We start from the raw sequence: 109,641 nt of genomic DNA, 5'->3' as shown, positions 1-109,641 counted from the left end.
TAAACTCGACGATGACCGGCGACCCGTTCTCGTCCAGCCCGAGCGAGTCGATCCGGCCGCCGTGGACCGGCCCCGTCCCGTACTCGCTTGCCAGGAAACGGACCCCCAGCAACGTCTCCATGTGCGCCTCGACGAGGCCCTGCACATCCGCCTCGACCCCAGCAAGACGCGGCGTAACCTCGCTCACGCCGTTATTCGTCGTGTTCGTGCGGAACAACTTCAGGCCCGACACCTTCCCCTCCTCGATTCGGAGATCATCAACGCCGGGTGAGGGCAGGATTGTTTCCGCGAGGGTCTTCGGAAGTGCCTTCTAAACGCCTGGCCTCTTCAACGAAGAGCCTCCCTTCCATGAGCGTCGGCTCGGGGAACGGTCAGCCCGCCGATCGGCCGTGCTGAACATGGCCGCAGGCCGGCCCGGGAGCAGCGCTGCTCATCGAGCTGCCCCATACCACGTGGGTAGAACCGGTGAAAGCCCTGGAGCCCGCCGACGGGTTCCCCTCAAAACCTACGCAACCGCCTCGTGGATCACTCGACGACCATGTACCGGGAAGCGCGGCGGAGGACCTGGGGTCCTCTGGCCCGGCCCGCGTCTTCAAGCTCGGCCCCCCTCCCGGCTCTCCAGCGGCCGTCTATGACCGTGGCCGGGTGTTAGACACGGCAACCACCCCCGCTCGCGCGGGAAGCACTACGTCCGCAGGTTCAAATCCTGCTGCCCCGACGGTCCACCCCCCGCTCGCGCGGTGACTTCGGTCCCGGGGGCGGTCCACCCCCGCTCGCGCGGGAAGCACTCGTTCAAGCCGTCCGACCGTCACAGCGTGGACGGTCCACCCCCGCTCGCGCGGGAAGCACCTGTACGACCAAATTGAACGCCGTGGCGCCTACGGTCCACCCCCGCTCGCGCGGGAAGCACGCCGCCGACCGGCGAGCCGTGCTCAGCGGGTTCGGTCCACCCCCGCTCGCGCGGGAAGCACGGGGACTGTCAGCGGCTCGGTCTCGGTGCTCACGGTCCACCCCCGCTCGCGCGGGAAGCACCCCGGCATGCGGAACGCCGAGCGCGAGACCATCGGTCCACCCCCGCTCGCGCGGGAAGCACGGTTCGGGTTCGGTGGCCATGGGGTTACCTGCCGGTCCACCCCCGCTCGCGCGGGAAGCACGGGCCGGCGGCCGCTCGTGCTGTACCACTGGTCGGTCCACCCCCGCTCGCGCGGGAAGCACTCGATCAGCGCTGCCAGCACGTCGAGGCTGAGCGGTCCACCCCCGCTCGCGCGGGAAGCACGGGGGCCGCGCGAGCGCCGTGGAGCTGGCCCACGGTCCACCCCCGCTCGTGCGGGAAGCACTCTACAGAGCCCGCCAGGTCGGCTTTGAAGCTCGGTCCACCCCCGCTCGCGCGGGAAGCACGCGAGTCCAGTCCGGGGCCCGCTCCACCATGACGGTCCACCCCCGCTCGCGCGGGAAGCACGAATCGACCGGGCCGCTCCTTCTATCAGCCAACGGTCCACCCCCGCTCGCGCGGGAAGCACATCGCCAACCCGGTCGGGGTGGAGGGCTCCAGCGGTCCACCCCCGCTCGCGCGGGAAGCACCGCCATGACGCTCGTTGCGAGCGCGATGGACACGGTCCACCCCCGCTCGCGCGGGAAGCACCCTGTTCGCCCCACGGGCTGACAGTCCCACGGCGGTCCACCCCCGCTCGCGCGGGAAGCACGTGGTGAGGGCGTCCTCGGTGGAGCGGAGCAGCGGTCCACCCCCGCTCGCGCGGGAAGCACGCCGCGATAAGCGACACGCGCTCGATCTGCTGCGGTCCACCCCCGCTCGCGCGGGAAGCACGGCCCCGGGTTCACCGTCCGGCCAGCAGCGTCCGGTCCACCCCCGCTCGCGCGGGAAGCACCCGCGGGCCGTGGTCGTCACGTAGAACGACGCCGGTCCACCCCCGCTCGCGCGGGAAGCACTTTCGAGGACGCGAAGGACTTCATCGGCAAGGCGGTCCACCCCCGCTCGCGCGGGAAGCACGTCAGCGGCACGCCCTTCTGAATGACGAGGCTCGGTCCACCCCCGCTCGCGCGGGAAGCACGTGGACTCCGGCGCCCCGCCGTACATGTTCGCCGGTCCACCCCCGCTCGCGCGGGAAGCACTCCCCGCTCGTCGCCGCAGCGCTCGCCGCCTACGGTCCACCCCCGCTCGCGCGGGAAGCACGCTCGCTCATGTGGTCGACTCCTCGTTCGCCGCGGTCCACCCCCGCTCGCGCGGGAAGCACCGCAGGTCAGCACATCGCTTAACCTCGCGCACCGGTCCACCCCCGCTCGCGCGGGAAGCACAGGCGGTCGCGCAAGACAAGTCGAACGCCAAGCGGTCCACCCCCGCTCGCGCGGGAAGCACCGCCCCTCCCGAATCAGGGCCTCGGGGTTGTCCGGTCCACCCCCGCTCGCGCGGGAAGCACCGGTCCCGGACCCTGCGCCCCCACACTCCGAGCGGTCCACCCCCGCTCGCGCGGGAAGCACGTGCGGTTGGTCGGTCAGCGTGCGCGATTCGGCGGTCCACCCCCGCTCGCGCGGGAAGCACTTGCGCCGCGGCTTCGGAACGTCCCGAACCGCCGGTCCACCCCCGCTCGCGCGGGAAGCACACGGCAACCTCGGCGACCCGCACACGGTGAAGCGGTCCACCCCCGCTCGCGCGGGAAGCACATGCCGCCGAGCCGGTACGGAACGCCCTTGTACGGTCCACCCCCGCTCGCGCGGGAAGCACAGGGGCGTCGACTCGACAGCCGACACCCGCTGCGGTCCACCCCCGCTCGCGCGGGAAGCACGAGGGACTCCGTGACGCGATGGGCGTCCATTGCGGTCCACCCCCGCTCGCGCGGGAAGCACTCGATGCCGATGACGTTGACGAGGTAGGGCGGCGGTCCACCCCCGCTCGCGCGGGAAGCACCCTGGAGCGCCTGACGCCCCAGGTTTGCCTGGCGGTCCACCCCCGCTCGCGCGGGAAGCACGTGGTGCTGCGATGACTGCCACGATTCCCGAGCTGGTCCACCCCCGCTCGCGCGGGAAGCACGTGAGGATCGCCGGCTCGGGGGTGACGAGGAGCGGTCCACCCCCGCTCGCGCGGGAAGCACGCTTGTCGCCGCGGTGATCTACGCGTACAAGAAGGTCCACCCCCGCTCGCGCGGGAAGCACCCCTGTTCGGTTACTCGGCGGATGTGTCCGGCCGGTCCACCCCCGCTCGCGCGGGAAGCACTCCATCGGCTCCGCCTGCTCCTGCTGCTCCACCGGTCCACCCCCGCTCGCGCGGGAAGCACACCTCGTAGCCACGGCGCGCGGCGCGCATCGGCGGTCCACCCCCGCTCGCGCGGGAAGCACATCTGGAGGAATGCCAGCACGCGAGAGCGTCGCGGTCCACCCCCGCTCGCGCGGGAAGCACTACGTCTCGGCGAGCTTCCGCTCCGGGGGTAGCGGTCCACCCCCGCTCGCGCGGGAAGCACGCCGGTGAACAGGCCGGTGTTCGACAAGGGGACGGTCCACCCCCGCTCGCGCGGGAAGCACGCCTTCATCCACTCACGGGCAAAGGTGCCGAACGGTCCACCCCCGCTCGCGCGGGAAGCACGGGCACGTCGTTGGGGGTGCGGATCTCAAGGGCGGTCCACCCCCGCTCGCGCGGGAAGCACGCTACGGCCCCGGAGGGCGAGCGCAACCGGATCGGTCCACCCCCGCTCGCGCGGGAAGCACCGCAGCGTCGCCGCCTCGATCTTCGCCAGCGTCGGTCCACCCCCGCTCGCGCGGGAAGCACGTGCGCAGGACCTCGCGGTCCGTCAGGCGGTACGGTCCACCCCCGCTCGCGCGGGAAGCACACGTTGCGGATCTCGCCGCGTAGTTACCTGCGCGGTCCACCCCCGCTCGCGCGGGAAGCACGGACTGGTGGGCCAGGTGTTGGTGTTGAGCTTCGGTCCACCCCCGCTCGCGCGGGAAGCACGCCCACATGGCCCGCCACCGCGCCGAGCAAGTCGGTCCACCCCCGCTCGCGCGGGAAGCACCCCGGACAAGCTCTTTGCCATCGTTCGATCTCCGGTCCACCCCCGCTCGCGCGGGAAGCACGAGCTTTTGCCCCTCGTCGTCTTTCCAGCGGGCGGTCCACCCCCGCTCGCGCGGGAAGCACCCGGTGCCGTCAGGGTGGCGCTGGTCGCCGAACGGTCCACCCCCGCTCGCGCGGGAAGCACTTGGCGTGCTCGGTTGGTGGCCTGTTGAGGGCCGGTCCACCCCCGCTCGCGCGGGAAGCACGGCACAGTCATGTCCTGACCTGCTGGTTCCATCGGTCCACCCCCGCTCGCGCGGGAAGCACGGGAGTGGAGGGAGGGGCGGCGGGTGATCCAGCGGTCCACCCCCGCTCGCGCGGGAAGCACTCCAGATCGGCCCGCCGATACCCGGCAAGGTTCGGTCCACCCCCGCTCGCGCGGGAAGCACGAAGTCAGCCGGGCCGACTACCTCGCGCCCCTCGGTCCACCCCCGCTCGCGCGGGAAGCACATGAGCGTCGACATCCGCATGACCGGGCCGATCGGTCCACCCCCGCTCGCGCGGGAAGCACGACTCGCCGTGCGGCTTGCGGTCGTCGCGGACCGGTCCACCCCCGCTCGCGCGGGAAGCACGTGAAGGTCGCCGCCGTCACATCGGACGGCGACGGTCCACCCCCGCTCGCGCGGGAAGCACTTGCGCACCGGCTGGTCGTCCCCGCGGGTGCCCGGTCCACCCCCGCTCGCGCGGGAAGCACGCCGGGTCGCGGCCCAGGATCGCGCGGCGTGCCGGTCCACCCCCGCTCGCGCGGGAAGCACCAGTTCTTCGCGCGGTGCGTGCACCCGGCCAACGGTCCACCCCCGCTCGCGCGGGAAGCACCGGGAGCGGGCCCTAGTCAAGGACGCAGCCGTCGGTCCACCCCCGCTCGCGCGGGAAGCACCAGGTAGTTGTCGACGGTGAGCCGCTGGTGCTCGGTCCACCCCCGCTCGCGCGGGAAGCACGACTCGCCGTGCGGCTTGCGGTCGTCGCGGACCGGTCCACCCCCGCTCGCGCGGGAAGCACGAGACCCTGAACGACACCACCGCGGTGCGCGCCGGTCCACCCCCGCTCGCGCGGGAAGCACAGCCGCCGCCCGCCACCAGCTCCGCCTCCGGGCGGTCCACCCCCGCTCGCGCGGGAAGCACACTTCCTGACCTGCAACGTTCCAAGCCCTTTGCCATTTCTTGGGGTAGGCGCTGGACCTGCATCAACCCATATTGTCAGAAGCGTCTGCTTGAGTGCTCCCTTGCCGTAACAATGACGGAATGGTGCGATGGGGGCAGCATGGTTGATGTTCGGTTGCTGGCGAAGTCACGGGACTTGGAGGAGCCCTATCCCGTCATCGCACACCTGGTGGACACCGCCATGGTGTGCGGGGCGCTCTGGGATCAGACCTTGACCGCAGTGCAACGCGCGCGGATCGCTGAGGGGCTCCAGACGGAGGAGAAAGAAGCCCGGACGCTGGTCATGACCTGGGCCGGATTGCATGATCTTGGGAAGATCATGCCTCGGTTCCAGCGCATGATCACACGGGAGCGATCTGAACAGCGGGTTCTCTTGGGAGAGCCGTCCTTTGCCCATGACTGGTCCGTAGAGACGTCCAAGACGGTGCGTCACGAGTTTGCCACGAGCAGGGTCATTCCGCTCCACATGGCGGAACTCGGATACCCCTGCAAGGGTGGACCTGTAGCTGGCCTTCTGACGGCGCAGCTCGCTCAGATTCTTGGGGGGCACCACGGCAAGTACCCGACTGGGGTCGAGCCTGCCGATCTCGTCGACCCGCTCAGGAACATGCCGGACTTGGGAAAGGGCGCTTGGGCAGCTGAGAGACGAGCACATGTGACGGCTCTGCAGGACGTTCTTGGCGCTGCTCCCGCCACCTCCAGGAAGAAGCTTCCCGTCGAACTCGCCGTGCTCGTCACCGGCCTTGTGATCGTTTCCGACTGGGTAGCGAGCCAGGAGCACCTCATTGAGGCTCAGCAGGCCGCAGTGGGCAAAGACATGTCCCCTCTCAGGGAGCCCAGGGGCCAGCGTGCTCATGCCCGACGGATGGCCGCGGCCGCTCCGGTCCACATCCGCGACGCCGGACTCGGTCAGGCGCGCTTCGCGCCCCAGAGCTTCCGCGACATGTTCCCCGAGATCACCACGCCATACCCTCTCCAGGCCAGTGTCGAGGCCGGGCTCATGGACGCAGTGAGGGGGCCTGGCATTCTGCTCGTGACCGCTCCAACCGGCGAGGGCAAGACGGAGACCGCGCTCTACGCAGCTGCCCTCATGGGCGCCGCCTGCGGCAGCAGCGGGCTGTTTTTCGCGCTCCCTACCCAGGCCACCGCGAACCAGATGTACGAGCGGGTGAGCCGCTGGGCCAGGGCAAATCTTGTCCAGGACGCGGCGCTCACGCTGCTTCATGGGAACGCCGACCTCTACGCGTCCTATGCCGAGCCCGGCACAGCAGCACTAGTCGCCCCGCCGGAGTGGGACGAGGCCACCGAGCCCCGCGTTCTTTCCGAGCACGCGGATGAGCCCGGTACCGGGAGCGAGGCGGTCTCCGTGACCGCTGGCCGATGGTTGCGCTGTCGAGGCAGGGGCATTCTCTCACCGCTGGCTGTCGGCACCGTCGACCAAGCACTCATGGGCGTCCTCCCTCTGCGGTGGAACGCCCTGAGGCACCTCGGGCTCTCAGGAAAGACCGTGGTGATTGACGAGGCCCATGCCTACGACACCTTCACCCACGCGTTGCTCCTGCGGCTTCTGCACTGGCTCGGCGCACTGAAAGTACCGGTCGTTCTGCTGTCTGCGACGCTTACCGGCGAGAGCGCACGCGGCTTGTTGGCCGCGTATCTAGAGGGTGCCGGACACCATTCCGGATCGTACGAGCTTCCCCCGCCCGCCTATCCAGGGTGGATCTACGCGGATGCTCAGGATGCGAACTTCGTTGTTCCCGCCGAGCCGGTGGGCAGCGGACGGGAGCGCGAACTTCGCCTGGACGTACATCCGGTGAACCATTCGTACGCACCGGACGTGGAGGACGGCCGACTGGCCACGCTCCTTCGCCTGGTGGAGGGCGCGACCGCCGGCGGGGGCTGTGTGGCGGTCATCTGCACAACCGTTGCTGAATCTCAGCGCACGTACGAAGCCCTGCTCACCCATTACCGGGAACGCTTTACGAGCGCGTACGCGGGATGGGACGACCGCAATACGGCCGACGCGGCGAGCGAGGCTTCTGAGGCCGGTCCTCGACTGCGCCTCCTGCACTCGCGTTTCCCGAGCGACCGGCGCGGTGGGATCACCGCCGAGGCTGAGGGGTGGTTCGGGCGAAGCGACAAGGCCGGCGTACGCCGACCCCGGGGCGGGCGCGCCGCAGTTCTCGTCGCCACGCAGGTAATTGAACAATCGCTTGATTTTGATTTCGATCTCGTCATCAGCGATCTCGCCCCAATGGCGATGCTGCTTCAGCGGGCGGGCCGGGTATGGCGGCATGCCGTCAACAACGCCCTCCGACCGCCGTGGGCGTCAGCGCCGCGGCTGTCCGTACTCGCCCCGGTGGATGACAAGGGCAAACTCGCGGTCCCGGTCGAGTGGGGAGAGGTCTACTCGCCGTCACTGCTCCAGCGGACGCTGGAAACGCTGCTCGAACGGGGCCGGAATCCCGTCCGCGTGCCGGGTGACGTGCAGGGGCTCGTGGACAAGGTGTACGACTTGGAGTTCGCCTCGGCCGACCCCGACACCCTGTTGCGCCGAGACCTGGAGCGCATGGCGGGCGACATGGCGCACACCGGGATCGCGAAGCTGGTCATGCTGCCTCCGCCGCGCGACGTCGCAACTTTGCACACGCTGACGGACAGCGACGCCGACCCGGACCTGGTGGCCACCCGGCTCGGTGTGGAATCCGTTCCCGTCCTGCCGGTCTTCGTCAACGAGGAGGGGCGGTGGCTGGACGCAGAGGCCACCATCCCCCTGCCTGAGCGCGGCAGCGGCGCCAAGGGCCGTTTCACGCGCGCCGAAGTGCGGCGCCTGCTCGGTCTCGTCGCACCGCTGCCGCACGGCAAGTGGCGTGCGGCGTGCACGAAGGCCAGCGAACCCCCGAGAGCGTGGCGCACCGAACCGAGGCTGGGACGCGTCGTACTGATCCCGCTCCGGCTCTCGGGCCCCGGAACGCATGAGGCGGCCATGCTGGACGAGTACGAGATTTCCTACGCCCACGAGTTGGGGATGGTGCTCCGACGGAGGCTCGGGGCCTGAGAGGGAGCCCTGGGACGCACCTGTGGAGCCTGGCTGCACTTCTGAAGAAACGCTCACTCTTGTCAAGTGACCTACCGCAGCGCTGACTTGGCGCTACTCTGGCGGCGTCGCGGCGAAAGGGGCGGGTGAGCTGGCAGCCAGTCAGCTTGCCTTCTCGTTCCCTTTCTCCCAGCGGCGCAGGAGAAAGGTGTCGACTCCACAAGGCCCCGGCGTCGTCGCGGGCCCACCCTCACAAGGAACCTGAAGGCGGACCCGCCCCCGCTCTCGCGGGAAAGAGACGAGCACCAGGTTTCTCTGAACACACGGTCACTCGGACCACCTCCGCGCGGGCGGAGACCCGGCTCACAGCCAGGTTCCCAGCGTACGACTACCCGCCCACGCCCCGCTTCCCGCATCCGCCTTCCAAAACCTGAGGTACTCCACTCCCATGCCTCACCCCGTTCACCGGCACCCCTCGACCGACTTCTACGATCTCCGCACACGCCCCTGGGTGCCCGTGATCTCGGGTGACCGTACCCAGTCCGTAGGTCTGTGTGAACTCTTCCTACGAGCACACGAGTTCACCGCTCTCGGCGTCGCTCTCCCTCCCGCCGCCTCCGGCCTCCACCGCATCCTGTGCGCGATGGCCGCCCGCATCACCGGTCTCGACACGGCCACAGGCGGCGACGAATGGCAGGAGCGGCGCTATGAACTACTGGACAGGGCGGAAGGCTTCGCACCCGGATGCGTGCGGGCATACTTCAACCAGCACGCCGACGGCCTACGGCTCCACGACCCCGCGCGCCCTTTCCTCCAGGATCCGCGACTGGCCGAGGAGTGCCCGTCTTCCTCTGGAGTGAACAAACTGGTTCTAGCCAGACCAGCCGGCAACAACCAGGTCTTCTTCGGTCACTTCACGGATGACGAACAGGTCGCGCTCCCCTCGGGGGAGGCCGTCCTGCATCTGATCGCCCAGCTCTATTACGGCCCCTCCGGCCAGTGCACACCGCGCACGGTGGACGGTGAACGCTTTGGGAACACGATGGCCGGCCCGCTTCGCCGGGTCCTGTCGACACACCCCGTGGGACCCACCCTCTTCGACTCCCTGCTCATGGGCATCCCCGAGCCGGCTGCCTGGCCCTCGCCGTCCCCGGATTGCCTGCCGGACGGGTGCCCTTGGGAGCGGGAGACGCTGCCCGCTCCCCGCGTCCTCCCCCTTCCTCCCGCCGGTCCGCTCTCTCTTCTCACCGAGCAGTATCAGCACGCTGTCCTGCTCAAGCCCGGCCCCACGGGGAACGAGGTCGTCGACGCCACGATCACCTGGGCACTGCGAGTGAACCGTCCCGCCGTACGTGATCCCTATCTGATCTGGGACACGCTCAAGGACGGCACACCTCGCCCCCGGGACGCCAAGGCCGAACGGGCCCTGTGGCGTGATCTCGATGCCCTCGTGCTCATGAAGCGGGCGGACGGCGGGCGCAGACCGCACATCTTCGACGGGCTGAGCGGCTGGCTCCCGGAGCCCGTCGCCGAACGACTGCGCGTCACGGCCTTCGGATTCGACCAGGACGGTCAGACCCGCGACCGTACCTACTTCAGCGCCATCACTCCTCCACTGTTCTCGCTCCTGACCGCTCCCGGCTCCGAGCAGGACAACGCACTCGCCCTCGGCGTGCGGGAGGGCCGCGAAGCCGCGGAGAAGGCGGCCTGGCACCTCTCGACCGCCTTGCGCAGTGCGTGGCGCTCGTACACGACGCCCTTCGCCGACGAGGCACGCCCCGACACGGGAGGCGGCAGAGCGTCCGGCACAGCACCCGCATCGAATGCGGGCGCCGGCGGTGGCGGGAGCAAGAAGTCCAAGCACCCGGGCCCTTGGCCGGAAGCCGCCCTGACCGCGTACTGGCCTGCCGCCGAGGAACGCTTCTGGGACCTGCTGCACTCGGCCGACTTCAGTGATTCACTCCGCGTGTTCGGAACACTGGCACTGGAAATTTACGACCGGACGACCGCCCCAGTAGCGTCCAGTCCGCGTGGTGCCAAGGCCCGGGAACACGCCCGCGGTCTCGTTCGCAGCCTGCTGGAGAAGCGGCGCGACACGGCGCACCCCACCGGCCAGAACTGAGCCGCGCCGCCCAGCCTCGTCCCGTCATCCGGCGCAGTCCCGGCAGGCACTGGTCTTTCCCAAATAGGAAGAAGACATCCATGAGCACTCAGGCACCGTCGCCACGTACGGACACGGAGCCGCCCCCGGCCAACGATCAGCTGTCACCGGGCGGCAGCCCCAGGCTCAAGGAGTACGACGAGTTCGTCAAGGCGGTGCGCGACGCCTGCGGCGCGCCTGGCACACAGCAGGCCCTACGTCGGGCCCTGGGCCGGGACCCTGAGGAAGTGCCGGCCCGCACCCATGCCGCTCTCATGCGTCCGGGGCTTCTCCCCTACGGCGTGCGAGGAGCACGGCGCCGCGCCTACTACACGGTGGCTGCGCTCATCGCCGCCAGGCCCTCAGCGGAACGTCTCGCGGCGCAGGAGTCAGAGGGCGAGGCGGCCCAGATCACGGAGACCGCGACCGATACGCGGCGGGCCGCCGACGAGCCCGCCACCGGGAAGCCGCCCGCGCAGCACGCCGGGGACGTACCCGCCTCGGGCATGTCTCATCAGGGCCGACGGAAGAACCTCGGTGAGAGCCTCGCCCTGGCAGTCGCCCGTCAGGGGGAAGGCATCAAGGCAAACGGCGCGGAGTCACGCCTCCACCTCATGGTCCGCCAAGACAGCGACGGGCTGCATCGGATGCTCCCGGGCGTCCTGCGCTTGCTCGGTTCCGCCGGAGTTCCCGTCGACTACAGCCGACTGCTCAACGACCTTCTGCGCTGGGAACGTTGGCAAGAAGACGTCGTCGTCGAGTGGCTGGAGAGCTACTACCGGACCCTGCGCCGCGCCCAGGAATCAAACAACTGACCACTCCCCCGGCAAGCCAGGGGCGACATGTACGTGCTGGCCGGCCACTACAGGCCCACCGGCACACGGGCGCCTGCTCAAAGTACCGCGCCCGCACCGACCGCCCCTCCCACCAGCCCTACTGCTCGACCCACCACACTGCCCCACCCCGGCCACTCCCACGAACGGAAGAACCACATGCCCGAGCCGACCTCCCGGACGACGATTGACTCCCGGCAGACGCCCCGCTTCCTCGACCTGCACGTGTTGCAGACCCTGCCCTTCAGTAACGTCAACCGAGATGATCTCGGTTCACCGAAGACCGTCATGTTCGGTGGTACGACACGCACCAGGGTCTCCAGCCAGGCGTGGAAGCGCCCCACCCGGCAAGCCGCCGAGGCGAGCATCGGCGAGCGAGCTCTGCGCACCCGGCGTCTGCCGCAGCAGGTCGCCCACCTGCTGCGCGAGGACAAGGGCTGGCCCGCGGAGCTCGCCGAGCTCGCCGGCGCCCAGATCATCCGGTCCGCCGAGACGAAACTCGCCCTGGACGACGGCGACCGGACCACGGCGTCTCTCCTTTTCCTCCCCGACTCGGCCGCAGGCGTCCTCGCCGCCCTGGCGGAGGAGCACCGCCCCGCGCTGGAAAAGGCTCTGGGGAACAAGGCCGCCGAGAAGAAGCCGCTACTGCCCAAGGACCGGGTGCATGAGGTACTGCGCTCCCGCAACGGCTCCATCGCGTTGTTCGGGCGGATGCTCGCGGAGATCCCCGGGGCAGGGGTCGACGGAGCGGTACAAGTGGCGCACGCCTTCACCACACACAGCACCTCTGTCCAGGCGGACTTCTTCACCGCGGTGGACGACGCCGAGCAGTGGGCGACCGATGCGGGCAGCGGTCACATGAACACCGGCGAATACAGCAGCGGCGTGTTCTACCGTTACGCGACCCTCGACCTCGACGACCTGACCCGCAACGTCCCCGAGCCGGCGACCGCCCGTATCCTCGCCGAAGCCTTCGCCACGGCCTTCCTGAACAGCCTTCCCTCTGCGAAGAAGACCTCCACGGCGCCACACACCGTGCCCGACCTCGTCCACATCGCCGTACGCGCCGACCGTCCTGTCTCCTTCGCCGCCGCCTTCGAGGAGCCCGTCCGCGCTACGACCGAAGGCTGGGCGGGGCCCTCACGGACCGCCCTCAGCGAGTACGCGTTCCGGGTCGAAAAGCTGCTGGGGAGCTCCGGAATCGTCCACAGCGCGCATGCGGGAGTGATGGCCAAACCCCTGGAGGGGCTGGGCGAGCAGGCCGACTCGTACGCAGGATTGGTCAGCGACGCACTCGCCCGGATCTACCCCGAGCCCGGAGCTGCAGCCGAGCGGGAGCAGTCGTGAACAACGGCTTCCTCCTCCAGCTCGGCGGACCCCTCCAGTCCTGGGGTGAGCACAGCGCCTTCAACGACCGGGACACCATGGCGTATCCAACACGCTCAGGGCTGATCGGCATGCTCGCCTCGGCTCGCGGCATTCCAAGGGCGGAGGCCGTCGACGGCCCTCCCGACTCGACGCCGACCGCCTTCGCCTCCTTGCGCGCACTACGCTTCACCGTTCGAGTGGACCGGCCTGGCACCCGCCTGCGGGACTTCCACACAGTGGGAGGCGGATATCCGGCGCACCGCACCCTTCCCACTGCCAAAGGGGGCCGCCGCAAGGCCGAAGCCGCCACTCTCGTCTCCCACCGCCACTACCTCGCGGACGCCTTCTTCACCGTGGCGGTGACGGCAGCACCAGGAGCGGCCGATGATCTGCTGGCGACGTGCGCCGAAGCACTGGCCCATCCTCGCTGGCCCCTCCATATGGGGCGCCGTTCCTGCCCGCCTGGCGCTTCACTGTTGCTGCGCGCCGAGTCCGCGGATCCACTGGCCGAACTCTGTGCCGTTCCGCTGGCCAGAAAGCTCCCGGCAGGCACCCGAGGAGGGCCGACGGCAACCTCCCCGGCTGCTCAAGTCTCGGTTGGGTTCGTGTCCGACACCCCCTTTCCCTCGAACGGCTCCTGGGGAAGCGGCTCCTCCTCGGTGTCAACAACCCTCAACGACGAGCCGGTTCGGCTCACCGCACGCGACCGCATCCACCGCGCCCGCCCGGTGTACACCGCGCACCGCATGCTGCCCGCCCAGAACTGCAAGGGGTACGGCGCCGCGTACTTGCGGGCACTTGACGAGTACCTCAACCCCGCCTCACCCGACTTGCCCGTCACACCCGTCATGCCCGTCATGCCCGAAGGGAAGCGCTCATGACCACCGGCCTCTCCCCCGTACCGGAGGCAGAGGGCGCGGCACACGCTCACGCCTGGCTGCTCCGCCTGCTGCTGGACCCGGGACACCGGGAGGTGCAGCGCGACCTCCGTGACGCCTCGGCTCTGCACCGGCGCGTCATGTCCCTGGTACCGGACGGTCTCGGCGAGGCGCCCCGCGCACGCGCCGGTGCGCTCTTCCGGCTGGACACGGACGGTGTCGGGCCCACCGTCCTGCTTGTCCAGAGCCGTCTGGCCCCCGACCCCAGCCGTCTCCCCGCGGGCTATTCGCGGTCCGCCGCCGTCAAGGACATGAGGCCCATGTTCGAGGCGCTCCGCCCCGGCCTCGCCATCCGCTACCGGTTGCTCGCCAACACCGTGCGCCGCTGCGGGCCCAACAGCACAGCCGGCAAGTGGAAGCAGGTCGTTCCCCTGCACGGTGAGGAGGCCGACCAGTGGTGGGCCACGCGCGCAGAAGCAGCCGGCCTCAACCTCCACACGCTGCTTCCCTCTCCCTCCGACGGACTCACCTCACGGCACCTTCCCAAAGGCACCACGCCACCCGACGGCAAACAGGCCCCCCGGCGCATCCCACGCGCGACGACCCTGTTCGAGGGGTCGGCCACCGTGCGAGACCCGGAGGCACTGCGCCACGCACTCCTCCACGGTGTCGGGCGCAGCAAGTCTTACGGCTGCGGGCTGTTGAGTCTCGCCCCGAACCAGGTCTAGGAGGCCGGCATGTCCGCAGCCAACGGCGTTGTGGCCACCCCCGGCGAGGGAAAGGACAAGGGCACACCCGCGAACCCCAAAAAGCAGTCGGCATACCGGCCCGGCTCGGCGCGCGCCCGCATCGCCAAGCCCACACTCGCCATGCTGCCGCGCGTGGGGGACTCACTGTCCTTCCTGTACGCGGACATCGTGCGCATCGTCCAGGACGACACCGGAGTCTGCGCCGAGACCACCTCAGCAGAAGGGGAGATCACGCGCGTATACCTTCCTACGTCAGCGCTCTCCTGCCTCCTGCTCGGCCCCGGTACTTCCATCACGCAACCCGCGATGGCCACGTTCGCCCGGCACGGAACCACGGTGGTATGCACCGGATCCGGCGGCGTCCGCTGCTACTCGGCGACCACGTCGGATGCCCTGACGACGCGGTGGCTGGAACACCAGGTACATCAATGGAGCGACCCTGAACGGCGCCTCTCGGTCGCCAGGCAGATGTATCTTTCACGCTTCGACATGGCCGTACCCCCCACCACGAAAGTGGAACAACTGCGCGGCCTTGAGGGACAACGCGTCAAAGCCCTGTACAAGGCACTCGCACAGCAGCATCGCATCGGCCGCTTCCGGCGCAACTACGACCCAGCCGCCTGGTCCGAGCAAGACCCGGTCAACCTGGCTCTCTCCTCCGCGAACACCTGCCTCTACGGCATCGTGCACGCCGCCCTGACCGCGCTCGGCTGCTCACCCGCACTGGGCTTTGTGCACCAGGGAAAGCAGCTCGCCTTTGTGTACGACATTGCCGATCTCTACAAGGCCGAGCTGACCATCCCCTTGGCTTTCTCCCTGCACGACTCCCCCTACCCGGAGGCGATGGCAAGACGCGGCTTCCGCGAAGAGCTACGCCTCTACAAGCTGCTCCCGCGCATCGTGCGCGACGTGCAGTCCCTCCTCGCCCCCGCCGAGGTGGAACCGCTGCCGGACGGCCACGCAGTGGCCATGGTCAGTCTCTGGGATCCCGAAGTGGGTTCAGTTCCCGCAGGCACGAACTACGCGAACCTCGCCACAGACAGTCAGAGCGAGCCTGATACAGACGACGATACGACGTAGGACAGCGAGCCTCGCCCACAGCCCACGCCCCCACCACTGAAGCCGAAGCCGGTGAAAGATGCCCTCAATGACCGTCCTTCACACCACGGCCGTCCCGGAACATGTCCGCGGAGCCCTCACCCGCTGGCTGATCGAACCAACGCCCGGCATGTATGTCGGAACCCTGTCCGCCCGCGTGCGCGAAGCCTTATGGGCGGTAGTGAGCGACTCCCTCACAGACGGCGCCGCAGTCCTGATCTACCCGGACTCCAACGAACAGGGGTTCACGCTCAAAACAGCGGGAGAACGCCGCCGCATCCCTGTCGATTTCGACGGTATTACCCTTATCGCCTTCCGCCCAGAGGAATACCAAGAAACGGCAAACCCTTCGTAGAAGCCCAGGTCGCGAAGGGGTGTTCCCGCGCGAGCGGGGGTGGACCGGAAAAAACCGCATGAGGAACCAGCACGACGACGGTGTTCCCGCGCGAGCGGGGGTGGACCGACATAGCCCTGGAACTCCAGGAGCACCTACTGGGTGTTCCCGCGCGAGCGGGGGTGGACCGTGGTCGTGCTTCCCGTCCGGGTGTTCCACGGGGGTGTTCCCGCGCGAGCGGGGGTGGACCGTCGAGGGGCATGACGGCAGCGTCGGCGAACGTGGTGTTCCCGCGCGAGCGGGGGTGGACCGGTGGAGCTGGCGGTGCTGCTGCGCCTGGTCGAGGTGTTCCCGCGCGAGCGGGGGTGGACCGCGGGCGCGGGAGGAGTTCGCGCATGCCTTGTCGGTGTTCCCGCGCGAGCGGGGGTGGACCGGCCGCGGTCGCCCGGGTGCTGGGCTCGCGGGCGGTGTTCCCGCGCGAGCGGGGGTGGACCGGACAAACGCCGGATCCTGGGCGGCACGTTCGTGGTGTTCCCGCGCGAGCGGGGGTGGACCGCAGTGTCCTTCGGGGGCCATCAGGGCGGCGGCGGTGTTCCCGCGCGAGCGGGGGTGGACCGTCGAACTTCCCCTCGCGGAACCGTGGCACTGCGGTGTTCCCGCGCGAGCGGGGGTGGACCGTCCACCCATGGCACGTGGCCACGGCCGGATCCCCGAGTCCGGTGTTCCCGCGCGAGCGGGGGTGGACCTGCGCGAGCGGGGGTGGACCGACCACCGTACTGCGCTGGGCGATCGTCCAGGGGGTGTTCCCGCGCGAGCGGGGGTGGACCGGACGGCGAGGTTCCAGTGAGCGCCCAGCGGATGGTGTTCCCGCGCGAGCGGGGGTGGACCGGCCACAGGTACCCCGCACCCCCGCGACACCGAGGTGTTCCCGCGCGAGCGGGGGTGGACCGATCACGACCCGCGTGAACATCATGCTCCGCGAGGTGTTCCCGCGCGAGCGGGGGTGGACCGCCTGCGAACTCCCCACACGGCGGCCGCCGCCCGGTGTTCCCGCGCGAGCGGGGGTGGACCGGCCGGGCAGCCGGGATGACCGCCGACGACCACGGTGTTCCCGCGCGAGCGGGGGTGGACCGCTGCCGGAGGAGCGGAGACGCCCCCCACCATGGGTGTTCCCGCGCGAGCGGGGGTGGACCGTCGGCGAAAAGTTCGCGGGCGATGACGTGAGAGGTGTTCCCGCGCGAGCGGGGGTGGACCGACCGGATTCAGCGCAGCGGCCGAGGCCGCGAAGGTGTTCCCGCGCGAGCGGGGGTGGACCGCCGCCGCCAGAAGCGGCCTCGGCGCCGACACGGGTGTTCCCGCGCGAGCGGGGGTGGACCGCGCGCCCGCATCGACGTCGACACCTCGGGCGCGGTGTTCCCGCGCGAGCGGGGGTGGACCGTCCTGGGACAGGCTGGTGATGCGCTGGTCCGTGGTGTTCCCGCGCGAGCGGGGGTGGACCGCCGCTGCAGCTGCCGCGAAGCAGCTGGCTGACGGTGTTCCCGCGCGAGCGGGGGTGGACCGCAACGATGCCCCACTCGTCCGCACCGAGGGAGGGTGTTCCCGCGCGAGCGGGGGTGGACCGCGCGACATGGGCCGCTACCGGCAGCAGTACGTGGTGTTCCCGCGCGAGCGGGGGTGGACCGATGCTCGCCAACAACGGCGTCGGGGGCCCCGTGGTGTTCCCGCGCGAGCGGGGGTGGACCGCGATGGACGGGCCCCGACGGCGGCCCGACAGGGGTGTTCCCGCGCGAGCGGGGGTGGACCCTGCTGATCCGCCTGGGCGAGATAGGCGAACACGGTGTTCCCGCGCGAGCGGGGGTGGACCGGCGGCTCGGGCGCGTGCGGCCTGGTCCCGGATGGTGTTCCCGCGCGAGCGGGGGTGGACCGGCCCGCGCCATGCTCGGTGAGGAGCAGTACGAGGTGTTCCCGCGCGAGCGGGGGGACCGCGCGTGCCGTAGGGGCCGTTGACCGGCTTCAGAGTGTTCCCGCGCGAGCGGGGGTGGACCGTTCGCACTGTGGGTCCTCGCCGGGTACACCGCGGTGTTCCCGCGCGAGCGGGGTGGACCGTCGTCGCCGTCGATGGGGTGGGTCTCGGCCGTGGTGTTCCCGCGCGAGCGGGGGTGGACCGCTGGTGGAGCGCTCCTCCCGCCTGTCCTCGGCGGTTTTCCCGCGCGGGCGGGGGTGGACCGGTGCGGCGTCAGTCCACCAGCACGGACACCGGCGTGTTCCCGCGCGAGCGGGGGGACCGCCCTCGGTGCTTTGCCGAACACACCGCGCAGCTTCCCGGCGAAGTCGCCCTTCCGATACGGTGCGTAGCCCCCAGCCTTGCCGGGAGGGCGCCTGTCACCAGCGGTGATACCCCTCAAGTGCGGCCCTCCCTGGGGAGAATCTGGGGAGAATGAAGCCCCGCTGGGGAGCGCCTGGGGAGAATCGACCGCGTAAACGGACAGTCCGGTGAAAGCATGGGAAAGACTTATCGCAGCAGGTCACAGCGCCTCACCGACTGATTTCCGCAGGTCAGCCCCACGGGGGCGACGACTTCAAGAAGATCTCGTCGTGGGCCGCCATCCTGTTTGCACCCACACTCGTGGGAACCATCTACGGCATGAACTTCGACCACATGCCGGAGCTGCACTGGGCGTCCGGCTACCCCTTCGCGATCCTGCTGATGGCGGTGGTGTGTACGAGCCTGTACGTAATCTTCAAGAAGCGCGACTGGCTGTAGGCAGCACGGCGGATGCGCTGATCGACTTCACAGCAGCGAACACTCCCAGAGGTCTGTTCCGATGCCCGGGGGGAATCTGGGGAGAATGCGCCGCGCTGGGGAGCGGGCCATCGTTCCCCTCACCTGCTGTTCCGCACCTCTCGCACGGCTCGATTCGTACCGCCCCGCCGCCGCAGCCCGTCACTAAGAGTGTCTGCCAACCCCGTATGGCAGCCGCCTCAGATGCTGTCGACTGCTTCACCGGGCACCACACACACCCGGGAAGGCCGATGGGAACCGAAACCGCACCCGCTGCGCGGTCGCCAGTGGCCACACCTCCCGTTGCGGAGGCGCCGTCGCGGCCTCAGGGTGGGGGCCGGCGTCGGCACGGCGATCGGGACCTCGCACAGCAACTGCACGTTGTCCGCCGTGTGCGTACCGCCCTCCGCCCACCGGACTAGTGACCTGAGTCGGAGATTCATCGTTGGTTGGGTATGAGTCGTCCGGGTCCGAAGATTCCGCCGTTGTCGGTGACCGATGCCCAACGGGCTGTGCTGGAGGGCTGGGTGCGTCGCCGTACGACAGCCCAGGCTTTGGCTCAGCGGTCGCGGATCGTGCTGGAGTGCGCCGAGGGACACTCCAGCATGAGGTGTCACGTCGGCTGCATGTCACTGCGGACACGGTCCGCACCTGGCGGCGGCGTTTCCTCGAACGTGGCTTGGAGGGCCTGTCCGACGAACCCAGGCCCGGTGTCCCACGGAAGATCACCGACGCCGATGTCGAGCGGGTCATCGTCAAGACGCTGGAGGAGAAACCGAAGAACGCGGCACACTGGTCGACCAGGTCCATGGCGGCGGCCACGGGCATGTCGCAGTCCGCGGTCTCGCGGATCTGGCGGGCGTTCGCCCTGGCCCCGCACCGGTCACAGACGTTCAAGCTGTCCACGGACCCGTTGTTCATCGACAAGGTCCGTGACGTCGTGGGTCTCTACCTCGACCCGCCGGAGAAGGCCCTGGTGCTCTGCGTGGACGAGAAGTCGCAGATACAGGCCCTGGACCGGTCCCAGCCCGTCCTGCCGATGGTGCCCGGCATCCCCGAACGCCGAAGCCACGACTACATACGCGTCGGCACCACCACCCTGTTTGCCGCTCTGGAAGTCGCCACCGGCAAAGTGATCGGCTCTCTCCACCGCAGGCACCGGGCTGTCGAGTTCAAGAAGTTCCTCGCCAAGCTCGACAGGGAAGTCCCCGCCGACCTCGACGTGCACCTCATCCTCGACAACTACGTCACCCACAAGACACCCGCCATCAAGCAGTGGCTGCTGGCCCACCCACGCTTCCATCTGCACTTCACGCCGACCAGTTCGTCGTGGCTGAACCTGGTGGAGCGGTGGTTCGCCGAGCTCACACAGAAGAAACTCAAGCGAGGTGTCCACCGCTCCGTCCAAGCCCTCGAACGCGACATCCGAACCTGGCTCGCCGACTGGAACGACCACCCACGGCCCTTCATCTGGACCAAGACCGCCGACGAGATCCTCGACAAAGTCGCCGCCTACTGCCGACGAATCTCTGACTCAGGTCACTAGGCCGTTTCCTTCGGATCACCGTGCGGACCAGATGAAGGTGCCGACAGGCGGAGTCCGGAGGGGGCCCGTCGGAGGCCATTTGTGACCTCCCTACAAGGCACAGGCGTGATTTCCGGTGTAGGTGCCGCTCGTGAGCGGCTGCGTGTCCTGGCGAAAATGATCATGATCGGTGGTCAGGCCGGTCAGGACATTGAGTACGGGGGAAGTACATGCACAGCGGATACTCGGTCTTCGCCGGGACGATGGCCGACCTCACATACCCACAGGTGGAGGCGGCGGCCGCCGCGGGCACATGCGTCCTGCTGCCTACAGGTGTCATCGAGCAGCACGGCCCCCATCTGCCGCTGGGCACCGACGCCTACGGCGCCTACCAGCTGTGCCGGATGGTGAAGGACGAGCTCGACCGGCACCAGGTACCGGCGCTGATTGCTCCGCCTGTGTTTTGGGGCGTCAATCAGGTTTCCGGTGCCTTTGCCGGGACGTTCCGCACACGCCCGGAGACTGCGGCCGCATTGCACTTCGACATCATGGAATCGCTCGCCACAGACGGGTTCCGGCACATCTTCGTAATCAACCATCAGGGCGACATCGCTCACAATCGGATGCTCCTTGACGTCGTGACAGCCCGACGCGAGGAGGGCAGCACGGGAGTCGTCCTCATCGAGCCCGACTTCATCGCTGACCGGCTGGGCGAGGCGGCGAAGACACCCGCTCTGGCCACGTTCGCCATGCAGCCGCTGTTCGAGGGCCTGGAACTGACCGGTGAACTCGGTGTCCATGCCGAAGAGATCGAGAGCGCGCTGATGATGCGCTGGTTCCCTGAGCTCGTCGATTACGATGCCATGACCCAACTTCAGCCGACGGGTCTCGGGCCGGCGGACCTGGCTGAATGGCGAAAAGGCGGCGAACACGCCCGCAGAGTGACGCCGCAGGGCTACTTTGGCGCACCCAGCCCCCGCGACCCGTTCCTATGGCGCTTCTACCAGCGCATGGCCCATGCCATGGCCAATACCGTGACCAGCTCGCTCACCGCTCAAGCAAGGGGCGTGCAGGACGCTGCTTTGGGATCACCTCGCTGACCAGATGAAAATGGCACCGATGTGGAGCCCAGCAAGGTAGACGGTCGCGGCCTTGTCGTAGCGAGTGGCCAGGTTTGTACGCCTCACGATCGAAGCATGGTGGCCTGGTGGCCTGCCGCCCTTCGAGCCGAGTCGTTTGCGGTTGGCGGCCTGGTCTGCAGGCTGCGGGATCACCGCCCGGATCCCACGCCGACGCAGGTGGCGGCGGATCGCGCGGGACGAGTACGCCTTGTCCGCCAGGACCACATCCGGCGTCGTCCTCGGCCTGCCGACCTGCCTGGGGTAACCGATCTGCCGCGCAGCCCTGCCGGGACCGGCAGGGCTGCGCTCACCGTGGCCACCACCTCCGCCGGGGCCGGCGAAGGAAGAGGAGACAGCATGAAGATCGCAGTTCGAGTTGCTGTTCAACGCGACGGCCGGCGGCGCCTCACTCGACGCGCTGAACACCGCGGGCGCCCATCACCTTGCCGGCAAGGTCCTCATCGACACCGCCACCCCGAACGACTTCACCACCCCCGTCGCCCACCCCATGCCCTCACCCTGACCAGGGGTACCCGCATCCATCCTCGACCCCGTCAACACCGACAGCCTCGGCGAGCAGATCCAGCGCGCCTTCCCCGACACCAAGGTCGTCACCGACCACCCCCTCTTCCTCAGCGGCAACGACACCCACGCGAAGAAACAGGCCACCGAGCTCCTGACCGCCTACGGCTGGTCGGACATCATCGACCTGGGCGACATCACCACCGCCCCCGCCACCGAGATGATCCAGCCCCTCTACCTCAGCCTCGTCCGCGTCCTGGGCAACGAGCACTTCAACATCAAGGTCGTCCGCTGACCTCTGGCAGACACCGGCGCACCGACAAGGAACCCGCCAGCCCGGCAACGCCCGGAGGCAGGACGCTGCACGGACCCGCCACTCTCCTTCTTCCGCCATCCTTGCTTCTGGAGCCGCCTCATGACCTCCTTCCGCCGCCGTGTAACCGCGGCCGAGCGCCGCGCCCGCCTCGGGAGCCGGCACCTGCTGGCCGCCTCAGCGCGGGTGAAGACACCGCAGGAGGTCACCGACGCACTCATCGGCCTGCACGCCACCGACCCGGCAACCGTGTTCCTGGCCGCCGCCGCCCGCATGACCGAACCGGACGCCGCGACGGTGGAAGGGGCCCTGTACGAGGAACGGACCCTGGCGCGCATACGGTGCATGCGCCGCACGATGTTCGTCATCCCCGCCCACCTCGCGCCCGCTATCCAGACGGCAACCGGCAAGGACACCTACCGCGACCGCGCCGCCGCCATCGACCGACTCCACCAGGCCGCCGGCTGGGACGAGCACCGCTACACCGCGGCCGAGAACGCCGCCCTGGCCGTCCTCGCCTCGCGGGGCGAGGTGACCGCCGCCGAACTCGCGGACGCCGTCCCCGCCCTGCGCGAGCAGATCGTCACCTTCCCCGGCAAGCCCTACGAGTCCCGCCAGCGCGTCTGCGCCACCGTCCTGGGCTCCCTCGCCGCCGAGGGCCGCGTCCGCCGCGCCCGTCCCGTCGGCAATTGGACCTCCGCCCAATTCCGCTGGGCCCTGGCAGAACCCCTGCCCGCCCTGCCCACGGCCGAGGCGAAGGCCACCCTCGCCCGCGCCTACCTCGCCGCCTTCGGCCCCGTCACCGAAGCGGACCTGAAATGGTGGACGGGCTGGACGCTGACCGACACCCGCAAGGCCATCGCAGCCACCGGCGCCGAAGCCGTCGATCTCAATGAAGGCACCGGCTACCTCCTGCCCGAAGGCCTGGAACCTGCCGCCGAGCCGGAACCATGGGTGGCCCTGCTGCCCGGACTCGATCCCACCCCCATGGGCTGGCGCCATCGCGACTGGTACCTCAACCCCGACCACACCAGCGCCCTGTTCGACCGCAACGGCAACATCAGCCCAACCATCTGGGCAGACGGCCACATTATCGGCGCCTGGGCCCAACGCCCCGACGGCAGCATCAACCACCACCTGCTCACCGACCCCGGCAGCAAAGCTCGAACCGCCATCGAAACCGAAACCGCCCGCCTCACCACCTTCCTCGGCACAACCCGCGTCACCCCCTGCTACCGAACCCCCCTCGAACGCCGACTCGCCGTCTAATTGAGATGTGATCACGGCGCCTGACGTACCCGACCGGACCGGGCACAGGATGTCGGGTCCGGCAGGGTGGTTCCTTCCTAACGTGAGTGATCGAAAGGGAAGGAGGCCGGGGTGCTGGAGCGGCTGAACCAGGCCATGGAGCACATCGAGTGCCACCTTGATCAGCGGATCGAGGTGGCCGACCTGGCGCGGATCGTGGTGACGTCGGAGTATCACTTCCGGCGGCTGTTCTCCGCGTTGGCGGGGATTCCGCTCTCGGAGTACATCCGGCGCAGGCGGCTGACGGTCGCGGGTGCCGAGGTGCTGGGCGGGGAGCGGACGCTGCTGGAGGTCGCGGTGCGTTACGGCTACACCTCGGGGGAGGCGTTCGCGCGTGCGTTCCGCGTCATGCACGGCGTCGGTCCCGGCGAGGTCAGGCGCACTGGCGCGAGTCTGCAGTCCCAGCCACGGATGTCCTTCCGCCTCATCGTCGAAGGGAGTAGCAGCATGCAGTACAAGGTCGTGGAGAAGGACGAATTCCGTGTGGTCGGCAGGAAGGCGCGTGTCCCGCTCGTGCATGAGGGGGTGAACCCGGCCATCGCCACCTTCATCCGGGAGATCGGCCAGGAGACGCTGCAGCGCATCGAGGGCTTGTCCGATCAGGAGCCGGCGGGGATCATCTCGGTGAGTGACAATCTGGACGAAAGCCGCGCCGAGGGAACCGAACTCGACTACTACCACGGCGTGGTGACCCGCGCCGCGGTGCCCGAGGACATGGACGCGCTCACCGTCTCGGCCGGGACATGGGCCGTCTTCGAGAGCTCTGGGCCGTTTCCGCAGACGCTCCAGTACCTGTGGCGGGACGTGTTCACGCAGTGGTTCCCGTCCAATCCCTACCAGAGCCGACCGGGGCCCGAGATCCTGCGGACCCGACTGTCACAGGATGGGACACAGGCGGACGCAGAGCTGTGGATCCCCGTGGAGCGGACAACGGTCTGAACGGTCTGACCAATAGCGCGCGGCGGTCCTGAGCCGCCGCGCGCTGCAGACGTTGATCAAAATCGTGGAACGATCTCGGGATGTTCGCGGCGATCTGACAGACCGCCAATGGGCGCTGCTGCAGCCGCTGTTGCCGCAGGCAGCGAGCACGGTCCGACCGCCGAGGGACCAGCGGCAGGTCTTCGACCGGATCTGGTGGCGGGCGCGAACCGGCTCACCATGGCGGGACGTGCCCGAGCGGTACGGGCCCTGGCAGAGCGCGTACACGATGTTCCAGCGCTGGCAGATCGACGGCACCTGGGCCATGGTCTTGAACCTCCAGGTCAAAGCCGATGCGGCCGGACATATCAAGTCGGAGGTCTCGGTCGACTCCACCATCTGCCGGGCCCATCAGCACGCTGCTGGGGCCCGCAAACGGGCAGCTGCCGAGCTGGACCGGACGCCTCCTGACGGGCTGGCGACGTGGCCGGACGATCACGGCAAGGCCGTGGCTGGGGGAACTGAAAAGCCCAGACACCCGAGGGGCGTGCCTTGGGCGAAGTTCCTGGGGTGTGGCCTCCTGCAGGAGGGCACACCCTCTGTAATTCCGGGTCAGCCGCGCTCGCCGTCCGGGTCCGCCGGGCCCCTCTTGCAGAACACGTGCCGGGCCCCTGGTGCCACATGGCACCAGGGGCCCGGGAAAGCAACCATCTACCGGCTACTTCTGGGCCGGCTTCTTGTGTCCGCATCTCCGCCAGGGGGACGGGCGGGAGTGCGGGGATCGCGGATGCGTGACCGGGGACCACCTGCCTTCCGGGGTCTTCGGTACCCGGGCGGACTGTTCCTCGCCCGGGCGATCCTGATGGCGTCTGCCTTCCCTTCCTTGCGATCAATCTGTCGTACTGCTGGAACTGCGGGACTGCTCGCGGCCCCTTTGGGCCGTCCGGCCCGGCAGCCAACCCGAGGACCCTGGCGCATCCGGCCCTCAGGTTCCGCTGCCGTGCCACAACTCGCTTGAACTGCATGCGCGGCAGTTCGTCCCTGCCGCGCCTCACTTGCTGTCCTGGCTACGAACGAAACCCTACCCGACCAAACACCAATGTCTACTACCGCCACGGCAGATTTCCTTCCGTTAGAGGAGCGGGGATTCTGCCGCCCCCGTGTGGAAGCCGCTTGGGCGGGCACGCTAACCGGTCTGCAAAGCGGTACAACCGATCCAGGTGGGGTGTACGTGCATGAACGACACAAAGATCACCAACACGGTTGCCTCGCATCGGGTGATGGTGATGGGCGACAGCGCGGCTGACATCCGACAGGCCCGCGAGATCGCCCGCACCTTCGCCGACAGCCTCAATCCGGCACTGGGAGCGGACGTGGCCGGCACGTTCGTCCTTGTGGTGTCCGAACTCGTCACCAACTCCCTGCGTCACGGCGGCGGCCGCTACACCCTTGAACTGTCCGCCGACCGGGACGCGGTGACCGTCGCGGTCAGCGACCCCAACCCCGCGCCTCCACGTGAGGTCACCCCTGACCTGAATGGCGGCAGCGGAGGCTTCGGCTGGCACATGGTCCGCCGCCTGACCAACAGCGTGACCATCACGCCCGGCTCTGGCACCGGCAAGACAATCAACGCCCACATCGCCAGGCCCGCTGGCCAATCGGCAGAGTAGCCGCGGTGTTGTTGCAGAGCGACAACGGGCGACACCCCGGCACTACGGAATGCATTCGTGGTCGGCACCGGGGCACAAGGGGGCACCTACGACGCATCAGTCGGCGGAACCCTTCCCGCGACCGTGCCGGCCGAAGAAGATTCGTCGCAGCGCGGCGATCAACTCAGGTGGCGGCGGGGCTGTATCCCGTTGACTGCCTTGGCGGTACGTCATGCACCCAGTTCTCAACGTGCTGAGGCCGGTGCCAGGCAACCGACGGATGGACGGCTGGCTCGTCGAGAACGCCAGCTGCCGGGGAGATCCGCTGTGAGACACCGGCCGCTCATGGCAGGACGATCACGTGTGCGCAGCCTAAAACTCAGCTTCGGGGCCAGTCGGCTCAATCGTCTCGCCTTCGGCTGCGACATTGCAGCAAGTACGACGCTTTGGCAGGGATACTTTCGGCAGAGCGGGCAGACGACAAGTATTAGATTCGCCCGATGCGTGCCGCGAGAGCGTCAGCCTCCTGCAGGGGTGCACAACTGTTCATGGGAGTGACGGCCGTATGGACCGCGCGGGACCATCCGAGGACCCCCTGCACGACCTGTCGGTCCAGGTGTCTGAGGCTGCGGAAGCTGTGGTCGCCGCATGGTCACAGGCTTCGCAGGTCTCGTCGCCCCGGCTGTCCGCGCTCCAATGGGAAGCACTGCTGGCCACGAGACGCAGGCCCAATATCAACCTCACCGGGCTGGCCGATGAAGTCGGCGCTGCTCCGCCTGCGGTCAGCAGGCTGTGCGATCGCCTCGAAGCAGCCGGCCTGTTGCGCCGCGAGCCCGGCCGCACGAGTCGGCGGGAGATCGGACTGGTGTTGACTGTAGCGGGGCACGAGCTGATCGATGCTCTACTCGGCCGCCGATACGCACTGTTCGCTGATGTACTCAGCCGTATGCCGTCAGCTGAACGTACGCGCCTCCTGACCGGATTGCTGGCCTTCTCGAAGGCTGCTCAGCTCGCTGAGAACGACCGGGAACGGGATTAGGACTTGTCCGGTCGATCATGTCCGGAGCCAGATGACGAGGGCTGCTGGGGGTCTGCCCGGCCCGATCCTCGGGACGCGGATCTTCTCCTGCACCGGTTTGAATCGGTGCGGGCGTCGGCGGCGTGTTGATGCGCCCGCACGACAGCGGAGTCGACCGAGATGTCCAGTCGATGTCGCCCGCGGCGTCGGCCTGGACCTGGACCTGCTGGAGCAGTCGCTCCCACGTCCCGTCTGCGGACCACAGCCGGTGGCGTCCGTAGAGCGTGCCACCCCTCGCTGCGGGTGAGGGTGCTTGGGTCGCCGGGCTCACGGAGCACGCCCTGGCCAGGCACTCCGACCTGGACCCAATCGTTGCGCTATGGCAATACTGGCCGCGTAGCAACGATTGGGCTCGACGTTTCTGATGGGGGTGTGGGAGGGCGTGAGCCGTGCTGCGGGGCGGGGCCGGGAAGCCGCATCAACTCGGTAGGGCAGGTGCTAGGCGATGTCCGCCGAGCGCTCGTGGCCGGTTGTTTCGACGGGAAGGCCGAGGTGTGCGGCGGCGGCCTGGAAGGCTTCCAGGCCTTCGGCCAGTGCGGCCAATTTTGCCGGAGTCATCTCCTGGAGCACCGTTTCGACCTCACGCGCCCGAGACGCACGGGACTCGGCGAGGACTGCGCGTCCGCGTCGGCTAAGGCGCACTTCGATCTCTCTGCGGCTGGTCGTGCTCGGATATCGCTCAAGGAGCCCGGCCGCTTCCAGGCGGTCGCACAGGCGGCTGACGGATGACGGTCGCGTCCCGAGTACCTCGCCCAGCGCGCGCAGATTGGCACCCTCCTGCCCTGCGAGGGCCGTGAGGGCGCGTAGCTGAGAAGGCGAGAGTGGGCCGGACGGTGCAGCTTCCTGCCCACGTCCCCAGAGCAGCTCCACGAGTTCCGACACCGCGCATGCGGCGTGAGCCACTTGTTCATGGTGAGCGGAATGCAGAGTGCGGGGCATGGGACCACTCTCTCACCCGTGAGAGTGGTTTGTCAGCTCCCGCCAATTCACCAAGCCTATGGCTCGTGCCACCGCTGCCTCGTGGCCGCCTTGCACGCCCGGCTTCTGGCTGCGGCTGGGCGGCCGCTCCTCCTCACTTGGTACGCCCACTCCTGCGCGTCCGTCAGGTGGCACCGTGGTACCGGATCGCGAAGCGAACCGCATTACGGACCGTTCCTGGGGACACGGATGGCCAGGGCGAGGGTGTCGTCGGGGTGAAGGACCACTGAGCGCATCTCGGCCGCTAGGGAGCTGGGGATTTCAGCCAGCGGTCTTGCCGCGTGCCGGCGCGCCGCCTCAATGAGACGTTGCTCGCCTTCGATGGGGTCTCTGCGGCTTTCGGTGAGACCGTCGGTGTAGAGGATGAGGAGGTCGCCCGGGCGGAGGTCGGTGTGCAGGATCTGCTCGCTTCCCGGCAGCGGGAAGCCGATGCCTCTTCCCTTCGCCTCGAGGTAGCGGGCTTCACCGTCGGTCGGGACCAGAAGCGCGGGAGGGTGGCCGCCGTTGGCCAGTTGCAGCTTTCCGGTCGCCGGGTCCAGCCGGGCCAGGAGGGCCGTTGCCATGAGGTCGGGGGCGAGGGGCATGAGGATCTCGTGGGTGCGGGCCAGGATCGACTGCAGGGGATGGCCTTCGAGGGCCAGGACGCGCACGGCATGGGTCACGTTGAGGGCGCTGCGGGTGCTGCCCAGTCCGTGTCCGAGTGCGTCGACCACGGTGATGTGCAGGGTGCCGTCGGGCAGGGTGAACCAGTCGTAGAGGTCGCCGCCGGTGGGGGCGTTGGGGTCGGCGGGTTCGTAATGGACCGCGAGCTCGAGCCCTTCGATGCTCAGCGGCGGGGGGCGCAATGCGTCTTCGAGTTCCTGCAGGATCTGGCCGTGTGCTCGTCGAAGCTGTTCGTCGCGTTCTTCGAGTTGTACGTAGAGCGCGAGGACGCCGGCGTTGGTCTCGGCGAGTTCGTGCTTGAGGCGCCGGTGTTCGGCGCCGAGCGCGTCGGTCTGGGCGAAGGCTGTGCGCAGCTCTTCCTCGATGGCCTGTGTTTCCGTCCATGGGGTTCGGTCCGGCCACGGGTCGCGTCGGCTGTCGATGTCGTCCGGAAGGCTGTTGGACAACGGCGCCTCTGGCGGTACCAAGACGGTGAATCTCCAGGTCACGGAGTTGGGGGACGAGTTCGTGGCGGGCAGCGGCATGCCTGCTGCGGTGAGGGTGCCAGATGCCTGCGGGGATCGCAGTGTCACAGCCAGGACATAGGAGTCCGCATCAGTCCCCGCTTCTTGGGCGGTGTGCAGAGTGACGGGGCGGCCCGCTTGCAGTTCGTCTTCGGCCAGGTCGGCGACTGACAGCACGAGGCGGGCTCTGACGTCTGGTGGGAGCCGGTATGCGCGTGCGAGGCGGCGCACGGCCCGGCGCAGCGGCGCCATGGTGTGAAAGGGGTGGCCTGTCATCGAGATTCCTGGTGTGCCTGGACGCACAGGACGGTGGCGTCGTCTCGGCTGGAGCGGTGGCCGTGGGCGAGCGCTGCGGCCAGCAGAGGGGGTGGCAGGCGCAGCATGAAGTGTGAGGGGGCGTGGGCCCATTGGGCGTTGATGCCGTCGGTGTGCAGCACGGCGGTGGTACCTGGGGCGAGCGGAATGCTGTGGGCCTTGGGGTTTGGCATCTTCCAGCCGACGATGCCTGGCTGGCCGGTCAGTCGGTGGTCCACGCCGCGAGAAGAGAACGCCAGCGTGCGGACGTTGCCTATGCCGCAGTACTGCGCGTGGTCGGCGTGCAGGCGCAGGAGGCCGACGGCTGCTCCCCGGGAGTGGCGCAGTGCTCTGTGGAGCACGGTCATCAACTGGGGCAGCGGCTGATGCGATGCGGTGAGGAAAGCGCGTAGCGCGATCTGGGCGACTTCGGCAGCCTGGGGCCCGTGTCCTAGCCCGTCGATGACGATCGCGGTGCGGATGTTGTCGTTCTCTACGATCGCGCCGGTGTCGCCGCACTCTCGTTCGCCGTCGGCGGGCAGGCAAAGGAACCCCGTGTTCCGCGCCAGGCGAGGCTGGCCGGGCAGGGTGAGGCGGGCGGAGACCAGGGTGCCGGTACCGGCCTCGGTGCGGATGGTGAGTTCGGTCGCTATCCGGCTGACCGCTCCCAGGCCGGCGCCCAGGGTGCCGGTGGTGGTGTAGCCGTCGGTGAGGCAGCGTTGCAGGTCGTGCATGCCCGGGCCTCGGTCTGCGGTGAGGATCTCCAGGCCGGCGCCGAGGGACAGTTGCTGGACATACAGGGCGCCGCCCGTGGCGTGCTTGTCGAGGTTGCTGGCGAGTTCAGAGGCGAGGACCGCGGCCTGGTCGGGCATCGCGCCGGGCAGTTCGCACTGCTCGGCGCACGAGCGGGCCACGTCCGCGGCCAGCTGGATGGCACTGGAGTGGTCGATACGCACGACTGCGGTCGGCCTGGCGACCGTGCGTGTCACCGGTGCGCCCAGCGCGTAGTGATCACTGTCGTCCCCGCGCCGGGCTGGGTGTGTACCTCGAAGTCGTCCATGAGCCGACGGGCGCCGCCCAGCCCGTGGCCGAGTCCCGCGCCGGTGGTGAAGCCGTCGATCAGGGCGGAGTCGAGATCGGCGATGCCCGGCCCGTCGTCGCTTATGGTCAGCCGCACCCCCTTCACACCATGCCGGTGCGGGAACTCGATGGTCAGGACGCCTCCACCGCCGTGGATGTAGGCGTTGCGTGCCAGCTCGCTGGTGGCCGTCACGACCCGTGTCTGATCGACGATGCCGAAGCCGACGGCGAGGGTGGCCGCCCGTACCGCATGCCGGACCGCGAGGAGGTCTTCCTCGGTGGTCAATGGCACCCGAGTGGTGGGTTCTGTCGGAGCGCCGTCGGGCGTGGCGCGGTGCGCGGCGGAGGCAGGGGCAGGGGCAGGGGCAGGGGCAGGAGGAGTGCCGGCGGAGGTCGTTGGCTTAACGAATTGCGTCATGTCGGGCCCCTTCCGGGGGCTGCGAACTTTGATGCCAGCCCAGGGCGGTCATGCCCAGTTCGGCGTTGAGGGCGGTTTCCACGCCGACGAGTTCGATGCCCAGTTCGACGAGGGTGATCGCGACGGGTGGTCGCATTCCGGCGACGATCACCCGTGCTCCCAGGAGCCTGGCCATCGTGGTCAGGTCCATCAAGGTGCGTGCCACGAACGAATCGATGATCTCGAGCCGGGAGATGTCGATGAGGACTCCGCGTGCCCGGTCCGTGGAAATCCGCTCGGTGAGATCGTCCGTGAACGCGAGAGCGGTCTTGTCGTCCAGCTCGTTGAGCAGCCCGGTGATCAGGACGTCGCCCAGGCGCAGGATGGGAACGCCCGTGGACGCTCGCCCGCTCATCGCGGCGCCGGCGCGGCCACAGGCAGCGGGCCGGCGGTGAGCTTGATGGCTTCGGACAGGGCGTCGGCGAGGGTGGCCCGGGTCATGATGGTGGACAGGTCGATGCCGAGCTGCGCGATGGTCTGCGCGATCGGCGGCCGGATACCGCTGATGATGCAGTCCGCCCCCATCAGCCGTACGGCGTTGACGGTCTGCATCAGGTGCTGCGCCACCGCGGTGTCCACGGTCGGCACACCGGTGATGTCGATGATGGCGACCGTCGCCTCTTGGTCCTGGATGGCCTGAAGCAGGTTCTCCATCACCACCTGCGTGCGTGCCGTGTCGAGAGTGCCGATGAGCGGTACGCCCAGAACCTGCCGCCAGAGCCGCACCACCGGAGTCGACAACTCCAGCAGCTGCCTGCTCTGCCTGCGGATGATCTCCTCGCGCCCCTCGACATAGGTGTCGAAGGAGAGCGCACCGGCCGCGTCCAGGAGCTGGTTGATGAGCAGTGACGTGGCGGTGGGACTCTCCCCGCCTCTGGCTCGGCGCAAGGAGAGCTGGGCGACCGCACGTTGGAGATCGGCATAGGAGGTCACGATGCGCTCAACCGGCAGGGGGCTTTCCAGCCCAGCAGCGACAGCGGCAACCAGGGCGTCCGCCTCCTCGCGCAGCTCACTCTCCCGCATGCCCGTATGGACTGCGCCCTGCTCCATCTGGAGCTGCACCCACCGGTCCGCTATCTCATCGACGCGGCCCTCCATGGCACCGACGACGCACTTACGCGCCGCCATCTCACTGCCAGTCACCCGCACTCCCCTTCGCGAACTGCCGCAGGCAACGCCCGGACGGGCGCGCCACTCAGTTCGATTGTTGCCATGTGGCAAATATAAGCACGTGGCACACGTCTATGGGAAGCGGCTCGATCGCGAACCGTGAGGCTAGGTCGACAAGGGGCGAAACTGCTGGTCAGAGGCCCTTTGGTCTCAGCAGTGCCGACCAGCCGCCTGCATGCGGGGGAACCTCACGCACGAGCTTGCGCCGAGAGCACCAGCCGCCCGTCACAGCGATGTGGGGCTCCTTCGGCGATCAGCGCGGCCTGAGCCCGCGAGGCACGTCGGACCCCGGAGCTGTCGGCCGGCCCCACTGGGCAACCGGGAGGCGACGAAGGCGGCGCTCTGCCTCTTGCACGGCAGCGAGCCCGCCCTTCCGTCGCGGGAAGGACCGAGGCGGCGACTCAGCTCGAGGATGGATCGGCGCGGCCAAACCAGTCCAGGCACAGGACCAGCGCGTCGTCTTCAGCCTCCGCGTCGCGGTAGGAGGCCAGTTCCTGCAGGAGCGCCCGCGGCACGGCAGCGGCCGGCAACAGGCTCACGGCCTGGATGGCCCGCGCCAGAGCCCGCTCCCCGTACGCCTCGCCGGCGCCGGAGACAGCCGAGTAGACCCCGTCGCTGACGAAGATCAGGCGGTCGCCCGGCACTGCCTGGAAGTCCTGGGCCACATAGGCGGTCTCCTCGAACATGCCCAACGGGAGCTGAGCCTCGAAGGCGACGTGCTCTACGAGTTTGTCTCTCTGCCGCCACAGTTGGGGCGATCCAGCATCCACCACCTGCCCGCGACCGGTGGCCAGTTCGAAGGACAGGATGAGAGTGGAGACGTATTGCGCTCCGCGGTGCTGCGCATATACAGCCTGGTCGGCCAGGGCTGCCTGATCCGCGATGTCGATGCCGGCCCTACGGGCGTTGCGCAAGGCGTTGACGGCCAAATTGGTGAGCAGGGACGCCTCGATCCCCTCCCCCATGCCGTTGGTCACGCTGAGAGTGAGACTCTCGGCCGAGGACGACCAGTCGAAGTTGTCGCCGTGGATGTCGTAGGCAGGTTCCAGCTGAGCGCCGATCGCATACTCGGGCCGCTTGCAGGCCCGGGCCGGCAGCAGTTGCCACTGCATCTCCGATGCCAAGGTGAGACGGCTGGCACGCCGAGCCTGCAGATACAGGTCGGTGTCGCGCTCGGCGACGACGATCTCATGCCCGAGCAGTTCAGCAAGCTCGGTCAGTTCCTCAACGGTGTCGGGCGTGCATCTGCGTTTGGGCAGGCGCACAGTCAGGATGCCGAGCCTGTCCCCGCGTACGGTCACTGGCAGATGCAGATCCACGGCCCCGCCTTGAGCCGCATACTGCCCGAACGGCTCCTGGCTCCCGAACGCGCGGCCTTCCGGGCTCGATTCGGCCGACAACGGCTGCGACGTATGAGGCAAGGCCGTCACCGGCTGCAGGCACGTGAGACCGTAGTCGGCCATCAACAGGTCGACCTCCAGGGCCTCATAGAACTCGATCAGTGCGGCTCGCATCGCGTCGAAGAGCGCATGGGGGGCCGCAGTGCGCACTGCGCGTCCCGCAGCCAGAAAGTTCGTCACGATAGAAACCATTTCGTCGACAATTAAGGCAGATCGGACATTTTAGGCAGGACCTGCGCCGGAACGAGGGCGGGCGCCTGCCTTAATCCCGACAGTTGCCCCCTTGGGGACCTCCTACGACCACAGGAACCAGACCAAACTATTGCCACACGGCAAATGTGCACCCTACCGGGGGCAGCACGCAGGCAGGGGGTGTGCCATGCGGCCCGCTGTCATCGGCGGCTGAGAACCACAGGGTGGGGACGGCCGCCGTTCGTCGGCGTATCTCCCGGCTGGGCGTGCCCCCTGCCCTATCCAGTGACGTGCGTTTGCCAGGCGCAGCAGCGGTCACATGTAGGACGTCCACTTGCCTGAACGGAAGGACGTGAGTGCTGTGGCGGACGAGAAGGCCGAGGCCAAGGTCGAGCAGGCCAAGGGCAAGACGAAGGAGGTTGCCGGCGGGGCAGTCGGCAACGAGTCGATGGAAGCCGAGGGCCGGGCCGAGCAGGCAAAGGGCGATGCACGTCAGGCGAAGGAAAAGATCAAGGACGTCTTCAAGCACTGACGCTCGGTTTGTGCGTTCAGTCAGGGCCCGGCAAACTCCTCTGCCGGGCCCTGACACATGGCTCGCGGCCCTCGCCAGGGTCAGTGAGAAGCGGCAAGCAACTAGGACCTTGTCCGGCCGTTCATGTTCGGAGCCAGATGATGACCGCCGCGGCGGTGACGGTGCCGAGGAAGCCATAGCCGCGCTTGCCGTAGCGGGTCGCCACAGCTCGGCACTGCTTCAGCTTGCTGATCGCCCGCTCGACGACGTTGCGTTTCTTGTACCGCTCGCTGTCGAACCCGGTGGCCGCCGGCTCCGCGACTTGTCTGCGGCGACGCTGTCTGGGCGCTTGCGCGGCCTGCCCGGGGCGTTCCGGCGCCCGCGTTCACAAGGTGTGGTTCTACCGGCAGAACATTGCTGACGCTCGCCCCGCTGTTCTGGTGCTGCGGCGCGGACTTCCGGTAGATCTCCGGAAGCAAGTTCAAATGACGAAGGTGTGGGGGGGTTACGACGTGGTGCCCGCCCTCGCACTGCTGGCGGAGTATGCCTACGACTGTCCCTTGCACCGGTTTCGGCGGAAGCGGCAGGCTCCGCAGGGGTGTTGATAGCTCCAACGCTGCATCGTTTTCGCCTGTCCGGCTCTCTCCCCGAGTGACGCTCACCCATGAGAGTGCCGCTTCTGGTCCACCGGTCACCGCTTTGCCGCGCGAGCTGTGATGACCCGGACCTCGTCAAGCCTCTGCCTCAGCTCGCTTCTCCCGCTGGCGGGTGTAGCCGGCTGGATGAGAGTGGGAATCAGCACAGCACAGGAGCGCTAGCATCAATGCGCCGCTGATGTCCGATCGAGAAGGCGATTCCACGCGATGGCCGATGACGCTTACCTGTTTCTTCTTCCTGACCGGCATCCTCGCCTGGGGGCAGCTCTGGCTGCCGTCGGCGTTCTGGAGTGCACGGAAACCCCCGCCGTTCACGGCTGGCTACAGGCCCACGGCGTCTCGGCCTCCTCTGAGCAGGTCCGGATCCTTCCCGCCGAGGCGAAGGCGTTTATCCCCGAGGACGCGGAGCGCCTGCCTGTGCCGTTGGGCGAGGAGGAAGCGTTGCGGGTCCAGCAGGAGTGTGCGCCTCAGTCCGTCACGGACATGGAAAGTGAGCTCTTGGAATTCCGGGAGACGACTCAGGACTGGCAGGCTCTCGTGCACCGGGCTCTGACTGCCGGGATTCCCGCGCCGCGCATCGTCCAGTTGACCGGCCTGGATCCCCAGGACATCGGTCGGATGACCGTCTGACCTTGCCCGCGACACCGTCTGGACGTCACGAGCCGCACCCACGGGGGACCTGATCGGCGTTTGCCGAGGGGCCGGGGCGGCGTGTGATGAGCACGGTCGACCGGTCAGTGTTCGAGCGGGTGACCACGCGCTCCTGGCCGGGGGCGGAACCCGTGCCGGCTGCGTCGGTTGCCTTCTCCCGCATCTACAGCGGCGTGCACTGTCCCAGTGACGCTCTAGGGCCTGTCCGGCGGATCATGTGGCTGCCGGGGTGGGGCAGGAGTTGGGGTTGACCTCAAGTCGGGTTGAGCTTCTAGGTTCGGGTGCGCAGATGTCGACGTACCTGAGAGGAACGGCCATGAGGACGCTGGTGCTGGGAAGGACGCCCGCCAGGGTGACGGAGGTGCTGGCCACGTTGCGCGCGGACGGCTTTGACGCGGAGGGAGTGAGCACCGACGAGGAGGCCCGGAAGCTGTTGGAGTCCGAGGAGTTCGGGGTGCTGATCATTGGCGGGGGTGTGGAGCCGGACTCCCGCGCAGCGATCAAGGAGTTCGCGGCGGAGCACCGGGTGCGGCGGGTGATCGACGGTGCCCTGACGGAACCGTTCGACAGCTATGTGCGGCGGGAGTTCGAGCCGCTGATCCGGGAGGCCGCCTCCAAGGGGTGACGGGCACGGGCCGCCCAGGCGTTGATCTAGGCACTGTGCGGCGGATCATGTGCGGAGCCATAAGCGGATCGCTGCTGCGGTGACGGTGCCGTGGAAGACATAGGCCCGTTTGTCATAACGAGTGGCGACGGCACGGAAGTTCTTGAGCCGGTTGATGGTTCGCTCGATCTCGTTGCGACGCCGGTAGCGCTCGCGGTCGAACCCGGTGGGCCTGCCGCCGGTGCTGCCTCGGCGCCGGCGGTTGGCTCGCTGGTCTTTCGGCTCCGGAATCGTGTGCTTGATTCTGCGTCTTCGTAGGTAGTGGCGGTTGCGGCGGGAACTGTACGCCTTGTCGCCGCTGACATGATCCGGCCGGGTCCGGGGCCGTCCGCCCAGCGGCCGGGGAACCCGGATCCGGTCCAAGACCTCGGTCAACTGCGGGGCATCGCCCCACTGCCCCGGCGTGACCAACAGGGACATGGGACGGCAGCCGCCCTCACCAGCGAGGTGGATCTTGCAGGTCAGACCGCCCCGGGCCCGTCCAAGTCCCTCATCGGGGCGATGGTGCCGGGGCGTCGTCCTTTTTCGGAACCCGCGGCCGGCTCTTGCGGGCACCTGCCGCGTGCTGATGGGCCCGGCAGGACGTTGAGTCGACGCCGACCATCGACCAGTCGATCCGCCCCGCGAGATCGGCTTCGGCCTGGACCGCCTGCATGATCCGGTCCCAGGTGCCATCCGCCGACCAGCGGCGATGCCGTTCATAGACGGTCTTCCAGGAACCGTAGCGTTCCGGCAGATCACGCCACGGGACACCGGTCCGAATTCGGAACAGGATCCCATTGATCACCATGCGTTGATCGCTCCACCGGCCCCCCGGCCACCCAACGGCGGTAGGTGCGGCTCCAGCACCGACCACTCGCGATTCGTTAGATCCCCCCGCCCCACGACCGAACCAACGAGCGACCAGCCAGAAAGTCACATGATCCGCCGGACAGTGCCTAAGCCGACGTCGCGCCCTGGGCGCCTCCGCCACGGCTCTGGCCGGCCTCGCCCTGACGGGCTTCGCGCGAACGGCCGAGCCATCCGGCCCTCCGGCCGCCGGGCACGGTAACGGGGAAGCCCACTCTCCGGAGGGCTCTGGGCACACACCCGCACAGCCGAAGCCGTTCGACGAGTCCTTCAAGGGACGCCGCATACAAGGCGCGCCCTCGCATCACGGAGGACACCACGGCGCCGGTTACTCCGTGCACATCGACGGCGAGGAGCTGCACGTGATGCAGAACGCCGACGGTACGTGGATCAGCGTGATCAATCACTACGAGACGTTCACCAGCCCGCGGGCCGTGGCTCGCGCCGCCGTGGTCGAACTTCAGGGATCGCAGCTCGAACCCCTGCTCTGACGGCACCGCCGTCCAGCAACGCCGTCCAACCCTGAACCCGAAGGCATTTCCCATGACCGTACGCAAGAACCAGGCGAACCTCACCCCCGCCGAGAAGCGCCGCTTCGTCGACGCGCTGCTCGAGCTCAAACGCAGCGGGCGTTATGACACGTTCGTTACTACCCACAACGCGTTCATCATGAGCGACACCGACAACGGAGACCGTGTGGGCCACCGTTCGCCGTCCTTCCTGCCCTGGCACCGCAGGTTCCTCATACAGTTCGAGCAGGCTCTCCAGGCAGTGAACCCAGACGTGGCACCGCCCTACTGGGATTGGACTGTGGACCGCTCCCCCACGTCCTCTCTGTGGGCGGCCGATTTCCTGGGCGGTACCGGCCGAAGCAGGGACGGGCAAGTGAGCGACGGCGCATTCGCAGTCACCGCCGGCAAGTGGCCGGTGTCCGTACGGGTCGACGGACGCGGTTTTCTCCGCCGAGCCCTCGGCTCCGGCGGCCAGCAGCTGCCCACTCGCGCGGAGGTCGAATCGGTACTCGCGATGCCCTTCTCCGAACTACTGGGGGTGTCCCGTGATCAGGTGACGGGACGGTCAATCCCTAGGTGTTGCTGGCCAGCAGATTCTTGAAGCCTTGCTCTAACCGCACCAGTGGAGTTCGTCGGCGACGGCGAACACGCCGACCGCGACAAGGCCACCGTCGCGCGGGAACCGCGCACGTCTCCGCCGCAGGCCCGTTCGACTGAGCTAGCCGCGCTCGGGTTCGTCGTGGATGGTCAATGCTCCGGCGAGGTCGAGGTCGGCGACAGTGCCGTGTGCCCCGGCGCGGACGAGCAGCACTGCGCCGAGCGCGGTGCTCCAGAACGTCCTGGCCTCCACACTGAGCGGTCGACGGGTCCTCCAGCCGCGACTGTCGATGAGCTGGCTCACGAAGCGCTCGGATTGTCGGAACAGCAACTGGAGGTGCTGGTCGACCACGGGGGCGAGTTCGGGCTTGGAGATCCCGGCGGCGAGTGCTCGCGCGACCGATGGGAGCGAGGGCATGGCGAGCACGGCGCGGGCGATGTTGCGTCGAAATGTCGCCGCATCGGGGGCTTGGCGACCGATGCGCTCAATCCGTCGGGCGTCGTGCAGCAAGCCGAGAAAGGCGGCGTGCACGAGCAGCGAGTCCTTGGAGCCGAAGTAGTAGGTGACCTGATTGGGGAAGACGCCTGCCGCGTTCGCGATCTCCGCGACGCTCACCTCAGCGCCGGGCCGCTCCCTGCACAGCTGTGCAGTTGCCTCAATCAGCCGGCGCCTGGTCGCGCGACCGCGGTCACGCGACCGAGCCGACGTTGATCGAGCTTCGGTTCGCTTCGTCTCCACACCCAAATTGTATGTGATACAACAAGACTTCGTTCGCTTGTATCGCATACAAGAAAGGTCCAAGGACATGCAACGGACTGAAGTCGTCGTGACCGGACTCGGCGCGATCACGCCACTCGGTGGGGACGTGGTGTCCACCTGGGACGCCCTGCTTGCCGGCGAGTCCGGCATCCGCGGCGGCGTCCTGCGAGGCCACGAGGACGCCGGCCTTCCCGACACCGTCGCGGGGACGATGGCGATCGACCCCGCTGAATTGCTGCTGCCGGTGCAGGCCAGGCGGCTCGACCGCTCGCAGCAGGCAGCCTTCACTGCGGCGGCCGAAGCCTGGGCCGATGCCGGCGCCCCGGACGTGGACCCGGACCGGCTCGCATCGGCGATCGGCACGGGCATCGGGGGCGTACGGACGCTGTTGAAGGAAGACGACGTACTGGAGGCGGCCGGGACGCGGCGCGTCTCGCCACGTACGGTCCCGATGCTCATGCCCAATGCAGCGGCGGCGCTGATCAGTATCGAGTACGGCGCACGGGCCGGGGTCTACACGCCCGTCTCGGCGTGCTCTTCCGGTGCCGAGGCGATCGCCCTGGGGGCCAGGCTCATCCGTGCAGGCGAGGCGGACGTGGTCATCGCGGGCGGGACCGAGGCCGCGATCACCCCGATCACCGTCGCCGGCTTCGCCCAGGCCCAAGCGCTGTCGCGGCACACCGCCGAACCCGCCTCAGCGTCACGGCCGTTCGCCGCGGATCGCAGCGGATTCGTCCTCAGTGAAGGCGCCGCTGTCGTGGTGCTCGAAAGCGCCGAGCATGCCAACGCCCGGAGCGCGCGCGTCCACGCGGTGCTCGCGGGCGCTGGCATCGCCGCCGATGCTCACCACATCACGGCGCCCGCTCCCGACGGCTCTGGTCAGATCTCGGCTATGCGGAAGGCCCTCGCGCAAGCCGGCTTGGCTCCCGAGCAGATCAGCCACATCAACGCCCACGCCACCGGGACTCCGGTCGGTGACGTCGCCGAGGCGCACGCGATCGGGGAGGTCTTCGGCCGCGCTACCGTGACAGCTCCCAAGGCGGCGCTCGGCCATCTCTTTGGCGCAGCCGGCGCGATCGAGGCGCTCATCGCCGTCCTCAGTGTGAAGCACGGCGTCATCCCGCCGACTCGCAACCTCACCGCGGCCGGCGTCGGTCCCGACATCGACCTCGATGTCGTCGCAGAGCGACGAGACGTCCCCCAGGAGGCCGTGCTCAGCAACTCCTTCGGCTTCGGTGGGCAGAACGTCTCACTCATCGTCACCGGCGCACGGCACCACGCGTCCCGTACAGCCTCGACCACATCGTGACCCACGCGAACGCACCCTTGTCCGTGGAGGGTCGCCGCCGAGGGGAAGGGTCGGTATGGGGCCGGAGAACGGCTGCGAACGGCGCGAGTGTACTTTCCTTCCCGTGTTGGAACACCAGAACGAGACCAGGGCGGCCTACGACGGGGTCGTCGAGCTCTATGCGTCGATGTTCGCCAATCGGTTAGAGACGCAGCCGTTCGCGCGGAACATGATCGGCACCTTCGCCGAGCTCGTGCGTGGAACGGGGAACCTGCGGGCCGCCGACGTCGGGTGCGGGCCCGGGCATCTGACGGCCATGCTGCACGACTTGGGGCTGGACGCGTTCGGGCTCGACCTCTCCCCGGCCATGGTCGACCACGCCCGGCGGGCCCATCCGGCGCTGCGGTTCGATGAAGCGCGAATGGAGGCCCTGCCGGTCGAGGACGGCGCGCTCGGTGGCGTGCTGGCCCACTACTCGATGATCCATACCCCACCTGGGGAATTGCCCGCGCTGCTCGCTGAGCAGGTGCGTGTACTGGCACCAGGGGGCCTGCTCCTGGTGTCCTTCTTCGGGACCGAGGGGCCGGAGCCGGTCCGCTTCGATCACAAGGTGGCGCCCGCCTATAGCTGGCCGGCGGAGCAGTTTGCCGAGTTGCTGGCCGGGGCCGGGCTCGTCACGGTGGCTCGGTTGCTCCACGACCCAGCGTCCGAGCGAGGCTTCCTCGACACCCACTTGCTGGCCCGCCGCCCGTAGAGCGTGGCCGGTGGCCTGATGCGGGGTGGTGTAGATCGTCCGCGCGGATGAAGCTCGTCTGAAGCGCCGTGTTCTGGCCGATCGGTTCCGATCGGTGCCGTCGTCCTCTGAGCATCGCCGGAGGTGACAACCGTCCAGGTTACGAAGGCGGTGCGGCCACTGCAGTGGTGCGAGCAGCGATCCCCCGGAAGGTGGGAATTCCCAGGTCGACGGACTTCTGCTGCCGGGCCCATCAGCACGCGGCAGGCGCCCGCAAGAGCCGGCCGCGGGTTCCGAAAAAAGGACGACGCCCCGGCACCATCGCCCCGATGAGGGACTTGGACGGGCCCGGGGCGGTCTGACCTGCAAGATCCACCTCGCTGGTGAGGGCGGCTGCCGTCCCATGTCCCTGTTGGTCACGCCGGGGCAGTGGGGCAATGCCCCGCAGTTGACCGAGGTCTTGGACCGGATCCGGGTTCCCCGGCCGCTGGGCGGACGGCCCCGGACCCGGCCGGATCATGTCAGCGGCGACAAGGCGTACAGTTCCCGCCGCAACCGCCACTACTTACGAAGACGCAGAATCAAGCACACGATTCCGGAGCCGAAAGACCAGCGAGCCAACCGCCGGCGCCGAGGCAGCACCGGCGGCAGGCCCACCGGGTTCGACCGCGAGCGCTACCGGCGTCGCAACGAGATCGAGCGAACCATCAACCGGCTCAAGAACTTCCGTGCCGTCGCCACTCGTTATGACAAACGGGCCTATGTCTTCCACGGCACCGTCACCGCAGCAGCGATCCGCTTATGGCTCCGCACATGATCCGCCGCACAGTGCCTAGTGGGCGCCGCACTCGGTGCTGGTGCGGCCTTCGCGGTGCGGGGTCTGGTGCCCTCGCACTCTCAGAGCCAGCGCCCGCCCGCCCGTCCATGCGTCGGCGACCACCGGCGAACCGGTGCGGCCGCGGGGCGCTCTCGGACGTGGCGGCGCGGGTGACGCCGCGAGGGCTGTAGGAGTACGAGTTGACCTTGGTTCCCGCTTCGTCGGCGAGCGCGATGACGGAGCCGAGCGCGTCGGTGAGGGAGTAGTAGCTCTTGCCCCCGGTCGTCATGGAATTCAGCGTGCCCCCGGGTTCCCGGTTGCATCCCATGTCCACACCCGCGGCGCTCTTCGCGGACAGGCCGAGTGGCCCGTTGTGGAAGAACGTGTCGCCGAGCTTGATCCGCTCACTCTGGTCCGTGGACCCGTACTGACCGCCATACGTCTTGCCGCCCACGGTCAGAGACGTGAGCTGGGAGTAGTCCGACCACTTCTCAGCCGTGCGGGCCTCAGCCGTGATGGAGGCCCCGGCGGTCTCGTTGCCGACCTTGTCGTAGGACCAACCCGTGGTTACACCGTTCTTCGCGGTCAGCTGTGAAGCGTCGTTGTAGGTGAACGTCGAACCCGATCCGGGGCAGGTGCCGGTGTCAGACTGGGACGTGAGGTTGCCGGCCGCGTCGAAGCAGTACACCCACGTGGTCTTCAGCGTGATCCCTGCGGTCTCCTTGGCCAGCGTCATCCGCCCAGCACTGTCATAGGTGTACGTCCCCTTGGGGGACGTCGCCTTGATGGCGGTCGGACGCCCGGACTTGTCGAGCGTGACGTCCTGCACGGTGCCGCCGGGGTAGGTGGTCTTCGTGCGGGTGTCGTTGTTGTTGTAGGTGTACGTGGTGAGCTTGCCGGTCGGGTCCCTCAGCTCGGAGAGCTTGTTGCCTTGTTCCACGTGTAGTCGGTGACACCGGCCGGGTCCTCGTAGGTGTCGACGTTGCCCGCCGGCGTGTACGTCAGACGAGTCTGCAAGCCGTTCTGCAGCGTACGCACCGTCTCACGCGACAGCGGGTCGAAGTCGTACGACGTCAAGCCGGTGCCGTCGGAGCGCTGCTTCAGGTTGCCGTCCCCGTCGTAGGAATAGGTGACGGGGCGTAGCCCGAGGTGTCGACCTTGGTGACCCGGTCACGGTAGTCGTACGTGTAAAGGGTGGTGACGCCGCGCCCGTCCTTGCCCGTCGCGGGCCGGCCCAGGTCGTCGTAGGTGTACGTCGTTACGCCGAGCGGGGTGGGCGGGGTGACCTTGCTCAGGTTGCCCTTGGCGTCGTAGGTGAACGAGGTGACTTTGCCACGGGCGTCCTTGACGCTGCAGCGCTGGCCTTCGAAACCGCCGCAGGTCGCGGTGGTCTTGTTGTACGTGAAGTTCCGCGTTCCACCGCCGGTACCGGTCACCGCGACGGATGCGGTGTTGCCGGCCGTGTCGTAGGTGAAGGCAGTCTCCTCGCCGTCCGGGGTGGTCATGGAGCCGGGAAGGTCCGTGCCGGCGATGGTCTGGTAGCCGGTGACGGCGGACGTAGCTCCGGTGGGCAGCTTCGCCGAGGTGGGGTTGTTGCGGGCGTCCCAGCCGTAAGTGGTCACGTTGGCGCCCACGCCGTCCACGCCCATCGCATCCGTGGTGGTGGCGATGTTGCGGTTGGCGTCGTAGGTCCTGGAGCAGGCGCGGTCGTTGGCGTCGGTGACCTTCCCGTCCGCGTCAGTGCTCGTACTTCGTGGCGTGCTGCTCGGTGAAGCGCAGTGCGTCCCCGGTGGCGTCGTACAGGATGATTTCCGAGGCGGAAATCTGGAGGTAGCGCTCGTAGCCCTGCCACCAGCGCTGGGAGACCTTGCCCCACGGGGCGTCGAACGAGTTGTACGTGCGCGACAGCTGAAGCTTCTGCGCCACGCCCGCGACGTCGCAGTCGGTGCCGGCCAGCATCAGGTTGCCGTTCGAGTAATCCACCCGGGCAACCAGGGAGTCCGTGATCCGGAAGTTCGACATCTGATGCCACAGCACTGAGCCGTGACCTGAGGGTGCGTACGGGATCGACTCGGCGTCAGCTGAAATCGCAGCGGACATCCCACCGCTCTTGCTGGTGCGCGCCTTTTGTGAGGACCGGGCGCGTTCCTTCTGCGCGGCTCGCCACTCAGCCACTTCCTTGGACGGAGCGGCCTCAGCCTGCGGCTCGACGGGCTTTGTCGATCCGACCTTGACCGGCGGCACGTCAGTTTCGGAGCGTCCTTGCCCCATACCGACTTGGGCGGCGTCTTCTCATCGGCCGGTGCGGCCACTGCGGGCATCACGCCGGCCGTGACCGCCAGGACCGCGACTGTCGCGGTGAACAGGCGTCTTGCTCGCACCCGGGCACGTCGAGACGACGTGCCCATGGCAGGTGGAAACATTTTTCCCCCGGGAAGACGAAACCGGCAGACCCCACGGCCGCCGGACGCACATCGCCAGCGGCACTCCCCCGCGATGCCGGATTCTCCCGGACACCCGAAACCACAGTGTTGCCGCTCGGTAACAGTTGCTACTGCACACACGTTTGAACACATTCCGTTGAACTTTCGCGAGCACTCAGCGAAGCAACTCGCAGTCGGTCACCGGTAGTCAGCGTCGGCACCTACAGCGAAGGAACCGCCGACACCCAGCGCGTGGGGGGCCTCTACGGGCCGGAGGTCTACGACGCCTCGGCCTGCAACGCCGACGCTCGAAGTGGCCTGCAGGCGTCCACCTGCCGAGAGCTTGCCTGTACAGCTGGGTGATGCTGCCGACGGGCCCCCGTGCATCGGCGCGGAGGTCATACGTCTGTCTGATCTGAGCAGAATCGTTTTGGGCAGAAGCGTTGCGTAAGAGATTTGTGGCACCCGACGGAACGCTGGTGACGCGAACGGACTGGCACACAGCCGCTTCGGCCACCCGGGGCAGCGCTCTGCTGGGCGCTCGGACTCGCCATGGTCGCCAGCAATATCCAGGCGCTCTTCCACCCAACGTGGCTGGCTTCGCTCTGGTACGTTCCGTGGCTGCTCACCGGGGCACTGCTCGGGGCATGGGTCGCCTGCCGGGCTTTGGACAAAGCGACGACAGAAACAGGGGCGCCGCCTCAGCCGTCATCCTCACGCGGAAAGAGGGACATCAACACGGAAGACGCCGCCTGAAGCACCCCGCCAGAGAACGACCCGGAAAGACGCATGCGCGTAGCCTTCGCGATGCGCGGCCGGGCTCACGGGTGTTGCCTCACCCGCCGCAAAGACCACACCGGCTGTGCGGTCTCATTGACAACGGCGTTTTCGTCGTGGTCGAGGTGGCTTCGTTCCACGTACACGCTGGAGACGCGGCCGACGATGCGGAGCAGGTCGTGCGGGTCTGCCTTCCATCCACCAGATATCGGGCATGGCTCAGTTTGCTCCGCTGCGGGAGGGGGCGAGGGTGAGCAGGCCGCAGCCGTATGCCTTGGAGGGGCCGATGCCTTCGACAAGGCACGCGCTGAATGCAGCGGGGTCGGTGTTGCGCAGGCGTCCTTCGAAGGTGGCGGTGTGGAGGGTGACGCGTCGTCCTTTGCCGTTCGACCTCGCGGGCGGAGTTGGTGTCCCATGGGCTTGCTTCGGAGGCGGTCGGGGCCTCTCTATGAGCGGTTTGCCGCCTGGTCGAGGCCGGGTGCTCGAAGCCCTCTGCGGACAATCTGTCAGCCCTGGGGCTGCACGGGCTCCACATCCTTGGACAGGGGAACCTGTCCGGTGTTTTCCACGTGCCGCGCCGCAACCCAGACGGGCTTGTCCCGCAGCAGGTACCAGATACCGTTGCCGTCGATGACCTGGGCACGGACCTTGCTCTTCAGGCCGATCTGGGCGCCATGATGGAGTGTTCCGGTGACCGCCGAATCGGTGCTGGGGTACTTGCGCAGATTGACGCCGATGCTGCTGACGACAGTGCCGAATGGCTGCTGCGGGCTGGCCATCTCTTCCTCCAGGTCGTGGTTGGTGCCGCTTGATCACCTCACCCGTGAAGGGCGTGGTGACCGCAGAGTAGATCGTCGGACCGTGGAAATGCTGGAGGCTGTCATATGCCGACGGCCGGGTCGCAGGCATCGCGTGTCATCACCCGCGTCGTCTTTGCGGCCTGCCTCCGGTGCTGAACGCCAGCCAGCCGTGGCCGCGTATCTGGGTGCCAATGCCGACGGATCGCCCTCGCGCGACACTTCCACAGCGACGTCCCGCAAGGGCCCACGACTGATCACGCGGGGCAGGGTACGACCCGACGAACCGGGCGGAGGGGTGTCCATGGGCGCGGCACGACGACGAGAAGATCGAACGAGTGTCTACGCCGAGCCCGCTTGTACGATTCGCCGCTGGCGCTGGCGCTCGCGTTCCTGTGGTCTTCTCTGCAGCCACTGCTGTAGCAGTGTGCCGAGCTGAAAGGCTGCCTCGTTTCATTCGTGACCAACGCCCGGGTAACTGACGCCACCTCAGTCCTTGCCGCCGTAATACAGGCCGTTCGGATCGGAATAGGTCTCGGGGTGCGTTGCGGCGGCGTATTCGCCTCGCGCTTCGGCGCGCTGGTAGGCGTCGTGTGGTTGGGCTGATCCACCGCCTGTTCGAGGTCTGCCTGCTGCGCGATGGGGTATCCGCACACACGAGACCCGCTGCGAACGGAGCAACCCGATGAGCGATCACCTTCAGGTCACCTTCGACGCCCACGACCCGCGGGCACTGTCGTCCTTCTGGCGCGATGTGCTGGGCTACGTCCACCCCGGTCCGCCCGGTGTCGACCTGCCCGAGGACGCCGACCCGCTGGCTGCGTGGGACGACTTCCTCGCGCAGGCCGGCGTACCGGAGGAGCAGCGCAACACGAGGTCGGCCATCGAGGACCCGGACGGGAACGGTCCACGGCTGTTCTTCCGGCAGGTACCGGAGGACAAGGTCGCCAAGAACCGCGTCCACATCGACGTCCGTGCGGCTCCCGGACTGGAGGGAGACAAGCGGATGGCGGCGCTGGAGGCCGAGTGCGAGCGACTCGTCGCGCTGGGAGCGACGCGGATACGTCGGCATGAGCCCACTCCTCCGCTGGGCGTCGGCCACATCGTGATGGCCGACCTCGAAGGCAACGAGTTCTGCCTGGACTGACGCAGCTCAGCTGTAATCACCAAACCGCGGCAGTCGGCGATGACGACGTGTCCGGCAGTGAGGCGGGCGCGAAGCCGGGCTCGCAGAACGGCAAACCCTCACCGCTCGGATGCCGGACCCGTCGCAGATCAGCATGCTGGCGGAGCGATCACGCCGTCAGACGTCCACAGCCAGGCAAGAGGTCCTGCCCTGAGGGGCTTTGTGGTGGGTCAGGGCAGGTACGCGAGGTCGTCCGTATGCGGTTGGCTTCAGGAATGGGGGATGGGGAAAGTATTCAACTGGTGCTCAGGTAAAGGTGTTTCGCGCCATCCCAGGTGTACCGCTGCATCCTGTATCCGTCTTCCGCCGAGAGCGGGGTACGCGGCCGGTGCCGTGCCGACCGTGCCCGGGACGATTACTCGTACCACCTTCATCCCTGCGGCCTCGGCTTCGGGGGTCGTCAGGTCCACGTACAGCACCTCGTGTCCGGCCGCCTCAATGCGTGCCTGCAGGGTGCTCAGCGAGGGCGAAGGCGAGGGAGAGGAGTCCGGTAGGGCCGGGACGTCGTTCCAGGTGGCGTCCGGTCCGGCGGCTGCCCAGGCGAGGGAGCGCTGTGCGGCGCGTTCGTCGAGGTAGAGCTGCTGGTGGCAGAGGAGTTCTACGGCGTCCCGGCCGTCCGCGCGGTAGGCATCAAGGTAGGAGGAGTCGGGGCGCCACGGCTTCAGTGGGTTGTTTCTGTTCCGGTAGCCGTCGGCGAGGCGTGCGAGGGCTTCCGGGGTGTTGAGGGTCCGGCAGGTGAGCTGGAGGGAGAATGCCTCCGCCAGGGCCTTGGATGCCGCGGCCTCCGCGCTTCCCGCCCGTATCGCGAAGCCCATCGTGAGCCAGCCTTCGGCCTTGCTGCGGACGTACGCGCCGATGGTGGGCAGGCCGAACTGGTTCTCCAGGTACGTCAGATCGACCTCGAACCCGTCCAGTGCCGGGCCGATGAGCTCGCGGAAGGAGTCGGTGACGGGGAGGCGGGGCGGCGGTACGGCATTCGCCCACCACACGGCAACCGTGTCGCGTTCGATTACTTCTTCGAGTCCGGAGACGATCGCGTGTTCGTGGTCCGTGCCGGCGGCTATGCCGCCGATCACGGGGAAGGCGTGCCGTGCCTCCTCGTGCTTGCGGGGCATACGGCGCCAGAGTGTGTAGGTGGCGAATGCCGGGACGTACACCTCCGCATTCTGCGTCAGGGACATGCCGCGGACCCAGTGGACCGGGGTGTCGGGCAGGAACGGGGCGAAGGGGAAGTCCTGGCGCTCGTACTGGGTGGGTGAGTAGAGCGTGAGCCGTGCCGGGTCCAGGGCGTTCAGGCCGCGGCGGAGCAACTGCTGGTGGCTGCCGTGGACCAAAGCCTCGGGGTCCGGCGGGCAGGTGCCGCAGTAGCGTTCGACGGCTTCGCCCACCGCGGCGCGGCTCGCCTGCCCGGGACTGGTCCACGACATGCCGAAGGCCTGTCTGTCCGCCTGCCAGGGCATGGTCCGTGTGTGGTCCGCGATGTCCGCGACGGCCAGACGGAGTGTGGGGGGAGTCGGCCCCGGTCCGTTGAAGACTCGCAGGCGCGTGACGACATCGGGGGGCAGTTCGGGTGCGGAAGGCACGGGTGTCGCGACCGGGCCCGGCCGGGGCACCGCGAGGGTGCCCCGGCCGGTCGCCCGAAGGCGTTCTTCTGTCATTAGGACAGGTACGCCGCTACACAGTTGTCGACGACGAACTCCTCGTTCTCGTCGGCGAGGTACGCGGAGACGCAGTTGTTCAGAACAAACTGCTCGTCCTGGTCTTCCATCTCGAAAGCGTTCATGATGGCTGCCCTCTCAACTCGGTATTCGAATGACTCTCCCGGGAGGGAGAGTCGGCCGGGGACGGGGAACCGTTCCCGGCACGCACGCCCGAGCGGAACTCGTGGCGTGCGAGCTTGGATAGCGGGCCTGTGATCCAGGCCCAGATCACACCGGCGACGACGGCCAGGGCGGCACACACGCCCCACAGGACCCCAGGGCCGCCGGAGTCGAGCAGGAGCCCACCGCCTGCCGGCGCGAGGAAGGCGGCGGCGGTCCAGGCCGTCCCGTACAGGCCCTGGTATCGGCCGCGCAGTCGTTCCGGCGCACGGTCGGCAGCCACCGAGCTGCCCGCCGGTGCCTGCAGCATCTCGCCGAACGTCCAGATCACGACGCAGAGGGCGTACGCGACCACGCCGTCCGCGAAGGCCATCAGGCCGAACCCCACGGCCAGCAGGAGCGACGCGGCGAGCAGTGTCCCGGCCCTGGAGCGCTCACGGACCAGCCGTGTCAGGGCCACCTGCAGGGTGACGATGAGTACGCCGTTGAGGGCGTGCAACCAGGTGAAGACCGTCGGGTCGTGGCCGTCCCGTGCCACCACGATCGGCAGCATCGTGCTCCCCTGCTGGAACACGCAGGCGAAGAGCAGGGCGGCGAAGCAGAACGCGAGGAACGGGCGGTCCTTCCATACCGAGCCGTCATGCGCGTCTTTCTGTTGTGGTCTCGCCTTTGCACTCCGGCTTCCCTTTGGCGCTGTGCGCGGACGGGTCTCCGGGACCTTTGCCATGACCAGAACCGCGCACAGCGCTGTGGCCGCGGCATCGGCGACGAACACCAGCACGTAGCCGTGGGTCACCATGACTCCGGCCAGTACGGAGGACACCGCCACACCGAGATTCAGCGCCCAGTAGTTGAGGGCGAAGGCGCGCTGTCTGTCCTCGGGAGGGACGACGTCTGCCAGCGCCGCCTGCATGGCCGGGCGGGCGGCGGCGGCGCCGGCTCCCATCGCGAAAGCAGCGACCGCTATCGCCCAGCCGGCCTGGACCAGGCCGAGCGAGGTCATGCACACCGCCGTCCAGCAGTGCGCGGCGAACAGCGTGGTCCTGCGGCCGAAGCGGTCGGCCGCGATGCCGCCGCCGATCGTCCCCAGCACGCCGCCCAGTCCGATGAGCGAGATGACGGCACCGGCGTGCGCTGCCGAGTAGCCCCGCTCCGAGGTCATGTAGAGGGTGAGCAGTGGACCGACGAAGCCGCCCGTCCAGTTGACCAGGATGCTGAGCCAGATCCACCAGAACGCGCTCGGCAGACCTCTCGCCGATGTCGGCAACAGCCGCTGGCTCCCCGTCGCCTTTGTCACCGGCGGTCACCCGGAACAAGTCGGCAGTGTGAATACCGGACGCCCTGGAGCCTCTTCCCCTGCCTCTGTGCCCAACCGCTCCAGCAGACCCGGTTCCTGGACCGCCTCGACGAGCGTCGCCCGCAGTTCGGCGTACCACTGGTCTGCCGTCGCCGCGTCCGCGAACCGGGGCAGGTCCTGGCGGACCACCTGGCGCTCCGTGGCGAGTTGCCGCAGCAGAAGCCGCAGCAGGTCTGCGGCGGAAGGCAGCCGGCTGCCCAGCGTGAGGTGCAGGGAAGGTCCGTCGGCCGCCCGGACCGTGTGCCACCAGCCACGGGGCAGATAGAGGACATCGCCCTCGCTCAGCGTCCCGGACCAGCCGGCGTCCGAGGGGTGTGGCTTCGGCGGACTGGTGAGTTTGCCGACCGGGTGGGCAAGCGTCGGCGGGTGCAGGTCCCAGTTCTTCTTCCCCGCCACCTGGAGGATGATCACGTCGTGGTCGTCCCAGTGGGTGTCGAAGCCCTGCGGAGCGCCACCCACGTTCGCGTACAGATTGGCCTGTACGAGGTTGCGCAGGCTCTCCTCCACCCGGCCGACGAGCGCCCGCAGCGGAAGGTGCAACTCCTCGACCCCGTCCACGGCGAGCGTGGCACCGTCGGCCAGGGCGCCGGTCAGCACCTCGGGGCGGAGCCTCAACGGCCGTCCTCGGGGAGCCAGTTGCGGTACGGGCTCGGAGCACGAGGTCATGCTCATGCCGCGTGCCGCCCGGACCAGGTGCATCCGGGAGGGGTCGACTCGGCTGGTTTCAAGAATGGCGTTCAGATCGTCCCAGCCGAAGATGCCGTTGAACCGCCCCGGCTCACCGCGGCAGAGCAGTGGCCGTACTCCGAGGTGTCCTGCGAGAAACGCTTCCTCTTGGAGGGGCCTGATCAGCCCTTTGAGTCCCTCTTCCGGGACACAGCCGAAGGAGCCGGCGTCGTGGATGTCGGGACCAGTGGCACTTCTTGTGATCACGCGTCGCCCCCCTGCGCAAGGCTGATGGACCGTCAACTACCATAGGCCTGCCCGATTACCATGTCGTCTATGTTGCCTTTTTGCACTGAGGCAACATTAACGACAGAGTCTACAAGTGGCAACCCATCGGCGTGCTGCATCACATTCGGGCGCTACTGAGAGTAGCCGTGTGGGCACATACTGTTTCGAGTTGCTATCGTCTGGCGCAGCAACGACCCACTCGACAGGAGTGCTGGATGATCTGGCGTACCGAAGTGCTCGACCAGCTCGATCTGTACTGGGACCACCAGTTAATGCCTCGGCTGGCCGGTCTCACCGACGACGAATACCTGTGGGAGCCGGTGCCGGACTGCTGGACGATCCGGACCGACGGGGACGGCAGCGCGATGTTCGACTGGCAGGATCCGGTCCCGGAGCCTCCTCCGGTGACCACGATCGCCTGGCGTCTGTGCCACATCGCCTTTCACGTACTGGGCATCCGAGCCAGCGCACACTTCGGCGACGGGTCCCTGACCATCGACACCGCGTCTTTGCCGGTCACCGCCGATGACGGTCTCGCGGCACTGCACGAGCACTACCACACCTGGCGCAAAGGGGTGCTCTCACTCGACGACGCGGGGATGCAGCGGCCGATAGGAGAAGTCGAGGGCCAGTGGGGAGAGCGGCCCATGGCGACCCTGGTCCTGCACGTCAATCGTGAAGTCATGCATCACGGAGCGGAGATTGCCCTGCTGCGCGATCTCTACCGCGCCGGCTTCAAGCAGGCGCGGTAGAGCAGGGCGCCGATCAGACGATGCGGACCGGCAGCCGGCTCACTCCGCTCGCGCGCGCGACGTGCGCCGCTTCCTTCTCGACGGCTTTCAACGGGAGACGGCCGGTGTCCGGGAACGGCGTCACCACCAGCTCCTGATCGAGGATCTCCCACACCCCGACGACTCGGCCGTCCTGCACGACGACCGGGGAGATCCATCCGGCGGCGCGGCTCACCGCGGAGCGGTGTTCTGCCGCGAGCATCACTTCGTCCTTGGTTCCGGGGCCGAGAAGGTACTGGTCGAAGCCGCCGAGCAGCCTGATTCCTTCGCACGGGGCAATGCCGGCGAGTTCCTCCGCGTGCTCCGTCAGGATCAAGGTCTTGCGTCCCTCGACATCGACCTCGGTCAGCTTGTCGCCCATGTCCCCGAACCACTTGCGCAGCCTCGGCTTGCTCGTGCTGTTGAGCGACAGCCAGCGGTCGAAGGTCTCGATCGTGGCAGGACCGTACGCACCCAGGTACGCCTCGATCACCGTGGGGGCGGCCTCGTCGGGCTCGGGCATCTTGCCCCAGTCCGAGCCGAACTGGCTTGCCGGCAGGGTGAAGGTGATCTTGTTACTCCGGTTAGGGCCGTGGCACAGGACACCTCGCCAGGCCAGCGGCTTGAGCACAGAGCCCCACCCCGACCGCAGCCGCTCCTCCATGCTCGCGAACCGCTTGTCGGCCACGAGCCGGGTAACCAGCTCGTCCCGGGTGAGCACCACCCCGTCGAGGATGCCTGCCACTTCCTCGGTCAACTCGTCGATCTGCTGCGGGGTAACGCCGGAGGCCCGCGTCCAGGAAGGCTTGAGCCAGCTTCCCGTGTTCGCCATGAGCGACAGGTAAGCGCCCGCTTCACTCGGTCGCAGCAGATGGAGGGTTCCGCGCATCGCCCAGGTCTTCATCAGCGCGAGATCGGCGACGTCCCGGTTGACGCTCTCCCGGTCGGGTGCCGACTGCCGAAGTGCGACGTTCAGCTCGGCGACACTCCAGACCTGCGCCTGTACGCCGCACAGTCTGCCGACAACTTCGCTCGCACTGGGCTGGGTACGCGGCTCCAGGAACTGCCGCCGCATCCGCCACGCAAAAACCTGCCTCCAGCTGACCTTCACGCCGTTCCTTTCAGCCAACAAACCACACACTGCACCAGACTCTGCATTTCAGCCTACACCGAGAGAGGTGGACTGCCGGCGGAACAGCGAACGTCCGCCGACAGCAAGTTCCGTATGCTGGTTTCCAGTTGGCGCGTATCAAATGTCAGGCGTCAGGTGTCAGGTGGTGGATGCCGCTTCCAGCCACAGGTCGGTGGGGGTGCCCAGGCGTACGGACTCCACGGCCACCATCCGGTATACGGACGCCGCCGTCGAGTGCGCGAGCATACCCCGCACGCCGTGCAGTTGGAGCGCGGTGCGACTGGCGAGCTGCGCGTGTTCGCCCGCGACTGCCAGGACCGCAGCCGTGTTGGGGTGCTCGTCGCGGTCGAGCTCCCAGGCGGCTTTGTTCAGCACCAGTCGCCAGCCGTCCGCTTCGCCGATCAGGAGTGCCAGCCGGTGCGCGACCGTCTGCCGCTCCACGAGCGGTTTGCCGGACTGTGTACGGGTGTTGACGTGGGCGCGTGCCACATCGACGATCCGGTCCGCGATGCCCAGCAGCAGTGCCGCCTGGCGGACTCTCGCCGCCGCGAGGGCGCGCTCCCAGTGGGCCGCGCTCACGGGCAGAGGCTGGGAAGCGGCTCCCTCGAACCTCAACCGCGAGGCGGGCATGCCGAAATGGTCGATGGACTCGGTGACGCAGGTGCCGGGCTCCGGGACCACGAGGCGCCACTCACTGCCGCCGCCGTCGGCTGTCCGTACCACGCACAAACCGATGGCGCTGCGGGGCAGTGGCTCCGACTCACCCCACAACCGCCCTCCCGGCTTCACTTGTATGCCGGCGGGGCCGCGCGCGCCCACCACCACCGCGTGCCGCGTGCCCTTGTACAGGTCAGCGAGGATCTCCGCCAGGTGTTCCGTCGGTGCGTCGTCGCTGTCGAGCATGTCGAGTGCGAACGCGGTCTCCCGGTAGCAGCCGAGCGGTTCCAGCGCGTACCCCAGGCGTTCGTTCACGACGATGTCGGCGCTGAGTCCCAGCGCGAGCCCGCCAAGGCGTTCCGGTGCGTTGAGGGAGGGCACGCCGATGGTCGCCAGTTGAGCGGACAGTTCGCCGGTGCGCGTGAGCACCGTGTCCACCGCGTCCCGCAGACGCTGTTGCAGCGGATCAGGTCGCAGGTCCATCGCAGTCAGTCCCCCCTCGGGGCGTGGTCGAATACCCGGGCACTGCTCAAAATGTCCAGCATGACCTCCGACGCCCCGCCGGAGATGGTCATTCCGGGTGCCTCCCGGAATGCTGCTTCAAGGGTGCGGTCCCCGGCGTCGGACCCCGGTTCCAGCATGTCCGGCCCCAGCGTGTCCAAGGCCCACCACGCGATGCGCTGGGCCGATTCGCTGCAGTGCCATTTCGCGAACGAGGACTGTGCGATGTCAGCATTGCCGTCCTGGAGGTTCTGCATGACCTGGCAGCTCAGCAGCTTGCCGGCGGTGATCCTCGTTTCGTGGCGTGCCAGCTCGGCGCGTACGACGTCGGACGGTTGCCGGCCGTCTTCGTCGAGGCGTTCCGCGACCAGGTCCAGCCAGTGGCGTCCTCGCGCGTAGTAGTCCAGCCCCGTGCGCTCCGCGGCGAACATCTGGGTGATCAGCGACCACCCCTCGCCGACCTGGCCGAACAGCGCGTCCTCTTCCACGTGCACATCGGTGAACCAGATGTCGTGGAACTGTTCGTTGGCCAGACTGGGGATGGGCCGGATGACGACGCCGGGTGCGTTCAGCGGGACGAGGAACAGGGTGAGTCCTTCGTACTGACTGCCCTGCGGGTCGGTGCGCACCGCGATGAGCGCGATATCGGCGTAGGCGCTCTTGAGGTTGTAGGTCTTGCGTCCGTTGATGACCCATCCGGTGCCGTCACGCACCGCGCTGGTGGTGATGCCGGCCAGGTCGGATCCGTTGCCCGGTTCTGTGAACAGAATGCACGACGTGAGTTCGGTGCTTGCGATGGCCGGCAGCAGAGTCTTGCGCTGGTGCTCCGAGCCCGCCGCCAGAATCAGTGAACCGACGTTCTGCACCGAGATGCAGTACAGGTTCTGCGGTATCCGGTGGGCGACGAGCTTTTCCAGCAGCGCCACGGTCGCGGTGAAGTCGGCGCCCCTGCCGCCGTATTCGACCGGCCAGGAGGGTGCGAGAATGCCCGCGTCGCCCAGGTGCCGGTACAGCTCACGGGGGTTGCCGTCCATACCGTCCTGCCGGGCAAAAACGTCCTGCAGCAGCCGCCCCGTCTCCGGCGCCGTCAGGATCTCCTCGACTTCGTTCGCGAAGTCGACGCTCTCCGGTGGCACATCGAAGTCCACGCTCTCACTCCTTGTCAGTAGTCATCGAACGCGACGAATCGCGGCGTGCACCGTCCGCATGATTTGGGCCTGGTGCTCGGTGAGGAAGAAGTGCCCGCCCGGCAGCACGGAGAGGGTGAACTCCCCCGACGTCTGGTCCCCCCAACGGCGCATCGCTGCCACTGGCACCTCGGGGTCGGCATCTCCGCACCACGCGGAAATCGGGCAGGAGAGCAGCGGCTCCTGCCGGTACCGGTAGTTCTCGATCATTGCGAAATCCGCTCGGATCATGGGCATGAGCAGATCCAGCAATTCGTCGTGCTCGAAGACCGTCTGGTCCGCGGCACCGTAGTCGCGCAGCATCTGGATGAACTCGGGGCGGGGCAGGTCACTGACGGGAGCCGGCGGACGGACGATCGTCGGTGTGGGGCGGCCACTCACGAACAGGTGCTGAACCGGCCGGCCCAGGGTCCTGAGACGCCTGGTGACCTCGAACGCGAGAATCGCACCCATGCTGTGCCCGTACAGGAGCACTTGGGTGGGTTCAGCAGCGATCGTCTCGGCGATTTCCTCGGCGAGTTGAACCATGTCCTTGGCCGACGGCTCGGCCATTCTGCCGCCACGGCCGGGGAGCTGCACCGGCACCAGTTCGATGGGGCCGGTGCAGTGTTTCACCCAGTCGGCATAGTAGGTCGCGGAGCCGCCCGCGAAGGGGAAGCAGTAAAGACTGTGCGTCGCGGTGGCGGAGCGGAACCGGCGGTCGAACCACAGCCGTGCGTCGGGCCGGTGAATCGGGTAGCTGCTCACCGCGCTTCCGTCTTCCGGGGTGTGAACCGCACCGGCATGCTCTTGTAGCCGGGCACGAAGTGGGAGGCGACATGCCGCACCTCGCCGGCGATCTCGACGGTTTCCACCAGGTCCAGGATCTCGTCGAGGAAGATTTCCAGTCCGACCTTGGCCAGGTTGGCGCCGATGCAGTAGTGCGGTCCCAGGCCGAACGCGAGGTGCTTGTTCGGCCGTCGCGTGACGTCGAAGGTGTACGGGTCGGCGAAGACGCGCTCGTCGCGGTTGGCGGCACCGATCCAGGCACTGACCGGCTCGCCCGCCCGGATGGTCCGGCCGTGCAGCTCCACGTCCTTGACGGCGTATCGCATGAGTGCGGTGACCGGTGACGACCAGCGCAGGAGCTCCTGGAGGCAGGACGCGCGAAGTTCCGGATTCTCCCGTACGGCCTGGAACTGCTCGGGGTGCTCGGCCATCAGCGTCATCAGGGTGCAGAGCGCGTGCGGCGTGGTGACGTTGGCGCCGATGAGCAGCACGAAGGCGTTCAGGAGGACTTGCTCCTGCGACATCGGCCCTTCCGACAGGTCCATCGCAAGCATCGCGCCGATGACATCGGGATCGACGTCTTCGCGGGTACGTTGCGCGTACTCCTTCTGGAAGTACTCGAACAGCTCGTGCCGGGCCTGGCGCACGGTGGCCTGCGCGTTGCCGGTGGAGTAGTCCGGGTCGTCGTAGGCGATTGTCATCATGACCAGTTCCGCGAGCCTTTCCCAGGACTCGGAGGGAAGGCCCATGAGGGTGCCGGTGACGGCCATCGGGAACATCATCGTCTTGTGGGCGATGTCGTACACATCGGCGTCGAGCGCCGACTGGATCAAATCCCGCGACAGGTCCCTGAGCAGCTTCTCCTGGGTGGCGACCACGGGCGGGGCGAACGCCTTGTTCAGCGGTTCCCTGAACTCCCTGTGCCGTGGCGGGTCGGTGTCGGCCATCATGTTGTCGGACGCGATGTCCGCTGTGTTGAGGTCGAGCACGCACAGGATCGTGCCCCGTCGGGAGGAGAACTCCCCGTGACTGCGCAGGACTCTGCTGACGTCCTCGTGGCGGGTCACGACCCAGAACGGCTCCCGGCCACCGCCGGGTTCCGCCCGGTAGAGCGGCTGGTTCTCGCGCAGGTCTGCCCACAGTGCGTGCATGTCCGTCGAGGCGTGGAATCCGGAGTCGAGCAGGTCGGAATCCTGGAACTGCACGGGACAGAATGGCGGCTTTGAAATAATCATCTACCGTACCTCTCGGATTCAATCAGCCAGAGCGCAGCATTCATAGGCGAGTCGGTGTGAGGGAGTCAGGAAATCCGGAGTCGCCGCTCCCACAGGTATGCGTAGAACGGCAGGTGGTGTTCGTAGAAGCGCCGCAACAGGAGGTCGTTGTCGATCGTCCTGTCGTACGTCCGCTCACGGCGTTGCACCGTGGTACTGGCACTGACGTCGGCGTGCCAGCGGGCGGACTGGCTCCATTCCGGCCGCTCCCCCGGCTGCCATTGCAGGGCGTCGGCGCGGAAGGGCAGGTCCACCGCTGCGCAGTATTGCTGAACAGTCCGCTCCGGGTGGTCGACGAAGTCGTCGGAGTCCAGGACCACCGGACTGCCGCCGGCTTCGAGCACCGCCTGGTAGATCCGGTACAGGTACTCGATGCCCACTTCATGAAGGCCCATGTCGGGTTTGATGGCCGCGAACGACGGAATGATCTCCCGCGGGTTTCGCAGCAGGAACGCGTGCCGTCCACTCTTCAGGAAGTCCTGGCGCCCGAATATGGAGTCGTACGTGCAGTCGGTGGTGTCCTTGAAGAACACGGTCTGCTCTGCGGAGAGCTCGATCAGCGTGTCCGTCAAGGCCTCCGTGGAATTCACCGCACGGCCGCCGACCTCTGTGCTGCCGTCATTGGCGATGTTGCAGAACGGTTCGTGCAGCGTCAGGAGGTCTCGGCGTTCCACCATCATCCGGAAGAACACCGTCGAGCGGGAGCGGGGCGCGCTCCACAGGGCGAGCAGCGAGGGGCGGCCGGCGGTCGCGCTCATTTCGCCGCCCTTTCCTGCGCCTCGATCTCGGCGACGGCCCACTCGACGATGGATCCCGCGACGTCGATGTGGGTCGCGTCGATGGCGCCATGGAACTCGGGGGTGTGGTTGACCTCATTCGCGTACAGCCGCTCCTGCTGGTCGATCAACAGGTCGACGCCGAGGAATCCGCCCCCCACCGCATCCGCCGCTGCCACAGCGATATCGGTCAGTTCGGGGGTGATCGGGCAGGGTGTGGCCGCGCCACCGATGGCAGTGTTGGTCCGCCAGTCGTCGACCGCGTTCTTGTAGATCGCGCAGACCACCCGGTCACCTGCGACATAAGCCTTGATGTCACGTCCGGGCTTGTCGATGTGCTCCTGCAGATAGAACACGTGCTGCTGTGGATTCGGCAGAGCGGCCCGGTGCTCGAGAATGGCCCGGCCCTGCTCCTCGTTCTGGACTCTCGCGGTCAGATGTCCCCACGATCCGGTGACCGGTTTGACCACCACGGGGTATCCGAGCTTGGGCATGGCGTCCAGGGCGGCCTCGGTTCCCCAGGTGACTGCGGCCTGCGGCATCTGCAGTCCGGCGGAGTGGAAGGCGAGCGCGGTGCGGAGTTTGTCGCCGCAGATCTCCAGCACCGCCGGTTTGTTGTACGTGGGAACTCCGAGCGCTTCCAGCGTGGTCGCGACGGAGACGGCACGGCTGTGGCTCACTTCGCGCATGAGCGCCGCACGATAGGGCGGCCGGCCGTCGGCGAGCAGCACCCTCAGCTTCCGTGGATCGACGTGCTCGCAGCGCAGACCGAGCTTCTCGAACGACTCAAGGATCAGTCGCTCCTCCCGGCGGATCCGGGAGGCGACTACGGCTATGGGCATAGCAGTTCTGTCCACGGTTGCCCTTCCCGATCTACGCCGTACAGCATTCGGTGCAGATCGCATTCAATGCGGATCAATTTCGGGTGGTGGGGGTGACGTCGGCCGACCTGCGCGTCAGGTCCGTCGGGACAGCGCGTCCGCCGCGAGTTCGAGCTGATCGAGGGCGACTTCGAGGCGGCGGATGAGTTCGGTGCTGTGCCTGCGCAGTTCGTCGGGCCGGTGCCGCTCCCAGACCCGCGCGTGTGCGCCCGTCATACGGACTCCGGTCCAGCCGTGTGCGACGGCGTCCACGCCGGCCGCGGCCTCCGCGAGTTCGCGGATCCGCCATTTAGTCGACTGGGTACGCAGGAACTCCGCATGCAGGCCGGCCTGCGCCTGGATGTTCCAGCTGATGACGTACAGCTCGCTCAGGGCCTCGGAAGCGGCGTCCGTCCCGGGGGCGAGGGCGCACAACTGGTCGAGGTAGTGACGGAGGCCCGCCACCCCTGTCTGGGTCTGCGCGGTGGACTCCTGCCGGTACCGGGTGACGTTCTCCCGGATGACGTGGCCGACCCAGTCGAGGTCCGGTTCCGGAGCGGGTCCCGCCATGTGTGCCCGCAGCCAGCGCCGACCGCTGGGGCTGGCGCTGAAGAACACGTCCGCGTCGTCCGGTGGGTTGAGCGAACCCCAGCTCGCCAGGAAGTCGGCGATGGGGATCGCGTCCTGGAATGCGGGCGGTTGGGCGTCGGAGACGTACACCTCGGTGTCCGTGATCCGGTAGACCACCAGGAGATGTGCGGCGTGCACGTCGTGGAAGGCGGGGCGGAACGGCAGATAGAAGTTGTCGACCGCGGCGATGGGCAGCACGCCTGCCGCCAGGGCCTCGCGCAGATCGTCGAGTCCGTCGCCGCCGCTGCGGTGCCAGGTCGACTCGAACGGGTGGAAGAGGGCAAGCCGTTTGGCCAGCGAGTCGGGTTCCGAGAAGAAGAAGTACTCCTCCGAACTCCAGGCGCCGGGGTGGCGGCGGAACTCCCACGGTGCGCCCAGGACGGTCACCGGGTCGTGGCCGTCGTGGATCAACGCCGTCGCCAGGGTGCCGTGCAGGCAACTGCCCAGATCGCGCGTCCAGAGACGGACCGGCTGTGCGGTGGTGCCGGCGGTGCTCATATCGCCGCTCCCTGTGCGCGTCGCACGTCGATTCCCGTCACCAGCGTGAGGGCGAAGACGTGCATCGCGACCAGTCGCGGCAACCGCAGGGACTGCGCAATACCGCGGCGTGGCATCCCTACGCGGGTCAGCCACATTGTGGTGGGCAGTCGCTCCTGGACGTGGTGCGGGTAGTGCATCCTGGAGGTGCGGAAGGCCGTGAGTTCACCGAAGGCCGGTGTGCCGTCCAGGAAATCCGAGACCCCCACCCGGAGCGGGTCGGCGTGCCCGTCCTCGTAGTGCGCCCAGATCGTGTCCTCGCTGCGCCGTTCGGAGGCGGCGAGCAGATAGATCCAGTCGTACTGGCCCGGGGGGATGTCGATGACCTGGCCCTCGCACCGTACGTTGTCCCCCTTCGCGTGAGCATTCGCCCACGTGAAGGGGATGCCGGCCACCTCGATCAGGGCGCCGGGCGTGGGGAGTTCTTCCGCGGGGAAGGAGTTTCCCCATGCGTTCAGCCGTCCGGAATCGAGATCGGAGACGCTGGTCGTCGCCCGGTTGTTGAGCAGGTCGTCGATGCCGATCAGGCAGAATTCCGGTGCCGACGCCGTTCCGGGCAGCCTGTGCACGCGTGGGCCGGGCTTGGCGGCGGTGAGTACTGAATTGCCTGCCACTTGACTCATCAATCCCCCAGTCACTGGAGTGAGCTGTGCGTGCGTCCTGCCACTCCAGCGGGATCGGGCACAGTATTGAAGTCGACAATCATGGTGTCGCGCCAGCCCGACTCGGACAGCTCGTCGGGCCGGATCTCGCTGACGTCGTGCTCCATCGCCGTGTCGGACAGAATCAAGGTCTCCAGTGGCTCGGTCATGGTGACCGAGTACTGCGCCTGCGACTCGTTGTTCCGGAACACTTGATTTCGTCCCCCGACACACTGGTGCCGGTCGATCAAATGTATGGCCACATAGGCGTGACCGTCCGAGTGGCGGCCCTCCGGCGCGGGTTCCGAACCTTGGTCGGCGTCCGCGAAGACCCGGATGAAATGGATACCGAGTTCCCAGTCCTGCTTCCCCGCCACCTCATTGACCAGGTCGACGGTCTCCCGCAGAATCCGGGGAAAATGGTTGCTGGCCAACACGGTGTCCGTCAGCGGCTCGAACACGCGTAACTGATCACCGAATGCGCGGTTGATCTCTTTGCTCTGGAAGAACTCGGTGCCGTGCAGCGGTTCCAGAGTGCCGTCGCGGTGGGCGAGTACCCTGCCGAACCGGCGATTTCGACGACACCGTTCCTGACCGAGATAGGCATCCGGAACCAGTTCGTCCCATGACGCCGCGAACTGCTTCCAGTCGTGTCCTTCGGCCGGCAGGCGCAGGTGGCCGTGTGCCCAACCATGCTGAGCGAAGTAATCGGCGCGTAAACCTCCGGGCGTCGATCTGTCGATCAGCACTGAGTCCTGACCTGGCATGCGTGGCTTCCCCTCAGCGGTTCAACGTGAACGAGTGCCATCTGCAATACTACAGACACAACATGGCGTCTCGTCGATTTTCTGGAGACTCTACAGCGGGCCGGGCCCGGGACAGATGGATCACACGGTCCCGGGCCCGGGTGGAGTGGGGTGGTGAGATCGTCACCACCCCGGGTCGGACGGCCGGTCAGCCAACGGCCACCGGAGCGGCTTCCCGCTGCCCCTGCGACTCCGATTCGCCGTCCACGGACAGGAGTTCGTCCGCGGCGGCCTCCTCGGCGTCCGCGTCGCCCTTGACCTCGGTGGCGAGGAACTCCGCCAGCGCGCGGACCGTCGGGTTGCTCCACAGGATCGTCGGCGGCAGGTCCACCGCGAAGCACCTGTGCAGTCGTACCCGAAGCGCCACGGTGAGCACGGAGTCGACACCGAGTTCGAGCAGCGGCCGGTCGATCGCGATGTCGTCCACCGCGAGGTTGAGCTCGGCGGCCACTTGCTCGTGGGTCTCCTTCAGCACCAGCTCCGGCAGCTCCTGGGCCGGCACGGTGGCCCAGTCCACGCCGCCTGCGCCGGTGCTTTCCGCGCCGGCGTCGGTGACAGACAGGTGCGAGAACACCGGCAGCGTGTGGTCGGGCATGACCCGCATCACGGCGACGTACGGCAGGCCGAACCGGTCCGCGTACGCCCAGCTGCGCAGCGCCTCGGAGACGGTGATCCCGCCGAGTCCGCGGGACTCGGCCTCCAGGATCGTCGCCCTGCCGGTGGTCTCGCCCATGCCGCGGCCGATCCACTGCGCCCACCCGAAGCTGGTCGTGCCCAGCTCGCCCTGGGAGCGCCGCAGTGCGGCGAGCGCGTCCAGGAAGGAGTTCGCGGAGGCGTAGCTGACCTGGCCGGTGAGCCGGGCCAGTTGGCCGCACGAGGAGAACATGGTGAAGAAGTCCAGCGTGCCGGCCGGGAAGAGCCGGTGCAGGACCATCGCGCCGTCGGCCTTCGGACCCATGGTGGTGTCCAGGTTCGATGCGCTGGTCTTCTCCACCAGCGCGTCGGACACCACACCGGCGCAGTGCACGATGCCGCGCACGGGCGGCATGTCCAGCGCACCGGGGTCGAGGGCACGGGCCGTCGCCTCGGGGTCGGAGATGTCCAGCCGCAGCACTCGTACCGTGGCTCCGGCCGCCTCCAGGGCGACCACCTCGGCGATCTGCGCGGCCACGGCCGGGTCTTCCACCCGGTCCCACTCCGACCGGGACGGAAGGCCCCGCCGGCCGATGAGCACCAGTCGCCTGGCACCCTGCTCGACCAGGTGCCGCGCGGCCTCCAGGCCGAGCGCGCCCAGGCCGCCGGTGATCAGGTACGTGCCGTCAGGACGGCAGTCCACCGGCTCGCGCTCCGCGGGCCGTTCGACCTGCCGCAGCCGGGCCGCCGCGACACCCACGGGGGCGAGCGACAGCACGTCCTCGGTGGGCGGCAGGGCACCGAGCAGCCAGGCCACCTGCTGCGGCTCGACGCCCTCCGCGACGTCGATCACGCCGCCCCACAGGTCGGGACGCTCACCGGCGACGATCCGTCCGGCGCCCCACAGCGGGGCGTGCGCGAGTGCGGCCTCCGTGAGGCCCGCCCGTACCTCTTGGGTGAGCGCCCATACCTTGGGCCGGTGCTGCTCGTCCGGGATCGCCGCGACCTGCTGTACGGCGTCGACGAGCGCCTGCGCGCACCGGCGGGCCGCCTGCTCGGGGGCCTCCCCGGGCAGCAGGGCCTCGGGCGCCACGATGACCACGTCGCCGGAGGCGAGCAAGCCGTCGCCGATCGCGGTCGCGTCCGGCACCGCCCGGGCCTCCACGCCGCGCGCGGCGAGTGCCTCGATGAGTGCGGGACCGTCGGCGGGCCGGCCCACCAGCAGGGCCTTGGACGGCACCGGCGCGTCGGCCGGCACCTCCACCGGCTCCCAGACCAGCTCGTGCACCAGGTCGCGCGGGCCGACCGCACCGGATCCGATGTCCTGGACCTTGACGTAGCGCAGCCCGCGGGCCTCGCAGACCACCGTGCCGCTCTCGTCGGCCACCGTCATGCTGATGGTGTCCGGCGTGCGCGGGTCACGGACGGTGTGCACGTAGATCCGGGGCGGCGGGGGGCCGACGAAGGACAGCGACTCCAGGTGCGAGCAGGTGCGCAGGACGTTCGAGTTCTCGTCCATCACCAACACGCCACTTGCGGTCAGCGCGGCGTCGATGACCGCGGTCCAGCTGGACGGGTGCAGCTTCGGTGTGTGGTCCACGGTGATCGTGGACAGCTGCTCGTCCTCGCCGCGCAGGAGCTCCTCCACGACCCAGGGGAAGGTGTAGCCGTCCACGCCCATGGTCCGGAAGATCCCGTCGACCTTGGCCCAGGTCCAGGACTCCGGGCAGCGTGCCCGGATGACGTCCGGGTTCTCCATCGGGGTCGCCCCGACCTCCGGCTCGTGCACGACGGTGGCGGTGGTGTGGGTCAGCCATTCGTCGTCGCGGACGCTGCCGCTGTCCTGGTCGCGCTTGATGCGGCTGGCGATACGTACCTTGTCCTGCTCCATCACCACCTGCACCACACGCGTCGGGTGCGCGGCCAGCGGGATGCGGAAGACGATGTCGCGCAGTCCGCAGGCCGGCTCGCCCTCGTTGGTGGCCGCGCCGATGAACGAGTTGAGCACCACGGAGGCGGGCACCGTCTCCACGCCGACGACCTTGTGCGACTGCGCGTAGGGGCGGTTCTCCATGTGCAGCTCGGTCTGCCAGACCCGCTGGACCGGGGCGCTGGCGACGGTGGTCCGTGCGCCGATCAGCGTGTGGGTCTGCGGGTCGTGGCCGAAGCCCGCGCCCTGCTCCGGTGCGGTGTCCGGGAAGATCCAGTACGGCCGGTGCTGCCAGCGCACCGCCGGGACGTCCACCAGGTCACCTTCGTACGACCAGGAAACCGGGCTGCCGAGGCTGTGCAGCCGGGCCAGGCCGGCCAGCATGGTGCGCTGTTCCGGCTGCTCCCTGCGCAGGGTGATCGCCACCTGGGCGTCGGAGACCCCGGCGTCCAGTGCGGTCTCGGTGATGGAGTGCGCCACCACCGGGTGCGAGGAGACCTCCAGGAAGACCCGGGTGCCGTCGTCGAGCGCGGCCCGTACGGCTTGGTGGAAGCGGACCGGGTCGGCCAGGTTGGTGGCCCAGTACTCGCCCTCGCGGGGTGCGTCGGAGCGCGGGTCAGGGAGGGCCGTGCTGTACAGCGTCACCCGCGGGGTGCCGGCGTGCAGCTCGGAGGCGGCCTGTCTGACCTCGTCGAGTACGTCCTGTACGTGCGGACTGTGGAAGGCGACATCGGTGTTCACCCGGCGGGCCTGGATGCCGTCGGCCTCCAGGTCGGCCAGCAGGGCCTCGACCGCGTCGGTGTCGCCGGACACCACGGTGGACAGGGGGCTGGCGGCGATCGCCGCGACCACGCCGTCCCGGCCGGCCACCCGCTGCTCGACGTCGGCGAAGGCCATCGGCACCATCGCCATCGCGCCGCGTCCTGCGACCTGCTCCAGGGCACGGGCCCGGCGGCAGGCAAAGCGTGCTGCCTCTGCCCGGTTCAGGCTTCCGGCCACCGTGGCGGCGGCGATCTCGCCGACCGAGTGTCCGATGATCGCGCCCGGGCGCAGGCCCAGTTGCGACCACACCTCCGCGAGGGCGACCTGCATGGCGAAGGTCATCGCCTGGGTACGGGAGACCGTCCAGGGGCCGCCCGCCTCGATCGCCTCGCGCGGGGTCCACCCGAGCTCCTCGGCGAACACCGGGGCGAGTTCGTCGATGACCTCGGCGAACACGGGCTCGGTGGTGAGCAGTTCCTGGCCCATGCCGGACCACTGCGCGCCGTGCCCGGAGAACACCCAGGCCGGTCCGGCGGCACCGCTGTCGCCGAACGTGGACGCCGACTCCAGGGCCACCGCGGGCGAGGTCTCGCCGTCGGCCAGCGCGTCCAGTCCCGCCACCAGTTCCTCGGTGGTGCCGGCCACTACGGCGGCGCGGCGGGCCAGGTGGGAGCGGCGGGCGGTCAGCGTGTGGGCGAGGTCGTCCAGGTCGGCCTCCGGGTGCGCGCGCACCCACTCGGCGACCGAGCCGGCCAGCCCTCGTACGCCCTGCTCGGAGGCCGCGGACACGGGGAAGACCCAGGGGCGGGCCGTCTTCGCGGCGGCAGCCGGGCGCTTGGCCGCGTCCGGGCGCGGCGGGGCCTGCTGCAGGATGGCGTGTGCGATCGAGCCGCCCACGCCGTAGCTGGAGACTCCGGCGCGCATGCCGTGTTCGCCCTGCGGCCACGGTGTCGGTTCGGCGACGAGGCGCATCCCCGCGGCCTCCAGGCCGAGTTCGGGATCGGGCTCCTCGTGCGGGCTGGGCGGCAGTTCGCCGTGCCGCATCCCCAGCAGGACCTTGATCACGCCGGCGATGCCGGAGGCGGCCTCGACGTGGCCCACGTTCGGCTTGAGCGTGCCGATCAGCAGCGGGTGCTCGCTGTCCCGGCCGGGACCGAAGACGCTGCCGATGGCCTGGGCCTCCGCGGCGTCGCCGAGCTGGGTGCCGGTGCCGTGCGCCTCGACGTACTGCACCGTGCCCGGGTCGATGCCGGCCCGCTTGTAGACCTCTTCCAGCATGCGCTGCTGGGCGGCGCCGTTCGGCGCCATCATTCCGTCGGAGCGGCCGTCCTGGAAGACGCCGCTGCCCATGATCAGTCCGTGCACCGGGTCGCCGTCGCGGACCGCGTCGGACAGGCGCTTGAGTACGACGACTCCGCCGCCCTCGCCGCGCCCGTAACCGTCGGCCGCCTTGTCGAACGACTTGCTGCGCCCGTCCGGAGAGGTCGCGGAGGCCGCGTCCAGGGCCACCACCAGGGCCGGCGAGGCCATGATGTTGATGCCGCCGACGATGGCCACGCTGGTCTCACCGCTGTGCAGGGCCTGGCCGGCCACATGCAGGGCGGTCAGCGAGCCGGCGCAGGCGGTGTCCACGGCCATGCTGGGGCCGTGTGCGTCCAGGAAGTACGAGATGCGGTTGGCTATGCCGTAGAAGGTGGTGCCGTTCACGGCCCAGGCGCCCGTACGGTCCAGGTCTTCCAGCAGACGGCGGCCGTAGTCGTTGGAGTTCGCCGCCACATAGACCCCGGCGTCGGTGCCCGCCAGCGAGGTGGGCGGCAGCCCGGCGTCGCACAGCGCTTCCCAGGCCATTTCGAGCATGATCCGCTGCTGCGGGTCGATGTACTCGGCCTCGCGCGGCGTGATCTGGAAGAACTCGGCGTCGAAGCCCTCGATGTCCTGCATGAACGAACCCTTGCGGGTGGTCTTGCGCAGGATCTCGCGGGTCCGGCTGTCGGTCTCGTACGGGTCCCAGCGCCGGTCGGGCATCTCGCCCACGGCGCTGCGTCCGGCGCGCAGGAAATCCCAGAGCTGTCCGGGGGTGTCGAGGTCGGGGGCGAAACGGCAGCTCATGCCGATCACCGCGAGGGGCTCAACGGACGGGTCCGGAGCCACGGATGGGTTCTGCACATTCTCAGCCAACGCGCACTGCTCCCTTGTCGACACCGGCGCGGCGCAGACTCAGCGGCCGCAAATCAGTCCACACCTCGGCGATATGCGCGAGGCAGTTGCTCTTGGGGCCTTCGAAGCCCTCCGCGGCCCAGCCGTCCGGGATGTCCTGCCCGGCGGGCCAGATCGAGTACTGATCCTCGTGGTTGCGCACCACGAGGTACGTGCGCTCGTCCGTACTCACTCCCACTCCCACTCTCATCGATCGTGACGTGATGTGCGGTCCTGCTTTTTAGCCGCGCGAGGGCTGGGCATCCTCCCCGTGGGTTCCAGGCGCCAGAAAGGACGCTTCGAGCGTCCGGATGTACCCGGCCAGCTGGGCCGGGGAGTTCAGGGCCCGCGTGCGCAACAGCTCGTTCAGCTCGCCCGGTTCTGCGGGGGCGGTGAAGCGGCGCAGGGTGCGGGGAGCCGCGGCGGAAGGGTCCGCGGCCAGTTGGGCGGCGACCTGGCCGGCGATGCCGGCCACCCAGACCCGGCCGGGGTCCAGCTCGCCCACCGTGGAGTACCACTCGTGGTCCGGGCAGGGACTCAGCGAGTGGCCGGCGGCGCGGATGGCCGCCACCAGGTCCTGGGTGGTGCCGACGGCCGCCGGGACGGCGTCCAGGTAGCGGGTGCCCGCCTCTGTGTGGTCGCGGTCGGCCAGCAGCACCGCCCGGGCCGCGGCGTCGGCGGGCAGCGCCTGGAACAGCTCGTTGCCCTCCAGCGCGAAGCTCTCCGGGAAGCGGCCGGTCTCGATCATCGCCCGGGACCAGCTCCACACCGCGTCGGCGGAGTTGATCTGGAACCGCTGCTGGTCGCCGAAGACGCTGGGGATCCGGATCACCACGGCGGGTACGTCCAGTTCGGCGGCCAGGTGGAGATACTGCTCGGCCATCGCCTTGGAGCGTACGTATCCGTTGGCCGCGGACGGCAGTGCTTGCAGCGGCCCTGGTGGCACGGTGGAACCGGGCGGGTGGGCGGCGGAGTCGCCAACCGAGCTGGTGGACACCAGGGTGAGGGCGGAGCGGCGGCCGAGGGCGGCCAGCTCCAGCAGACCGGCCATGCAGTGCGTGTTCGCCGCGGCCAACTGCTCGTACGGGTAGACGTGGTTGACCCAGGCCGCGGTGTGGACGATGCGGCCGGCCTCTTGCGCCAGCCGGTCGTGGTCCGGTCCGGCGAGGCCGAGCCCGGGAGCGGCGATGTCGCCGTCCACCAGCTCCAGTCGTACGGCGTGCTCCTCGTGCCACAGCCCGAGGTCTGCCATCCCCGCCACCAGCTGCTCGCGGCGGGCGGCCCCGCCGCGTACCAGACAGATCACCCGGGCGCCGTCGGCCAGCAGCCCGGCGAGCACGAACCGGCCGACGAAGCCGGTGGCCCCGGTGAGGAGTACGACGTTCCGGTCCGCGTCGGTACGTGACCCCGGGCGCGGTATCCCGGCGGTCCTGGCGGCCAGGTCTGCGCGCACCTCTGCGAGCTCGGCCGCCGCGTCCTTTGCCGGTCCCGGTGCCGAAGCGCTCGCCGTGGCGGCGCGCACCTCGTCCACCGCGTGGGCCAGCGGCTGGAGTCGGGGGCAGCGGAAGAGAGTGTCCATCGGCATCTCGACGCCGAGCGCGGTGCGGATCCGGGCGACCATGTGCATCACCATCAGGGAGTGCCCGCCGAGCTCGAAGAAGCTGTCCTCGCCGCCCACCGCGGGTACGCCGAGCAACTCGCACCAGATCGCTGCCAGTTGCCGCGCGGTGTCACCGCGCGGGGCCTCGCCGCGCGGTCCGGTCTGCTCTGCCCGGTCCCTGCGGTCGGCCAGTGCCTGGCGGTCCAGCTTGCCGTTGCGGGTCAGCGGCAGTTCGTCGACCACGGTGACCGAGGCGGGCACCATCCATTCCGGCAGCGAGCGAAGGAGCGCCCGGCGGATCGCGGTGCCACTGGTCCCGGCGCTCTGGGCGGGTACGACATAGCCCGCCAGGGTGGCCGCGCCGACCCGGTCCCGCTCCAGCACCACGGCGGCGTGGGCGACGACGTCGAGCGCGTCGAACGCCGCCTGTACTTCGCCCGGCTCGATCCGGTGTCCGCGTATCTTCACCTGGTCATCGCCCCGCCCCAGGTAGACCAGCTCTCCGTCGCTGCGGCGCACCGCCAGGTCACCGCTGCGGTACATGCGGGCGCCGGGGCGTCCGGCGAACGGGTCGGGCAGCATGCGCTCCGCGGTCAGCCCCGGGTTGGCCACATAACCCAGGCTCACCCCGTCCCCGCCGACGAAGATCTCGCCGGGCACTCCGGTACCGACCGGGTGCAGCGACTCGTCCAGCAGGTACAGCGACAGGTCGGGCAGCGGGGGGCCGATCAGGGACGCCGGCTCTGCCAGGTCCTGCTCGCGCACCCGTCGCACGGTGACGTGCACGGTGGTCTCCGTGATCCCGTACATGTTGATCAGTTCCGGCTGCTGGTCGCCGTGGGCGCTCATCCAGGGGCGCAGCGCGGTGTGGTTGAGTGCCTCGCCGCCGAACACCACGTAACGCAAGTCCGACGGGCCGGAGTGCTTCAGCAGGGTCTCGCTCACCTGGCCGAACGCGGACGGGGTCTGGCTCAGTACGGTGACCTGCTCGTCCCGTACGAGCTCGGCGAACACGTCCGGGGCGCGGGTCGCCCACTGCGGGACGATCACGAGTCGGCCACCGTGCAGCAGCGAGCCCCAGATCTCCCAGACGGAGAAGTCGAAGGCGTAGGAGTGGAACAGCGTCCACACGTCGTCCGGCCCCAGCCGCAGGTGCTCGTCGCAGGCGGCCAGCAGTCGCATGACGTTGCGGTGCGCGACGAGCACGCCCTTGGGGCGGCCCGTGGAGCCCGAGGTGTAGATGACGTAGGCGGGTGCGTCCGGGGGTACGTCGACGGCGGTCGGACCGGGTGCGCCGTCCGACCATGCCGGATCCTGCCAGTCCAGTACGACGACGTGCGGCGCACCGTCCGTGGCGCCCAGTGCGGACGCCGATGCGGTGGCCGGGGTGGCCAGCACGGTCCGTACCCGGCACTCGGCGAACTGGTCGGCGGTACGGTCGGCGGGGTTCTCCGGGTCGACGGGCAGGTAGGCGGCGCCCGCCCGGAGCACTCCGAGCACGGCGGCGGGCAGGTCCACGGTGCGGTCGAGGACCAGACCGACGATGCTGCCCGGTCCTTCGCCGCGCGCCTGCAGGGCCGCGGCGATCCGGTCGGCGCGGGCGGACAGCTCCGCGTAGGTGAGCCGCTCCCGTTCGTCGCAGACGGCGAGGGCGTCCGGCCGCAGGGCGGTCTGCGCGGCGAACGCGCCGTGCAGTGTCTCCTCCGGCGGGACGGTGTCCTCGGCCCGGGTCAGCCCTCGGGCGGAGAACACCGTGTGCTCGCCGGGCGCGAGTATCTCCAGGTCCGCGACCGGGGCGTCCGGTGCGGCCAGGCCGGCGCGCAGCAGCGCCTCCAGCCAGCGGGCCCAGCGGGCCACGGTCTGGGCGTCCAGCAGTTCGTCGTCGTACGGCACGTAGCCCACGACCTCTTCGCCCTCGCACCACAGTTCGGCCATGAGGTCGTAGTGGGTGGCGCCGCCGTCCAGTTCGGCGAAGGAGATCTCCAGGCCGGGCATCGCGGGCGGGGTGGGGGCGCCGTCGCGCAGCGAGAAGGAGGTCTGGAAAATCGGCGTCTCGCCCGGGCGGCGGGAGGGCTGCAGCTCGCGCACCAGCATGTCGAACGGCACGTCCTGGTGGGTCATCGCCTCGGTCAGGGCGGCCCCGGTGCGACGTATCAGGGTGTGCAGGTCCGGCCGGTCACCGACCTGGACGTGGATCGGCAGCCAGTTCAGGAAGTACCCGATCATCTGCTGCATCTCCGCGCGTGGCCGGCCGGCCACCGGGACGCCGACCACCACGGACTCCGAGCGCACCAGCCGGGACAGCAGGGCGATGTATCCGGCGAGGAACGCCCCGAGCAGGGTGGTTTCGTGCTGCCGGGCCAGCTCGCGCAGCCCGGCGACCAGGTCGGCGCCGAACCGTATGTGGTGGAACTGTCCCTGGCTGCCGCGGATCGCGGGCCGGGGGCGGTCGGTGGGCAGGCCGAGGGTGTCCGGGGCGCCGTCCAGCTGCTTGCGCCAGTGGTCCAGGGTGCTGCGCATCGTCGCGCCGTCGACCGTGGCCCGCTGCCATTCGGCGAAGTCGGGGTAGTGCAGGTCGAGCGGGGCCAGTTCCACCGGCTCCCCGAGCTCGCGGGCGTACAGCTTGCCGAGGTCGTTCAGCAGGATTCCCAGCGACCAGTTGTCGGAGACGATGTGGTGCTGCACCACTGCCAGCAGGTGCTCGCGCTCCCCGGTCCGGTACAGCGTGCAGCGCACCAGCGGTCCCTCTGCCAGGTCGAAGTCCTCCGTGACCAGTGCGGAGGCCTGCTGCCGTGCGGCGGTGGCCGGGTCCGCGGCGGCGCGGCAGTCGATCTGTTCCAGCGGGAGCTTCATCTGCTCGCGTACGACCTGGTAGGGGCGGCCGTCGCGCTGCTGGAAGACGGTGCGTAACGCCTCGTGCCGCTGGGCGAGCTGCTGAAGTGCCCTCTCCAGCGCGGCGGGATCCAGTTCGCCGTCGAGCCGCAGGGCGACCGGGACGTGGAAGATCTCGCGCCGGGTCAGCAGTTCGTACATGAACCACAGCCGCTCCTGCTCGAAGGAGCAGGGGGCCTCTGCGGCGCTGCCGGCGCGGCGGGTGATGCCGAGGTCGGCGCCCTGGCGGGCCAGCAGCCGCTCCACCAGCCGGCGTTTCTGCGGGCTCAGTTCCGCCAGCCGCGACCGCAGGGCGCCCAGGTCGGGCGGAACCGTGCCGGCCACCGGTGCGTCCGGCCGGGTCTGCAGCTGCTCGGTGGGCAGATCCATGGCAGAAGACTCCTTGTCGGGTCGGTGGTTCGCGGGCCGGTGAGCGGTTCAGCGGGTGGTTCGGGTGCGCGCTTCAGGTGCGCCAGTTCAAGCGGGTGGTTCGCGTGCGTGGGTCAAGCGGGCGGATCAGTGGGCGGTGAAGCCGCCGTCCACCACCAGCTCGGTGCCGGTGACCCCGCCGGAATGCGGGCCGGCCAGCCAGAGGCAGGCGGCCGAGACCTCGGCGGCGGTGACGAGCCGGCCGATCGGGTGCAGGGATGCGGAGGTGCGCTCGTAGTCCTGCAGTTCGGCGCCCATCGAGGCGGCGACCGCGCGGGTGCTGCGGGTGCTCAGCTGGGGGTCGTCGGCCACGGTGGTCGGGCAGATCGCGTTCGCGCGCACGCCGTGGCGTCCGTACTCCAGCGCGATGGACTTGGTCAGTCCGATCACGCCGTGCTTGGAGGCGACGTAGTTGGCGTACCTCTCGAAGCCGACCAGTCCGCCGGTGGACGCGGTGTTGATGATGCGTCCGCCGCCTTGTTCCACCATGTGCGGAAGGACCGCGCGGCAGCACCGCCAGGTGCCGCTCAGGTTGACGTCCAGGGCGAGCTGCCACTGCTCTTCGGTGAGCTCGTGCACCCGTACACCGCCCGGGCCGAGCACGCCCGCGTTGTTCAGCAGTACGTCGATCCGGCCGAACTCGTCGAGCCCGGCGTTCACCACCTTGTCGATGTCCGCCTGGTGACGCACGTCGGCGACTCCGGTCAGCACCCGGCTGCCGAGCTTGCGGCAGGCGTCCGCGGTCTCCTCCAGGTCGCGCCGGCCGGACATCGGGTAGGGGCCGCCGTCCGGGTCGCAGCGGTCGAGCAGGATCAGGTCCGCGCCCTCGCGGGCGAAGGCCAGCGCGTGCGAGCGGCCCAGCGCGCGGGCGGCACCGGTGATCAGGGCAACGTTCCCGTCGAGCAGCATCATGCCTCCAGGAGATCGGGCGAGGCCGTGGCCTGCGGCGGCACCAGGTCCTGTTGCGGCACCAGTTCCTGCGGCGACGCCGCCGCCAGCTGGCTCGCGAGCCGGGGCAGGGCGAGTGCCAGGACGTCGATCGCACGGTAGAGATCGGCCAGCGGGATGTGTTCGTCGGTGGTGTGGTCCAGGTGGGCGTCGCCGGGCCCGTACGCGGCCATCGGTACGCCCCACGGGTCGAGGGTGTTCATGTCCGAGGTGCCGGCCTTGCGTTTGAGCGTCGGGCGGACGCCCTGGGCGGCGATCGCGGCGCGCAGCTGGCTGACCACGGGGTCGGCCCGCGGCCGGGTCACCCCGGGTACCCGCTCGTCCACCCAGATCCGGGTGTGCGGTCTGCCGCGGGCGAAGCGTTCCAACGCCGCGAAGTCGAACCCCGGCGGCACCCGGCAGGTCAGGAAGGCCTCGGCCCTGGCCAGGTCGCCGTGCAGCCGGATCAGCGTTCCGGCGGCGACACCGAACGCGATCGGGTCGTCCTGCTCCGGCGACAGCCCGCGCAGATAGTCCTGTACGTCGTGGGCGAAGCGGGCGGCCCGTTCAACGGCGGTCGGCTCCGGGCTGCTGGTGTGCAGGGGCGGCTGACTGATCTCGTAGCCGATGCCGGTACGCCCCTTGTAGCCCAGGCAGACCCCGTCCCAGCCGCTCGGCTCACCGATCACCACCGCTGCCGGGGGCGGCACGGTGGCCAGCACGTGCCGGGCGCCGCGCGAGCCGGCCACTTCCTCGCCGACCGCGCCGATCAGGTGCACGCGCACTCCGCGGGTGCGGGCCGCAGCACAGATCATGGTGACGATGGAGCCCTTGGCGTCCACCGCACCGCGGCCGTAGAGCAGGTCGCCGACCTGGCACACGGGCACCTGTCCGGGGACGGTGTCGATGTGTCCGAACAGCATGACGGTGGGGCCGGTGCGCGGGCCGATCAGGCCGTGCGCGTTGCCGACCTCGTCGACGTACGAGTCGAAGCCGAGCTCGGCCATCTGTTCGGCGAGGAAGTGGGCGACGGGGAGTTCCTGACCGGAGACCGAGGGGATGCCGAGTGCGGTCCGCAGCAGCCAGGCGGGGTAGTCCTCGTGGAGTACGCCGGGGCGGGCGCGGTCGACGGTCCGCTGACGGTTACTCATGCCGCTCCCCCCGCTCCCCTTCGCGCAGCCAGGTGCCTGTTCCGGACAGGGCCTGCTGGATCGGCCGGTGCTGGTGTGCGGAGCCGATGGCCACCTGCTGGACGGTCCTGCTGGCCCGCAGCCCGGCCCGCACCTTGTGCCGCATCCGGCCTCGTACGACGTCTCCGGTCAGGTGTTGCGGGCCCACCTCCGCGATCCGGGTGGACGGGTCGTCGGGGTCGGCCAGTACGCCGCACACGTCGGTGAGCAGTACCAGCGCCGATGCGCCGAGTGCCTCTGCCAGGCGGGCGGCCGCGTCGTCGGCGTCCACGTTGAGCAGGTTGCCCGCGGTGTCGCTGGCGGGCGGGGAGACCACGGGGACGTCCCCTCGGTCCAGCACCGCGCGCACCGGGGTGGGGTCGACGTGCTCGATCCGGCCGGATCTGTCGTCGCGGATGAGTACGGTCCGGCCGTCCTGCACGGACCGCAGCGCCGGTTTGCGCGTTGCGGTCAGCAGGGCGCCGTCCGCGCCGCTCAGGCCCACCGCCCGTGCGCCACGTAACCGCAGTCCGCCGACCAGCTGCGGTTTCACCCGGCCGAGCAGGGCGAGGGTGATGACGTCGAGCATGGCCTCGTCCGTACGGCGGCTGTGCGTGCCGTCCGGGGACCGGATCACCTGGCGCTCCACGCCGAGTTGTTCGGACAGCCGGTCGGCGACGGCTCCGCCGCCGTGCACCAGCACCGTCGGCCGGCCGGCGGCGGCCAGCTCGGCCACCTCGTCCAGCACGCGCTGCGGGTCGCTCCCGCCGCCGATCTTGACCACGATCACTCCGCCGGGGGCGGAGTTGCCGACGAGCGCGTTCGGCGCTCTCCCCGTCAGGTCCTGGGCCAGGTCCTGTGCCATGTCCCCGCTCACCTCCCCGTTGTGTCTTGCCGCTGTTCGTGCCGCTCTGCTCTCACGTGAAGCGTTCGTGGACCGGACATCAGGCAGGGTGCAGTCCCGGGAATTCAAGTCCGGCGTCCTCCGGCATTCCGCAGGCCACGTTCAGGCTCTGCACCCCGCCGCCGGCCGCCCCCTTCACGAGGTTGTCCAGCGCGGCCACCAGCACGATCCGGCCGCCGTCCTCGTCGACGGCGCAGCCGATGTCCACGAAGTTGGTGCCGCCGAGGAACTGCGGGTCGGGCATCCGGTGTACGCCGCGGCCACGGGCCACGATCCGGACGAACGGGTGGTCGCGGTACGCGCGTTGCAGCACTTGCAGCACCTGTCGGCGGGTGACCGGCTGCGGAGGCGTGACGTGGCACAGCACTTGCGCGCCGCGCACCGTCGGGACGGCCGTCACCGTCATCCGGGCCCGCACTCCGGCCAGCGCGGCGATCTCGGTCTCGTGCCGGTGTCCGGCGGGCTTGTACACCCGGAAGGCGTTCCCGCGTTCTGCGTGGTGTGAGGCCGGTCCCGGCTCCGCACCGGAGCCGGACGAGCCGGCCCGGGCGTCCACCACCACGTCACCGGCCACCAGGCCCGCCCGCTGCACGGGAGCCAGGGCCAGAATGGCCGCGGTGGCCATGCAACCGGGAACGCTGATCCTCGTGGCGCCGACAAGCTCGTCGGCGAACAGCTCGGGCAGACCGGTCCGGTACGCGGTGCCGTCCGCGGAGAGGCCGCCGCCCCGGAAGTCGGGACTCAAGTCCACTATCGTCTCTGCCCGCTCCCCGACCCCGGCCTCCACCTCGGCGGAGGCGCCGGAGGGCAGGGCCAGGAACGCGGTGTCCACCGGTTCCAGCTCCTGCGGGGCCCGGAAGGTCAGTGCGAGGTGGTGCAGGTTGGGGTGCACTTCCGCCACCGGCCGGCCCGCATGCCGGCGCGAGAGCGCCTGCACCAGCTCCAGCTTGGGGTGGGCATGCACCAGCCGCAGCAGTTCACCGCCGGTGTAGCCGGCCGCGCCGACAACACTCACCTTCACTGGCCCACTCCTCATCAGTTCGTGGTCTACCTCGGCTACGAAGGGGTGTGCAGCGATCCGGACGACTACTCGCCCCAGTCCTCTTCGACCTCGGGAGCAAGGGCCAGTACCACGGGCCCAGTTGCTACTACTTCGAGCTCGCTCGAACAGTTCTGGCAGATCACGATCTCGGCCGCGAGCACATCGGGGCGCACCTCCAGCGCCCCCCCGCACTCGGGACACTGCACGCTCAGTGCAGTAGTCATGTGTTGCCTCCTGAAGATTGTGTGACTACTGTCTTTCGAGAACACAGCAGAAGCTAACACACACTGCACAAGGGCACACCCCCGAGAGATCAGTTTCCTCGCAGAACAGGTTGGGAGGCCCGGCCGGTGAAGGTCGAGTCACAGATTTCCGCGAGTCGGGTAATACAGACTGTCGACAGTCACTCCATGGTCCGGCAACAATGGAATGACGAGTACGCAGACTCTGCATCGTGGGGCGTTGGATTTCCCGGACAACAGCATCCCCGTGCGGAACGCGCAGCCGTACAACCGGAGGTGCCCGCCCATGTCTGAGCTCACCCGCACCACGACCCGCACCCCGGCAGCAGGAACCGGCCTCGCCCTGCTCGGCGGGGACCGGGCCGTACCCAGGACCAGCACCGGCGGCACCTGGCCGCTCATCACCGCGGCCGACGAGCAGGCCGTACTCCGGGTGCTGCGCGAGGGACCGCTGAACGCCGCCTCGCCGGGCGAACCCGAGGTCGGCCGCCTGGAGCAGGCGTGGGCAGAGGCCACCGGGACCCGGCACTGTGTCGCCGTCGCCTCCGGCACCGCCGCGCTGCACCTGGCCCTGCGCGGCTGCGGGATCGGCCCCGGTGACGAGGTCATCGTCCCGGCACTGACCATGAACGCGACAGCCCATGCCGTGTGTGCGGCGGGAGCCACACCCGTATTCGCCGACGTGGAGCCCGGCACCTACACACTCGACCCGCAGTCCGTCGCCGCGGTCGCCGGACCGCGCACCGCCGCACTGCTGCCCGTGCACCTGCACGGACTGCCCGCCGACATGCCCGCGTTGGGCAAACTGGCAGACCAGTGGGGCATCCCGGTCGTGGAGGACGCGGCCCAGGCGCACGGCGCGCAACTCGACGGCCGACGGGTCGGCGCCCTGGGCAAGGCCGGCTGCTTCAGCCTGCACCCCCACAAGAACCTGCCGACCTGCGGTGAGGGCGGGCTCATCACCACCGACGACGACGATCTGCACGAGCAGTTGGTACGACTGCGCAACTTCGGCGAACTGGAGCCCACCGGGGCGCGCAGCTACATCGCCCACCGGGCCGCGCTGAACGCCCGGATCACGCCGATGGCAGCCGCGTTCACCCATTCCCAGCTGTCCCGCTTCGACGATTACGCCCGCCGGCGCGAGCCCGGGATCCGCAGCTTCCTGGACCGGCTCGCCAGCCTGCCCGGGCTGCGGGTGCCGCAGATCCCGGCCGGACGCACCCATGTGTGGCACATCCTTCGTCTGATGCCGGAGCCGGAGGCGCTCGGCCTGGGTCCGGAGCACCGGACCGGTCTGCGCGCCGCCCTGCACCGGGTACTGCGGGCCGAGGGCGTGCCCGTGTCCCAATACCAGGTCGCCCCGCTGTCCGCGCAACCCGCGTTCCGGCCGGACGGGTTGTCCACGTCGGACGCACTGGACCGGGTGGACGAGCTCTTCCCGGTGACCGTCGCCGTCGTCGACGGGTCGCTGTGCCTGCAGCGCCGGCACCTGGACCCGGCCGCCGGGCCCCTGTTGCAGTGGTACGCCGACGCGTTCGAGAAGGTCTGGCAGCACCTCGACCTGATCCGCCGGATGGCCACCTCCCGCTCCGCTCCCGGCTGGCGGGAGGCGCTGCGCCGGGGCTGACCCGCTCGCCGGTCCGCCAGTCCGCCAGTCCGTCCGATCCGCGTCCCAGGTCCACGCCCGGGTCGAGGCCCGTCCGAAGGGAGCCAGACATGGCCGTCCCACCGCACCCACCTGCGCCCGCACACCCCGCCTTGGAAGCCGTGGAAGCGGACCATTCCTCCGCCATCTCCACAGCGCCGCTCGACCCCGCGGAGATGGCCCGGCGGATCCGCGGGGACGCGGTCCGGATGGCGGGCGGCCCCGAGGGCGCGCACGTCGGCGGCAGTCTGTCCTGCGCCGATCTGATGGCCGTCCTGCACGCCCAACTGCTGCGCCCGGGAGACTCGTTCGTACTCAGCAAGGGTCATGCGGCACCCGCGCTGTACAGCGTGCTGGTCCAGCTCGGCCGGCTCCCGGCGGAGGAGCTCGACGGCTACACCCGGCCCGGCAGCCGGCTGTTCGGCCATCCGTCGCACGACCTGCCCGGAGTCGAGTTCGCCACCGGTTCGCTGGGCCACGGGCTCGGCCTGTCGGTGGGACTGGCGATTGCCGAGCAGCTGCGCGGCGGTGACCGGCACGTGTACACCGTGCTCGGTGACGGCGAGCTGCAGGAGGGCAGCGTCTGGGAGGCCGCTCTGCTCGCCGGCCACCGCAAGCTGCCCGGACTGGTCGCGGCGGTGGACCGCAACGGGCTGCAGATCACCGGTGGCACGGAGGGCTGCGTCGGGCTCGAACCGCTGGACGCCAAGTTCGCGGCCTTCGGGTGGGAGGCGCGGATCGTCGACGGGCACGACCTGTCCGCGCTGCACGAGGCCCTGCAACCGTCCCCGGCCGGTCCGGTCGCGGTGATCGCCCGCACCGTCAAGGGCCGCGGGGTGCCGTTCCTGGAGGGCCGGGTGGCCGGTCACTACGCCAAGCTCAAACCGGACCTGGTGCGCAGGGGCCTGGCCGCGCTCGGTCAGCCGGTGGCAGGAGGTACGTCGTGAGCCGCACCCCGACCGTCCCGCCCGCCTCAGCGGACTCCGTAACAACGGGGCAGCCTGCCGGGCAGGACCCGCAGCCGGTCCTCGGCCCGGACCCCCGGGCCGCCTACCGCGAGGCCCTGCTGGAACTGGCCGCCGCCGACCCCCGGGTGATCTGCCTGGACTCCGACACCGGCGGCCTGGAGAAAACCTTCGGCAAGCAATTCCCGGACCGTTACGTCAATGTCGGGATCGCGGAGGCGAACCTGATGACGGTGGCCGCCGGGCTCGCCCGCCGCGGTTTCATCCCGTACGTGCACACGATGGCCACCTTCGCCACGATGCGCGCGGGCGAGTTCCTCAAGCTGGACGTGGTCGGCAACCGGCTGCCGGTACGGGTGATCGCCACACACGGTGGCCTCGCCGCCGCGCACTTCGGCACCAGCCACTTCGCCCTGGAGGATCTGGCGGTGACCCGCGCCCTGGCCGACCTGGCCGTCGTCGTGCCGGGCGACCCACGCCAGGTCGGCGCCGCCACCCACCAGTTGCACGAGTTGCCCGGTCCCGGGTACCTGAGGCTGGGCCGCTCCGCCACGCCGGTGCCGCCCGGGCCGGCGCCCGAGTTCCGGCTGGGCCGGGCCCGGGCACTGCGCGAGGGCGCGGACGTCACGCTGGTGGCGGCAGGTCCGCTGCCGCTGCTGTGCGCACTGGAGGCTGCCGGGGAACTCGCGGCCGGCGGCATCGACGCGCAGGTCCTGGACCTGCACACCCTGCATCCGCTGGACCGAGAAGGCCTGCTGACCGCGTGCCGTGGCCGCGCCGGGGTGGTGACCGTGGAGGAACACCGGCCGCAGGGCGGTCTGGGTGACGCGGTCGCCGAGGTGGTCTCTGCCGAACTGGCTCTGCCGATGCGCCGACTGGCCGTACGGGGCCGCCCCGGCCAGCGGGTAGCCGGCCAGCGCGCCGCGCTGGAGCAGCTCGGCGTGAGCACGGGTGCGGTGGTGGACGCGGCCCGGCAACTGCACGCCCGTACCACTGCTGTCCGCTGAGAACCCACGTGCGGGCGAGCGGACACCCAGAACACGACACAAACGACCGGCGCACCACACTGCCGCCGACCCAACCATGAGGTGATGACGATGACGAGCCCCGCCCTGGTCCGCGACGAGGACCGAATCCGTTACGTGCAGAGCGTGTTCCAGCGGGTGCTCGAGCTGGAGCAGGAGGCGAAACCCGAAGACGACTTCTTCGCGCTCGGCGGCACCTCGCTGGCCGCCATGGAAGTGATCGACCTGATCGAGGCGGAGCAGGGTCTGCGCGTACCGGTACGGAACTTCTACCGGGCCACCGTGGTCCGCGAGCTGGCCCTTGAACTCGCCCCGTCCGGCGCCGAGTCCGACGGAGAATCCTCATGACGATCCACAGACCGGTCGCCACACCGGACCTGCCCGGCGCCGTGCTCGTACAACGCGCCCAGAAGCTTCCGTCCCTGACCGGGCTGCGCTTCTTCGCCGCGTTCCTGGTGGTGCTCTCGCACGTCGGGGTCAATCTGCTGCCACGGGTGGCTCCGGACCAGATATTCGCGTTCCGGCTCCTGCACGAAGCCGGCGCTTTCGGGGTGTCGTTCTTCTTCATCCTGAGCGGATTCGTGCTGACCTGGGTGGCCCGGGACGACGACTCCGTAGGGCGGTTCTGGCGGCGCCGGTTCTTCAAGATCTATCCGAACCACCTGGTCACGGTCCTTGCCGCGCTGCTGCTCGCGGCGGCCGCGGGTCATGCGCTGACGGCACGCGACGCGGGTGCGACGCTGCTCCTGGTGCAGACCTGGATCCCGGACATGAAGCTCCAGTTCAACCTGTGGTCGAACACTCCGACCTGGTCGCTCTCCTGCGAGCTGTTGTTCTACCTGGCGTTCCCGTGGCTGCTGAAGCTGCTGCGGAAGATCCCACCCGCCCGGCTGTGGTTGGCGTTCGGGGTGGTGTACGCCGTGATCTGGGCCGTTCCCCTGGTGGCCTCCTGGCTGCCGAAGTCCGGGGGGATCCACCCGGGCACCGGCCAGAACTGGTTCTCCATGTGGTTCATGACGTTCTTCCCGCCGGTACGGATGCTGGAGTTCGTGCTGGGCATCGTGGTGGCGCTGATCGTCGTCAACGGGCGGTGGATCCGGCTGCCGCTCGCTGTGGCGCTCGTGTTTCCGCTGGTGCCGTTCGTCGCCACGGGTTACATGCCGAACGAGCTCGGCTTCGTGGCGCTCACGGCTCTTCCGCTCGCCTTCCTGGTCGCGGCCACCGCCGCCGCCGACATCGGCAGCAGCAGCGGCAGAACCTGGCTCGGCGGCCGGACCATGGTGTTCCTGGGCGAGATCTCCTTCGCTCTCTATCTGGTGCACTGGCTGGTGGTGGTCTACGGCTGGATCGGCCGCACCTCCCCCACCTGGGGCGCGAAACCCGGTGCTCCCTCGACATGGCCGGAGGTACTCGGTCTGGCAGGGCTGACGATCGCCACCAGTCTGGTGCTCGCATGGCTGTTGTACGTGCTGGTGGAACGCCCCGTCATGCGGCGGTGGAGCCGTCCGCGCGCACCACGGGCCGATGAGGTGCTCAGGCCCGCTCCGGACAGGGTTTGAGTCCTGTCCGGGCAGGGTGATCTCGAAAAGTTGCTCCGGGTCGAGAGGGGCCACGCGGAGCCCGAGGAACTGGCTGCTCTCGTCGCGCTGTTGCTGGCCTGCGCCGCGGCCCGGCGGCGGGCCGGGCCTGTCCCCTCCCGCAGCCACTCCCCCGCCGGCTGGCGGCGCCCGGTGCGCATTCCGGATTTCTCGGCGCCGCACAGCTGGCAGGGCTGAGGCTTTCCTTGCCTGTGGTGAGGTCGCAGATCAGCGCAGGTTCTGCAGCCGGACCTGCCCGCGGGCGACCAGACTGCCCGCGGCGTCCACCGTCTCCACCGACCAGACCTGCTGGGTGGCACCCCGGTGGATCGGTTCCGCTGTCGAAGTGAGCCGACCGTTGGCCACGGTCACCGGGGCGAAGAAGTCCGTGGTGTTGCTGACTCCGACCACGGTGCCCTTGTCACCGAGCCAGCGGTCGGCGGCCACACTGGCCACGGACTCGACCACCGCACAGTGCACTCCGCCGTGCAGTATCCCGTGAGGCTGTAGCAGGTCGCCGCGGGCCGACCAGCACGCCACCACCCGGTCCGGGCCGACCTGCTCGAAGTGCAGACCCAGGTGGTCGACGTAGGGTCCATGTCCCGCGTGTGGCTGGCCAGTTGTCGTCATGTGCCGAGTATTTCAGGTGTCGTGGCGAGTTCCTACCGCATCTAGAAGGAGGTCCAACCGACCATGGTGGTTAGCCCCGGATCGTGTGACTGTGGTGTGACCGTCCTGCTGACCGGTCTGCCGAGTGCGGGCAAGTCGACAATCGCGTTCTTGGTCGCCGAGAGGCTGCGTGACGCGGGACACCGCGTCGAGGTTCTGGACGGCGATGCGATGCGGAAGACTCTGTCGGCGGATCTCGGATTCGACCGCGAGGGCCGGCACGAGAACCTGCGGCGGATCGGCCTGATGGCCGAGGTGCTCGCCCGCAACGGCGTGATCGTCCTCGTCCCGGTCGTCGCGCCGTACGCCGAGAGCCGTGACGCCGTCCGGCGCCGGCACACCGAGAGCGGAACGGCCTTCCTCGAGGTCCATGTGGCCACGCCGGTCGAGGTCTGCGCGGAACGGGACGTCAAGGGCCTGTACGCCAAGCAGCGGGCCGGTGAGCTGACGGGCCTCACTGGGGTCGACGACCCGTACGAGGTGCCCAAGGAACCCGATCTCGTCATCCCGACGGTCCGGCAGTCGGCCGACGAAGCGGCCTCCCTGCTCATGGACCTGCTCAAAGAGGAACGGTTCGTGGCATGACGGCCACGGAACCGCGGTCGTGTCCCAGGCTTGGTCACCTGGACTCGCTGGAGTCCGAGGCGGTGCACATATTCCGGGAGGTGGCGGGGGAGTTCGAGCGGCCGGTGATTCTCTTCTCCGGCGGCAAGGACTCGATCGTCATGCTGCATCTGGCGCTGAAGGCGTTCGCGCCCGCCTCACTTCCCTTCTCCCTGCTGCATGTCGACACCGGGCACAACTTCCCCGAGGTGCTGGAGTACCGGGACCGTGCGGTGGCCGAGCACCGTCTGAGACTGCATGTCGCCTCCGTGCAGGACTACATCGACCGCGGCGTGCTGCGCGAGCGCCCCGACGGGACGCGTAACCCGCTCCAGACGGTGCCGCTGACGGAGAAGATCCAGGCGGAGCGGTTCGACGCGGTCTTCGGCGGCGGGCGCCGTGACGAGGAGAAGGCGCGGGCCAAGGAGCGGGTGTTCAGCCTGCGCGACGAGTTCTCGCAGTGGGACCCGCGCCGGCAGCGCCCCGAGCTGTGGCAGCTCTACAACGGCCGCCACGCGCCGGGCGAGCACGTGCGCGTCTTCCCGCTGTCCAACTGGACCGAGCTGGACGTGTGGCAGTACATCGCCCGCGAGAAGATCGAACTGCCGCAGATCTACTACGCGCACGAGCGCGAGGTCTTCCGGCGCAACGGCATGTGGCTGACCGCCGGCGACTGGGGCGGTCCGCGGGGTGCGGAGAGTGTCGAGACCCGTCTGGTGCGCTACCGCACCGTGGGTGACATGTCCTGTACCGGCGCCGTCGATTCGGACGCGGTGACGCTGGATCAGGTCATCGTCGAGATCGCCGCGTCCCGGCTCACCGAGCGGGGCGCCACCCGCGCCGACGACAAGATGTCAGAGGCCGCGATGGAGGACCGCAAGCGTGAGGGGTACTTCTGAATGAACGTATTCACCGGGCAGTTGGCCGATCCGTCGGCCACCACGCTGCTGCGTTTCGCCACGGCCGGATCGGTCGACGACGGCAAGTCCACCCTGGTGGGCCGCCTCCTGTACGACTCCAAGTCGGTACTGACCGACCAGCTGGAGGCCGTCGAGGCGGCGTCCCGCAACCGCGGCCAGGACGCCCCCGACCTGGCGCTGCTCACCGACGGCCTGCGCGCCGAGCGCGAGCAGGGCATCACCATCGACGTGGCGTACCGCTACTTCACCACCGCCCGGCGCCGGTTCATCCTGGCCGACACCCCCGGACATGTGCAGTACACCCGGAACATGGTGACGGGCGCGTCCACCGCCGAGCTGGCCGTCGTCCTGGTCGACGCCCGCAACGGGGTCGTCGACCAGACCCGCCGCCACGCGGCCGTCGCCGCGCTCCTGCGCGTCCCGCACGTGGTGCTCGCCGTCAACAAGATGGACCTCGTCGACTACGCCGAGCCCGTCTTCGCCGACATCGCCCGTGAATTCACCGCGTACGCACGCCGGTTGGGTGTAAGCGAGATCACCGCCATCCCGATCTCGGCACTCGTCGGAGACAACGTCGTCGAGCCGTCCGCACACATGGACTGGTACGGCGGACCGACCGTACTGGAGCACCTGGAGACCGTACCCGTCGACGACCACGACCTGGCCGGCCGCCACGCACGCTTCCCGGTGCAGTACGTGATCCGGCCTCAGACCGCAGCTCACCCCGACTACCGGGGATACGCGGGCCAGATCGCAGCCGGCGCCTTCCGGGTCGGTGAGCAGGTCACGGTCATGCCGTCCGGCCGCACCTCGCGGATCAGCGGTATCGACCTGCTCGGCAAGCCGGTGGACGAGGCCTGGACCCCGCAGTCGGTCACGCTGCTGCTCGACGACGACATCGACATCTCGCGCGGCGACCTCCTGGTCCCGTCCGGTGACGCTCCGGCGACCACCCGGGACGTCGAGGCGACCGTCTGCCATGTCGCCGACCGGCCGCTGGCTGTGGGGCAGCGGGTGCTGCTCAAGCACACCACCCGTACCGTCAATGCCGTCGTCAGAGAGATCCCGTCCCGGCTCACCCTGGACGGTCTCTCCCCGCACCCGGAGCCCGGACAACTGGTCGCCAACGACATCGGCCGGGTCCGCATCCGTACCGCGGAACCGCTCGCCCTCGACGGCTACGCCGACTGTCGGCGCACCGGCTCCTTCCTGCTGATCGACCCGGCCGACGGCACCACACTGAGCGCCGGCATGGCGGGCGCCGCCTTCGCCGCGGCCACCACGCCCCCCGCGCGCGTCGGGGCCGTACGGTCCGAAGACCCCGACGCCGGCTGAGACTTCCGGTCAGTCACGGGCGGGCGCAGTGGTCGGGTGCCCGCTCGCTCCGGGCAGGTCTCCGATCGGTGTACGGGGTCCCTCCGCCGCCGCGGCGAGCAGCTCCAGCACCTGATCGATCCGCCGGTAGCCGGACGTCCGGTCCCACAGGTCGGTGTTCAGCTCCACCATCGCTGAGAGCCCGGAGGGGCGCAGCAGCCCGTGGAAGGCCATGTCGTAGCGCGCGGTGCCGTGGGAGAGGAAGCGGTACTCGCAGTCCAGGCCGGCGAATTGGGCGGGCATCCAGGACTCCAGTTGCAGTTCGCAGGTGACCTGGTAGATCGGGTGCGTACCGGGCACCCGCTGCGGCTGGACGGTCTGCACGATCTCCGCGAAGGGCACCTGCTGGTGCTCGTAGGAGCGCAGCACTGCCGCGCTCACCCGCTGCACGAGTTCGTCGAAGCGGGGGTTGCCCGACAGGTCCAGCCGGACCGGAACCACGTTGAGGAAGCAGCCGATCAACTGGTCGGCCCCACGCTGCGTACGGTTCGCCGTGGGAATGCCGATCACGATGTCGCTCTGGCCGCTCAGCCGTTGCAGCACGACCGCGACCGCCGCGCAGAACACGGTGAACGGGGTCGTACGGCAGGCGCCCGCCAGCTCGCGCACCATCCTGGCCGCGTCGGCGGAGGCGGGCCGCTCCAGGAACTCGCCGCGGAAACTCGCGCGGTCGCCGCGAGGACGGTCGGTGGGAAGCCGCAGCGCGGCCGCCCCGGCCAGTTCCCGGGCCCAGAACCGGCGCAGCCGTTCGCCCTCCGCACCGGCAAGGAAGTTCTCCTCGGCCCGGGCCAGGGTGGCGAGGTCGACCTCGTGCGGGGGCAGGACCGGAGCTTGTCCGGCAGCCCTGGCCCGGTAAGCGGTGCTCAGTTCCCGCATCAGCAGGGTCATGGACACCTCGTCGGTGACCAGGTGGTGGAAGAGCAGCTGGGCCTGGTGGCGCTCCGCCCCCAGCCGGATGATCCGGGCCCGCAGCAGCGGGCCGCGGGTGAGGTCGAATCCGGTGTACGCGATCTCCCGCTCCAGCCGCTGCAACTGCGCTTCACGGGCGGCGTCGTCGTCCTGGCCGGTCAGGTCGATCGTGGGTACGTCGATCGCGGTGTGCGGCTGGATTCGCTGCACCGGCGCGCCGTCGACCTCGACGAACGTGGCGCGCAGGCCCGGCTGGTGCGCCACCACGTCGTTCAGCGCGGCGGCGAACGCGTCCGGCCGCAGCGGTCCTGCCAGGTCCAGGATCAGCGGAATGGTGTGGGTGAGCGCGTGCGGGTCGGCCTGCTGGGCCAGCCACAGCTGACGCTGGCCGGACAGCAGGGGCGCGTCCACGGCGGTGTCGTTTCCGCAGGTCTCTGTGGCCGGGGAGTGTGCTTCTTCCGCCGGTACGACGACGGCTTCCGCCTCTGTGCCGTCGGGCAGCCCGGCAATGAGCTCAAGCATGCCGTCCAGTTCGGGATGGGCGTTACGCAGGTGGGCGGTCAGCTCGGCCGGGGTCGGGTTCTCGAACAGGGCCCGTACCCGCACCCCCACCCCGAGCGTCTCCCGTATCTCGGCCACCAGGCTGGTGGCCAGCAGCGAGTGTCCGCCGCAGGCGAAGAAGTCGTCGTCCGGGGCGAGTCCCGGCTGTTCCAGCACCTGTGCCCAGATCTCTGTGACCAGTCCCAGGAGCCGGTCCGTGCCCGACGTCGTGCGGGTGTCCGGCGAAGGAGTGTCCGCCGCGGGCACGGGCAGTCCGGCCACGATCTCCAGCCGGCCCCGCGTGTCGCGCCGGGCGGTGAGGCCGGTGCGGACCTTGGCCAGCAGCAGCTCGGCGGGCTGGTGCACCGACAGGCCGGGCTCCAGTTCCAGGTCCTCTGCCTGTGCCCCGCTCAACCCGGTCAGCACCGGCCAGCACTCCGGCCCGCGTGAGCGGTCGAGCAGCAGCGTGAGGGGGGTGCCGTCAGGCAGGTCGAGCCGAAGCTCCTCTGCCGGTCCATCGACCGGCTCCTGGCCGGCCGATACGGGGCCGACCGGCACCGGCGCGTTCAGCTCCAGCTCCGGCAGCCGCAGCGTGGGCCGCGCCAGCCACTGCTTCAGCACCCCGGCGTAATCCTCCACCAGCGCGCGTATCCCGTCCGGGGTGTAGAGGTCGCTGTCGTACTCCAGCCACAACCGGACCTGCTCATCGGTGACTTCGATCTCGGCGACGGTGTCGAACCGGCCGCGGTCGCGTTCGACGTCCAGTACCCGCACCGGCTGCCCGCCCAGGCTCAGCTCGCCGACCGCGTCCACCCGGGGCAGGAACAGGTGCTGGAACAACGGGGTCCGGTCGGTCGGGCGCGGGGCGGCGGCAGCCTGCACGATCCGGTTGAACGGCAGCCGGACATGCTCGACCGCGGCGGCCACCCCGGCCGAACAGCGGGACACCGCATCGGCGAGATCCGGCGCGCCCCCGAGGTCCAGGCGCAGCGGCACGGTGTTGGCGAGCTGCCCGACCAGCGACTCCAGTTGCGGGACGGCCCGGTTGGCGGCGAGCACGCCGAGCATCAGGTCCTCGTCGCCGGTGGAGCGGGCGATCATGGCCGCCCAGCCCGCCAGGCACAGGGCGTACGGCGAGGCGTGCAGGGTCCGGGCGGTACGCCGCACGGCGGGACCGTCGACCCCCGGCAGGACGAACCCGGTGCGCCGGCCCGCCCCGCGGCGGCTGCGGCGGCGCGGCAGGTCGGGCCGTACTTCCAGGGTGGTCGGCGCGGCTCGCAGGGTCTCCTGCCACCAGGCGGTGTCGGTGTCCTGGACGGCGGGGAGCAGTGATTCGCGCTCCCATTGGACGAAGTCGCCGTACTGCAGCTCGGGTTCGGGCACCGGTGAGGGGGTCCCGGCCAGCGCGGCGGCGTAGTCGGCGGCCAGCTCCGCCAGCAGCAGCCGGACCGCGGTGGCGTCCGCGAAGATGTGGTGCACGGCCAGTGCCAGGACGTCCTCGCCCGCCGGGCCGCCGCCGTGCAGCAGCAGGAACGCGATCCCGCAGCCGGCCGCGGGGTCGATCCCGGTGCCGGCGAACCGGGACAGCGCCCGGTCCCGGTCCTGCCGCGCGTCCCCGTCACGCTCGCGGGCCGGGAGCGTGACCTCGGCGAACGGCAACTGTTCGGGCACCGGGAGCACCAGTTGTCCCGGCCGCCCGTCGTGCAGGCGTACCGCGCTGCGCAGGATTTCGTGCCGGGACAACAGCGCGCGGACCGCGGTGCTCAGGGCGTCCGCGTCCAGTCGGCCCGGCACCGCCAGCGCCACGCACTCGGTCAGCGGGGCCTGTTCGGCCGCTGCTGCGTCGGAGGACCAGAAGTGCTCCTGGATAACCGCAAGGGGTATGAAGTCTTCGTAGCCTCTCATGGAGATACGATAGCGCGGCACGCAGACATTGCCCAGTAGTGTCGCGGTACGACGGCGAAGACCGGGCCCGTTCTTGTCGTCCACCCGTACGACAGTCGCCGTTCGGACGATTCCCTTTCAGGCCACGCCGCAATCAGTTTCGGCCGGATCGCGTCTGCACAGTCACAGCAAGGGGAGCAGCGACTGTGCGCCCCCACCTCCCAACTTGCTTGCGCTGCCTGCATGTTCGAATTCAGGAAGGCCTCGCTGTGCCTGCTGCCCCGTCCGGCCGGCCTGGCCGTAAGCGCAGACTGTGCGTAAAGACTGGCTGTACGGTGCAGCCTGGCCGTACTGTGATGCCGTCCGCAGTTGTGGTGTGTGGTCAGGGAGCTCGCCGACCGACGCACACGCACAACTGAATACGAGCGTCTCGCACCGAATTCCTGCTATGAGGAGCCACAGGGCATGACCTCAACCAACTCGTCATCCGGGACCGGAACCACCCCGGCAGAGGCAGAGAGCGCCGGCGGGGGGGTCCCACCCCAGTCGCCGCCGGGTGCGTCCGGCACCGCGCCGCCTCCTCCTGCCGGTGGCAAGAGCGCGAAACAGCGCTCCGTCCTGTTCCGCAACCGTGACTTCGCCCTGGTCTGGGGCGGAGAGTCGATCAGCCTGCTGGGCAGCGAGATCAGCGTGGTCGCGCTGCCCCTGCTGGCCGTCATCGGCTTCGGCGAGGGCGCGGTCGGCGTAGGCATGCTGATCGCCGCGCAATGGATCCCGTTCGTCCTGCTGGCCCCGCTGATGGGGGTGTTCACCGACCGGCTGAACCGGCGGATGATGATGCAGGTGTCCAACGCGGCCCGGTTCGTCGTCCTGGGCTCGCTGCCGCTGGCCTGGGCGCTGGACGGGCTGACGATGATTCACCTGTACGTGGCCGCACTGGTCAAGGGCGTCTTCGACGTCGTCTTCCAGCTCGCCTACCAGGCGTACCTGCCGCAACTGCTGGCGCGCGAGGACCTGGTGGACGGCAACGCCAAGACACAGCTGAGCCGCTCTGTCGCGCTCATCTTCGGGCGCAGCGGCGGCGGCGCTCTGGTCAGCGTGCTCGGCGCCGCGCGGGCGCTCACCGTCGACGCCGTCTCCTACCTGCTGGCGGCCATCGCCCTGAGTTTCGTACGGTTCCGTGAGCCCGAGAAGCAGCAGACCCACGCACGCGGCCTGCGCGCCACGCTGGTCGAGCTGCGCGGCGGAATCTCCATGACCTTCGGCAACAAGCTGCTGCGGTATCTGACGCTGATGGCCACCTTCGGCAACACCGCCGTGTCCATGGTCCTCGCCATGATCATTGTGTTCGGGTACGAGGACCTGGGTCTGACCGCCGCACAGGTCGGGCTGACCCTCGGAGTCGGTGGCGCGCCGGTCGTGCTCGGCGCGATCCTGTCCCGGCGGATCAACGAGCGTCTGGGCATCGGCCGCACTCTGCTGGTGACCCACGTGATGCTGGTGGTGGCGTTCGCGCTGCTGCCCCTCGCCCAGCTCGGCGGCACCGGGTTCGCCGTGACCGTACTGATCATCTCGCAGGGCATCTCGTCGTTCACCACGCCCGTGGGCAACGTCGGGGTCATGACCCTCATTCAGAAGGCCACACCGCCGCAGGCGATGGGCCGGGTCGGCGGGGTCTCCCTGCCGCTCGTCTGGGGCGCCAACGCCGCCGGTCCGCTGCTGGGCAGTGCGGTCGCCGTGACGGTCGGCAACGCCGCCGCCTTCTACCTGGCCTCGGCGCTCGCACTGTGCGCCGTGTTCTGGGTCCTGGCCGGTTCGGTGACCCGGCTGACCGACGACGTACCGGAAGACATGCGACTCGTCGTCGACTGACCGCAGGTCCGACCGACCGGGCAACAGGCAGTACGGCCGGACCGACCTGCACGGCTCTCCCCTATTCAGAGAGGACCACATGATCAGCCAGCAGGACGCCACGGCCGTACGCGAAGTCGGTCCGGCCACCACCCTGGTCTCCCGCATCGAGGAGTTCGCCCGCAGCACCCCCGGGGCGCCCGCCGTCCGGCACGGGGAACTGGAACTGACGTACCGGGACCTGAACGGGCAGGCCGATCAACTCGCCCGGCAGCTCAGTCGGTTGGGCGTACGGCGCGGCGACATGGTCGCCATGTACCTGGGCCGCTCGGTCGAGTGGGTGGTCGGCATGCTCGGCTGCCTGAAGGCGGGCGGCGTATGCATGCCGTTGGACCCTGCCGTACCGGTGGAACGGTTCGACCGGGCCATCGGTGCCGGGAGCCCCGCCGCCGTGGTGACCGCGGTCCCCGCCCGGAGCACCGGCAACCCCATGCCTCCAGTCCCCGCAGGGCTGCCGGTGATCACCCTGGACGCCGGTGCGCCAGTGCCGGCCGAGGTGCCCGGCGAGGAGCCCCCGCGTCCGGCACCGCGCCGCGAGGATCTCGCCTACGCGATGTTCACCTCCGGCTCTTCGGGCGAAGCGAAGATCGTGCTGGCCCAACACTCCTGGCTGGCGCTCAGTGCCGCCCGCAGTGCCACCATCAACGCCACCACCGCCGCCGACCGCGGCTCCTGGCTCGGCGCGGCCGGCGCCGGGATCGCGCTGCACGAGGTCGGTGGCCTGCTCTGGCAGGGCGCGCACATCGTGATCGGTGACCACGAGGTGATCGCCTCCCCGCCCGCCCTGCGCGACTGGCTGCTCGCCGAGCGGATCACCCAGAGCTTCGTGATCACTCCGGTCGGCGAGGTCCTGCAGAACCTGCCCTGGCCGCGCGACTGCGCGCTGCGCCTGCTCACCCTGGGCGGTGACCGGCTGAACCGGTGGGGGCCGGCGGACCTGCCGTTCGAGGTCGCCGTCTCGTACGGCAGCCTGGAGGCCTTCCAGATAGCCAACTCCTGCCACCCGTGGCCCCTTCGGTGCACCCCCACCACGGCCACCGACGCCGACCGCGCGAGCGCCCCGCCCGTGGGCCGCCCGATCGACGGGGTCACCGTCCACCTGCTGGAGGACGACGGCATCTCACCGGTCGTCGACGGCATCGGCGAGGTGTGGATCGACTCGGACTGCCTCAGCCTCGGGTACCTGGGCGATCCGGCACAGACCGCGGACCGGTTCCGGCCCAACCCGTTCGGCGCCCCCGGCAGCCGCATCTACCGCTCCGGCGACGCGGGCCGGTTCCGTCCCGACGGGATCCTGGAACACCACGGCCGGATCGACAACATCGTGAAGATACGCGGCCACCGGGTGGAACTCGGTGATGTCGAGTGGGCGCTCGGTCAGCACCCCGACGTCGACCAGGTCGCCGTGGTGGCGACGGTGGACGGCGACCAGCGCCGCCTCGTCGCCTGTTTCGTCGCGGCGCGGGAGGTCGCGCCGCTGGAGCTGCGCAACCACACGGTGGAGCGGCTGCCGGACTGGATGGTCCCGGTCGCGTACGTACAGCTGGACGCGTTCCCGCTGAACACCTCCAACAAGATCGACCGCCGCCGGCTGCCCCCGGCGGACTGGGACCGGGGGCGCCCGTCGCGCGCCTGGCGGTCGCCCGCCCCCGGGGCGGAAACCGCACTGGCCCGCCTGTTCGCGGACCTGTTGCGGGTGGACCGGGTCGGCGCGGACGACCACTTCATGGAGCTCGGCGGCGATTCGCTGCTGCTGGCCCAGTTGCAGGGCCGGATCGAGCAGGTCCTCGGCGCCCGGATCGAGCTGCCGGATCTGATGGCCGAGCCGACCGTCAGCGGCCTGGCCCGGCTGATCCCGGCGGCCACCGCCCCCGGCACCGGGGCGGCCGCCCTCCCTCCGATCGTCCCCAGGCGGCGCTGAACACCGCCCGCCCGCAGCACCCCGGCACCGCCACGCACGACACACCTCGTCAGACCGACGAAATCGGCATGGAGGCAGGCATGACCACCGAGGCCGCGGACGCCACCGACCGGCTGGTAACCGCTTTCGACCACCACGACCCCGGATACACCCCGCAGACCGCGGAGCGGGTGAACAGCGAGATCCGTGAGCGGGGGGTGACCTGGTCGCCGGCGTACGGCGGAATCTGGATCCTTTCCCGGTACGCGGACGTGCGCGCCGCCCTGACGGACTGGCGCACCTACAGCTCGGCCCGCGGCGTGCACTTCCCGCGGGCCGAGGGGATGCCGATGTTCTCGCCGATCGACTACGACCCGCCGCAGCAGCGCGAGATACGGGACCGGATGGCCGGTCCGATGACCGGGGACGCGGTCGGCGCGATGGTGCCGGAACTGCGCCGGATCGTCGCCCGCCTGCTCGCGCCGGTGGTCGATCGTGGCCACGGGGATCTGATGGCCGAATTCGCGGAGCCGTTCGCGATCGAGGTGCTGGGAGTGGCCTTCGGGCTCTCCGAAACCTGCCGCAGCCGGGTCCGCGAGGCGACGCGGACGATGTGGACGTACATCTCGACCGACCGGGACGCGAGCAAGTTCTGGCCCGCCTTCCACGCCCTGCTGGCCGAGGAGATCGACCGGGTACGGCGCCGGCCGGACGGCAGTTACCTAGCCCGGCTGGCGGCGATGCAGCGGGACGGCCGGCCACTGCCGGACGAGGAGCTGTACTCGGTCATCGTCAGCTTCTGCGTCGCCGGGCACGACAACACGATGAACTCGATCACCCGCCTGGTGCACACCCTGGCCGGGGATCCCGCCCTGCAACTGCGGCTGCGCCGCGAGCCGCAACTGCGCCCGGCCGTCGCGGAGGAGGCACTGCGCCGCTGGTGCCCCACCGACCGGTTCACGCGGGTCACCACCCGCGAGGTCACGGTTGCGGGCACCGTCATTCCGGCCGGTGCCCGGGTGGTGCTCCTGTTCGACGCGGCCAACCGGGATCCGGAGAAGTTCCCGGAGCCCGACGAGTTCAACCCCGACCGCGGCAACTCCCACCAGCACCTCAGCTTCGGGCACGGCATCCACCACTGCATGGGTGTGCATCTGGCCCGGGCCGAGTTCGCCGCGGTCCTCGACGAGCTGGCCCAGCAGCCGCTGTTCGACCTGAACGAGCCCAGTGCACTGCATTTCGAGAACGGTCGGCACATCATGTTCGACCGGGTGTCGGTGCGGTTCCGCACCGGGGAGGAGCGCTGAAATGATCACCGAGCCAAGCACCGAGACGAGTACCGGCGACCCGCAGCCGACACTGCTGATCGACCTGGCGACCGGGCTGTGGAAGGCACAGACCCTGACCGCGGCCATCGAGACCGGGGTCTTCGAGACCCTGGCCACCGGCGCGTCCAGTGCTCCCGAATTGGCCGTCAGACTCGGCCTCGGCGAGCGGCCGGCCGAGATCCTGCTGACCGCGTGCACCGCGCTGGGACTGCTGGAACAGCGGGACGGGCGCTACCGCAACACCGCCGTGGCCGACCACTACCTGGTGCCCGGCCTGCCCGACTACTTCGGCGGCTATGTGCAGATGGTGGCCCAGTACACGGCGCCCGGTTGGATGCGGGCGACCGAGGCCGTACGTACCGACGCACCCACCAAGCCGGTGCCCGACCCGGACCGGAACATGTTCGAGGAGGGCAACCGGCCGAAGTCCTTCTGGGACGGGCTCTTCGCCTTCTCCACCCTGACCGCCCGTCAGATGGCCCGGGCGGTCGACCTCTCCGGTGTACGCCGGATCATGGACGTCGGCGGCGGCGCGGGGGCCACTCTGATCGAGCTCTGCCGGCAGCACCCGCACCTGAGCGGCACCGTCGTCGACCTGCCGCACGTGTGCGCACTCGCCCAGGAGCGCATCGACGCGGCCGGGATGACCGGACGGATCAACACGGCGGCGGCCGACTTCTTCGCCGATCCGCTGCCGTCCGGGCACGACGCCGTACTGCTGTCGATGATCATGCACGACTGGGACGAGAACCAGAACCGGAAGCTCCTTGCCTCCTGCCTGGACACGCTGCCCTCCGGCGGCACCCTACTGATCAGTGAACTGCTGGTGGACGACGACAAGTCCGGGCCGGTGGACGCGGCGCTGATGAGCATGAACATGCTGGTGGGCACCTGGGGGCGGAATTACACGGGGGCCGAGTACGCCGGCTGGCTTCGCGACGCCGGCTGCGACCGGGTGCGCACGGTCCGGTTCGACTCGCCGGGGGCGAACGGCGTGGTGCTGGGAGAGAAGGCGTGATGGGACCTCAGCAGCGGCGCTGGTTCCTGCGCGAGCCGTCGCCCGATGCCCGGATGCTTCTGCTGTGCATGCCGTACTCCGGGTGTGGTGCCTCCATGTTCCGTGCCTGGCCCGCCACCATCGGTGACGCGGAGGTGGTCCCGCTGCAACTGCCGTGGCGGGAGAACCGGATGCGCGAGCCGCACTTCGGCACCTACGAGGAGCTGGCCGGGGCTCTGCTGGACGACGTCGGGGAATTGCTGACCGCTCGCCCGTACGCACTGTTCGGACACTGCGGAGGCGCCCTGCCGGCGTTCGAGACGGTGATCGGGATCGCGGAGCGCGGTCTGCCGGCACCGGTGCAGTATTTCGCGTCGAGTCAGGTGGCACCGCAGGACGGTCCCTGGGGCCGTTTCCTCGGCCTGGACGACCAGGGGCTGCGCGACGAGATCGCCGGGCTGCTGACCGCGATGGGAGCGGCCGCTTCCGCCGACGAACTCGTCGACCTGTTCGTCGACGTGATGCAGGCCGACCTGGAAGCCAACCGGAAGTACTTCCGCCCGGCCGGCACCGTGCCCTGCCCGATCACCGCGCTGGGCTGGGACAACGACGTCGAGGTGCCGCACCACCTGATGGGCGGCTGGCAGGCCTGGGCGCCCACGGAGAAGGTGGTCCTGCCGGGGACCCACTACAGCTTCCTGGACGCGCCGCCCGAGCTGGTCCGGGTGCTGGCGGACCGGCTCACCGCGGATTCCGGTGCCCGGGAGCCGTAACCCGCCGTCAAGGACGGAACCAGTACGCAGTAAGGCCTTACATCATCTGTCGTGTTTTGCATGCTGACTTGGAGGACAGTGGCATGAGTCAACAGAGCGAGTTGCTTCGCCGACTGCGCCAGCTCCCGGGGGAGCGCCGGGACGCGCTGTTGGCTCGGCTGGAGGATGTCTCCGCGGGGGCCCGGTCCGCCCCGCTGTCGTACCGGCAGGAACAGCTGTGGCTGTTCGACCGGTTCGCCCCCAGCAGCCTGGCCTACGGACTCGGCTTCGCCTTCCCGATCGAGGGCCGGCTCGCCCCGGAGGCGCTGCGCGCGGCGCTGACCGATCTGCTCCAGCGGTACACCGTGCTGCGCTCGACGTTCCCCGACGAGGACACCCGGGGCACCCAGCAGGTGAAGTCGGTGCCCGAGGTACGGCTGGAGGTCGAGGACGTTCCCGACGGGCAGCTGCGCTCGCGCGCGGACGAGGTGGTGCAGGGCGAGCTGCGCCGCGGACTGGACCTCAACTCCGGCCCGATGGTCCGCTTCCGACTGCTGCGGGCCACCCCCGAGCAGCATCTGCTGGTGCTGACCAGCCACTACATCGTCCTCGACCCGCGCTCCGCGCGGGTGCTCCAGAGCGACCTCACCCACGCCTACCGTGCCCGAATAGGCGGCGAGGCGCCGAAGTGGGTGCGGGAGCCGGTGGACTTCGGCGCTTACGCGAGCTGGCAGCGGGACTGGTGCGAACAGGACGGCGCCCGCGAGGCCACCGAGTACTGGCGCGGCGCCCTGGCCGGCTGGGAGGGCACGGAGCTGCCCACCGACTCCCCCCGTCCGCGGCTGATCGACCTGAGCAGCGACATGGTCCGGCTGCCGCTGCCGCTCGAACTCGCCGCCGCGGCCGACGACTTGGCCAAGGACGATGCCGAGCGGCAGGATGTCCTGCTGGCCGCCTTCCTGATCCTGATCGCCCGGCACACCGCCCGCGGGGACCTCACCGTCGGGCTGCCGTACGACGTCACGGGCCCGTACGACGCCGACCGGCTGGTCGGCGACATCGGAAACCTGCTGCCGCTGCGGGTCGAACTGGACGAGGCGGACAGCTTCGCCGCCGTGGTGGCCCGCGTGCGCGACGCCCGCCGGGACGGCAAGGAGCACTCCACCCTGCCGTTCAAGCTGATCCTGGACGCGCTCGGGGTGGAACCGGACGCCGGCCGGCTGCCGCTGGTCCAGATCGGCTTCACCACCACCGGCGAGAACACCGGACCGGTCGAGGCGGACGGGGTGCGGATCGGCTGCGAGCAGGTCGACGCCGGTGCCGGGACGTTCGAGCTGGCGCTGGAGGTCGGTGACGGCGAACAGCCCACCGTGGCGGTACGGTTCGCCACCTCGCTGTACCGGCGCTCCACGGCCGCCCGCCTCCTGGACCGCTTCCTGCAGACCCTGGGCGCGCTCTGCGAGCAGCCGGACCGGCCGTGGGGAGACGCCCCGTTGGGCACTGCGCAGGAGCGCGCGGACGTGCTTGAGCGCTGGAACGCGCCGATCGGCGCGCCGCTCGACACCCCGCTGCACGAACTGTTCGCAGAGGTCGTCGCGGCCGCCCCGGACAACACCGCGCTGGTCTGGCAGGACGGCACTCTGACCTACGGCGGTCTCGACGCCTGGTCCCGGCGGATCGCAGCGCGACTGGTGGCCGCCGGGGTCGGCCTCGGCGACCTCGTGCCGGTGGTGATGGAGCGGGGCCCGGCGCTGCTCGCCGCCGTACTCGGTGTGCTGCGCGCCGGTGGCGCCTACGTACCGGTGGACGTCGGTCAGCCCGACGAGCGGCTGGCGATGATCCTGGAGGACACCGGGGCCCGGACCGTGGTGGTCTCCCCCGGCACGGCGGACCGGGTGCCGCAGCCGCTGCGCGTGGTCCTGGGCCCCGACCCGCAGGACGGGCCTCCGGCGGGTGAGCAGCATGCCCCGGTCGTCGTGCCGCCCGCCTCCGCGGCGTACGTCATCTACACCTCGGGGTCCACCGGCCGGCCCAAGGGCGTGGTGGTCGAGCACCGCAATGCGGCCAACTTCACCCGCACCGTACGGGAGATGTTCGATCTCACCCCCGAGGACCGGGTCCTGCACTTCGCCTCGCCCGGCTTCGACGTCTCGGTGTTCGAGATCTTCGGCACGCTGCTCAGCGGCGCCGTCCTGTACGTCATGGACGAGGACCAGCGGCGCTCCGTGGACGCCCTCGACGCGGTGCTGCGCGAGCAGCGGATCACCGTCATCGACCTGCCCCCGGCGATCATGGAACTGCTCGCCCCGGAGGGCTACCCCGATCTGCGGGTGGCGTTCGTGGGAGGCGAGGCGTTCACCGGTGAGCTGACCACCCGGTGGGCCCGTGGCCGGGGCTTCTGGAACGGCTACGGGCCGACGGAGACCACGGTGACCGTGGTGGCCAAGCGGTGCGAGGGCGAGTGGACCTCCTCGCCGCCGATCGGCCGGGCGATGGCCAACCACCGCGCCTACGTGGTGGACGGTGCCGGTTCGGGTGTGCTCCCGCCCGGCGCGGTCGGTGAACTCGCCATCGCCGGGCTGGGGGTGGCACGCGGCTACCTGGGGCGGCCCGACCTGACCGCCGACCGGTTCCGGCCCGACCCCGACGGCCCGCCCGGCTCGCGCCGCTACCTCACCGGTGACCTGGCCGTCTGGGACGAGGCCGGGGACCTGTGCTTCGTCGGCAGAGCCGACCGGCAGGTCAAGGTCCGTGGCGTACGGATCGAGCTGGGCGAGGTGGAGGCCGCGCTGCAGGCCGTGGACGGGGTCGCCCAGGCGGTGGCAGAGGTGGCCGCCGACCCGCGCACCGGCGCCCTGCTGATGGCGTACGTGGTGCCGGAGCGGCCCGGCGAGCTGCAGCTGGACACGATCCGCTCCGCGGTGGCCGGCCGGCTGCCGTCCGCGATGGTGCCCTCCGTGCTGGTGCCGCTGGAGGCGGTCCCGCTCACCCCGAGCGGCAAGATCGACCGGCGGCGGCTGCCTGCCGTGGAGTTCGCCGCGGTGGACGAACTCTCGGACGTCGACGAGGAGAACAGCACGCCCACGGAACGCACCATGCGCAAGGAGGTGTTCGCCCCGCTGCTGGGCGCCCGTGTCGGCAACCACGTGAACTTCTTCGCGGCGGGCGGCACCAGTCTGCAGGCGATCCAGCTGTCCTCCCGGGTGAACGCGGTGTTCGGGGTGGCACTGCCGATCGCCGACTTCTTCGCCACCCCCACCGTGGCCGGTCTGTCCGCACTCGTGGACGCGGCGAGCACGGGTCAGGGGGCGCAGCGGGACGCGCTGGCAGAGGCACTGGAACTGGTGGAGGGGCGCAGCGACGACGAGATCGCCGAGCTGGCCGCCGAACTGGACGAGGAGGGGGCGCGATGAGCGCGGGCACCCCCGTGAAGGCGCCTGCGGACATCAAACCGGTGAGCTTCACGATGGACTCGCTCTGGGTGCGCCGGGTGCCCGGGAAGGACGTCCGGGTGCGGCTGATCTGTCTGCCGTTCGCCGGTGGCGGCGCGTCCGTGTACCAGCGGATGGCGGCACTGATGCCCTCCTGGGTGGAGACCCTGGCGGTGCAGCTCCCCGGGCGCGAGGACCGGTCCCGTGAGGAGCCGCCGGCCCTCATCGACGCGCTGGTCACCGCCTGCGCGATCGCCCTGCGCCCGTACACGGCCATGCCGTACGTGCTGTACGGGCACTGCGCGGGCGGGCTGCTGGCGTACGAGATCGCGCACGAGATGGGCCGCCGGTTCGGGACCTGGCCGCAGCGGCTGATCGTCGGTGAGCAGCCCGCTCCGCAGGCACCGCCGCCCGCGGAGCCGCTGCACCGGCTGTCGGACGAGGAGCTGCTGGCCGCCGTGAACGAGCGCGGCGGGCTGCCGGAGGCGGTGGCCCGCAACGCGCAGCTGCTGGCGTTCCTGCTGCCGGTGCTGCGCGGCGATTTCGAGCTCTGGGAGAACTACCGGCACCGGCCGCGTCCCCCGCTGCCGGTCCCGATCACCACGGTTCGCGGCCTGACCGGCTCGGTGGACGAGTCCGCCCTGGCCGGCTGGGCCGAACAGACCGACGTGGGCCGCACCGGCGTGAGCGTCGAGGGCGGTCACTACTTCGTCGTCGGACTGACCCCGGAGGCGGCTCGCGAGATCAGTGGGCAGTTGCCCACCGGACCGCCGGCCGCCCCTGCCCGATCGCTGACTGCCCCGGATGGAAGGACACTCGCGTGAGCACCTCCGCCAGTACCGCCGGCACCTCCTTCCCCGCCACCGCGGCCACACCGTTCTCCCTGGAAACCATCGCCGGGATCGCGGCCGGCGCCGCAGGCGTCCAGGACGCCGCCGCCGTGTACGACCGCCGGCTGCGCGCTCCCGGCGCGAACCGGGCGGCATCCGGGCCCGGCACCGGCGGCGTACCCGCCGGCACCGATGTCCCCGCCGACCGGCCGGCGCTGGTCCACGGCCCCGAGCCGGTACTGCCGCCGGACGCGGTGGCGACGCTGCCGCAGGCGCTGGCCCGGGCCGCGCGGGTGGCCCCCGGCCGCGGCACCACCTATCTGCTGCCGGACGGCAGCACCGACCGGCAGACCTACGCCGAGCTGTACGAAGAGGCCCGCCGCATGCTGGGCGGGCTGCGACGCCACGGCCTGGCTCCGGGCGACACCGTGCTGCTGCAGTGCGCCGACAGCCGGACCTTCGTCACCGCCTGGTGGGCCTGCGTACTGGGCGGATTCCTGCCCACCCCGGTGGCCCCTGCGCCGGAGTACGCCACGGACAACGCCGCGGTGCGCAAGCTCGTCGCGGCCTGGGGGCTGCTCGGCCGCCCGCCGGTGATCGCCGATCCCGGACTGCTCGAAGGGGTACGTTCACTGGCCGCCCGGCTGCCCGGCGGCGAGGCCCTGCGGGTGCTGGCCGCCGACACCCTGTTCGCCCCGGAACCGGCCGACTGGTCGGTCCCCGACCCGGACGCGCTGATCGTCAACCTGCTCACCTCCGGCAGCACCGGCACGCCCAAGTGCGTGCAGCACCGCCATCGCACCATCGTCGCCCGGAGCTACGCGGCGATCGCCGCGAACGGCTTCACAGAGCACGACGTCTCGCTGAACTGGATGCCGCTGGACCACGTCGGCGGCATGATCATGTTCAACCTCCGGGACGTGTTCCTGACCTGTGAGCACGTCAACGTGCGGACGGAGTCGGTGATCCGCAGACCGCTGCTGTGGCTGGACTGCCTGGACCGGTTCCGGGCCACCAGCACCTGGGCGCCGAATTTCGCGTTCTCGCTGGTGTGCCGGCGCGCGGAGGAGATCGCCGCCGGATCGTGGGACCTGAGCCGCCTGACCAACATCTGCAACGCCGGCGAGGCCGTGGTCGCCCGCACCGCCCGCCGCTTCGTGGAGCTGCTCGCCCCGCACGCTCTCCCCGCCGACGCCATGGTGCCCTGCTGGGGAATGTCGGAGACCTCGTCCGGGGTGACGTACACCCGCATGCACCGTGACGACCCGGCGGTCGGCACCATCTCCCTGGAGCCCGCCGCGCTGGACGGCGGACTGCGCGAGCTGCCGGTGGGCACCCCGGGCGCGGTGGTGGTGACAGAGGTCGGCGCCCCGGTGCCCGGCGTGGCGCTCCGGATCGTGGACCCGAAGGGAGAGGTGCTCCCCGAGGGCCGGGTGGGCCGACTGCATGTGTCCGGCAGCACCGTGCTGAACGGTTACGCCCACAACGAGCGGGCCAACCTGGAGAGTTTCACCGACGACGGCTGGTTCGACACCGGTGACCTGGGGTTCCTGCGCGACGGCCGGCTGTTCCTCACCGGCCGGCAGAAGAACATGGTGATCGTCAACGGCGCCAACTTCCCCGCACACGAGATCGAAGCGGTGGTGGAGCAGGTCCCGGGCGTGCTGCCCGCCTGCTCCGCGGTGGCCGGAGTGCCCGACGAGGACACCGGCACCGACGCCTTGGTGGTCTTCTTCGTGCCCGACACCGACGACGTGCCCGCCCTCGTGGACGCCATCCGCTCCGCCCTTGCCCGCGACCTGGCCCTGCGCCCGACCTATCTGGTGCCGGTGACGGGCCAGGAGTTCCCCCGGCAGAACGGCGGGAAGGTGCAGCGCGAGCGACTGCTCGAAGGCTGGCGCGACGGGCGGTTCGACGATCGCTGTTACGGCGGTGAGGCGGACGGCGCCGTCCCGGACGGCCCGTCGGGCGACGAGGCCGGTATCCCGGCGCTGGCGGTCGCCTGGGAACCGGCCGGGACGCCGCTGCGGCAGCGGCCGGCCGGTCCGCTGGTGGCCATCGTCAGCGGTACCGCCCCCGACTGGCTGGACCGGCTGGCCGATGTTCAAGTCCCGGTCGGCGCGGACCCCGTGGAGCTCGCCCGAGCCCTGGAGCAGGCCTTCGAAGGAGTCGGCGAGCAGCTCACGGACGACCGGGCCGGGGAGGACCGCGGCCTCGTGCCGCAGGTCCTGTTCGTGGCCGCCGGGGACCCCGCGGCGGCACCCGCCGATGGAGACGCCGGTGTGCCGGCGCAGTTCCTCGCCGTGGCTTCGGCTTTGTCACGGGTACGTCCCGATGCCGAGCTCACCGTATTCACCCGGGGCGCCGCGCAGGCGGCACCCGGTGACCTGGTGGTGCCTGGCCGGGCGGGGCTGACCGCGCTGGTGCGTACCGCACGCTCGGAGCGGCTTCTCGCCCGTACCGCGATGATCGACGCCGCGGCGGACGCCGAGGCGGGCGCACTGGCCGCGCTGGCGGGCCGGCAGCACGACGGTGACGTGGTCGCCGTGCGCGACGGCAGACCGCTGCAACAGCGGCTGCGTACCGTGCCGTTGCCGGAGGTCTTCGACGTACCCACCGATGTACTGCCCCGTGGCGGGACCTGTCTGCTCACCGGCGGTCTCGGCGGCCTGGGGCGGACCGTGGCGGAGCACCTGGTGGTGGCGCACGGGGCTCGGCTGCTGATCGTCGGGCGGACGCCGGAGGCGCGGCTGGACAACGAAGCCCGGGAGGCTCTGGAGATCCTGTCCGCGGTCGGTGAGGTCCGCTACCGCGCCGCCGATGTCGCAGACCCCGACGCGCTGGCCCGCGTGGTGGTGGAGGCGGAGGCGTCCTGGGGCCGTGGGCTCGACCTGGTGTTGCACCTTGCCGGGGCCGCGGTCGCGGCGCAGTGGGAGTCCTTGTCGGAGCACGAGCTGCGGACAGAGTCCGCGGAGTGGCTGGACCGGATGCTGCACCCGAAGGCCGGTGGCTGCGTGGCCGTGGACAGGCTGCTGGCCACTCGGCCGGACACCGTGGTGGTGCTGTTCTCGTCCGTGAACGGGTTGTTCGGCGGCACCGGATTCGGTGCCTACGCGGCGGCCAACGCGGTGTTGGACGGCTGGGCCCAGCGCTGGGCCGCCACGGGTCGGCGGGCGCAGAGTCTGGCCTGGAGCATGTGGGACGGTCCTGGGATGAACCAGGGCAGTCCGCTGGTCGCGGCGGCCCGGCATCGCGGGTTGACCCTGATCGATCCGGCCCGGGGCACGCTGGCGCTGCTGGGTGCCCTGCGCGCCGGGCCGGTGCATCTGCTGATCGGTGCGGACCCCGCGAACGAGCAGATCAAGACGCTCCTGGCGGCGGACCAACTGCGCGGCGGCACCATCGCCGTGGCAGTGGTGCCCGAGCCGGGCGAGGATCCTCAGCGAGTGCGGGCCGCTGTGTCGGCCCAACTGGCCGGTCAGGGGATTTTCGCCCGGGTGGTGGTGACCTCGCGGATCGAGCGGGACCGCAGTGGCTCCCCCGACCCGGCGGCCGTGCTGGCGGCTCTCGGCGCGGGCGGTGCCGGCTATGTGGCACCTGACGGGCAGCTCGAGGTGCTGGTGGCCAAGGCTGCGGCCGAGGTGCTCGGGGTGTCCCAAGTGGGCCGCGACGAATCGTTCTTCAGCCTGGGGTGCGACTCGATCCGGGCGGTGCAGCTCGCAGAGGCGCTGAGCAACCATCTGGGCGACCGGGTCACTGTGGGCTCACTCTACGAGTCACCGACGGTCCGTTCCCTGGCCGCCGGGATCGCCGGCTGACCAAGGGTGTACCTCCCGAGCTGTGGTGCTGCCCGGGAGGTACATCCGGCGCGAAGAATTCCCCCGTACTCCATCAGCAGCACCTGAACTCTGCCGATGGGCACTTACTCTTGCCGTCTGCGCGCCGACGCCTTGCTCGGGTTCACTGGCCGCGCCGCCTTCGGGGGCTCGACTTCGCTTCCTCCAGGTGCCCCAAACGACGCAGCCTGTCCACCCATGCCTGAGCGGTGTAGCGGGGAACGTCGTAGTGCTGCGCCACCTTCCCCACACTCCGGAGCTTGAGGAAGACTGCTTTCACCTCATCCGCGTCGGGCATCTTGCGGTATGGGCGTTCCGCCTTCTCTTCGACCGGAGGGGCAGACACTGCCGCACGCTTGTGGCTCTCCGGTTCGTTCTTGGAGCGGGAAGAGGACGGGTCGGCAACCCCGCTCATCGCCTGAGCCAGCATCTCGAAGTCGATGTCGAGTGCGGCTCGTGGGGAAACCTCACCTTCTTCCGAGGCCCGGACGATCAGCTCAACTATCCGCGGTGCCCCACCGGGAACGCTCATCATCACTGCGGTGATCGTTGCCGGTTCCTCTTCGGCGTCCGCGCCTGACGCTTCGACTGTGATGGTCCATTTCACGCCACACCTGCAATCATGATCCCTCCGATCGTCACTCGTGCGACACGAGGGTCCTTCATAGAGTCACGCACGAGCGTGTCAACTATAGCCACCTTCTATGAAAAAAAGCTACGACCAGTCGACGAATGACTCACAAAGAGTCCACTGATCCGCTAGTATCCGCTCCCACACACCCGGCAGAGCTGATGCGTCCCCGTCCGGCGAGATGAGTCACTTGAGCGTGTCCGTGCCGTGATGGCTGGGTTGTCCGGGTTGAAGACGAGATGATCAAGGTTCTCGACTTGGCCTAAAGCGCTTTCCCGACGATGCCGTGGGCGCCCGCTCTCTGTCAGCTCAGGGTGAGACGTCCGGCGTCGGCGGGAGTTGGGCCTGAGAGGGCACGACCGGATCGCCTGTGTGATCGGAATCAGCCGGCCGGGCAGACGGGTTACACGACACCTGCTCGTACACTACAAGTGTGGTCTGTCAGTGAAGCCTCCGTTAGAGAGTAGGCGACATGCGCCAGGAACGAATAACGGGACCCTGCGTACCGGCGGTAATGGCGTGAAAAACCTTTTCGCCGTCAGTGACCTGCATGTTCAGTACCCGGAAAATCGCAGGATAGCCGAGGAGCTGCAACCGGAGTCGGACGACGACTGGCTCCTGGTCGCCGGCGACGTCGGCGAAATGACTGCAGACATCATCGACACGATGAAGATTCTGCGCGATCGCTTCGGCACCGTGGTCTGGGCGCCCGGAAACCACGAACTGTGGACACCCCCGGGGGACCCGGTCCAACTTCGCGGCGAGGCGCGCTACTTGTACCTGGTCGACGTGATGCGCGACATGGGGGTGCTCACCCCCGAGGACCCGTACCCGCTCTGGGAAGGCCCGGCAGGGCCGGTGGCGGTGGCCCCGCTGTTCGTCCTGTACGACTACACGTTCCGGCCTCCCGGTACGCGCACCAAGGAGGAGGCATTGAATGCCGCCTACCAGGCGGGTGTGGTCTGTTCCGACGAGTACCTGTTGCATTCCGACCCGTACCCCAGCCGTGACGCCTGGTGCAGGGCCCGGCTGGAGTACACGCGCGGGAGACTGGACGCGATCGATCCCGCGTTGCCCACCATCCTTGTCAACCACTTCCCGCTGGTTCGCGAGCCCACCCGAATACTGCGCTACCCGGAGTTCGCGCAGTGGTGCGGGACAGAGGAGACTGCGGACTGGCATGTGCGTTACCGGGCGGTGAGCGTCATATACGGGCATCTCCACATCCCCCGCACCATTGAGTGCGACGGGGTTCCGCATCGTGAGGTCTCACTCGGTTACCCGCGGGAGTGGCGCCGTCGTCCCGCGCCTCCGCAGGGGCTGGCGCGTATTGTTCCCGCCTCCGTGATGGAGAGTTCCGCGTGACGGTCACCTCTGTCGCGGGCCGGCTGCTCGAAGGGGTGCTTCCGCCGGAGATCGCCCTGGAGGAGCTGTTCGCCGACCCCTATGTCGAGCTGTTCCCGGAAGAAGCCGAGCTCGTGGCCGCATCCGACGCCAAGCGACAGAGAGAGTTCGCCACAGTGAGACTCTGCGCGCGCAGGGCACTCGTGCGGCTGGGAATCGAACCGGGCCCGATCGTGCCCGCTTCGGACGGCCCGCCCTGGGCCGGCCGGGCCCCGCGCTGGCCCGACGGCGTCGTGGGCAGCATGACGCATTGCGAGGGCTACCGGGCGGCGGCGGTGGCGCACGCGGAAGCGGTCGCCTCGGTCGGTGTGGACGCCGAGCCGAACGCGCCGCTGCCCGCGAACATCGCGGACACGGTGATGCTGCCGGAAGAGCAGGACACGGTCTCCCGGCTCTCCGTGCTCCATCCCGAAGTCGCCTGGGACCGTTTGATGTTCAGCGCGAAGGAGAGTGTCTTCAAGGCGTGGTATCCCCTCACTCGAAGATGGCTCGACTTTCCGGAGTGTGTGATCACCCCCGACCCCGACCTCGGCACCTTTACCGGAACGCTGCGCGTGCCCGGGCCCGTGGTGGCCGGCGTACGCATCGATCGTTTCGCCGGACTGTGGCGGACCTCGGCCGGACCGGGGAAAGGCCACCTGGCCACCGCAGTTGTCGTGCCGGCGCGCAGGGTTGACGGTACGCCTGGAGGCGGCCCGGAGTGATCTGAAGCGTTGGCCGAGCTCGTGTGTGTCAGGGCGCCTGTACCAAGGGGGGCTCGCCCAAGGGCGTGGTCAGTACCTCGCGCAGCGCGGTTACGGCGGCGATGCCGATGCGTTCGGCGAGGACGTTCTCGATGACGGCGAGGGTGGCCTGGGCGCGTCGGTGAACACGGACGCCTTCGGCAGTGGCGCGGATCAGGCGGCTGCGGGCGGAGGCCGGGTCGGGGACCTGCTCCAAGAGTCCCATCCCGATGAGGCCGTGCACGGCCTGGTGGGCGGTCTGCCGGGTGACGCCGATCCGGCGGGCGAGTTCGGAGACCGTGGTGCCCTCGTCGTCGAGGGTGGCGAAGACGGCGGCCTGGGCGACGGTCACCGGCTGCTCGCCCGCCGCCTGCATGCTGGCCAGCAACGCGTCGTCGAACCAGCGCTTGGCCTCGATGAGCAGCTGGGGCAGGTTCCGTGCGGGGGTGGTCATGGCTCCTCTGGGGACGGGGGTTCGAGCATAACGACTGGTCGGCGGTGACCCCGGCCGGGCGAGCAGGGCGGCGTACGGCACCGGAGGGTGCCAGGCAGGGAATCATAAATGTCAGGTAACCTGACATTCATCTGTCCCGTGCCGGAGGTTTCCATGACCATGGAGTTCGCCCGTCGTTACCGCTCGCGCTCGCACATACCCGCCGAGCCCGGTAAGCCCTACTTCATCGAGAAGGGCATGGGCGACCGCGCCCACCTGTTCACCGACCTGGTCACCGTCTACGCGGGCGGCGAGCAGACCGAGAACGCCTTCAACTTCTTCACCGTCGAGGGTCCCAAGGGCGACATCATCCCGGCCCACCTCCACTCCGACACCTACGAGGTCTTCTACATCACCGACGGCGCGGTGCGGCTGTTCGTGGAGGACCTGGAGGGTGAGCAGTACGAGAAGGTGCTCACCACCGGTGACTTCGGCTTCGTACCGAAGAACTGCCCCCACGCGTACCGCATTGAGCGCCACCACAGCCGCGTCGTCGGCGTGGCCGCGGGACCGGGCGGCACCTTCGAGCGGTTCTTCGAGAACCTCGGCGCCCCCACCGAGGAACTCGGCCTGCCGCGGGAGCCGTACGTGCCCGAGCCGCACAAGTTCGGCACCGTACCGCAGCAGTACGACGTGCGGTTCCTGCCCGACCACCACTGGCGCACCGGGAGCTGACCTCGGTGGCGTGCGTGCACATGCTGGAGACCGGGGCGCCGGCCGCAGCGTCCTGTACGCGGTGGTGCCGCAGCCCGCCTGCCCCGACAAGGCTGGCCCGCAAGACATCTCTGTTCTCTCCCGCCCCCCGCCCGGCCCGGAAAGAGGCATCCATGCCGCTGACGCCCGACCTCGCCGCGTTCCTCGCCCCGCCCTCCCCCGCGCGGCTGCCGCTGCCGCCCGCCGCGCACCCCGCCCCGGGCGTACGGCTGCTGCGCGGCGCCGTCTACGCCCGCCCTCAGGGGGTGCGGCCCCTGGAACTCGATCTGTGGCTGCCCGACGAGGCGCAGGGCCCGCTGCCGCTCATCGTCTACCTCCACGGCGGCGGCTGGCGTGCGGGCACGCGTACGGACATGGGGCCACGCTTTCGCGACTGGCGTCCCGGTCCGTTCGCCCGCCTCGCGCGGGCCGGGTTCGCCGTCGCGAGCCTCGACTACCGGCTCAGCGGCGAAGCCGTCCACCCGGCCCAGCTGGAGGACGTCACCGCGGCCCTGGCCTGGCTGAACGCCCGAGCCGGTGAACTCGGCCTGGGCACCGGCCGGACCGTGTGCTGGGGCGAATCCGCCGGCGCCCACCTCGCCGCCCTCCTCGCCCTCACCGCGCCGGTGAGCGGCTGCATCACCTGGTACGGGCCCACCGACCTGACCACCCTGCCCGGCCAGTCCCGCCCCGGCACCTACGACGCCGCCGACCCCACCACCCGCGAGGCCCTCCTGATCGGGGCACCGATCGCCGAGGCGCCCGACCGCGCCCGCGCGGCCAGCCCGGTCACGTACATCACCGCCGACGCACCGCCGTTCCTCATCCTCCACGGAACCGACGACTCGCTCATCCCCCTCGCGCAGGGCGAGCAGTTCGCCGCCGCCCTGCGCGAGGCGGGCGCCCACGTCGACTTCCGGCCCGTGCCGGGCGCCGACCACGGGTGGGCGGGCCTGCCGGACGAGGCCGTCGAGCAGTGCTTCGCCACCTCCGTGGACTTCGCCCGAAGCGTGTCCTGCCCAGCGCAGCGCAGGTGAGCAAGGGACGACCGTGGTGCGCGTGCCCATCAGAGGGAGGGTGTCAGAAGGACGGCAGAGGAGTGCCGCACCGGCCGCAGTACCGGGCGTCGCGCTCCGCCGCGAGACGGCCGCAGTCGGGGCAGACGCGGTCCAGCAGGCAGGCCGCCTCACCGCCTTCCTCCTGCGTCCCGGCTCCGGCCCCTGTCACTTCCCGCAGCCACGACCGCTCCGCACGACTGGTGGCACGGGCGATGAGGAGCATGCCGCGACGGTACGGATCGCCCGTGTCATCGGCGCGCAGCGGGCGGTCTTCGTCGTGGTCGGAGTCGGAGTCGTAGAAGAAGCTCGCCGGCCGCTCCAGGAATTCGAGGCGCCGGCGCAGGACCGCCTGCCGGTCCGCGGCGTCCGGGAGGTGGGAGAGGAACGCCAGGATCGTGAAGTACCGGGTGCTGTCGCTGATTTCCAGATCGGCCGGTTCCCGGAGTCGCCGCAGCAGCTCGGCGCGGCCGGCGGCGGTCAGGGTGAGGGTGTGCCGCTGGGCGGCCGCGGCACCCGGTTCGATCCGCCGGTCCAGCAGCCCCGCCTTGACCAGCCGGTTGATCGCCGGATAGAGGCTGCCGTCACTGACCGGCCGCGTGTGGCCGGTCAGGTGGGCGATCCGGCGGCGCAGTTGGTACCCGTGCAGCGGGCCGTCGGCCAGGAATCCCAGAATCGCGAGCTCCAGCATGCTGCTAGTCTCCCATATCGAACCGAGGTACCTCGCATCGAGGTACTCTCTGGGACGAGAGACGAGCCAAGGGGGGCGGTATGGCGTACTCCGAGGAATGGGTCACCGCACGGGCACGTGACGCCTATGCGCACGGCCGGGCGTCGTTCGACGTACGGCCCGAGCGCTCGGCGCTGCTGGTCATCGACATGCAGGACGAATTCGTCCGGCCGGGCTGGAGCCCGTACTGGGTACCGGCGGCCACCCGGATGGCGCCCCGGCTGCGCGGGCTGGTCGAAGCGTGCCGGATCGCCTCGGTACCGGTGATCTGGACCATCTTCGACGACACGCATCTCGGCCTGGACCGGCCGCACGCCCTGCGTCACCTACCGCACGCCGACACCGACTGGCGCAGGCCGGGCCCCGCCGACGTGTGGGACGAGATGGGCCGCCGCCCCGACGAGGTGGTGATCCGCAAGCCTTCCTACGGCGCGTTCTACGACACTCCGCTCGACACGATCTGCCGCAACCTCGGCCGCGACACGGTCGTCGTCACGGGGACGCTGACCAATTACTGCTGCGGCACCACGGCCCGGCAGGCGTACGAGCGCGGTTACAAGGTCGTGTTCGGCGCAGACGTCACCGCGACCGACGACGAGTCCCGGCAG

General features: G+C 69.5%; 87 protein-coding genes, 8 pseudogenes and 2 CRISPR repeat arrays (1 of these 97 cut by a window edge). Of the genes and pseudogenes, 49 read left to right on the top strand and 46 right to left on the bottom strand.

All coding sequences use genetic code 11. The features are described 5' to 3' along the window. Positions 1–232 (bottom strand): annotated as a pseudogene (locus J7E91_RS12890) (transporter); the annotation flags it as partial. 527 nt (positions 233–759) lie between these two features. Then, positions 760–5,181: a CRISPR direct-repeat array (repeat unit 29 nt; unit sequence CGGTCCACCCCCGCTCGCGCGGGAAGCAC). Between the two features lie 112 nt (positions 5,182–5,293). Between J7E91_RS12890 and J7E91_RS12885 the strand changes: the two are divergent. The 11 genes and pseudogenes from J7E91_RS12885 to J7E91_RS12835 all read left to right on the top strand — a co-directional run bounded on the left by J7E91_RS12885 (position 5,294) and on the right by J7E91_RS12835 (position 21,064). Further along, positions 5,294–8,278, top strand: a complete 2,985-nt coding sequence (locus J7E91_RS12885) for a CRISPR-associated endonuclease Cas3'' (protein ID WP_214902381.1) — start codon at positions 5,294–5,296, stop codon at positions 8,276–8,278. Between the two features lie 427 nt (positions 8,279–8,705). Beyond that, positions 8,706–10,379, top strand: coding sequence for a type I-E CRISPR-associated protein Cse1/CasA (casA, locus tag J7E91_RS12880; protein ID WP_214902378.1), 1,674 nt, complete (start codon positions 8,706–8,708; stop codon positions 10,377–10,379). Positions 10,380–10,459: 80 nt separating this feature from the next. Continuing rightward, positions 10,460–11,212 carry a type I-E CRISPR-associated protein Cse2/CasB gene (gene casB, locus J7E91_RS12875; protein ID WP_214902362.1) on the top strand — a complete coding sequence of 251 codons (753 nt, stop codon included), beginning with the start codon at positions 10,460–10,462 and terminating at the stop codon, positions 11,210–11,212. Between the two features lie 177 nt (positions 11,213–11,389). After that, complete coding sequence (gene cas7e, locus J7E91_RS12870) at positions 11,390–12,577, top strand: type I-E CRISPR-associated protein Cas7/Cse4/CasC (RefSeq protein WP_214902359.1); 1,188 nt, start codon at positions 11,390–11,392, stop codon at positions 12,575–12,577. Next, complete coding sequence (gene cas5e, locus J7E91_RS12865; RefSeq protein ID WP_214902356.1) at positions 12,574–13,479, top strand: type I-E CRISPR-associated protein Cas5/CasD; 906 nt, start codon at positions 12,574–12,576, stop codon at positions 13,477–13,479. The genes cas7e and cas5e overlap by 4 nt, the downstream gene beginning before the upstream one ends. Beyond that, on the top strand, positions 13,476–14,204 hold the full coding sequence (locus tag J7E91_RS12860; RefSeq protein WP_214902353.1) for a type I-E CRISPR-associated protein Cas6/Cse3/CasE: 729 nt from the start codon (positions 13,476–13,478) through the stop codon (positions 14,202–14,204). The genes cas5e and J7E91_RS12860 overlap by 4 nt, the downstream gene beginning before the upstream one ends. Before the next feature lie 141 nt (positions 14,205–14,345). Further along, positions 14,346–15,305 (top strand): type I-E CRISPR-associated endonuclease Cas1e, encoded by a 960-nt coding sequence (cas1e, locus tag J7E91_RS12855; protein ID WP_251015593.1) that lies wholly within the window; start codon positions 14,346–14,348, stop codon positions 15,303–15,305. A gap of 67 nt (positions 15,306–15,372) precedes the next feature. After that, the gene (cas2e, locus tag J7E91_RS12850; RefSeq protein WP_374224685.1) at positions 15,373–15,678 is read left to right on the top strand and encodes a type I-E CRISPR-associated endoribonuclease Cas2e; all 306 of its coding nucleotides are present in this window, start codon (positions 15,373–15,375) and stop codon (positions 15,676–15,678) included. 18 nt (positions 15,679–15,696) lie between these two features. Then, a CRISPR array of direct repeats spans positions 15,697–17,946; the repeat unit is 29 nt; unit sequence GGTGTTCCCGCGCGAGCGGGGGTGGACCG. A gap of 223 nt (positions 17,947–18,169) precedes the next feature. Next, positions 18,170–18,421 (top strand): annotated as a pseudogene (locus tag J7E91_RS12845) (CorA family divalent cation transporter); the annotation flags it as partial. Positions 18,422–18,894: 473 nt separating this feature from the next. After that, a pseudogene (locus J7E91_RS12840) lies at positions 18,895–19,985 on the top strand (IS630 family transposase). Positions 19,986–20,194: 209 nt separating this feature from the next. Then, on the top strand, positions 20,195–21,064 hold the full coding sequence (locus J7E91_RS12835; RefSeq protein ID WP_214902333.1) for a creatininase family protein: 870 nt from the start codon (positions 20,195–20,197) through the stop codon (positions 21,062–21,064). Here the strand turns inward: J7E91_RS12835 and J7E91_RS12830 are convergent. Continuing rightward, positions 21,053–21,334, bottom strand: a pseudogene (locus J7E91_RS12830) (transposase); the annotation flags it as partial. The gene J7E91_RS12835 and the pseudogene J7E91_RS12830 sit on opposite strands and share 12 nt — an antisense overlap. Positions 21,335–21,461: 127 nt before the next feature. Here J7E91_RS12830 and J7E91_RS12825 point away from each other — a divergent pair. Continuing rightward, a complete protein-coding gene (locus J7E91_RS12825; RefSeq protein WP_214902330.1) occupies positions 21,462–21,608 on the top strand; it encodes a hypothetical protein in 147 nt (48 codons plus the stop codon). Here the strand turns inward: J7E91_RS12825 and J7E91_RS12820 are convergent. Next, positions 21,600–21,878: a hypothetical protein gene (locus J7E91_RS12820; protein ID WP_214902327.1), complete on the bottom strand. Its 279-nt coding sequence runs from the start codon at positions 21,876–21,878 to the stop codon at positions 21,600–21,602. The two genes, J7E91_RS12825 and J7E91_RS12820, sit on opposite strands and share 9 nt — an antisense overlap. A 144-nt stretch (positions 21,879–22,022) precedes the next feature. Here J7E91_RS12820 and J7E91_RS12815 point away from each other — a divergent pair, with 144 nt between their 5' ends. The 5 genes from J7E91_RS12815 to J7E91_RS12795 all read left to right on the top strand — a co-directional run bounded on the left by J7E91_RS12815 (position 22,023) and on the right by J7E91_RS12795 (position 26,834). Continuing rightward, the gene (locus J7E91_RS12815; RefSeq protein WP_214902324.1) at positions 22,023–23,189 is read left to right on the top strand and encodes a winged helix DNA-binding domain-containing protein; all 1,167 of its coding nucleotides are present in this window, start codon (positions 22,023–22,025) and stop codon (positions 23,187–23,189) included. 111 nt (positions 23,190–23,300) lie between these two features. Continuing rightward, complete coding sequence (locus J7E91_RS12810) at positions 23,301–24,167, top strand: AraC family transcriptional regulator (protein WP_214902322.1); 867 nt, start codon at positions 23,301–23,303, stop codon at positions 24,165–24,167. Positions 24,168–24,231: 64 nt separating this feature from the next. Beyond that, complete coding sequence (locus tag J7E91_RS12805; RefSeq protein WP_308376462.1) at positions 24,232–25,164, top strand: IS5 family transposase; 933 nt, start codon at positions 24,232–24,234, stop codon at positions 25,162–25,164. 217 nt (positions 25,165–25,381) lie between these two features. Further along, entirely contained in the window at positions 25,382–25,816 is a 435-nt protein-coding gene (locus J7E91_RS12800; RefSeq protein WP_214902316.1) for an ATP-binding protein, read from the top strand. A gap of 544 nt (positions 25,817–26,360) precedes the next feature. Continuing rightward, complete coding sequence (locus J7E91_RS12795) at positions 26,361–26,834, top strand: MarR family winged helix-turn-helix transcriptional regulator (protein WP_214902313.1); 474 nt, start codon at positions 26,361–26,363, stop codon at positions 26,832–26,834. Positions 26,835–26,944: 110 nt separating this feature from the next. On the opposite strand, the pseudogene J7E91_RS35860 reads toward J7E91_RS12795, so the two are convergent. The 8 genes and pseudogenes from J7E91_RS35860 to J7E91_RS12760 all read right to left on the bottom strand — a co-directional run. Then, a pseudogene (locus J7E91_RS35860) lies at positions 26,945–27,099 on the bottom strand (IS5/IS1182 family transposase); the annotation flags it as partial. A gap of 212 nt (positions 27,100–27,311) precedes the next feature. Beyond that, positions 27,312–27,812 (bottom strand): MarR family winged helix-turn-helix transcriptional regulator, encoded by a 501-nt coding sequence (locus tag J7E91_RS12790; RefSeq protein ID WP_214902311.1) that lies wholly within the window; start codon positions 27,810–27,812, stop codon positions 27,312–27,314. Positions 27,813–28,015: 203 nt separating this feature from the next. Beyond that, positions 28,016–29,293, bottom strand: a complete 1,278-nt coding sequence (locus J7E91_RS12785) for a PP2C family protein-serine/threonine phosphatase (RefSeq protein ID WP_214902308.1) — start codon at positions 29,291–29,293, stop codon at positions 28,016–28,018. Next, the gene (locus J7E91_RS12780; protein WP_308376454.1) at positions 29,290–30,300 is read right to left on the bottom strand and encodes a SpoIIE family protein phosphatase; all 1,011 of its coding nucleotides are present in this window, start codon (positions 30,298–30,300) and stop codon (positions 29,290–29,292) included. The genes J7E91_RS12785 and J7E91_RS12780 overlap by 4 nt, the downstream gene beginning before the upstream one ends. Further along, positions 30,297–30,683 (bottom strand): ATP-binding protein, encoded by a 387-nt coding sequence (locus tag J7E91_RS12775; RefSeq protein WP_308376453.1) that lies wholly within the window; start codon positions 30,681–30,683, stop codon positions 30,297–30,299. Before J7E91_RS12775 ends, J7E91_RS12780 begins: the two co-directional genes overlap by 4 nt. A 109-nt stretch (positions 30,684–30,792) precedes the next feature. After that, entirely contained in the window at positions 30,793–31,203 is a 411-nt protein-coding gene (locus tag J7E91_RS12770; RefSeq protein ID WP_214902302.1) for an STAS domain-containing protein, read from the bottom strand. After that, on the bottom strand, positions 31,200–31,991 hold the full coding sequence (locus J7E91_RS12765) for an STAS domain-containing protein (RefSeq protein ID WP_308376452.1): 792 nt from the start codon (positions 31,989–31,991) through the stop codon (positions 31,200–31,202). The genes J7E91_RS12770 and J7E91_RS12765 overlap by 4 nt, the downstream gene beginning before the upstream one ends. Before the next feature lie 428 nt (positions 31,992–32,419). Next, positions 32,420–33,610: a PP2C family protein-serine/threonine phosphatase gene (locus J7E91_RS12760; RefSeq protein ID WP_214902299.1), complete on the bottom strand. Its 1,191-nt coding sequence runs from the start codon at positions 33,608–33,610 to the stop codon at positions 32,420–32,422. A gap of 361 nt (positions 33,611–33,971) precedes the next feature. Between J7E91_RS12760 and J7E91_RS12755 the strand changes: the two genes are divergently transcribed. The 3 genes from J7E91_RS12755 to J7E91_RS12740 all read left to right on the top strand — a co-directional run bounded on the left by J7E91_RS12755 (position 33,972) and on the right by J7E91_RS12740 (position 36,053). Further along, entirely contained in the window at positions 33,972–34,142 is a 171-nt protein-coding gene (locus tag J7E91_RS12755) for a CsbD family protein (RefSeq protein ID WP_374224684.1), read from the top strand. Positions 34,143–34,984: 842 nt separating this feature from the next. Next, positions 34,985–35,407: a DUF6003 family protein gene (locus tag J7E91_RS12745; protein WP_214902297.1), complete on the top strand. Its 423-nt coding sequence runs from the start codon at positions 34,985–34,987 to the stop codon at positions 35,405–35,407. Between the two features lie 337 nt (positions 35,408–35,744). Next, positions 35,745–36,053, top strand: coding sequence for a hypothetical protein (locus tag J7E91_RS12740; protein WP_214902294.1), 309 nt, complete (start codon positions 35,745–35,747; stop codon positions 36,051–36,053). A 45-nt stretch (positions 36,054–36,098) separates the two neighbouring features. Here the strand turns inward: J7E91_RS12740 and J7E91_RS12735 are convergent. Next, positions 36,099–36,977 (bottom strand): annotated as a pseudogene (locus J7E91_RS12735) (IS5 family transposase). A gap of 71 nt (positions 36,978–37,048) precedes the next feature. On the opposite strand from J7E91_RS12735, the gene J7E91_RS12730 reads away from it, so the two are divergent. Both J7E91_RS12730 and J7E91_RS12725 read left to right on the top strand, forming a co-directional pair. Then, positions 37,049–37,432, top strand: coding sequence for a tyrosinase cofactor (locus tag J7E91_RS12730; RefSeq protein ID WP_214902435.1), 384 nt, complete (start codon positions 37,049–37,051; stop codon positions 37,430–37,432). Between the two features lie 52 nt (positions 37,433–37,484). Further along, positions 37,485–37,970 (top strand): annotated as a pseudogene (locus tag J7E91_RS12725) (tyrosinase family protein); the annotation flags it as partial. 201 nt (positions 37,971–38,171) lie between these two features. Here the strand turns inward: J7E91_RS12725 and J7E91_RS12720 are convergent. Further along, on the bottom strand, positions 38,172–38,837 hold the full coding sequence (locus tag J7E91_RS12720; RefSeq protein WP_251015573.1) for a TetR/AcrR family transcriptional regulator C-terminal domain-containing protein: 666 nt from the start codon (positions 38,835–38,837) through the stop codon (positions 38,172–38,174). A gap of 19 nt (positions 38,838–38,856) precedes the next feature. Between J7E91_RS12720 and J7E91_RS12715 the strand changes: the two genes are divergently transcribed. The 3 genes and pseudogenes from J7E91_RS12715 to J7E91_RS12705 all read left to right on the top strand — a co-directional run. Then, positions 38,857–40,119: a beta-ketoacyl synthase gene (locus J7E91_RS12715; protein WP_214902288.1), complete on the top strand. Its 1,263-nt coding sequence runs from the start codon at positions 38,857–38,859 to the stop codon at positions 40,117–40,119. A gap of 103 nt (positions 40,120–40,222) precedes the next feature. Next, on the top strand, positions 40,223–40,852 hold the full coding sequence (locus J7E91_RS12710; protein ID WP_214902285.1) for a class I SAM-dependent methyltransferase: 630 nt from the start codon (positions 40,223–40,225) through the stop codon (positions 40,850–40,852). Positions 40,853–41,073: 221 nt separating this feature from the next. Beyond that, positions 41,074–41,648 (top strand): annotated as a pseudogene (locus tag J7E91_RS12705) (IS5 family transposase); the annotation flags it as partial. Here J7E91_RS12705 and J7E91_RS36995 read toward each other — a convergent pair. The 6 genes from J7E91_RS36995 to J7E91_RS12690 form a co-directional block, all read right to left on the bottom strand. Further along, positions 41,611–42,588 (bottom strand): hypothetical protein, encoded by a 978-nt coding sequence (locus tag J7E91_RS36995; protein ID WP_308376450.1) that lies wholly within the window; start codon positions 42,586–42,588, stop codon positions 41,611–41,613. The pseudogene J7E91_RS12705 and the gene J7E91_RS36995 overlap by 38 nt on opposite strands. After that, positions 42,558–42,725, bottom strand: coding sequence for a hypothetical protein (locus tag J7E91_RS36990; RefSeq protein ID WP_308376448.1), 168 nt, complete (start codon positions 42,723–42,725; stop codon positions 42,558–42,560). Before J7E91_RS36990 ends, J7E91_RS36995 begins: the two co-directional genes overlap by 31 nt. A 23-nt stretch (positions 42,726–42,748) precedes the next feature. Continuing rightward, complete coding sequence (locus tag J7E91_RS36985) at positions 42,749–43,297, bottom strand: hypothetical protein (RefSeq protein WP_308376446.1); 549 nt, start codon at positions 43,295–43,297, stop codon at positions 42,749–42,751. Positions 43,298–43,385: 88 nt separating this feature from the next. Continuing rightward, the gene (locus J7E91_RS36980) at positions 43,386–43,685 is read right to left on the bottom strand and encodes a DUF6531 domain-containing protein (RefSeq protein WP_308376444.1); all 300 of its coding nucleotides are present in this window, start codon (positions 43,683–43,685) and stop codon (positions 43,386–43,388) included. Positions 43,686–45,067: 1,382 nt separating this feature from the next. Next, entirely contained in the window at positions 45,068–45,298 is a 231-nt protein-coding gene (locus tag J7E91_RS35855) for a type I-E CRISPR-associated protein Cas6/Cse3/CasE (protein WP_374224686.1), read from the bottom strand. A 56-nt stretch (positions 45,299–45,354) separates the two neighbouring features. Continuing rightward, the gene (locus J7E91_RS12690; protein ID WP_214902282.1) at positions 45,355–45,627 is read right to left on the bottom strand and encodes an SH3 domain-containing protein; all 273 of its coding nucleotides are present in this window, start codon (positions 45,625–45,627) and stop codon (positions 45,355–45,357) included. A 703-nt stretch (positions 45,628–46,330) separates the two neighbouring features. Here J7E91_RS12690 and J7E91_RS12685 point away from each other — a divergent pair. Continuing rightward, positions 46,331–46,792, top strand: a complete 462-nt coding sequence (locus J7E91_RS12685; protein ID WP_214902279.1) for a VOC family protein — start codon at positions 46,331–46,333, stop codon at positions 46,790–46,792. Between the two features lie 248 nt (positions 46,793–47,040). On the opposite strand, the gene J7E91_RS12680 is transcribed toward J7E91_RS12685, so the two are convergent. The 4 genes from J7E91_RS12680 to J7E91_RS12670 are packed head-to-tail and all read right to left on the bottom strand — an operon-like array spanning position 47,041 to position 50,941. Next, a complete protein-coding gene (locus J7E91_RS12680; protein WP_214902276.1) occupies positions 47,041–48,489 on the bottom strand; it encodes a YcaO-like family protein in 1,449 nt (482 codons plus the stop codon). Beyond that, a complete protein-coding gene (locus J7E91_RS36740) occupies positions 48,489–48,614 on the bottom strand; it encodes a hypothetical protein (RefSeq protein ID WP_285439065.1) in 126 nt (41 codons plus the stop codon). The genes J7E91_RS12680 and J7E91_RS36740 overlap by 1 nt, the downstream gene beginning before the upstream one ends. Next, positions 48,611–49,948 carry an MFS transporter gene (locus J7E91_RS12675; protein ID WP_214902273.1) on the bottom strand — a complete coding sequence of 446 codons (1,338 nt, stop codon included), beginning with the start codon at positions 49,946–49,948 and terminating at the stop codon, positions 48,611–48,613. The genes J7E91_RS36740 and J7E91_RS12675 overlap by 4 nt, the downstream gene beginning before the upstream one ends. Positions 49,949–49,954: 6 nt before the next feature. Continuing rightward, on the bottom strand, positions 49,955–50,941 hold the full coding sequence (locus tag J7E91_RS12670) for a cupin domain-containing protein (protein WP_214902272.1): 987 nt from the start codon (positions 50,939–50,941) through the stop codon (positions 49,955–49,957). 236 nt (positions 50,942–51,177) lie between these two features. Here J7E91_RS12670 and J7E91_RS12665 point away from each other — a divergent pair, with 236 nt between their 5' ends. Continuing rightward, entirely contained in the window at positions 51,178–51,714 is a 537-nt protein-coding gene (locus J7E91_RS12665; protein ID WP_251015570.1) for a DinB family protein, read from the top strand. Between the two features lie 13 nt (positions 51,715–51,727). On the opposite strand, the gene J7E91_RS12660 is transcribed toward J7E91_RS12665, so the two are convergent. From J7E91_RS12660 to lysW, 18 genes are all read right to left on the bottom strand, one after another. Next, positions 51,728–52,807 (bottom strand): winged helix DNA-binding domain-containing protein, encoded by a 1,080-nt coding sequence (locus tag J7E91_RS12660; RefSeq protein WP_214902270.1) that lies wholly within the window; start codon positions 52,805–52,807, stop codon positions 51,728–51,730. Positions 52,808–53,002: 195 nt separating this feature from the next. Beyond that, positions 53,003–54,004 (bottom strand): acyl-CoA dehydrogenase, encoded by a 1,002-nt coding sequence (locus tag J7E91_RS12655; RefSeq protein ID WP_214902268.1) that lies wholly within the window; start codon positions 54,002–54,004, stop codon positions 53,003–53,005. A gap of 5 nt (positions 54,005–54,009) precedes the next feature. Further along, positions 54,010–55,170, bottom strand: coding sequence for an acyl-CoA dehydrogenase family protein (locus tag J7E91_RS12650; protein WP_214902266.1), 1,161 nt, complete (start codon positions 55,168–55,170; stop codon positions 54,010–54,012). Between the two features lie 21 nt (positions 55,171–55,191). Continuing rightward, positions 55,192–55,956 carry a thioesterase II family protein gene (locus tag J7E91_RS12645; protein WP_214902263.1) on the bottom strand — a complete coding sequence of 255 codons (765 nt, stop codon included), beginning with the start codon at positions 55,954–55,956 and terminating at the stop codon, positions 55,192–55,194. Beyond that, complete coding sequence (locus J7E91_RS12640) at positions 55,953–57,182, bottom strand: cytochrome P450 (protein WP_214902248.1); 1,230 nt, start codon at positions 57,180–57,182, stop codon at positions 55,953–55,955. The genes J7E91_RS12645 and J7E91_RS12640 overlap by 4 nt, the downstream gene beginning before the upstream one ends. Positions 57,183–57,277: 95 nt before the next feature. Then, on the bottom strand, positions 57,278–58,009 hold the full coding sequence (locus J7E91_RS12635; protein ID WP_214902245.1) for a sulfotransferase family protein: 732 nt from the start codon (positions 58,007–58,009) through the stop codon (positions 57,278–57,280). Next, positions 58,006–58,884, bottom strand: a complete 879-nt coding sequence (gene lysX, locus J7E91_RS12630; RefSeq protein ID WP_214902242.1) for a lysine biosynthesis protein LysX — start codon at positions 58,882–58,884, stop codon at positions 58,006–58,008. The genes J7E91_RS12635 and lysX overlap by 4 nt, the downstream gene beginning before the upstream one ends. 99 nt (positions 58,885–58,983) lie before the next feature. Continuing rightward, on the bottom strand, positions 58,984–60,015 hold the full coding sequence (locus J7E91_RS12625) for a BtrH N-terminal domain-containing protein (RefSeq protein WP_214902235.1): 1,032 nt from the start codon (positions 60,013–60,015) through the stop codon (positions 58,984–58,986). After that, positions 60,012–60,668 (bottom strand): hypothetical protein, encoded by a 657-nt coding sequence (locus J7E91_RS12620; RefSeq protein ID WP_214902232.1) that lies wholly within the window; start codon positions 60,666–60,668, stop codon positions 60,012–60,014. The genes J7E91_RS12625 and J7E91_RS12620 overlap by 4 nt, the downstream gene beginning before the upstream one ends. Before the next feature lie 20 nt (positions 60,669–60,688). Next, positions 60,689–61,462 (bottom strand): 2OG-Fe dioxygenase family protein, encoded by a 774-nt coding sequence (locus J7E91_RS12615; protein ID WP_214902229.1) that lies wholly within the window; start codon positions 61,460–61,462, stop codon positions 60,689–60,691. Positions 61,463–61,649: 187 nt separating this feature from the next. Continuing rightward, positions 61,650–66,944 (bottom strand): type I polyketide synthase, encoded by a 5,295-nt coding sequence (locus J7E91_RS12610; protein WP_308376459.1) that lies wholly within the window; start codon positions 66,942–66,944, stop codon positions 61,650–61,652. A gap of 52 nt (positions 66,945–66,996) precedes the next feature. After that, entirely contained in the window at positions 66,997–67,233 is a 237-nt protein-coding gene (locus tag J7E91_RS12605) for an MbtH family NRPS accessory protein (protein WP_037648899.1), read from the bottom strand. Between the two features lie 30 nt (positions 67,234–67,263). After that, a complete protein-coding gene (locus J7E91_RS12600) occupies positions 67,264–71,883 on the bottom strand; it encodes a non-ribosomal peptide synthetase (RefSeq protein ID WP_214902212.1) in 4,620 nt (1,539 codons plus the stop codon). Positions 71,884–72,009: 126 nt separating this feature from the next. Continuing rightward, positions 72,010–72,834, bottom strand: a complete 825-nt coding sequence (locus J7E91_RS12595; RefSeq protein WP_214902209.1) for a mycofactocin-coupled SDR family oxidoreductase — start codon at positions 72,832–72,834, stop codon at positions 72,010–72,012. Then, a complete protein-coding gene (locus tag J7E91_RS12590; RefSeq protein WP_214902206.1) occupies positions 72,831–74,000 on the bottom strand; it encodes a M20/M25/M40 family metallo-hydrolase in 1,170 nt (389 codons plus the stop codon). Before J7E91_RS12590 ends, J7E91_RS12595 begins: the two co-directional genes overlap by 4 nt. Next, positions 73,993–74,883, bottom strand: coding sequence for an acetylglutamate kinase (argB, locus tag J7E91_RS12585; protein WP_214902203.1), 891 nt, complete (start codon positions 74,881–74,883; stop codon positions 73,993–73,995). Before argB ends, J7E91_RS12590 begins: the two co-directional genes overlap by 8 nt. A 79-nt stretch (positions 74,884–74,962) precedes the next feature. Then, entirely contained in the window at positions 74,963–75,943 is a 981-nt protein-coding gene (gene argC / locus J7E91_RS12580; RefSeq protein ID WP_308376432.1) for an N-acetyl-gamma-glutamyl-phosphate reductase, read from the bottom strand. A gap of 65 nt (positions 75,944–76,008) precedes the next feature. Continuing rightward, positions 76,009–76,188: a lysine biosynthesis protein LysW gene (lysW, locus tag J7E91_RS12575; protein WP_028812843.1), complete on the bottom strand. Its 180-nt coding sequence runs from the start codon at positions 76,186–76,188 to the stop codon at positions 76,009–76,011. A gap of 304 nt (positions 76,189–76,492) precedes the next feature. Between lysW and J7E91_RS12570 the strand changes: the two genes are divergently transcribed. The 6 genes from J7E91_RS12570 (at position 76,493) to J7E91_RS12545 (ending at position 81,619) form a co-directional block, all read left to right on the top strand. After that, on the top strand, positions 76,493–77,836 hold the full coding sequence (locus J7E91_RS12570; RefSeq protein WP_214902197.1) for a DegT/DnrJ/EryC1/StrS aminotransferase family protein: 1,344 nt from the start codon (positions 76,493–76,495) through the stop codon (positions 77,834–77,836). A gap of 89 nt (positions 77,837–77,925) precedes the next feature. Then, positions 77,926–78,801 (top strand): transketolase, encoded by an 876-nt coding sequence (locus J7E91_RS12565; RefSeq protein WP_251015569.1) that lies wholly within the window; start codon positions 77,926–77,928, stop codon positions 78,799–78,801. Continuing rightward, a complete protein-coding gene (locus J7E91_RS36975; RefSeq protein ID WP_214902195.1) occupies positions 78,798–79,826 on the top strand; it encodes a transketolase family protein in 1,029 nt (342 codons plus the stop codon). The genes J7E91_RS12565 and J7E91_RS36975 overlap by 4 nt, the downstream gene beginning before the upstream one ends. Positions 79,827–79,910: 84 nt before the next feature. Next, the gene (locus J7E91_RS12555) at positions 79,911–80,192 is read left to right on the top strand and encodes an acyl carrier protein (protein WP_214902192.1); all 282 of its coding nucleotides are present in this window, start codon (positions 79,911–79,913) and stop codon (positions 80,190–80,192) included. Continuing rightward, positions 80,189–81,403 (top strand): acyltransferase, encoded by a 1,215-nt coding sequence (locus J7E91_RS12550; protein ID WP_214902190.1) that lies wholly within the window; start codon positions 80,189–80,191, stop codon positions 81,401–81,403. The genes J7E91_RS12555 and J7E91_RS12550 overlap by 4 nt, the downstream gene beginning before the upstream one ends. Positions 81,404–81,406: 3 nt before the next feature. After that, a complete protein-coding gene (locus tag J7E91_RS12545) occupies positions 81,407–81,619 on the top strand; it encodes an acyl-CoA carboxylase epsilon subunit (RefSeq protein ID WP_214902427.1) in 213 nt (70 codons plus the stop codon). A 30-nt stretch (positions 81,620–81,649) separates the two neighbouring features. Here J7E91_RS12545 and J7E91_RS12540 read toward each other — a convergent pair whose 3' ends face one another. Continuing rightward, entirely contained in the window at positions 81,650–82,051 is a 402-nt protein-coding gene (locus J7E91_RS12540) for a PaaI family thioesterase (RefSeq protein ID WP_214902187.1), read from the bottom strand. A gap of 63 nt (positions 82,052–82,114) precedes the next feature. Here J7E91_RS12540 and cysC point away from each other — a divergent pair, with 63 nt between their 5' ends. Genes cysC through J7E91_RS12525 form a run of 3 tightly spaced genes read left to right on the top strand, consistent with a single transcriptional unit; the run spans position 82,115 to position 84,948 of the window. Then, a complete protein-coding gene (cysC, locus tag J7E91_RS12535; RefSeq protein WP_214902184.1) occupies positions 82,115–82,675 on the top strand; it encodes an adenylyl-sulfate kinase in 561 nt (186 codons plus the stop codon). Beyond that, positions 82,672–83,592, top strand: coding sequence for a sulfate adenylyltransferase subunit CysD (cysD, locus tag J7E91_RS12530; RefSeq protein ID WP_214902180.1), 921 nt, complete (start codon positions 82,672–82,674; stop codon positions 83,590–83,592). The genes cysC and cysD overlap by 4 nt, the downstream gene beginning before the upstream one ends. Next, complete coding sequence (locus tag J7E91_RS12525; protein WP_214902176.1) at positions 83,593–84,948, top strand: sulfate adenylyltransferase subunit 1; 1,356 nt, start codon at positions 83,593–83,595, stop codon at positions 84,946–84,948. A gap of 9 nt (positions 84,949–84,957) precedes the next feature. Here J7E91_RS12525 and J7E91_RS12520 read toward each other — a convergent pair whose 3' ends face one another. Next, positions 84,958–88,341, bottom strand: a complete 3,384-nt coding sequence (locus J7E91_RS12520) for a condensation domain-containing protein (protein ID WP_214902172.1) — start codon at positions 88,339–88,341, stop codon at positions 84,958–84,960. A gap of 444 nt (positions 88,342–88,785) precedes the next feature. On the opposite strand from J7E91_RS12520, the gene J7E91_RS12515 reads away from it, so the two are divergent. From J7E91_RS12515 to J7E91_RS12480, 8 genes are all read left to right on the top strand, one after another. Next, the gene (locus J7E91_RS12515; RefSeq protein WP_214902169.1) at positions 88,786–90,192 is read left to right on the top strand and encodes an MFS transporter; all 1,407 of its coding nucleotides are present in this window, start codon (positions 88,786–88,788) and stop codon (positions 90,190–90,192) included. Positions 90,193–90,271: 79 nt separating this feature from the next. Then, positions 90,272–92,152, top strand: coding sequence for an AMP-binding protein (locus tag J7E91_RS12510; RefSeq protein WP_214902166.1), 1,881 nt, complete (start codon positions 90,272–90,274; stop codon positions 92,150–92,152). Between the two features lie 80 nt (positions 92,153–92,232). Continuing rightward, on the top strand, positions 92,233–93,438 hold the full coding sequence (locus J7E91_RS12505; RefSeq protein ID WP_214902151.1) for a cytochrome P450: 1,206 nt from the start codon (positions 92,233–92,235) through the stop codon (positions 93,436–93,438). Position 93,439: 1 nt separating this feature from the next. Continuing rightward, entirely contained in the window at positions 93,440–94,477 is a 1,038-nt protein-coding gene (locus J7E91_RS12500) for a methyltransferase (RefSeq protein WP_214902137.1), read from the top strand. Further along, the gene (locus J7E91_RS12495) at positions 94,477–95,229 is read left to right on the top strand and encodes a thioesterase II family protein (RefSeq protein ID WP_214902127.1); all 753 of its coding nucleotides are present in this window, start codon (positions 94,477–94,479) and stop codon (positions 95,227–95,229) included. The genes J7E91_RS12500 and J7E91_RS12495 overlap by 1 nt, the downstream gene beginning before the upstream one ends. An 83-nt stretch (positions 95,230–95,312) precedes the next feature. Beyond that, positions 95,313–98,621 carry a non-ribosomal peptide synthetase gene (locus J7E91_RS12490; RefSeq protein WP_214902123.1) on the top strand — a complete coding sequence of 1,103 codons (3,309 nt, stop codon included), beginning with the start codon at positions 95,313–95,315 and terminating at the stop codon, positions 98,619–98,621. Then, positions 98,618–99,463 (top strand): thioesterase II family protein, encoded by an 846-nt coding sequence (locus J7E91_RS12485; protein WP_214902120.1) that lies wholly within the window; start codon positions 98,618–98,620, stop codon positions 99,461–99,463. The genes J7E91_RS12490 and J7E91_RS12485 overlap by 4 nt, the downstream gene beginning before the upstream one ends. Continuing rightward, the gene (locus tag J7E91_RS12480; RefSeq protein WP_214902112.1) at positions 99,460–103,287 is read left to right on the top strand and encodes an SDR family NAD(P)-dependent oxidoreductase; all 3,828 of its coding nucleotides are present in this window, start codon (positions 99,460–99,462) and stop codon (positions 103,285–103,287) included. The genes J7E91_RS12485 and J7E91_RS12480 overlap by 4 nt, the downstream gene beginning before the upstream one ends. A gap of 142 nt (positions 103,288–103,429) precedes the next feature. Here the strand turns inward: J7E91_RS12480 and J7E91_RS12475 are convergent, their stop codons facing one another. Then, on the bottom strand, positions 103,430–103,912 hold the full coding sequence (locus J7E91_RS12475) for a hypothetical protein (protein ID WP_214902095.1): 483 nt from the start codon (positions 103,910–103,912) through the stop codon (positions 103,430–103,432). 543 nt (positions 103,913–104,455) lie between these two features. Here J7E91_RS12475 and J7E91_RS12470 point away from each other — a divergent pair. After that, positions 104,456–105,301, top strand: coding sequence for a metallophosphoesterase (locus tag J7E91_RS12470; RefSeq protein WP_214902092.1), 846 nt, complete (start codon positions 104,456–104,458; stop codon positions 105,299–105,301). Positions 105,302–105,324: 23 nt separating this feature from the next. Beyond that, positions 105,325–106,044 carry a 4'-phosphopantetheinyl transferase superfamily protein gene (locus tag J7E91_RS12465; protein WP_214902424.1) on the top strand — a complete coding sequence of 240 codons (720 nt, stop codon included), beginning with the start codon at positions 105,325–105,327 and terminating at the stop codon, positions 106,042–106,044. A gap of 28 nt (positions 106,045–106,072) precedes the next feature. Here the strand turns inward: J7E91_RS12465 and J7E91_RS12460 are convergent, their stop codons facing one another. Then, positions 106,073–106,516 carry a MarR family winged helix-turn-helix transcriptional regulator gene (locus tag J7E91_RS12460; protein WP_214902089.1) on the bottom strand — a complete coding sequence of 148 codons (444 nt, stop codon included), beginning with the start codon at positions 106,514–106,516 and terminating at the stop codon, positions 106,073–106,075. Between the two features lie 153 nt (positions 106,517–106,669). On the opposite strand from J7E91_RS12460, the gene J7E91_RS12455 reads away from it, so the two are divergent. Beyond that, a complete protein-coding gene (locus tag J7E91_RS12455; RefSeq protein ID WP_214902086.1) occupies positions 106,670–107,230 on the top strand; it encodes a quercetin 2,3-dioxygenase in 561 nt (186 codons plus the stop codon). A gap of 152 nt (positions 107,231–107,382) precedes the next feature. Then, positions 107,383–108,285 carry an alpha/beta hydrolase gene (locus J7E91_RS12450; RefSeq protein WP_214902083.1) on the top strand — a complete coding sequence of 301 codons (903 nt, stop codon included), beginning with the start codon at positions 107,383–107,385 and terminating at the stop codon, positions 108,283–108,285. A 43-nt stretch (positions 108,286–108,328) separates the two neighbouring features. Here J7E91_RS12450 and J7E91_RS12445 read toward each other — a convergent pair whose 3' ends face one another. Then, complete coding sequence (locus J7E91_RS12445) at positions 108,329–108,994, bottom strand: helix-turn-helix transcriptional regulator (RefSeq protein WP_214902080.1); 666 nt, start codon at positions 108,992–108,994, stop codon at positions 108,329–108,331. Between the two features lie 80 nt (positions 108,995–109,074). Here J7E91_RS12445 and J7E91_RS12440 point away from each other — a divergent pair, with 80 nt between their 5' ends. Beyond that, positions 109,075–109,641, top strand: the 5' portion of a protein-coding gene (locus J7E91_RS12440) for a cysteine hydrolase family protein (RefSeq protein ID WP_214902077.1). 114 nt of this gene lie beyond the right edge of the window; only the first 567 of its 681 coding nucleotides appear in the window; its start codon is at positions 109,075–109,077; the stop codon falls past the right edge of the window.

The organism is Streptomyces sp. ISL-99 (genome assembly GCF_018614005.1).
Taxonomy (GTDB): Bacteria; Actinomycetota; Actinomycetes; order Streptomycetales; family Streptomycetaceae; genus Streptomyces; species Streptomyces flavidovirens.
Note: the sequence above shows the minus strand (reverse complement) of the source record. Positions and strands in the feature narration are given on the sequence as shown.

Bases quoted from the DNA above. Each gene is read 5' to 3' on its own strand.
- J7E91_RS12600 (WP_214902212.1), bottom strand. From the start codon at position 71,883: ATGGATCTGCCCACCGAGCAGCTGCAGACCCGGCCGGACGCACCGGTG.
- J7E91_RS12615 (WP_214902229.1), bottom strand. From the start codon at position 61,462: ATGCCAGGTCAGGACTCAGTGCTGATCGACAGATCGACGCCCGGAGGT.
- J7E91_RS12635 (WP_214902245.1), bottom strand. From the start codon at position 58,009: ATGAGCGCGACCGCCGGCCGCCCCTCGCTGCTCGCCCTGTGGAGCGCG.
- J7E91_RS12860 (WP_214902353.1), top strand. From the start codon at position 13,476: ATGACCACCGGCCTCTCCCCCGTACCGGAGGCAGAGGGCGCGGCACAC.
- J7E91_RS12740 (WP_214902294.1), top strand. From the start codon at position 35,745: ATGAGGACGCTGGTGCTGGGAAGGACGCCCGCCAGGGTGACGGAGGTG.
- J7E91_RS12815 (WP_214902324.1), top strand. From the start codon at position 22,023: ATGACCTCCTTCCGCCGCCGTGTAACCGCGGCCGAGCGCCGCGCCCGC.
- J7E91_RS12550 (WP_214902190.1), top strand. From the start codon at position 80,189: ATGACGATCCACAGACCGGTCGCCACACCGGACCTGCCCGGCGCCGTG.
- J7E91_RS12570 (WP_214902197.1), top strand. From the start codon at position 76,493: ATGTCTGAGCTCACCCGCACCACGACCCGCACCCCGGCAGCAGGAACC.
- J7E91_RS12760 (WP_214902299.1), bottom strand. From the start codon at position 33,610: ATGGTTTCTATCGTGACGAACTTTCTGGCTGCGGGACGCGCAGTGCGC.
- J7E91_RS12660 (WP_214902270.1), bottom strand. From the start codon at position 52,807: ATGCGGCGGCAGTTCCTGGAGCCGCGTACCCAGCCCAGTGCGAGCGAA.
- J7E91_RS12745 (WP_214902297.1), top strand. From the start codon at position 34,985: ATGGCCGATGACGCTTACCTGTTTCTTCTTCCTGACCGGCATCCTCGC.
- J7E91_RS12490 (WP_214902123.1), top strand. From the start codon at position 95,313: ATGAGTCAACAGAGCGAGTTGCTTCGCCGACTGCGCCAGCTCCCGGGG.
- J7E91_RS12510 (WP_214902166.1), top strand. From the start codon at position 90,272: ATGATCAGCCAGCAGGACGCCACGGCCGTACGCGAAGTCGGTCCGGCC.
- J7E91_RS12770 (WP_214902302.1), bottom strand. From the start codon at position 31,203: ATGAGCGGGCGAGCGTCCACGGGCGTTCCCATCCTGCGCCTGGGCGAC.
- J7E91_RS12795 (WP_214902313.1), top strand. From the start codon at position 26,361: ATGGACCGCGCGGGACCATCCGAGGACCCCCTGCACGACCTGTCGGTC.
- J7E91_RS36985 (WP_308376446.1), bottom strand. From the start codon at position 43,297: ATGGGCGTGGACGGCGTGGGCGCCAACGTGACCACTTACGGCTGGGAC.
- J7E91_RS12505 (WP_214902151.1), top strand. From the start codon at position 92,233: ATGACCACCGAGGCCGCGGACGCCACCGACCGGCTGGTAACCGCTTTC.
- cysC (WP_214902184.1), top strand. From the start codon at position 82,115: ATGGTGGTTAGCCCCGGATCGTGTGACTGTGGTGTGACCGTCCTGCTG.
- cas7e (WP_214902359.1), top strand. From the start codon at position 11,390: ATGCCCGAGCCGACCTCCCGGACGACGATTGACTCCCGGCAGACGCCC.
- J7E91_RS12690 (WP_214902282.1), bottom strand. From the start codon at position 45,627: ATGGCCAGCCCGCAGCAGCCATTCGGCACTGTCGTCAGCAGCATCGGC.
- J7E91_RS12555 (WP_214902192.1), top strand. From the start codon at position 79,911: ATGACGATGACGAGCCCCGCCCTGGTCCGCGACGAGGACCGAATCCGT.
- J7E91_RS12500 (WP_214902137.1), top strand. From the start codon at position 93,440: ATGATCACCGAGCCAAGCACCGAGACGAGTACCGGCGACCCGCAGCCG.
- J7E91_RS12785 (WP_214902308.1), bottom strand. From the start codon at position 29,293: ATGACAGGCCACCCCTTTCACACCATGGCGCCGCTGCGCCGGGCCGTG.
- J7E91_RS12655 (WP_214902268.1), bottom strand. From the start codon at position 54,004: ATGGACCTGCGACCTGATCCGCTGCAACAGCGTCTGCGGGACGCGGTG.
- J7E91_RS12665 (WP_251015570.1), top strand. From the start codon at position 51,178: ATGATCTGGCGTACCGAAGTGCTCGACCAGCTCGATCTGTACTGGGAC.
- cas2e (WP_374224685.1), top strand. From the start codon at position 15,373: ATGACCGTCCTTCACACCACGGCCGTCCCGGAACATGTCCGCGGAGCC.
- J7E91_RS12460 (WP_214902089.1), bottom strand. From the start codon at position 106,516: ATGACCACCCCCGCACGGAACCTGCCCCAGCTGCTCATCGAGGCCAAG.
- J7E91_RS12495 (WP_214902127.1), top strand. From the start codon at position 94,477: ATGGGACCTCAGCAGCGGCGCTGGTTCCTGCGCGAGCCGTCGCCCGAT.
- J7E91_RS12885 (WP_214902381.1), top strand. From the start codon at position 5,294: ATGACGGAATGGTGCGATGGGGGCAGCATGGTTGATGTTCGGTTGCTG.
- J7E91_RS12485 (WP_214902120.1), top strand. From the start codon at position 98,618: ATGAGCGCGGGCACCCCCGTGAAGGCGCCTGCGGACATCAAACCGGTG.
- J7E91_RS12625 (WP_214902235.1), bottom strand. From the start codon at position 60,015: ATGAGCACCGCCGGCACCACCGCACAGCCGGTCCGTCTCTGGACGCGC.
- J7E91_RS12590 (WP_214902206.1), bottom strand. From the start codon at position 74,000: ATGAGTAACCGTCAGCGGACCGTCGACCGCGCCCGCCCCGGCGTACTC.
- J7E91_RS12515 (WP_214902169.1), top strand. From the start codon at position 88,786: ATGACCTCAACCAACTCGTCATCCGGGACCGGAACCACCCCGGCAGAG.
- J7E91_RS12790 (WP_214902311.1), bottom strand. From the start codon at position 27,812: ATGCCCCGCACTCTGCATTCCGCTCACCATGAACAAGTGGCTCACGCC.
- J7E91_RS36740 (WP_285439065.1), bottom strand. From the start codon at position 48,614: ATGAACGCTTTCGAGATGGAAGACCAGGACGAGCAGTTTGTTCTGAAC.
- J7E91_RS12715 (WP_214902288.1), top strand. From the start codon at position 38,857: ATGCAACGGACTGAAGTCGTCGTGACCGGACTCGGCGCGATCACGCCA.
- lysW (WP_028812843.1), bottom strand. From the start codon at position 76,188: ATGACTACTGCACTGAGCGTGCAGTGTCCCGAGTGCGGGGGGGCGCTG.
- J7E91_RS12565 (WP_251015569.1), top strand. From the start codon at position 77,926: ATGGCCGTCCCACCGCACCCACCTGCGCCCGCACACCCCGCCTTGGAA.
- casB (WP_214902362.1), top strand. From the start codon at position 10,460: ATGAGCACTCAGGCACCGTCGCCACGTACGGACACGGAGCCGCCCCCG.
- J7E91_RS12800 (WP_214902316.1), top strand. From the start codon at position 25,382: ATGAACGACACAAAGATCACCAACACGGTTGCCTCGCATCGGGTGATG.
- cysD (WP_214902180.1), top strand. From the start codon at position 82,672: ATGACGGCCACGGAACCGCGGTCGTGTCCCAGGCTTGGTCACCTGGAC.
- J7E91_RS12605 (WP_037648899.1), bottom strand. From the start codon at position 67,233: ATGAGAGTGGGAGTGGGAGTGAGTACGGACGAGCGCACGTACCTCGTG.
- J7E91_RS12720 (WP_251015573.1), bottom strand. From the start codon at position 38,837: ATGCGATACAAGCGAACGAAGTCTTGTTGTATCACATACAATTTGGGT.
- J7E91_RS12445 (WP_214902080.1), bottom strand. From the start codon at position 108,994: ATGCTGGAGCTCGCGATTCTGGGATTCCTGGCCGACGGCCCGCTGCAC.
- cas1e (WP_251015593.1), top strand. From the start codon at position 14,346: ATGCTGCCGCGCGTGGGGGACTCACTGTCCTTCCTGTACGCGGACATC.
- casA (WP_214902378.1), top strand. From the start codon at position 8,706: ATGCCTCACCCCGTTCACCGGCACCCCTCGACCGACTTCTACGATCTC.
- J7E91_RS12525 (WP_214902176.1), top strand. From the start codon at position 83,593: ATGAACGTATTCACCGGGCAGTTGGCCGATCCGTCGGCCACCACGCTG.
- J7E91_RS12520 (WP_214902172.1), bottom strand. From the start codon at position 88,341: ATGAGAGGCTACGAAGACTTCATACCCCTTGCGGTTATCCAGGAGCAC.
- J7E91_RS12680 (WP_214902276.1), bottom strand. From the start codon at position 48,489: ATGACAGAAGAACGCCTTCGGGCGACCGGCCGGGGCACCCTCGCGGTG.
- J7E91_RS12595 (WP_214902209.1), bottom strand. From the start codon at position 72,834: ATGATGCTGCTCGACGGGAACGTTGCCCTGATCACCGGTGCCGCCCGC.
- J7E91_RS12540 (WP_214902187.1), bottom strand. From the start codon at position 82,051: ATGACGACAACTGGCCAGCCACACGCGGGACATGGACCCTACGTCGAC.
- J7E91_RS12455 (WP_214902086.1), top strand. From the start codon at position 106,670: ATGACCATGGAGTTCGCCCGTCGTTACCGCTCGCGCTCGCACATACCC.
- J7E91_RS12450 (WP_214902083.1), top strand. From the start codon at position 107,383: ATGCCGCTGACGCCCGACCTCGCCGCGTTCCTCGCCCCGCCCTCCCCC.
- argB (WP_214902203.1), bottom strand. From the start codon at position 74,883: ATGGCACAGGACCTGGCCCAGGACCTGACGGGGAGAGCGCCGAACGCG.
- J7E91_RS12685 (WP_214902279.1), top strand. From the start codon at position 46,331: ATGAGCGATCACCTTCAGGTCACCTTCGACGCCCACGACCCGCGGGCA.
- J7E91_RS12835 (WP_214902333.1), top strand. From the start codon at position 20,195: ATGCACAGCGGATACTCGGTCTTCGCCGGGACGATGGCCGACCTCACA.